We start from the raw sequence: 113,619 nt of genomic DNA, 5'->3' as shown, positions 1-113,619 counted from the left end.
GCGTGAGCAGGGCTGCGGCCGCGAGGGCTGCGCCGATGCCGGCGATGCAGACGGACCAGCCGAAGGCATCGAACAGACGTCCGAGCACGGCCGTGCCGACGAGCCCACCACAGAAATAGCAGGCGAGATAGATGCCGCTGGCCGTGCCGCGGTTTCCGGCGGAGGCCTGTCCGACGAAGCCTGTGGCCGCGGCTTGCGCGAAAAAGGTCCCGACGCCGACCAGGACCATGCCAATGAGTACCGCGCCGAGATGCGATGCCAGCAAGAGCGGCAGGCCCAGTCCGGCGACAGCGAGCGAGCCCCAGATCGTCGGCCGCGTTCCGAGGCGCGAGGCCACCTTGCCGGCCAGCAAGGTCGTGACCACCGACGGCAGGAAAACGAAATAGACGAGGCCGAGGTCCATCATGCCGAGCGACAGCGGCGGCCGGACCAGCACGAAATTGACGAATGTGAAGGTGCCGATGAAGGCGAACAGGATGCAGAAGCCGATGCCGAAGGCGGCGCAGAGCTGCGGATTGCGCCAGTGCGTGATCGTGTCGGTCAGCGGCGATTCCGCCGGCATCACCGTATGCATCGGCGGCACGCGCTTGACGGTGAAATAGACCAGTGCCGCGCCGGCCAGATTGAGGCCCGCAAAGACATGGAAATTCCAGGCGAGGCCAAGGCTGTCGGCGACCGCCGCCGAGACCAGCCGGCCAACGAGGTTGCTGGCGACGTTGCCGGTGATGTAGGCGGCAAACGCGCTGCCGGCGTCCATGGCGCTGCATTGCTCGCCGAGATAGGCGAGGGTAAGCGCGAAGGCGGACGCCATGCACAGGCCCTGCGCCACCCGCAAGGCGGTGAAGACCGCGAGGTCCGGCGCCGACGCCAGCAGGCTGGTGGGGATCGCCAGAAGCGTCAGGCTGAGCAGGATGCCGGTCCGCCGGTTGATGCGCGGGCTGAAGAAGCCGACGACAAGGCTGGCTGTCGCCATGCCGAAGGTGCTGGCGTTGACGGCAAAACCCATCGCGGCCGGCGTGACGCCATAGTGGCGCGTCAGCGAAGGCAGGATCGCCTGCGTCGCGAACAGGTCGACGATGGTCAGGAATGCGGTGAGGCCGATCACGAGCGAGCGCCGCGCGACGCCCGGGGAATGCCCGTCCATCGTCATCGCGCCCTGCCTGACGGTTGCGGAAAGATCGGTCATGACGTGCTTCTCCTGTGAGCGATGTGGCGCCCGGCATGCGGGCGGCATGGGGATCCCGGGCACCACATCCAGTCACGCGTGCACTGGGGCCACGTGCGCGCGTCACATGTGGTGGTCGTTGGGGTCCTTGCGGACGTCGCCGACATAGAGAATGACCGTCTCCTTGCCGAGATTCTTCCACCAGTGCGAAGTGCCGAACGTTTCGGGACGGAGGTCGCCGGCTTTGTGCACGATCGGGTCGACGCAGTTGGAGGCGTATTCGACGATCTCGCCCTGCTGCACGAAGATCAGCGCCGGGCGGTCGTCATGGCTGTGCCAGGGCACGATGCCGCCGGGCTCGATGGTCAGCTTGCGGAAGCGCAACTCGCGGCCTTCGATATGCGCCGGCTGCTTGCCGAGGTCGATCGCGCCGAGCGTGGTGTCGGTGACGCCGACCGGCTTGTAGTCCACCATCTGCCGCGCGTTCGGCTTGATCTTGTTGGCCGGGCAGTCGCCGGCGAGGACCGGCGTTGCAAACGCCAGCGCGCCGAGAACCGCAAGGCCCGTCCAAACCACGCGCGACAATATGTGGTGCCTAGACATGGAAGTCTCCTCTGTTGGCCGCAACCTCGCTGGTCGCCGGCTATGGCAGCAGCTTCGTCGAGAGCGCGTCTCACCTGAAATGCCGTTTCGCTTTCGGTGCGATAGCGCCATGCTATGGCGGCGCGATAGGCGGCGGCTATCGAACCGATTGGGGATCGGCATTTCCTCATCCGCAACTTTCGATGCTCGATGTCGGGGCGCGCCCGATTGCGGGCGTTCACGTCAATCCGGAGGAGCATCTCATGACGAAAGTGTCCAAGACCTTGCTTGCCACCGCCGCGTTCGCGGTCATCGCGACATCCGCTTTCTCGGAAGCGACCTGGGATTTCAAGGCCGGCATGGCCTATGTCTATGGCGGGCCCGGCAAGATGTCGGCGATGGCCATGGCCCCCGCCGAGAAGAACCACGAGGCCATGATGAAGAACGCGAAGAAGGTGCCTGACAACACCGTCTTCTTCATGGACAACGGATCGCTGTACTCCACCTCCGGGCGGCTCGATCCGACCGGCAATTTCTACGTGAACTGAGCACGTCCCGGCCTGGTGGCCGCCCCTTGCGGGCGGCCGAGCCGGGAAACTAGTATTCGTCGCAAGAATGCCGGAGCGGAAGATGACGTCACTCTCGCCAGCCGACGCCGAGCGGCTCAGGTCTGCCTTCCAGCGCTGCCGCGACATGGACGGCACGCTGAACGAACAGCTCCGTGCCTATGCCGACGCCAGCCGCGAGGTCTTCCCGGCCTATGGCGAGGCGGTCGATCGACTGGTGGCGCGATTGGGCGGGAACGGCGGTGGCGAGACCGCGCCGCGCCCGGGCGATGCGATGCCGCCCTTCATGCTGCCGGACGAAAGCGGCCGTCTCGTCGCGCTGACTGCGCTGCTCGAGAACGGTCCGGTCGCGGTGATGTTCTTCCGCGGTCATTGGTGCCCCTATTGCCGGCTCAATGTCCGTGCCGTGGTCCATGCGCTGGACCGCATCGAGGCGATGGGTGGGCGGGTCGTCGCGATCATGCCCGAGACGCAGGAATATACGAGGCAGATCAAGGCCGATTCCGGCGCGCCGTTTCCGATCCTGACCGACCTCGACAATGGCTATGCGCTGTCGCTCAATCTCGCAATCTGGCTGGGCACCGAAATCCAGAGCCTGTTGTCCTACCAGGACATGGCGAGATTCCACGGCAATGACGGCTGGATGCTGCCGATCCCGGCCGTGTTCGTGGTCGGCCGCGACGGCATCGTGAAAGCCCGCTTCGTCGATCCTGATTTCCGCAAGCGCATGGAGATCGACGACCTGCTTGCCGCGCTGGACAGCGCGGGCCGGGAGAACTAGCCGCGGTCTGTCGTAATATCACCCCGCGATCGGTCGCCAGTCCGCCCCGCGCAGCATCCGCATCACGGCATTGGCAACCGCCGTGCGTTGCCGGCCGGCCACGCCGTAGAGGCTGACAGTGCGGCGGGCGTCCAGCCCCGTGACGACGGCGCGTGTCAGCTTCTCCGGCACGGGTGACGTATGCGGCACCATGGCGACGCCGATGTCGGCTTCGACCAGCTCGATCAAATCGTGCTCGCAGGACACTTCATGGCCATGTTGGACGTCGATGCCGTGCTCACGCAGGCTCGCCGTGATACGTCCGGCGTGCTCGCAGAACGTCCGCCCCAGCAGTTGCTCCGCGCGCAGGTCGTCCAATTCGATCGAGCTGCGGCCGGCCAGCCGATGTCCGTTGCTGACGACGAGCTCGAAACCCTCGGTAAAGAGTGGCCAGACGTCGAGCCGGTCCCAGGCCTCGTCGATCTCGGCGGCGATGCCGAGTTCGGCTTCGCCCTTCTTCAGGAATTCCGCGACCTCGCGGCTGGAGCCGCGCAGGAAGCGGAGTTCGAGCCGGTTGAACTGCCGCCTGATCTCGTTGAGATGCGGAATGAGCAGCGCGAGGTCGATCGAATGCGTCAGCGCTATGCGCAGCGCACCGATCTCTCCGCTCTTGAACGAAGAAGCAAGCGAGCGCGCGCCGGCGGCGGCGTCGTAGCATTGCTTCAGCAGTGGATGCATGCGCTGGCCGAGTTCGGTCAGCTGCGCCGCCGGCCGTTCGCGGCGAAACAGGTCGCCGCCGAGCTCGGCTTCGAGCTGCTTGATCGCGCGTGTCAGCGAGGGCTGCGTCACGTTGCACTCTTCGGCCGCGCGCGTGAAATTGAGCAGCTGCGCGACCGCGAGGAAATAGCGAACCTGGTGCATTTCCATGGATCGGGCTCCCGGCAGGATCGGCAGGAAATCTAGCCGATCGGGTTTGGGAAGGATATCCTGGCTGCGATAGCGGCTGCGTATGGTTTCGGAAGCCAGCCGGCATTTGCAAAAGGCCTGACAATCGCCGAGAACGCCAAGACGTAACAATAGCCGTACGCCTGACGAATGATAACCGTAGGCTCGACAGGAGCGAGACATGAACGGCATGCAGCACAATGGGCAACGAAAGAGCAAGGACTTGCCGGGTCAGGTCGTGCTCGTGCTTCAGGGCGGCGGCGCGCTCGGCTCGTACCAGGCCGGCGTTTACCAGGCACTGCACGAGGCCGGCATCGAGCCGGACTGGATCATCGGCACCTCGATCGGCGCGATCAATGCCAGCCTGATCGCGGGTAACACCCCGGAGCACCGCCTCGCGCGCTTGAAGGAGTTTTGGAAGCGGATGGAGCAGAAGCCGGCCTGGGACTGGCGTGCCGCGTTTTCCGGCTTCAACGAGAAGCTTGCGTATTGGTCGGCCGTGACCCACGGCATTCCCGGTTTCTTCCGCCCCAATCCGCTGGCCCATGCCGGGGATTCCTACCCACTGGGCGCCGATCATGCCGGCTATTATTCGACCGCGCCGCTCGAGAAGACGCTGAGCGAGCTGGTCGATTTCGACCTGGCCAATCGCTGCGCGCCGCGCCTGACGGTCGGTGCGGCTCATGTCGGCACCAGCGAAATGCGCTATTTCGACAGCCGCGACGGCGAACTCACGGTGAAGCACGTGATGGCCTCAGGCGCATTGCCGCCGGCCTTTGCGGCGGTGCGCATCGACGGCGAACTCTATTGGGACGGAGGCATCCTCTCGAACACGCCGACGGAAGCGGTGTTCGACGACAATCCCCGCAGGGATTCGCTGATCTTCTCCGTGCATTTGTGGAATCCCGTCGGCGCCGAGCCGACCACGATGGCGGAGGTGCTGAACCGGCACAAGGACGTGATGTACTCCAGCCGGATCGCGAGCCAGATCACGCGCCAGCAGCAAGCCCATCGCCTGCGCCATGTCATCAACCAGCTCGCGGCGCGGCTGCCCGAGAGCGAGCGCAGCGATGCCGCGGTGAGGGAGCTGATCAGCTACGGCTGTCCGACCCGCATGCACGTCGTGCGGCTGTTGGCGCCGCAGCTCGACCGCGAGACCCATACCAAGGATATCGACTTCAGTCCGTCGGGGATCACGCGGCGCTGGCATGCTGGCTTTGCTCACACGAAGTCGGTGCTCGCGCGCAAGCCGTGGATCGGCGAATTCGATCCGCTCGCCGGCGTGGTGCTGCACGAGCATATGGACGAGATGCCGATGGCCGCGGAATAGCGCCGCGTCTGCTTCATCGAATTGCCACAGGCCTTGCGGATCTTGAGTGGTCTGCAGTCGAAAGGCGTTGCAAGTGGTGTCCGCGAGCGATCTGGAATCTGCCCTCGATCGGGTCCGCGCTGAGGCGGCCGGACCTGATGCTGGCGTGTTCGGCCCTGACACGGTGACCTGGCAACTCGACCGTGAGGCCGTGATCTTTCTCGGCGCCGGCCGTGCGCTGCTGCTGCAACTGGCGCATCCCTGGGTCGCGGCCGCCATCGCAGAGCACTCGAAAACCCTTACCGATCCGATCGGCCGCTTCCATCGCACCTTCGACATCATCTTTGCCATGGTGTTCGGCTCGCTCGACCGGGCGCTGTTGTCGTCAAGGCGGCTGCACCGGCGCCACAGCATGATCGTCGGAGCGATGCCGGAGACGGTCGGTCCGTTCGCGGCGGGCTCGCGCTACTGCGCCAACGACATCCCGTCGCTGCGCTGGGTCCACGCGACGCTGGTCGAGACCGCGCTGATGGCGCACGATCTGGTCCTGCCGCCGCTCCCGGCCGAGGCACGCGAACGCTACTGGATCGAGAGCCGGACGTTCGGCGCCTTGTTCGGATTGACTGCGGATGATTTGCCGGCGGACTGGACCGGCTTCGCTGACTACACGGCCGCGATGGTGCAATCAGAGACGTTGACCGTCAGCCCGGCGGCGCGCGAGATCGCCACGCAGATCTTTGCCGGCGCACGTCCGTGGCTGCGGCCACCGCGTTGGTATCGCGCGCTCACGGCGAGGATGTTGCCCGAGCAACTGCGCGTCGGTTTTGGATTTGAGCTCGACGAGCGCGACAAGAGGGCGGCCGACAATGCGCTGAGATGGATCAGGCGCGTCTATCCGAAATTGCCGGACCGGCTGCGCTATGTCGGTCCCTACCAGGAAGCGCAGGCGCGGCTGCGGGGTGAGCCGCGGCCGGATTGGATGACGCGGTGCCTCAACAGGGCCTGGATCGGACGGCCGCGGATGGATGTAGGCGGGAAGGGGTGAAGCGTTCGATGGTTGCCACATACACCGGCATTGCGAGGAGCCCTTGCGACGAAGCAATCCAGAATCCCTCCGCGGAAAGACTCTGGATTGCTTCGCTGCGCTCGCAATGACGGAGTGTGAGGAAACGCCTCGGCTCACACCGATGCCAGCTTCCGGTACAGTGCGTTGTAGCTGCCGGCGGAGATGCTCCAGGAGAACGAGCGTCCCATCGCGCTGCGGCGCATGGTGTCGAGCTGGTCATGCGCCATGAAGGCCTCGAAGGCGCGGCGGACGCCGCCGAGGAAGGAATCGCGCGAGGGCTTCGAGAAGAGGAAGCCGGTCTCGCCGTCGGTGATGGTCTCGGCGAGGCCGCCGGTCTGGTGGCCGATCGGCAGCGAGCCGAACCGCTGGGCGTACATCTGGCTGAGCCCGCAGGGCTCGAAGCGCGACGGCATCAATGTGAAATCGCTGCCGGCAAAGATGCGCCGCGCCTGGGCGTCGTTGAAGCCGATCGTGACCCCGATCGCATCAGGACGGCGGCGATGCGCATCGACCAGCGCCTGTTCGAGCGCGGGTTCGCCGGAGCCGGTGACCACGATCTGCCCGCCGGCATCGACGATCTCGTCGGCCGCCGCCAGCACGAGGTCGATGCCCTTCTGATGCACGAGGCGCGCGACGATGCCGAACATCGGGCCCCGCGACACCGCCAGCCCGAATTGCTTGCGCACGTAATCCGCATTGGCCTTCTTGCCGACCCAGTCGCCGGCGCCGAACTGCTGGGCGAGCTGGGCGCAGGAGCGCGGGTCCCAGCTCTCGTCGATGCCGTTCAGGATGCCGGTCAGCTCGGCCGCGTCGGAGCGCAGCTGCAACAGGCCCTCGAGGCCGCAGCCGAACTCGGTGGTGGTGATTTCCCGCGCGTAGGTGCCGCTGACGGTGGTGAGATGCGAGGCGTAGACCAGCCCGGCCTTGAGGAACGACATCTGGTCGTAGAATTCGACGCCGTCGATGTGGAAGGAGCTCTCGGGTACGCCAATTCGCCGCAGCGAGTCCCTCGGGAAGAGGCCCTGATAGGCGAGGTTATGGATGGTCAGGATCGACGGGACCTGGGCGCCGCGCCAAGCAAGGTAGGCCGGCACCAGCGAAGCCTGCCAGTCGTTGGCATGGACGAGGTCCGCTGCCCAATTCTTGTCCAGCTTGCCCATGGCAAGCTCAGCGGCTGCCGAGGCGAAGCGCGCGAAGCGGATGTCGTTGTCCGGCCAGTCGCGCCCGGACTCATCGCCATAGGGATTGCCGGGCCGGTCGTAGAGTTGTGAGCACAACAGCACATAGACCGGCAGGCCGTCCTTGGTCGCGGCCCGGCCGAGTGAGCAGGCTGGCATCTCTGCAAACGCAGGGCAGCGGCCAACGATCTGTATGTGCGTGAGTTGTTCGATGATGTCGCGATAGCCGGGGAGCATGATCCGGATATCAGCGAAAGGGCGAAGGGCTCTGGGAAGGGCGGCGGAAACGGCGCCGAGTCCGCCAACGCGGACGAAGTCGTCCATCTCGGTTGTAACGAACAAGACCCTCAAGAACTGCTGCCCTCTTCCGATCCCGCTTGCTGCTATGCAAGAACGGGTCCAGTTGCCCCTGGAATTCCTAGGTCACCCGCAAGACGCGTCCGTTCGGTAAAGACTTTCCTACTCAGCCGCCGCCCTCTAGGCTCGCCGCACCAACGAAAGATAATATCGATTGTTCCTAAGGGGCCGCCGGGGATGCAGCTACCAGATAAGCACGAAGAGACGACGACAAAGGCTTTCGCCGGTCTCAGGGTGCTGGATTTTTCGACCACCATCGCCGGTCCCCACTGCGCGCGGATGCTGGCGGACATGGGCGCCGAGGTCATCAAGATCGAGACCGACGGCGGCGAGACGATGCGGACCCGGCCGCCGCTGCGCAACGGCTGCAGCACCGTGTTCGGCCAGCTCAATGTCGGCAAGAAGAGCGTGGTGCTCGACCTCAAGTCCGAAGACGGCAGGGAGGCGGTGCGGCGGCTGGTCGCGACATCAGATATCCTGGTCGAGAACTTTCGCCCGGGCGTGATGCACCGGCTGCGGCTCGACTATGACAGCCTCCGCCCGCTCAACCCGAAGCTGATCTACTGCTCGATCTCCGGCTATGGCCAGAGCGGTCCCTCGGCAGAGCTGCCGGCCTACGCGCCGGTGATCCATGCGGCCTCCGGCTATGACATGGCGCATCTCGCCTACCAGCCCGGTCGTATCAGGCCGGACTATTGCGGCATCTACCATGCCGACGTCGTCACCGGCACTTACGGCTTCGGCGCGATCGCGTCTGCGCTCTATCAGCGCACCTTGACCGGGCAGGGCCAGCACATCGACGTCTCCATGCTGGAGACGATGCTGACCTTGACGGTGCTTGAGGTGCAGAACTCGCAATTCGCGGTGAAGCCGCGCCCGATGTTCGGCCCGACCGAGACCGCGAGCGGCTATGTCATGATCACGGTCGCCAGCGAAAAGACGTTTCAGGGTTTGATGGGGGTGATCGGCCGCCCCGAATGGATCTCCGATGCGCGCTTCTCCACCTATGCCGCACGCCGCGACAACTGGGCCGAGTTGATGGACGGCGTCGAAGCCTGGTCGAGGCAGCACCCGACGGACGCATGTCTGGTCGCATTGGGCGCGGCCGGCGTGCCGGCTTCGGCCTATCGCACCGTGTCCGAGGCGCTGGCCGATCCGCAGCTCGCGCACCGGCAGGCGCTCTCGTCGGTGGAGGACGGCGGCGGCTCATTCCAGGTGCTCAATCTGCCGTTCCGGATGTCGGGCGCCGACACGGCGCCTGCCGCGACGATGGCCGTGCTCGGCGAGCACACGGACGAATTGCGCGAGGAGATCGGATTCGCGGACGCTACGCGAATTCCGTCAGGCAAAACGGCTGCGACAAACTGAGCGCATTGCAGCACCACTACAACGTTTGATCTTGCGCTCGTTCCTCTTGCCGTGGCGGTCTTTTGTCGCCAATCTCGCTTCCGAGTCATTCAACGATCCGAAACATCGGACGAGGGATCCCGGGAGGAACCATGACGAACATTGCTGCCGCGGCATGCAGGCGCGCGCCGATTTTCCTCGTTGCGGCATTTGCTCTCCTCCCGCTGGCCGAGCCGGCACAGGCGCAGAAGCCGGGCGGCAGCATCACCGTCGGCCAGGAGCTGGACATTACGGGCTTCGATCCGCTCAAGGTCGGTGTCTACGATACCTCGACCTTCACCGCGGCGGCTGCGATCTTCGACACGCTCACCACGCTCAATGACAAGGGTGAGGCCGCGCCAAAGCTCGCGGAGTCCTGGACCCATTCCGACGATTACAAGAGCTGGACCTTCAAGCTCCGCCAGGGCGTGAAATTCCACGACGGCACGCCGTTCAACGCGCAGGCCTTCAAGGAGAATTTCGACCGGCAGAAGGACCCCGCCAACAAGTGCCGCTGCGCCTTCTACATCACCAACGTCAAGGAAGTGCTGGCGCCCGACGAATATACGGTCGTCTACAATCTCACCGATCCCTCCGTGAACCTGCCGGCGACGATCACCATCCAGAGCCAGAACAACGTCGTGCATTCGCCGACGGCCTGGAAGACCAAGGGCGACGACTACAATCGCAATCCCGTCGGCACCGGCCCCTACATCCTGAAATCCTGGACCGCCGGCGACCGCATGGTCCTGGAGAAGAACCCGAATTACTGGGACAAGGGCCGTCCCTATCTCGACCGCATCGTGCTGAAGCCGCTGCCCGACGCGCAGTCGCGCTTTGCTTCGCTGCAGTCGGGCGAGGCCGACATCATCTGGGACGACGAGAACGACGCCGACAATATCATGAAGGCGCAGAAAGACTCCAAGCTGACCGTGCACACCTACAAGGGCTCGGGCGCGCAGGTCTATGCCTTCAACACCAAGCAGGCGCCGTTCGACGACGTCCGTGTCCGTCAGGCGCTGGTGATGTCGATCGACCGCCCCAAAATGTCGCAAGCGATCAGCAACGGCCTGAGCCGGCCCGCGTCCAATCCGTACGGCGATGGCTCCTGGGTCAAATGCAAGGACGACGGCGCGCTGCCGTTCGACCTCGAGAAGGCCAAGGGGCTGATCAAGGATTACGGCAAGCCGGTCGAGTTCAAGATGCTGGTGACCGCGACCCCGCGCGGCCGCATGATCGGCCAGGTGCTGCAGCAATTCTGGAAGCGCGCTGGCGCCAGCATGGAGATCGAGCAGGTCGATCAGGCCACGATTCCGCCGCGCGCCTTCACGCGTCAGTTCCAGCTCGTGCCGTGGCGCATCGTCGATCTCGCCGATCCCGATCCGCAGATGTATGCGAACTTCCGCAGCGGTAGCCCGCTGGCGCTCGCCAATTTCGTCGATCCGGAGCTCGATCGTCTGCTCGACCATTCCCGCGTCACCGCCGATAGCGCAGCGCGTATCGAGGATTATTGCGCGATCAGCCGGCTGATCAACAAGGAGGCGATCTGGTTCTGGACCTTCCAGAACACCTATTATGCGCTGTCGAGCGCCAGGCTGAAGGGCTTCCCGAAGATCTACAACGGCGTGATCGACGTCTCGACCACCTGGCTGGAATGAACGCGCGATGCTGAACTTCATCGTGCGGCGGCTGTTGGCCATCCTGCCGGTTCTGCTCGCCGTTTCGCTGCTCACCTTCCTGATCGCCTCGCTGCTCCCTGGCGATCTTGCCTATGTCATTCTCGGCGATCAGGCGACGCCGGAAAATGTCGCCGCGCTGCGCCGTGACATGGGGCTCGACCAGCCGCTGTGGTGGCGTTACCTGAGCTGGCTCGGCCATGTGCTGCAGGGCGATCTCGGTCGCTCCTTCCGCACCGGGCAGACCGTGTTGCAGGCGGTTGCCGAGCGTATTCCGGTCTCGCTCCAGCTGATGCTGATGGCGGAGTTCATCGGGCTTCTGATCGGCGTTCCCGTCGCGATCGCCTGCGCCGCGCGCGCCGGCGGCGCCTTCGACCGCTTCATGACCGGCAGCGCCTTCGCCATGCTGTCGATGCCGTCCTTCCTGATGGCGATCCTGCTGATCTATCTGTTCGCGGTCGAGCTGCGCTGGCTGCCGGCGACCGGTTATGTGCCGTTCACGGAGGAGCCGCTCAATAATCTGCGCTTCTTCGTGCTGCCGGCGCTGACGCTGGCACTGGCCGAATGGCCTGGAATCATGCGGGTGCTGCGCTCCGACATGATCGCGACCCTGCAGGAAGACTATATCGCGCTGGCGAAAGCAAAAGGCCTCAAGCCATCGCGCATCCTGTTCGTGCATGCGCTGAAACCCTCGTCGCTGACGCTGGTGACGGTCACGGGCATCAATATCGGTCGCCTGCTCGGCGGCACGCTGATCGTGGAAACGATCTTCGCGCTCCCCGGCATCGGCCGGCTGCTGGTCGGCGCGATCTACACCCGCGACCTCGTCATCCTCCAGGGCGTGGTGCTGCTGGTGGCCTGCGGCTTCGTCATCGTGAATTTCATCGTCGACATGCTCTACGCCGTGCTCGATCCGAGGATTCGCCATGGCCACGCTTGAGCTCTCGATGCAGGACGAGGCCGTGTCCGCGCCGATCCGCCGCCGGCGCAAGCTCGGCCTGCTGTTCTGGCTCGCGAGCATCTGGCTCATTGTGATCCTGACACTCGCGATCCTGGCGCCGGTGCTGCCGCTGCAGAACCCCGTCGACATGGACATGCTGGAGCGCCGCGCCGCGTTCTCTGGGGAGCACTGGCTCGGCACCGACAGCCTCGGCCGCGACGAGCTTGCCCGCCTGATCTTTGGTGCGCGGGTGTCGCTGACGGTGGGGTTGATCGCGCCGATGATCGGTCTGGCGCTCGGCGGTGCGCTGGGGTTGCTTGCCGGCTATTTCCGTGGCCGGTTCGAGACGCTGGTGGTCGGCAGCATGGACGTGCTGCTCGCCTTTCCGCCGCTGATCTTCGCGCTCGCCGTCACCGCCTATCTCGGCCAGTCCATCCCCAATCTCACAATGATCCTCGGCGTGCTCGGCATTCCCGCCTTCATGCGCGTGGCGCGGGCGGCGACGCTGACCCTTGCGCGCCGTGAATTCGTGATCGCGGCCGAAGCGCTCGGTGCCAGCCATGCGCGCATCCTGCTGCGCGAGCTGCTGCCGAACGTGATCCTGCCGCTGCTGGCGTTCTTCCTGCTCGGCGTCGCCGTCACCATCGTGGTCGAGGGCGCGCTGTCCTTCCTCGGTCTCGGCGTGCCCCCGCCGATGGCGAGCTGGGGCAGCATGATCGGCGAGGGCCGCGACAGCCTCGACGTCGCGCCGCGGCTGGCCTTCCTGCCGGCGGTGGGGCTGTTCCTGACCGTGCTGGCGTTCAACCTGGTCGGCGACACCATGCGGGCGCTGACCGACCCGCGTCAGGGGGCGCTGTGAGCGCGCCGCTGCTGACCATCGAGAATGTCGCGGTCGAACTGCCGACGCCGCGCGGCAATTTGCGCGCCGTGGATCATGTCGATCTGTCGCTGGAGGCCGGCCGCACGCTCGGCATCGTCGGGGAGTCCGGCTGCGGCAAGACCATGCTGTCGCGCGCGGTGCTGCAACTGCTGCCGAGGAAGGCGAAGCTCACCGGACGCGTGATGTTCGACGGCCAGGATCTGGTGCGGCTCGATGCGGAGCGGTTGCGCCGCCTGCGCGGACGCGACCTTGCGATCGTGTTCCAGGACCCCATGACCTCGCTCAATCCGGTGCTCACCATCGGCACCCAGTTGATGGAGACGATCCAGGAGCACCTCGAGCTCGATGCGCCTGCGGCGCGCAAGCGCAGCATCGAGCTGCTCGCCGCCGTCGGCATCCCGGCACCGGAGCAGCGGCTGGCGCAATATCCGCATCAATGTTCCGGCGGCATGCGCCAGCGCATCGCGATCGCGATCGCGCTGTCCTGCGAACCGAAGCTGCTGATCGCGGACGAGCCGACCACGGCGCTCGACGTGACGATCCAGGCGCAGATCCTCGATTTGCTCGCGCGCGAGCAGCGCCGCCGCCACATGGCCATGATCATCATCACCCACGATCTCGGCGTGGTCGCCGGCCGTGCCGACGAGGTCGCGGTGATGTATGCGGGCAGGGTGGTGGAGCGCGCGCCGACGCGGGCGTTGTTCAAGCGGATGCGCATGCCCTACACGGAAGCGCTGCTGGCGGCGATCCCGAAGCTGGACACCGCGCCGCATACGCCATTGCCCGCCATCTCCGGCCGTCCGCCCGATCCGACGCGGCCGCTTCGTGGCTGCTCCTTCGCGCCGCGCTGCCGCTATGCCGTCGAGCGTTGCCGCGAGGCGAAGCCGGAGTTGAAGAGCGCCGAGATGCCGGGGCATCTCTATGCCTGCTTCCATCCGATCCAGATGGTGGAGGAGATCGGCGCATGATGCAGCTGGCCGTGAGCGATGAGCCGCTTCTGAAGGTCGACAATCTCGTCGTCGAATACGGTCTCGGCAACAAGACGGTGCATGCGGTTTCCGGTGTCAGCCTCCAGGTCGCGCGCGGCGAGACGCTGGGGCTGGTCGGCGAATCCGGCTGCGGCAAGTCGACCCTCGGACGCGCGGTGCTACAACTGCGCCGTGCCAAATCGGGGCGGGTGCAGTTCGACGGCGAGGATCTCACCGCGATGGAAGGCGAGGCGCTGCGCAGGATGCGCCGCCGCGTGCAGCTGATCTTTCAGGACCCGATCGCCTCGCTCAATCCGCGCCGGCGCATTGGCGACATCGTCGCCGAGCCGCTGATCATCGCCGGCATCAAGAACGCCGCCGAGCGCAAGCGGCGCGTTCACGAGGTGCTCGGCGCGGTAGGGCTCGACCCCGATCTCGTGGCGGGCCGCCTGCCGCACGAATTCTCCGGCGGCCAGTGCCAGCGCATCTGCATCGCGCGGTCGCTGGTGCTCAACCCCGAGTTCATCGTCTGCGACGAGCCGGTCTCGGCGCTTGACGTCTCCATCCGCGCACAGATCCTCAACCTGCTGGAGGAGATGAAGGCGCGTTTTGGTCTGACGCTGCTGTTCATTGCGCATGACCTTGCGGTGGTCAAAGCGGTCAGCGACCGCGTCGCGGTGATGTATCTCGGCCGGCTCTGCGAGGTCGGCCCGTCGGAGCAATTGTTCGCGAGGCCTGCGCATCCCTATACGGATCTGCTGTTGCAGGCGATCCCGGTGCCCGATCCGGAAGTCCGTCCCGTCGAGAGTGCGGCGATTGGCGAGCCGCCATCGCCGATTGCGCCGCCGTCCGGCTGCCGCTTCCGCACCCGCTGTCCACGGGCGGATCAGCGATGCAGCGCGGAGATACCGGAGTTGCGCGAGGTCGCGCCCGGCCAGTTCGCCGCTTGCCACCATCCGCTGGCCTGAACTAAGACGGCCGCCGGGTTTGTCTCGCCCCGCCGGTCATGGCATGGTGGCGGCGAGAACGACACATATGCCGGGAGGACGCCGATGAAGAGTTTCAAGGTCGCCGATTTCAAGGCGCCGCTGCAGGAGTTTGACGAGGCGACGCCGCAGCCGTCGGGCACGCAGGTGCTGATCAAGGTCAAGGCCGCTGGCGTCTGCCATAGCGACCTTCACATCTGGGAAGGCGGCTATGATCTCGGCCATGGCCGCAAGCCGTTGTCGTTGAAGGATCGCGGCATCAACCTGCCGCTGACGATGGGCCATGAGACCGTGGGCGAAGTCCTGGCCTTCGGCCCCGACGTGAAGCCGGCTGACCAGGGCGATCTGAAGCTTGGCGACATCGGCCTCGTCTATCCCTGGATCGGCTGCGGCAAGTGCGCCGTTTGCCTGGCCGGTGACGAGAACATGTGCGCGACGCCGCGCTCGCTCGGCGTCTATTGCGACGGCGGCTATTCCGACCACATGCTGGTGCCGCATCCCCGCTATCTGCTCAACCTCAAAGGCCTCGATCCTGCCACGACCGCGCCCTACGCCTGCTCGGGCGTCACCACTTACAGCGCGCTGAAGAAGGTCGAGCAGCATTTCGACACGCCGATCGTGATGTTCGGCGCCGGCGGCCTCGGCCTGATGGCGCTGTCGCTGCTGAAAGCCATGGGCGGCAAGGGTGCGATCATGCTCGATATCGACGCCAGAAAGCGCGAAGCGGCGGAGAAGGCCGGCGCGCTCGCCACCGTCGATCCCAAGGCGCCGGATGCGCTGAAACAGCTCGCCAAAAAGGCGGGCGAGCCGATCCGGGCCGTGATCGACCTGGTCGGCAACGCCGCCACGACGCAGCTCGGCTTCGACTGTCTCGCCAAGGGCGGCAAGCTCGTCATCGTCGGCCTGTTCGGTGGCGGCGCGACCTGGGCGCTGCCGCTGATTCCGATCAAGGCGGTGACGATCCAGGGCAGCTATGTCGGCAATCTGCGCGAGACGCAGGAGCTGCTCGATCTCGTCCGCACCAAGAAGGTGCCGCCGATCCCGGTGACGACGGTACCGCTCGCCAAGGCCAACGACGCGCTGGTGCAGTTGCAGCAGGGCGCGGTGGTAGGGCGCACGGTGCTGACGCCGTAGTTACTCTCTCTCCTCCGTCATTGCGAGCGAAGCGAAGCAATCCAGAAGTCCCTTGCGGAAACAGTCTGGATTGCTTCGTCGCTTCGGTCCTCGCAATGAGGAGCCTCTTCTTCCTACGCGCAGGAAACCTCAATGTCCGCAAACAATGCCTTCCACATTGCCGTGCTCGGTGGCGACGGCATCGGCCCCGAGGTCATGGCGCCCGCGATCGAAGTGCTGCGCAAGATCGAGGCGAAGTCGGACTTGCGCTTCCGCTTCACCGAGGCGCCGGCCGGCGCCAACAATTACCTCGCGACCGGCAAGTCGATGCCTGACAGCACCATCAAGCTGTGCGAGGAGGCGGATGCGATCCTGCTCGGGGCCTGCGGCCTGCCGTCGGTGCGCTACCCCGACAACACCGAGATCGCGCCGCAGATCGAACTGCGCTTCATCTTCGATCTCTATGCCGGCGTGCGGCCGGCGCGGCTGATTCCAGGCGTGCCGAGCCCGATCGTCGGCGCCGACCGGCGCGGCATCGATCTCGTCGTGATCCGCGAATCCACCGAAGGCCTGTTTGCCTCAATGGGCAAGGGTGTCGTCACCCACGAGGACGCGCGCGAGACACTGGTGATCACGCGCAAGACCTCCGAGCGCCTGTTCGAGTTCTCGTTTCGCCTCGCCGAGCGCCGCAAGGCGCGCGGCAAGCCGGGGATGCTGACCTGCGTCGACAAGGCGAACGTGTTCAAGGCCTTTGCGTTCTTCCGTGGCATCTTCGACGAGATCGAGAAGAAGCACCCCAACGTGAAGACCGACCGGCTCTATGTCGATGCCTGCTCGGCGATGCTGGTCAAGCGTCCCTGGGATTTCGACGTGATGGTGATGGAGAACATGTTCGGGGACATCGTCTCCGACATCACCGCGAGCCTGATCGGCGGTCTCGGCATGGCGCCGTCGGCCGACATCGGCGACAAATACGCCGTGTTCCAGCCCTGCCACGGCACCGCCCCCGATATCATGGGCCAAGGCAAGGCCAATCCCACCGGCATGATCCTGTCGGCCGCGATGATGCTGGACTGGCTCGCCGACAAGCACGGCGTCGAGAGTGCGGCCGAGGCCGGCGAGCAAATCGAGCGCGCGGTGGATCAGATCTACGCGGGCGGCATCAAGCCGATGGAGTTTGGTGGCAGCAGCGGCACGGCTGATATCACGAAGGCAGTACTGGGGGCGCTCTGAGAGCAATCGCACGGCAGCGGTTGCTTCACCTCGCCCCGTCAGAACGGGGCGAAGGAACGCCGATCCAGACGGAGCTTGGGCGTCCGCCATGCGCGCTTATCAGCATCAGAGAGCTGCGCGACACAGATATTTAAGTTCCGAACGCTACATGGTCGAGGCAGCCGGCAGAGGCTGTTTCTATTTGTGTAGATTGTTTCTGGGAGAAACAAATGTCGGTCTCTGGAGCGAGTTCTTCGACCACAGCGAGCGCGCTGCTCTCGCTGCTCAAAACGAACGCGACGGCAAGCGGCACATCGGCCACGCAAAGCGCAAGCGATGCATCCTCGGGAACGGGAGCCAGTGCGAAACCGGAAGCCAGCGCAAGCTCATCTGGCGCCAATTCGTCCGTGCAGGTCAGCAGCGATGTGTTGAGTGTGTTGATCGACGCGCAGGCGTCCAGCACGGGAGGCGGCGCATCCTCGGATAGCTCGACTGCATCAGCTACCGGCAGCGGTGCAGCATCCAGCGGGTCTTCGTCGTCTAGCAGCGGCAGCTCGGGGGCGAGCAGCGGCTCCAACAGCGGCAGTAAGACCTATGACAGCGCCGATACCAACGAGGACGGCAAGGTTTCAGCGGCTGAACAAGATGCCTATGACGCCAAAACCAAGGTTCACGTCGACAAGACGTCCGCTGGTGGGGTTGCTTCCTAGGCGCAGCCTGGAAGCTACTTCCCCGAAAACTGCGGCTTGCGCTTCTCCATGAAGGCCTGCCGGCCCTCGCGGAAATCCGCGCTGTCCATGCAGGCATTGCCGATCGCCTTGATCGCCTCCATGTCGCGCCCGCTTTCGTCCTTCAGCACCTGCGCGATCGTGATCTTGGCGGCCTTGATCGCGAGCGGGGCGTTTTGCGAGATGGTCTCGGCCATCGCCATGGTCTCGCCCCAGAGCAGATCGTCCGGGATCAGGCGCTCGACCAGGCCGATGCGCAGCGCTTCCGTCGCATCGATGCGCATGCCGGTGTACATCAGAAGCCGGGCCCAGGACGGGCCGACCAGCGACACCAAATGCTTCAAGCCGTCATAGCCATAGGCGATGCCGAGCCTGGCCGCGGGAATGCCGAACTGGCTGTCGTGTGAAGCGATGCGGATGTCGGTGAGCATCGCGACCTGCATGCCGCCGCCGAGACAGAAGCCCTGGATGCAGGCAATCGTCGGCTTGGGATAGTCGGCGAGCAGCGCGCGCTGGGCGGCGCTGCGCTTGGCATATTCTTCGGAGGCCGCCGCGTTGTGGCGGGTCTTCTCGAACTGGCTGATGTCGGCGCCCGAGACGAACGCCTTGCCGCCGGCGCCGCGCAGGATCACGACGCGCACTGAATCGTCATCGCGTAAGGCCGTCAGCGCCTCGCCAAATCCCTCCCACATTTCCAGCGACATCGCATTGCGCTTGTCGGGATTGTTGAAGGTGATCACACCGACGCCGCTGGCCGTATGCTTGAGGATCTTGTCGTCGGCGTAAGACGTATCATTGGAGAGGTCAGGCATCACGCGCTCGTTTGTCATTGGCGAGGCGCAATGTGCGGCCGGGGCGAGGGCGGGGTCAACCGCGTCGAGGCGAGGGGCTTGGCATCCGCCTGTGCCGCGATTGCATGGCGCGGTTACCTCACCATGTGCGCGGTCAGCGGATGGCTGCCGGCATTGCTGAAGAACGCCGCCTCTTCGGCGGTCGCCTCCAGCAATTGCTCGTCCTGGTTATAGACGTCGTTGCGGAACTGGACGGTCTGGTCCTTGGTCATCCAGGCCGTGAGGTAGATCCAGGCCACCGGCACCTTCCTGGCCATGGCGACCTCCAGGTGCCGCCCGCTCGCGATCTCCGCGTCGATCGCGGTGCGGCTCCATTTCGGCTGGTCCTTGAGCAGCCAGGCGGCGAGATCACGCACATTATCGACGCGCGAGCAGCCGTGGGAATCGAAGCGGTAATCGTCGCTGAACAGATTGCGCTGGTTGGTGTCGTGCATGTACACCGAATAGGCGTTCGGCATGTCGATCTTCACCGCGCCGAGCGCGTTGAAGGTGCCGTTTTGCTGGCGCACCGTGAAGTTCGGCGTGCGCGTGCCGGACCAGTCGACCGAACGCGGATCGATTGGATTGTCGTGGGCGTCGAGCACTTCCATGTGCATGCGCGACAAATAGGTCGGATCCTTGCGCATGTGCGCGGAGATTTCCGTCCTGGCGATGGAGGACGGCACCGTCCAGGTCGGATTGAGCACCACGCTGGTGATCTGGGCGGTTAGGGTCGGCGAGGGCTTTTCAGTCTTGCCCACGATCACGCGATAGCGCCGCACCACCACATCGTTCTCGACCGCCTCGGCAAACGCGGCGGGGATGTTGACCACGACATAGCGCTGGCCGAAATTGAAATTCATGTTCTCGAGCCGCTGCAGCGAAGCCTCCAGCTGCCGGATGCGCTTCTGCACCGAGACGTTCATTGCCGCGATCGTGCGCGGCGTCATGGTGCCGGTCGCCGCCAGTCCATGACGGGCCTGGAAGCGCTTCACCGCGTCCGCGAGATCCTGGTCGAAGGCGCCGCTGGTCTTGTCGGCGGAAAGATCGCCGGACATGATCAGCCGCTTGCGCAGTAGCTCGTCGGTGGCGCCCTGAATCCCGGGCGCGAATTTGGCGTCCGCGGGAATGGTCGGCCAGCCGCCGCGCACCGCAAGATCGGAATAGCTGAGTGCCGCGTCCTTGATTCTTCGCGCGCTGCCTTCGTCGTAGGTCGGCTCGTGCGTCAGCTCGAGCGCCGCGGCCGAGCGGCTCTCCGGCGTCGGGGCGGATGTCGTGGCAGTTTTCGGCGCAGCCGCGTGAGCCGGGTTCGCCGCCGCCGGCACAGTGCCGGCTGCCGCCGGCTTGGGACCGGCCTGCCCGATGGTCTCGGTCTGCGCGAACGCGGAGGCGCTGGCGAGCACGCCGACGGCAATGATGATCGCATGGCGTTTCGACATGTGTCTCAATCTTCCTCATGAAAACGAGGCGCTGACGGGCGCTCGCACTGGCAATTCCGGTCGCCGCGCGGCGTGCGCCGATTCGCAAATTCGGCGGGAATTTAGGGCACCAGTGTTGAGGTCCCATTAAGCACGGCGGTCGAAAGTCCCGCAGGTTGGTGCGCGACTCTCGATTGGGTCGCGGCTGGGGCGGGATTGGTTCGTGAAATCCGCGACGAATGGCCGGCAGGCGGCCAAGAAAAAGGGCGGCCAAGCCGCCCTGAAAAGCCGATGCCGCGCGCCGATGGCGCGCAGGCTCAAATCTGATCCGGCAGGCCTCGTTCAATCCGGCCGCGCCCCCGTGACGCGGTGGATTGAACATCGGCCTTTGACGTCAGCCTTCAACATAGGTCTTGGAGGCCAGGTCGCCGATCGATCAGGCTTCGTTCGCCGCGATCGATTCCATCAGCGAGACGAGCTGACGCTGCACCGTCTGATCCTTGATCTTGCTGTAGGCACGCAGCAGGCGGAGGCTGAACGCAGAGTCGAGGAACAGCAGGCTCTCGACTTCGCGCGCCTTGTTGTCGCCGTCATAGAAGAAGGTCACGGGCACATCGAGGGCGGTGGCGATCTGCTGAAGCCGAGCCGCGCCGACGCGATTGACGCCCTTCTCGTATTTCTGGACCTGCTGGAAGCTGACGCCGAGCTTTTCGCCGAGCTCAGCCTGCGAGATCTTCATCTCGACGCGCCGCAGACGGATCCGCTTGCCAAGCTCAATGTCCGGTTTGCCGGCACTGCGCTGCTTCATTCTTTTCGCCGCTGTCTTCATACTTTTTCTCATCGTTCTTCGGTTGAAAACCCCCCGAAGAGCTGGGTCAGGGGTTCGCCCATATACGAGTCCTTGAATTCGTGCGGATGCACGAATTCTTCCTTAAACCACGGGAAGCGCGCCGGATTGAAAGCATCGATCAGCCAGTCAATCATGTGCCGCACGCGCGGAATCCGGCCGCTACCAGGATGGTAGGACAACCAGATATCCAGCGGTCGGTTCAGCTCGACCTCCAGTGGAATCAACTTCCCGCCAAGCGCAATGGCATAGCTCGGGAATACGCCGATGCCGGCTCCATTCGCGACAGCCCAGTAGTTGGCGCTCGAGACGTTGGTCTTCATGACCAGAAGGTCACGTTCCGGTACGCCCGGGAAGAAGCTCTCGAAGGTTTCCTTGGCGGCGATCTGGTCGGCGAATTGCAGCACCAGGCGGTGCTTGATCAACTCCGCCGCGGAGCGCGGCGCGCCATATTTCTCAACGTAACTCCTGGAGGCCCAGAACATCAGATGCATGCGGCCGAGCCGCACCAGCTTGACGTCGAGCGCCGAAGGCCGCGACAGGTGGATGGCGACGTCGGCCTCGTGGCGCGAGACGTCGGCCGAGCGCATCGCGCAATGCAGGTCGACCAGGATTTTCGGATAGGCCTGCTGGAATTCGACCAGCCGCGGGGCGAGCCAGAACGTACCCAGTCCCTCGGTCACGGCGACGCGGACCTCGCCGGACAGGGCATTGGCCGTCGAATCGCTGGCGCGCAGGACGTCGAAGGCCGCGGCCTCCATGCGTTCCACGGCTGACACCACCAGCGCGCCCTCATCGGTCAGATGGGTGCCATGGACGTCGCGGGTGAACAGGGTGGTCCCGGTCTGGCGCTCGAAATCGTCGATCCGGCGGCGGACGGCGTTGATCGATAGAGACAGGCGCTCGGCCGCCGAGCGGAAACTGCCGCATCGAACGACTTCCAAGAAGATGCGAGCCGCATCCCAATCAGAGAGGCCGCTGATATTTATCTTTGGGCGTTCCTCCAGTGGAACGCCCCTTTCCGCCAAGGAGTGCATACAAGTCCCTTCGGGTCGCTAAACTGGCAGAATCTGGGGCAAACCACAACCACGACGGGTTGGGGATCGGCGAGTTTTGAACGCCATCCTTACTATCTCGTTGGCGGTATCTGGGTGGTACCAACGGATGGGAATCGGGCAAGCTATCGTCCGGGTGAGGGGTGTCGCGTGAGTTCCGTTGCGAGCCTTGAAATGGCTACGGCATTGTCGGCGTCGTCTATGACGGGCGTCCTCGCCCGAGTGCTTCGGATTTGCGCGATGGATCAATCGCATATCTCCAAGCGTTCTTTCCCTGACACTCATGATGATGGCCAACCGCGCTGCGGGGCAATGTCAGCTGGAAGTGCGCAGAAGCGCTTCGAAATCATGTTCGGAGGCGCAGACGCCTCATGCTACCCTTACTGCTCCATGGGGGCCGAGGGGATCGCCACGACTATATCTCGCAGGCCGAACTAACGGAAAGAACGCCGGTGTCGCATTCAGACGAACAGTTGCAGTCGGTGCTGGAAACGCTCGAGGAGTGCCGCAAGGTCCTCAACGAGATCAACAGCCGTGAGTCGGCCGAATTGCTGTCCGTCGTCATTCTCGACGTGCGGATGAAACTCAAGGGAATTGACGGTGCCGATCTCAAGGCACTGTGCGACGAAATGCTGCGGAGCGCTGTCAGCGGACCGCAGTCCCCTTCCAAGCAGACGCAGGACCAGCCCCGGCGTCCGCTGCTCCGCGTGGTGAAGTAGCCACGCCGCCAAATCTCGCTTTTTGGCGAGATTTGTGCGCGTCCCGATGCCGCATCTGTGATCGCAGGCGGCATCGGGAGGAGCCCTGGTTTTGTGCGCCTCTGTTGCGCATTTTCCGGCATCGGCTACACCAGTGCCGGTTCGGCTCCGGTGTGCGCACACTCCCCGTGCGCGGCCGAAGAGCCTGAGATGGCTCCGACTTCATCATGCAAAATGTTTCGATCCCGGCGGCGCTGATTGCCGGCCTCGTCAGCTTCCTCTCCCCCTGCGTCCTGCCTCTCGTTCCGCCCTATCTGATCTATCTGACGGGCGCGACGATCGAGCATGTCGAGAGCGACGAGCCGGCCTCGGCCTCCAAGCGCGCCATCATGATGTCGGCGCTCTTGTTCGTGCTCGGCTTTTCAACGGTGTTCGTGGCGCTCGGCGCCAGCGCTTCGTTGGTCGGCGGACTGATCCGCGCCTGGTCGGCCGAGCTGTCGATCATTGCCGGCATCGTCATCATGGTCATGGGCCTGCATTTCCTCGGACTGACGCGTATCGGCCTGCTGATGCGCGAGGGGCGGCTGCCGATCCCCAAACCCGTCGGCCTCTGGGGCGCCTATCTCATGGGGCTCGCCTTCGCCTTCGGCTGGACGCCGTGCATTGGCCCGATCCTCGCCGCGATCCTTTCGATCGCCGCGGCCGAAGCGACAGTGACCAAGGGCGCAGGGTTGCTCGCGGTCTATTCGGCCGGCCTCGGCATTCCCTTCCTGATCGCAGCGCTGATGATCGAGCAATTCTCGACCCTGTTCGCGCGCATGAAGGGCCATCTCGTCAATGTCGAGCGCGCCATGGGCGTGTTGATGCTGATCACCGGCATCGGCTTCCTCACCGGCGCAGTCTCGAATGTGAGCATCTGGCTGCTGGAGACGTTCCCGGCACTGCAGACGATCGGCTGAAGCAAGATCCGGAAAAGTGCACGGCGGCTTTCCAAAGGATCATGCTCGAACAACAAGCTGAAGCGCGACGACGATTCATCCCGATCTTCCCGATCTGGACCAGCATCGCCGTGCGCGTGTCGTACCAGGCTCGCGAATAGGCGAAAGGCCGCGAGAGCTTTGCGTCGAGGATGTGGGTACGAAGCCTGGTGATCTTCCTCGCCGATGTCCCCCCGTTCACCGCGCCTCTTCCAGCGCGCAGATGACCGTGCAGACCACGCCGCGCGGCAGAAAATCCACCGTCGCTTCGCCGCCGAGCTGGTCGCGCGCGCTGCGCTCGATCAGGCGCGAACCGAAGCCGCGTTGTACCGGAGCCGTCACTGGCGGGCCGCCGGTCTCGGTCCAGATCAGCCGCAGCCGCGGTTTTGGCGTGTCCGCGATGACCTCCCATTCCAGCGTGACCCGGCCGGTCTCGTTGGAGAGCGCGCCATATTTCGCGGCGTTGGTGGCGATCTCGTGCACGATCATCGACAGCACGACAGCGAGCCTCGGTGACAGCGGCACCGTGGGGCCGGTCATGCGGATACGTTCGGGGCCGGAGAGCAGGAACGGCTGGAGCACCCGCGCGATCACGTCCTTCAGCTCGGAGCCTTGCCATTTCTCCTGGCTGAGGAGATTGTGCGCCTCGGCGAGTGCGCCGAGGCGGCCCTCGAACTTGATCCGCTCGTCCCGGCTGGCGCTGCGGAAAGTCTGCACCGCGATCGCCTGCATCAGCGCCAGGGTGTTTTTGACGCGATGGTTGAGCTCCTCGATCAGCAGATTGTGCAGCATGTCGCCGCGCGCGATCGTGGTCGCCATCCTGACCGCGAAGGTGAGGCCGATCAGCAGCAGCACGCCGCCGATCAGGCTGGTGATCGCGATGTTGCGCCAGAGCGGCGCGATCAACGAGCTCTCGGCAATACCGGCCGCGACGGTCCAGCCGGTCAGTCGCGAGCGCGTGTAGGCCGAGGCCAGCGCAACGCCTTCGAGCGAGACGGTCGACAATGCGGCCTCGGGCGCGCGAAACATCGCGTTGTACAGCGAGGGAGACGCCTGCTTGCCGAACGTCTCGCTCGGATTGGGCGCGCGTGCGAACACGAAGCCCTTGCTGTCCAGCAGCGACATGGTCCACTGCCCGTCGGGACGCTGCCGGTCGACCAGTTGCTGGAAGATGTCGAGCGGCGGGCTGAACGAGAGCGTGTAGGCGACCTCGCCGTCGCGCAGCACCGGAACTTCGACCGTCACGATCGGACGCTTCTTGGTCGAGCCTATGAACAGATCGGAATATTGCGGCGTGTTGCTTGCAAAAACCCGCTCGACGATCTCGCGATTATTGCGTGGCGGCAGGCTCGCCGTGTCGGGCGTCACGGTCGAGAAGAGCTGATGCCCGGACCGGTCGGCCAGAAGAAGAATGCTGTCTTCGCCATATTGGTTGATGAAACCCGCGGCGAGGTGCCGGAAGCCGTCGAAGTCACCGCTACGCAAGGAATCGCTGAGCGCTAGCACCTGCAAGCCGCCTGTCATTCGCTGCACCTCGGCGTCGAGCACGAGGCGCATGCTGCGGACAGTCTCCAGCACCCGGCGCGTCGCGTCGGCCCGATCCTGGCGGTAGTTGGCGTGGGCGAGGCCGACCGCGAACACGATCAGCGGCAGCGTCGTTCCCGCGACCAGCAGAGCGAGTCGGACCGGCAGGGTGAATTTCGGCAAACGTGAACGTCCCGGTTCCAGCGCATCCGCGCCGGATTATGATTTTGCCAGACCATACGGGCATGACTTGCGCGGCGCTATAATTTTCGCATTTTGGAGAGCAGTTCAGAAAAGGAATTTTGCAGCGCGGTCGCCGGCGTCCGTGCTTCAGCTCATGCCGATCGCGGTCAGCAACAGGCACACGGCGTAAACGGCCGCCAGGCTGAGACCGGCGATCCGGGCCTCTCGATGCGATGTCATGGTCGCCTCCGGGAGGCGGCCGCCTTAAGGCAACCGCCATCCATCACATCTTGATCAATCGATTTCCTGAACGACCGTCCGCGTGGCGGGATCCACCAGCATCACGCGCTCGCCGGCGTAGACGTAGCGATATTTCGTCAGGGACGGACCCCAGTCCGACGGAACGGCTTCGAGCTCGACGTCGCCTGGAACCGTCGCGCCGACGATGATCTTCTCGTTCTTCACGATGGGACGCACGCGGTGCTCGGTGACGTAGGATTTGATCCGGGTCCGGTATTCCGGCTCGATCTGAACGACGGCCGCGTGACCGGTTCCGGTGGTGGTCACCACGGTGGACTGCGCGACCGCGCCGGTCGAGATCATCACCGCCGCGGCGGAAAGCAGAAATAGCTTGTTCACCTTGTTCTCCTCACAGGAATAAGTGCGGCGTCAACCGCCCACTGCAGACGGCGTTCCCTCGCTCAGGAACAAATTGCCGCTTTTTCCCGTTTACGAATTGACCAGGCAGCAACGCCTGGCAATGGAGGAGAACCAAATGAAGCTAACGATGGCGACTGCCGCGCTGATGATTGCTGCGTTTTCCCTGCCCGCGTTCGCGGCCGACGAGTTCTACGTCGTCCAGGACGTCAAGACGAAGAAGTGCACAATCGTCGACAAGAAGCCGACGGAGACGACCATGACCGTCGTGAGCCCGTCGGGCACGGTCTACAAGTCGCGTACCGAGGCCGAAAGCGGCATGAAGACCGTCAAGGTCTGCACGTCAAACTGAGGAGGATGACAAATGCCAATTCTGATTTTGTGGGCGGTACCAGCCGTGCTCGTGATCGGCGGTGGCGTCTATCTGATCGGCCATCTTCACTGAGCAGAAGACAACGGGGCCCCGCGATCCTTCGCGGGGCCCCGTGACACGAGCGTTTCCTACAGATTGCTCTCGGTGATGGCGGCGTAGACCATGCTGCGCAACTCGCGCCGGATCGGATAGGCGTTCGACGGCAGCACCTGCGTCATGAAGACGGTGACGAGTTCCTCGGCCGGATCGATCCAGAACGAGGTCGTGGCCGCGCCGCCCCAATTGTATTCGCCGGGGCTGCCGGCGACCAGCGTCTCCGCCGGGCGCATGGTCACGGCGAAGCCGAGACCGAAGCCGATGCCGTTATAGGCGGCCTCCGCGAACATCGAGCGCGACACTTCGGGGAGCGCCCGTCCGCCGGGAATGTGGTTGCTGGTCATCAGCGCCAGCGTCTTCGGGCCGATCAGCCTGACGCCGCCGAGCTCGCCGCCATTGAGCAGCGCACGGCAGAAGGTGAGATAGTCGGCCATCGTCGAGCACAGCCCGCCGCCGCCGGAGATGAGCGAGGGCGGGATGAGGAACGAGCTCTTGGTCGGGTCGTCCTGCAGCGTCAGGCCCTCGCGGCGCTGGCCGGCGTGGAAGGTCAATCCGCCGCCGGGGTCCGCGGAATAGCAGGCCGCGAAACGATGCGCCTTGGAAGCCGGCACGTGGAAATCGGTGTCGGTCATGCCGAGCGGATCGAGGATCCGTGCTTTGAGAAACTGTTCGAACGGCATGCCCGAAATCTTGCCGACGAGATAGCCGAGCACGTCAGTCGAGACCGAATAGTTCCAGGCCTCGCCCGGCGAGAACTCCAGAGGGATTTTCGCGAGGCTCTCGATCATGGTCTGGAGCGTGCCGGACTTCTCGACCTCGCCGATCTTCTCGGCGCGATAGGCCGCATCGACGTTGGAGCGCTGCTGGAAGCCGTAAGTCAGCCCGGAGGTGTGGCGGAGCAGATCGACGATCAGCATCGGCCGGGTCGGCGGCCGGGTCAGGAAGGCCGGCGCGGTGCCGGCGACGAACACGCCGAGATCCTTCCATTCCGGAATGTATTTGGCGACGGGCTCGTCGATCGCGACGAGGCCTTGCTCGACCAGCATCATGAAGGCAACGCTGGTGAGTGGCTTGGTCATGGAATAGATGCGGTAGATGGTGTCGTCCTTGACCGGCGCCTTGCGTTCGATGTCCGCAAAGCCCTGCACCGAGCTGTGGGCGATCTTGCCGCGACGGTAGACCAGCAGATGCGTGCCCGGAAAACGGCCGGCATCGATGTACCGGCTCTTCAGATGCGCATCGACGCGATCGAGCGCGGCCTTGGACATGCCCACGGATTCGGGCGAAGCGGGGGTAGGGGCGAGCATCAATTTCCTCCGGGGCGTTTTGCCGGAAAATTGATACCGAAATGGCGGCCGCATTCCAAGCCGGTTGCGCTTAACGCGGCCCCGCCGACTGGTGTAGGCTCCAGCCTGGAACGCCTCCAGGGAGCCCATCCGGGCCAACGAGAAAAACGCGAGGGCAAACGCATATGACCCAGTTCAACGAGACTGAACTCACCGAGGCCGTCGTCCGGAGCTTCGACAACACTCCGGACCCGCGGGCCAAATTCCTGCTCCAGGAATTGGTGAAGTCGCTGCACGATTACGTGAGCAAGACCGGTCTCACCTTCGAGGAATGGGAATACGCCATCGATTTCCTGACTCGCACCGGCCACAAATGCACCGATACCCGCCAGGAATTCATCCTGCTGTCGGACGTGCTCGGTGTCTCCATGCTGGTCGACGCAGTCAACCACCGCGACCGCGAGGGCGCCACGCAGACCACGGTGCTCGGCCCGTTCTATGTCGGCGAGCACAAGGTCACGGCTCACGGCACTGATATCTCGCCGAACAACCAGACCGGCGATCGGATGTTCGTGCAGAGCCGCGTCATCGACCTCAAGGGCAAGCCGCTCGCGGGTGTCCCCGTCGACGTCTGGCATGCCGATGATGACGGCTTCTACGATTCCCAGAAACCGAACTACGACGAAGTCGGCGCCTCGGCGCGGGCGCGTTTCATCACGGACAGCGACGGCCGCTTCTTCTTCCGCACCATTCTGCCGTGCAGCTATCCGATCCCGACCGATGGCCCGGTCGGCGAGATGATCGTGCAAACCAGGCGGCATCCGATGCGCCCCGCGCATGTGCACTTCCTGGTCAATGCCAGGGGATACGAGCCGCTGATCACCCATGTCTTCATGGACGGCGACAAATATCTCGATTCCGACGTCGTGTTCGGCGTCAAGGACGACCTCATCGCCAAGGTCGAGCCGCGCAACGACCCGGCGATGCCCGATGGCACCAAGGCGAACGGTCCGTGGCACCTGATGACCTACGAATTCCACCTCAAGCCAGGCGGCGGCATGGCGCCGAAACCGCTGGGGACGAAGGCGGCGGAGCCGGCGTGAGGGTCCTCCGTCTCCGAGCGTACGTTCATCCTCCGATGTAGGCTGCCAGCTCGTCAGGCGTGCCCTTGGGAAAGGCTTCCTTCAGATAATCGAGGAAGGCGGACACGCGCGCGCTCAGCAATCGCCGCGATGGATAGAGCGTCCACAGGGCGATGTCGGGCCCATCGACATCGCCCCAACGCACCAGGGTGCCGGCGGCCAGATCGTGACTGACGAGCGACACGGGAAGACGTGCGGCGCCGACGCCTGCTCGGGCTGCGTCGCGAACCATCACCAGCGATGACAGACGAAGCACGGGATCGACGGCGATACGCAATGTGCCGCTTGGTCGCCTGACGTCCCACGCCGCAGCCTCGTCGGCCGTTCCGCGCACGACAGCCGGAACGGTGAGTTGGCCTTTCGGTCGTTTCAGCTCAGGGCTGGCCACGACCACCATTCGGTCGCGTAGAAAGACGCGTCCGACGAGGCTTTCATCCGGATCCGGATTGACCCGGATCACGAGGTCAAATCCTTCCTCGATCATGTCGACGGCCCGATCTTCCGTCGTGACCTCGAGCCGGACTTGCGGATGTCTGAGCGCGAAGCCGGCTGCGAGCCTGCCCAACGCCGTTTGCGAAAACAGCAGAGGCGCGCTGATCCGCAACCTGCCTCGCGGCTTGTCGCCGCCCGAGGCAATCGCCGCGGCTGTTTCGTCGAGCTCGGTGAGCAGCGCCCCTGTCCGCTCGTAGAGCGCCCGCCCTTCCTGGGTGAGTTTGAGAGCGCGCCCGCCGCGCTCGAAGAGGCGCAGGTTGAGCCCGCTCTCCAATTCGGCAACCCGCCGGGACAAGGTCGCTTTGGGGCGTCCCGCGGCGCGCGCGGCCTTTCCGAACCCTCCGTGGCGGGCGACCAGATTGAAGTCGGCGAGGGCAAGCAAATCCATCTGTTCCACCAGTGAGACGCTATGTCCAAATATAGCGTCTATCGGCTCGCATGTGGATCACTAATTTCCGGGGTGTCTTTTGACCCAACCCGGAGTGATCCCCATGACCATCTTCGTTACTGGCGCAACCGGCACAGTCGGCCGCCCCGTCGTCGAACAGCTCGTCAAGCGCGGCGCCGACGTGCGCGCGCTCGTCCGCGATCCCGCAATGGCCAACTTTCCTGCAGGTGTTGCCGTCGTCCAGGGCGACCTGCTCGATGTCGACTCGTTGCGCAACGCGCTTTCCGGCGTTTCAACGCTGTTCCTGCTCAATGCCGTGGTGCCGGACGAATTCACCCAGGCGCTGACGGCGCTTAACCTTGCCCGCGAGGCCGGCATCGAGCGGTTCGTCTATCTGTCGGTGATCCACAGCGACCTCTACGTGAATGTGCCGCACTTCGCGGGCAAGTACGGCGTCGAACGCATGATCGAGCAGATGGGCTTCAAGGCCACCATCCTGCGCCCGGCATACTTCATGAACAACGAGCTCACTATCAGGGACGTGGTGACCGGATACGGCGTCTATCCCATGCCGATCGGCAGCAAGGGGCTGGCGATGATCGATGCACGTGACATCGGCGAGATCGCGGCCATCGAACTGATCCGCCGCGAGACGTCCGCCACGCCGCTTCCGCTCGACGGGATCAACCTCGTCGGTCCCGATACGCTGACCGGCGCAAAGGCCGCCGCGATCTGGTCGGAGGTACTCGGGCGTACGATTGCTTATGGCGGTGACGACACCGCAGGCTTCGAGAAAAACCTCAGGCAGTTCATGCCCGGCTGGATGGCCTTCGACATGCGCGTGATGAGCGAGCGCTTTCTCACCGAGGGCATGATTCCGGAGGCAGGCGACGTCAAACGTCTGACCGGTCTCCTCGGCCGTCCCCTGCGCTCCTATCGCGACTTCGTCGCCGAGATCACGGCCGCAGCCTGACGGCAGCGGCCATGCTCAACGCAACTCCGTCAACCCACGTCAATCACGGGACGGCCTCTTGCGAGGCGTCCCGCTTTCCCGGGGGCTTCCATGCAGAATTCTGAAGGCCACGATTTCCAGGCCGCCCAACCGAAAATACTGGTCCTTGGCGCGACCGGCGCCACCGGTCGCCTCATCGTCAGCCAGGCCTTGGCGCGCGGCTACGACGTTACAGCGCTGGTTCGTTCCGCTGAAAAGGCGCGTGATCTCGAAGGAGCGAAGCTCATCATCGGAGATGCACGCGAAGCGACCGCGCTGCGCGAGGCGCTCAGGGGCCGGGATGCCGTCGCCAGTGCGCTCGGCACAGCGGCGAGCCCGTTTCGCGAGGTGACGCTGCTGTCGACCGCCACACGCGCGCTCGTGAGCGCGATGAAGGCCGAGCAGGTCTCTCGCCTGGTCTGCATCACAGGAATTGGCGCCGGTGACAGCGCCGGGCACGGCGGCTTCCTGTTCGACAAGCTGATCTTCCTGCTTCTGCTGCGCAAGGTGTACGCCGACAAGGACCGGCAGGAGACGATCATCAGGAACAGCGGGCTCGACTGGGTTCTGGTCCGCCCCTCCGTCCTGAGCAACAAGCCGGGCCGCGGCACGATCCGGACACTAACGGATCTCTCCGGCTTTCATGGCGGCAGCATCTCGCGCGACGACGTGGCGCGGTTCGTTCTGGATCAAGTGCGTGACAATGCCTGGCTGCATCGGTCTCCATTGATCACGTGGTGACGCCTGCACCACATGATCTCACGTCCTACCGCGCGTGCAGCAGCGCCAGCAGCACGACGACCGCGCCGGCGAGCGCCGCCGAGGTCAGCTTCCAGAACATCAGCGGGCTGCGCTCCAGCAGCGGCGTGATCCGCGTGTCGAGATAGGCCGGATTGGGCAAGCGAAGCTCGAAGACGAATTCGGAGAGATCCTCGTGCCGCTTGTAGGGATCTGGATGCAGCGCGCGCCGGAGCGCGCCATCGACCCAGGCGGGCACGTTGCGGTCGTCGTCGGCCGGGCGGTACTGCAGCCTCCGCACATCCGCCTTGCGCCGGATCTTCGCGATCTGGGCGCCATAGGGAAGCTTGCCCGTGAGCATCTGGTAGCAGATCACGGCCAGCGAAAACATGTCGGAGCGCGGCGAGCCGCCTTGCCCAAGAAAATACTCCGGCGCCGTGTATTGGACAGTTCCCAGGATGTCGCCCGTCTCGTCCTGCGGCGCCGCCTCGGTGACGCCGGCGACCCGGACCGACCCGAAGTCGATGATCTTCGCGGTGCCGGTCTTGTCGATCATGATGTTGTCGGGCCTGAGATCCTGATGCAGCATCTCCATGCGGTGGAAGGCGCGCAGGCCCGCGGCGATCTGCTCGATCAGTCCACGGACGGTTTCGAGGTCGGGCCGCGGATTGTCCGTCATCCACTGCCGCAGCGTCTGTCCTTCGATGAATTCGGTCGCGACGTAGAGGTAGCCGCGCCGCCGCGACTGTGACAGCGGTTTGAGCACGTGCGGGCTGTCGATCCGGCGCGCAATCCATTCCTCCATCAGGAACCGCTTGAGATAGGCGGCGTTGTCGCGCAGATCGATCGACGGCAGCTTGAGCGCGACCGGCGCGTCGGTCTCCGTATCGACGGCGAGATAGATGTGGCTGCGGCTGCTGGCGTGGATCTCCCTGATGATCCTGTAGCCGTCGAAGATCGCGCGCGGCTCCGGCAAAGGAGGCAGCGGCAGTTCGGCGGTCTGATTGAAGATACCTGCCGGCTCGCGCTGCGGCACCGCATCGATGCGGAGGATCTGCACCGTGATGTTGTCGTCGCTGCCGCGCCGGTAGGCCTCTTCGACGATCGCCTTGGCCGCGCCGTCGAGCTCGGCTGCATGTTCGTTGATGGCGCTGATGATGAAGCGATGGTCGACGAATTCGTAGGCGCCGTCGGTGGCGAGCAGGAAGGTGTCGCCGGCCTCGATCTCGACCGTCTGGTAGTCGATCTCGAGCTGCGGATTGATGCCGAGCGCGCGGCCGAGATAGGTCTGCTCCGACGACACGATGATGCGGTGATCCTCGGTCAGCTGCTCCAGCGCCTTGCCGGCGACGCGGTAGATGCGGCAGTCTCCGACATGGAAGATGTGCGCGGTGGTCGCCTTGATGACCATGGCGCTGAGCGTGCAGACATAGCCCTTGTCGCGGTCATAGGCATATTGGCTCTTGCGCGTCTGCGCATGGAGCCAGGAATTGGTCGCGTCCAGCACGCGGCGGGCGGAGGTTTTCACCGTCCAGGATTCCGACGTGCAGTAATAGTCCATCAGGAAGCTCTTGACCGCGGACTCGCTGGCGATCTGGCTCACCGTGCTGCTGGAGATGCCGTCGGCCAGAACGGCCGCGATGCCCTTCAGGCTGAGCTGCGGCTCCTCCGGAATCAGCACGCCGTGAAAATCCTGGTTGACCGGCTTGCGGCCCTTGTCGGAGTGCTGGCCGACCGAGATCTGGAGTCCGCGAGTCATGGTCATCACCAGGCGAGGGAAGCCTCACCCTGGGCGGGCGAGGCTCCCCTGTCGAGACGTATTCGATCAGGCCGCGACGCGGGGCGGCGTGGTCTTGCCGGCCTGGCGCTTCGGCTGGGTCATGACGTGCGTGGCATAGAGGGTCAATCCGGTGAAGGCGAGGCCGCCCACGAGGTTGCCGAGCACGGTCGGGATCTCGTTCCAGATCAGGTAATCCATGATCGAGAATTTCGCGTGCAGCATCAGGCCCGACGGGAACAGGAACATGTTCACGACGGAATGCTCGAACACCATGTAGAAGAACACCAGGATCGGCATCCACATCGCGATGACCTTGCCGGGGACCGAGGTCGAGATCATGGCGCCGACGACGCCGGTCGAGACCATCCAGTTGCAGAGCATGCCGCGCATGAACAGAGTCGCCATGCCGGCGGCACCATGCGCGGCATAGCCGAGCGTTCGGCCTTCGCCGATATTGCCGATGGCCGCCCCGACCTTGTCGGGATCCTGCGTGAAGCCGAACGTCGTGACGAAGGCCATCATGAAGGCGACGGTGAAGGCGCCGGCGAAATTGCCGACGAAGACGAGGCCCCAGTTGCGCAGCACGCCGCCGAACGTGACGCCGGGGCGCTTGTCGATCAGGGCGAGCGGCGACAGCACGAACACGCCCGTCAGGAGGTCGAAGCCCAGCAGATAGAGCATGACGAACCCGACCGGAAACAGCAGCGCTCCAACCAGCGGCTGGCCGGTGTTCACATTGATGGTGACGGCGAACCAGGCGGCGAGGGCGAGGATGGCGCCAGCCATATAGGCCCGGATGATGGTATCCCGGGTGGACATGAAGATCTTGGACTCGCCTGCATCCACCATCTTGGTGACGAATTCCGAAGGCGCGAGATACGACATCAATGGTTCCTTTTGCTTCGTAAGTGAGACCGACACGCGCCTCGAGAGAGCGCGGCTGAACGTGATGGCCGTGCGGGCTGATTGCCGCGCACGAGGGCTATGGGAGGTCTGGAAGCCTTGGGAATCGCGTCACGACGACCGAGCCGGGAGGGGCCGCGAAGCAGTTGAGCTTCCGGGCTGCAGCCGCCAGAGGCTGCAACATTGCGGCAAGCCGCAGTCTTCGTTGACGCCATAAGGAAATGCAAGTCGCGTGCCGATGCGGCGCGATTGAAAATGTGAGCAATTTCAATTGGATGGTGCCGGCCAGCATCTCACTTTGGCGGGCTCCACGGCCTCTTGCTTGGGCGGCTGCATAAGATTTGTGCGTCGCACAAGAAGTGAGCAATCCGCAAATTTCGCGTGCGGAAAAGGCCTGCGGCAGTCTAGCGTGGTGCAGGTAACGCATTGAATATTTGGCGTTTTCCGATGCGCCGAGCTTGGCACGAAGCTTGAATGGTTCTAGGCCGACGCCATTGAAGCCGTCCCGCGAGACTTCTCATCCGAATTTGCTGACGCCACCAGACGGGGGTTCCCCCGTCGCGCGTTCGCATGCGCCTTTTTCGGGCGCCACGGACGGACGGGCTGCTCGTGCGAACTGACGCAATCATCGCAACGACGCAAAGGACGACACCGCCTATGACCAAGCGCATTCGCCGGCCTTCGGATACTGGCCTGAGCCGCCGTCAATTGTTGAAAGCCGCCGGCGGCACCGCGGCTCTTCTCGCTGCCGCCAAGCTGAATTTCCCAGCCGGCGCGTTCGCGCAGGATTCAGGCCCTGAGGTCAAGGGTGCCAAGCTCGGCTTCATCGCGCTCAGCGATGCCGGTCCGTTGTTCGTCGCCAAGGACAAGGGCCTGTTCGCCAAATACGGCATGCCCGACGTCGACGTGCAGAAGCAGGCCTCCTGGGGCACCACGCGCGACAACCTCGTGCTCGGCTCCGAAGGCAACGGCATCGACGGCGCGCACATCCTCACCCCGATGCCGTATCTGATCTCGGCCGGCAAGGTGACGCAGAACAACCAGCCGACGCCGATGTACATCCTGGCGCGGCTCAATCTCGATGCGCAGTGCATCTCCGTCGCCAAGGAATATGCCGACCTCAAGATCGGCGCCGATTCGTCGCCGCTCAAGGCGGTGTTCGAGAAGAAGAAGGCCGAGGGCAAGTCGGCCAAGGTCGCGATGACCTTCCCGGGCGGCACGCACGATCTCTGGGTCCGCTATTGGCTCGCCGCCGGCGGCATCGATCCCGACAAGGATGTCGAGACCATCACCGTGCCGCCGCCGCAGATGGTGGCCAACATGAAGGTCGGCACCATGGACGCCTTCTGTGTCGGCGAGCCCTGGCCCGGGCAGCTGGTGCACCAGGGCATCGGCTACACCGCCGTCAACACCGGCGAGATCTGGAGCAAGCATCCGGAAAAATCGCTCGGCATGCGCGCGGCCTGGGTCGACAAGAACCCGAAGGCCGCCAAGGCGATCCTGATGGCCGTGATGGAGGCCCAGCAATGGGCCGACAAGATGGAGAACAAGGACGAGCTCGCGACCATCATGGGCAAGCGCCAGTGGATCAACTGCCCGGTCGAGGACATCGCCGACCGCGCCAAGGGCAAGTTCGACTACGGCAATGCCGGTAAGGTGATCGAGAACTCGCCGCACATCATGAAGTACTGGCGCGACCAGGCCTCCTATCCGTTCCAGAGCCACGATCTCTGGTTCATGACCGAGGACATCCGCTGGGGCAAATATGAAGCCGGCTTCGACAGCAAGGCGCTGATCGGCAAGGTCAACCGCGAGGACATGTGGCGCGATGCGGCCAAGACGCTCGGCGTCGCGGCTGCCGACATTCCGGCCTCCACCTCGCGCGGCAAGGAGACCTTCTTCGACGGCAAGGTGTTCGATCCCGAAAATCCGGCGGCCTATCTGAAGTCGCTCGCGATCAAGCGCGTCGAAGTCTGATGTCGCCAGCGGCCGCCGCGAGGCGGCCGCATCGTCTTTTGAAGCCGGAGAGAGATTGCGATGAACATGCCTGCCACGAAGTTGGATGTTGAGACCGCGAAGCCCGTTGGCGCGGGCGCACCGGTCGTTGCGATGACGCCCAAGCGTGCCCCGCGCAGCGAGGCCTATGCGCGGATGGCGCGGGAGACCGCGGTGCGCGTGATCCCGCCGCTCGTGGTGATCGCGCTCCTGATGCTGGTGTGGGAGCTGGTCTGCCGCCGCGCCGGCTCGGCGCTGCCGCCGCCGTCAAAAGTGTTCAAGGACACCAAGGAGCTGATCGTCGATCCGTTCTTCGACCATGGCGGCATCGACAAGGGCCTGTTCTGGCACCTCTCCGCCAGCCTCCAGCGCGTCGCCTTCGGCTATTCGCTGTCCGCCATCGTCGGCATCGCGCTCGGCGTGCTGGTCGGGCAATCGGTCTGGGCGATGCGCGGGCTCGATCCGCTGTTCCAGGTCCTGCGCACCATTCCGCCGCTCGCCTGGCTGCCGCTCTCGCTCGCCGCCTTCCGCGACGGCCAGCCGTCGGCGATCTTCGTCATCTTCATCACTTCGGTCTGGCCGATCATCATCAACACCGCGGTCGGCATCCGCAACATTCCGCAGGACTATCGCAACGTCGCCGCGGTGGTGCAGCTCAACCCGCTCGAGTTCTTCTCCAAGATCATGATTCCGGCGGCGGCGCCTTACATCTTCACGGGCCTGCGCATCGGCATCGGCCTGTCCTGGCTCGCGATCGTGGCCGCGGAAATGCTGATCGGCGGCGTCGGCATCGGCTTCTTCATCTGGGACGCCTGGAATTCCTCGCATATCAGCGAAATCATCCTGGCGCTGTTCTATGTCGGCATCATCGGGTTCGTGCTCGATCGCCTGATCGCGGGCCTTGGCAGGATCGTCACCCGCGGCACGGCGCAGGGCTGAGGAGAAAACACATGACCGCCTATCTGAAGCTCGACCACATCGACAAGATCTTCACCCGTGGCGCCGCTAGCACGGAGGTGCTGAAGGACATCAACCTGACGATCGAGAAGGGCGAATACGTCTCGATCATCGGCCATTCCGGCTGCGGCAAGTCGACCCTGCTCAACATCATCGCCGGGCTCACCACCGCCACCACCGGCGGCGTGCTGCTGGAGAATCGCGAGGTCAACTCGCCGGGCCCCGATCGCGCCGTGGTGTTCCAGAACCACAGCCTGCTGCCGTGGCTCACCGTGTTCGAGAACGTCAAGCTCGGCGTCGACAAGGTCTTTGCCAGGACCAAGACCAAGGCCGAGCGCGAGGCCTGGGTGATGCACAATCTCAACCTCGTCCAGATGGCCCATGCCAGGGACAAGCGCCCCTCGGAAATCTCCGGCGGCATGAAGCAGCGCGTCGGCATCGCGCGGGCACTGGCGATGGAGCCGAAAGTGCTGCTGCTGGACGAGCCCTTCGGCGCGCTCGACGCCCTGACCCGCGCGCATCTGCAGGACTCGGTGATGGCGCTGCATCAGAAGCTCGGCAACACCATTCTGATGATCACCCACGACGTCGACGAGGCCGTGCTGCTGTCCGACCGCATCGTGATGATGACGAACGGGCCGTCCGCCCGCATCGGCGAGGTGCTGGAGGTGCCGCTGGTGCGGCCGCGCAAGCGGCTCGAGCTCGCGACCAGCGCGACGTATTTGAAGTGCCGCCAGCGCGTGCTCGAATTCCTCTATGAGCGTCACCGCTTCGTCGAGGCCGCGTAACTCGCGAGCGGTCGCCCTTGGGCCTGACGCGTCGCAGCCCGCAGGGTGAGGGCGCGCCAAGCCTCGCTGATGCCAGGGTGTGACACTTGGTATGAAACTCGCTTCTCCCCGTATGCGGGGAGAAGTCACGCTGATGACGTTTGACCCATGAACCTTGTTCGCAACGGCGCGCACCAAGGCAAACCGAAACAGACAGGATTACATCATGACGCCCGAACAGATCACCCTCGTCCAGCAGAGCTTTTCCAAGGTCGCGCCGATTTCCGAAGCGGCTTCCGTGCTGTTCTACGACCGCCTGTTCGAGGTGGCGCCGTCGGTGCGCGCGATGTTCCCCGAGGACATGACCGAGCAGCGCAAGAAGCTGATGGGCATGCTCGCCGCCGTGGTCGGCGGCCTGTCGAACCTCGAGACGATTCTTCCGGCGGCCTCCGCGCTCGCCAAGCGTCATGTCGCCTACGGCGCCAAGGCCGAGCACTATCCCGTGGTCGGCGCGACCCTGCTGTGGACCCTGGAGAAGGGCCTCGGCGAAGCCTGGACGCCTGAGCTCGCCGCGGCCTGGACCGACGCCTACGGCGTGCTGTCCGGCTTCATGATTTCCGAGGCCTACGGCGCGCAGTCGCAGGCCGCTGAATAGGAGATGCCTTGTGAGTGAACCGCTCGTCATCGTCGGTAATGGTATGGCGGCCGCGCGTCTGGTCGACGAGCTCGCCAAGACCGCGCTCGGCCGCTACGCGGTCGCGGTGATCGGCGAGGAACCGCGGCTCGCTTATAATCGCGTGCTGCTCTCCTCCGTGCTGGCTGGCGAGACCGGCTCGCACGAGATCGAGCTTCGGCCGGCGGACTGGTGGCGCCATCGCGGCGTCACCGTCCGCTACGGCTACCGCGTCACCGAGATCGACATCGGCCGCCGCGAGCTCAAGGTCGAGGGCGAAGAGAGCATGGAATATTCCAAGCTCGTGCTCGCCACCGGCTCGACGCCGTTGCGGCTCAACGTACCCGGCGCCGATCTCGCCGGCGTCCACACTTTCCGCGACACCCGCGACGTCGATTTGCTGCTGGCGCTCGCCGCCGGCAAGAAGCGCGTCGTGGTGGTCGGCGGCGGCCTGCTCGGGCTCGAAGCGGCCTACGGCCTCGCCAAGGCCGGCGCGCCCGTCACGCTGCTGCACCTGGTGGACCGGCTGATGGAGCGCCAGCTCGATCTGCCGGCAGCCGACCTGCTCAAGACGCTGGTCGAGCGCAAGGGCATCCGCATCCTGCTCAATGCCAGCACGAAGTGCATTTATGGCGACGGTCACGTCGAAGCAGTCGAGCTCGCCGACGGCAGCCGCATCGAGGCCGATGCGGTGATCTTCGCGGCCGGCATCAGGCCCAATGTCGCGCTGGCCAGGGACGCCGGCATCGCGGTCAATCGTGGCATCGTCGTCAACGACGAGATGCAGACGGCTTCACCCGACATCTACGCGCTCGGCGAATGCGCCGAGCATCGTGGCACCTGCTATGGCCTGGTCGAGCCGGCCTATGAGCAGGCGCGCGTGCTGGCGCGGCATCTCGCCGGCCGTCCCGCCGCCTATCAGGGCAGCGTGGTCTCGACCAATCTGAAAGTGTCCGGCGTCAGCGTGTTCTCCGCCGGCGACTTCATGGGCGGGGAGGGCAGCGAGAGCCTCGTGCTGTCAGATCGCCGGCGCGGCACCTACAAGAAGCTCGTCATCGGCGACGGCCGGCTCACCGGCGCGGTGCTGATCGGCGATACCGCCGACGCGCTCTGGTATCTCGAGCTGATCCGCAATCGCGACAAGGTCACCGCGATCCGTACCGACATGATGTTCGGTCGCGCGCTTGCGCTTCCGCCAAAGGCCGCTTGATATGACGGTGATCGATCCCTCGTTCCGCGCCACCAGGACGACCTGCCCCTATTGCGGCGTCGGCTGCGGCGTGCTCGCAACACCTGACGGCAAAGGCGGCGCCGCGATCGCGGGCGACCCCGATCATCCCGCCAATTTCGGCCGGCTGTGCTCGAAGGGCTCCGCGCTCGGCGAGACGGTCGGGCTGGAAGGCCGGCTGCTCTATCCGATGATCCGCTGCAAGGGCGTGCTGGAGCGCGTGGCCTGGAGCGATGCGCTCGACCACGTCGCCCATCGCATGCAACACATCATCGCGCGCGACGGCGCCGATGCCGTTGCGTTCTATCTCTCGGGCCAGCTTCTGACCGAGGATTACTACGTCGCCAACAAGCTGATGAAAGGCTTCGTCGGCACGGCCAATGTCGACACCAATTCGCGGCTCTGCATGTCGTCCTCGGTCGCCGGCCATCGCCGTGCCTTCGGCGCCGATACCGTGCCGGGCTGCTACGAGGATCTCGATCAGGCCGATCTGCTCGTCTTCGTCGGCTCGAACGCCGCCTGGTGCCACCCCGTGCTGTTCCAGCGGATGGTGAAGAACCGGCAGGAGCGCGGCGCGCGCATGATCGTGATCGATCCGCGCCGCACCGACACCGCCAGCGATGTCGATCTGTTCCTCGGCCTCAAGCCCGGCACCGACACCGCGCTGTTCTCCGGCCTGTTGGTTCACCTCGCCGACAACGGCGCGCACGATCAGGACTACATCGCGCAAAACACGTCGGGCTTCGACGACGCGCTGGCACGGGCGCGGAACATCGCCGGCAGCGTTACCGCGACCGCGCTCGCGACGGGTCTCTCCGAACAGGACGTCGCGGCCTTCTTCAAGATGTTCCGTGACACGGAGCGTGTCGTCACGCTCTATTCGCAGGGCGTCAATCAGTCGGCGCAAGGCACCGACAAAGTCAACGCGATCCTGAACTGCCATCTCGCCACCGGGCGCATCGGCAAGCCGGGCGCCTCGCCGTTCTCGCTCACCGGTCAGCCCAACGCGATGGGCGGCCGCGAGGTCGGCGGCCTCGCCAACCAGCTCGCCGCGCACATGAACTTCACGCCGCCGGACATCGATCGTGTGCGACGGTTCTGGAAGGCGCCGCGCATCGCCACCCATGAGGGGCTGAAGGCGGTGCAGTTGTTCGATGCCATCAACCGCGGCGAGGTCAAGGCGCTGTGGGTGATGGGCACCAACCCCGCGGTGTCGCTGCCCGATGCCGACGTCGTGCGCGAGGCGCTGAAGAAGCTCGAGCTGTTCGTGGTCTCCGAGAACGTGCTCTCCAACGACACCGTCGAGGCCGGCCCGCACGTGCTCTTGCCCGCGCTCGCCTGGGGCGAGAAGTCGGGCACCGTCACCAATTCCGAACGCCGGATCTCGCGCCAGCGCTCGTTCCTGCCGGCGCCGGGCGAGGCACGGCCGGATTGGTGGATCCTGAGCGAGGCCGCAAAGCGTCTCGGCTTCGGCGATAGCTTCAATTACAAATCCGCCGCCGACATCTTCCGCGAGCACGCCGCGCTCTCGGCGTTCGAGAACAATGGCAGCCGCGATTTCGACATCGGTTCGCTGACCTCGCTGTCTGACGACGCCTTCGATGCCTTGAAGCCGGTGCAATGGCCGGCGCGCGAAGGCGAAGTGCCCGGCGAGCGCTTTTTCGCAGCCGGCGGCTTCTTCACCAATGACGGCAAGGGCCGCTTCGTTGCGCCGGAGGTGCCGTCGCTGCGCGGCGAGACCGGGCCGTCGCGGCCCCTGCGGCTCAACACCGGGCGCATCCGCGACCAGTGGCACACCATGACGCGCACCGGCCTCAGCCAGCGGCTGGGCGCGCATCTGCCCGAGCCGTTCGTCGAGATCCACCCTGATGATGCCAACAAGTACAACATCGCCCATGATGGCTATGCCCGCATCACCACCGATTACGGCCAATGCATCCTGAAGGTCGTCGTCAGCGACCGGCAGCAGCGCGGCATGCTGTTTGCCCCGATCCACTGGAGTGCGATGAACGCCTCGCATGGCCGCGTCGGCGCGCTCGCGGCATCGTTCACCGATCCGTTCTCCGGGCAGCCGGAGTCGAAGGCCACGCCGGCGGCGATTGCACCCTATGAATACGTCTTCCGCGGCTTTGCGCTGTCGCGAAAACAACTCGACCTGCCGCCTAACCTGCTGTGGACCCGCGTCACGGTTGCCGGCGGCTTCGGTTATCTCTTCGCCGACAATGCCGATCTGTCGCGCTGGCCGGCCTGGCTCGAGAGCGTTGCCGGCGAAGACGTTGCCGACTATCGCGACTTTGGCGGCGGGGTTTATCGCGCAGCCTCGTTCGCGGGCGACCGCATCGAGACCTGTCTGTTCGTCGGCCCCGCCCATGATGCCGGTGATTGGGAGGTGGTGAAGAGCCTGTTCGTGGCCGATCACGTCACCGACGACCAGCGCCGCATGCTGCTGTCGGGCAAGTCCAGCGAAGGCGTAGCCTCGACCGGCCCCGTCGTCTGCGCCTGCTTCGGCGTCGGCCGCGGCACCATCTGCGACACCATCGCCGCCGGCGCACGCACGGCCGTCGAGATCGGCGCAAAGCTCAAGGCGGGGACCAATTGCGGCTCCTGCATCCCCGAGCTGAAGCGGCTCATCGCCACGACGGACGTGGCGCCGGCGAAGCAGGCGAAGGTCGCGGGGGCTGCGGGGTAGGGCGACTTTCTCGGTCGTCGCCTCATACTCCGCCGTCATCGCCCGGCCTTGATCGGGCGATCCATCACGCCGAGACACCTGTGATCAAGCGGTGAGGCCACGGCGTAATGGATTCCCCGCTTTCGCGGGCAATGACAGCGAGGGCGGGGCGCCATGCCTCAGCCCCAATCGACGCGCCCTTCATTGTGCCCTATGGTGCCGCGCTCTCTCTCCATCAACAACCACAAAAACAAAAATGATGTACCTGGAAACGCCGCCGCGCCTGATCGAAACAAAAATCTTCTCCGCTATGCCCGACAAGTTCCGCCGCAAAAGCGTGCGGACTGATTGGGCCGATGCCAACCGGCCGGGTGTGCCGACCGATAGCTTCATTGAGGGGCCGTCCTTCGACAAGGACGGCCGTCTCTACATCGTCGACATTCCGTTCGGCCGCATCTTCCGCATCGCGCCGGATGGCGCATGGTCGCTCATCATCGAATACGAGGGATGGCCGAACGGGCTGAAGATCGCGGCCGACGGCCGCATCCTGGTTGCCGACTACATGCACGGCATCATGGAGCTCGACGCCAAAGCCGGCCGCATCAAGCCGATCCTGACCGCGCGCAATTCGGAATCGTTCCGCGGCTGCAACGACCTGCATCTCGCCTCCAACGGCGACATCTTTTTCACCGATCAGGGCCAGACCGGCCTGCATGATCCCAGCGGGCGGGTTTATCGGCTGACGCCTGGTGGCCGGCTCGATTGCCTGATCGATACCGGCATCAGCCCGAATGGCCTTGTGCTCGACCCCAGCGAAACCGTGTTGTTCGTCGCCATGACGCGCGACAATTCGGTATGGCGGCTGCCGTTCATGCAGGATGGCAGCGTGTCGAAGGTCGGCCGCTTCTGCTCGCTGTTCGGCACCAGTGGCCCCGACGGCATGACGATGGATTCGGCCGGCCGCCTGTTCGTCGGCCACGCCTCGCTCGGCCATGTCTTCGTGTTCGCGCCGAACGGCGAACTGATCGCGCGCATCAAGTCGTGCGCAGGGCCGAGCTGCACCAATGTCGCGATCGGCGGCGCGAAGAAGGACCGGCTCTATATCACGGAGTCCGCGACTGGCAGCGTGCTGGTCGCGGATATCAGCGGCTTGTGAGTTTTGACATGAAATCAAACCCTTTCGGCAAGACCGGCGCCAACGTCTCCGTGATCGGGCAGGGCACCTGGTATCTCGACCACGGCGATCGCAACCGCGCGGTCGCGGCGCTTCAGCGCGGGCTCGATCTCGGCATGACGCACATCGACACCGCCGAGATGTATGGCGATGCCGAGCTCGTCATCGCGGATGCGATTGCGGGACGTCGCGATGAAGTGTTTCTCGTCTCGAAGGTGCTGCCGAGCAATGCGTCGCGTCGCGGCACCATCACGGCCTGCGAACGCTCGCTGAGGCGGCTAAAGACCGATCGCCTCGATTGCTATCTGCTGCACTGGCGCGGTTCCTATCCGCTGGAAGACACCGTCGCTGCATTCGAGGAGTTGGTGAAGGCGGGCAAGATCAAATCCTGGGGCGTTTCAAATTTCGATGCTGACGATCTCGACGAAGTTCTCGATGCCGCGGGCGAGGGCCGCATCGCCTGCAATCAGGTGCTCTATCATCTGAGGGAGCGCGCGGTCGAGCATGCGGTGATCCCGTGGTGCGAGGCGCATGGTGTCGCCGTCGTCGCCTATTCGCCGTTCGGTCACGACGATTTTCCAGCAAGCAACAGCAAGGGCGGGGCGGTGCTTGCGCGCATTGCGGAGGCACGTCGTGCGACGCCGCGTCAGGTCGCGCTGAGCTTCCTCACCCGGGCGACTACGGTGTTTGCGATCCCGAAGGCGTCGTCGGCGGAACATGCCGGCGAGAATGCCGCGGCCGGCGATCTCGCGCTGACGAAGGATGAGATTTCGGCGCTCGATGCGGCGTTTCCGCGCGGTTCGAGGCCGCGCGGCCTGCCCATGCTGTAGTGCAGCAAAGCGCGTGTTGCTCGCATTCTTAATGAAGCATTGACGCGCGCGGACCTGAGCGCATATCGGCATCCTGTTTTCGGAAGTTGTGAAAGCGGCGCTTTTGTCGTTTTTTACAGCCGTTCCCGAATCGTATTTTCCCAGGTTCCAGCCGTGACACCGCCGCCCGCTGCAGCCGCAAGGCTCGACAGTATTCCCATGCCCATGCCGGAGAAGAAGCAGAAGGTTCGCCGCGCGCCTGCGCGCGTCGATCATCCCTTCAAGGGCATCGCGCTGGTGCTGCTGTCGACAGTGTTTCTCGGCTGCTCCGACGTCACGGCGAAATATCTGTCGACGAGCCTGCCTTCGATCGAGATCACCTGGATCCGCTTCGTGACGTTCGCGCTGATGTTCGTGCCGGTGATGCTGCCGGGCTCGCCGCTCCATGCGATGCGCACCGAGCGTCTCGGCCTACAGCTGATGCGCGGTGCCGCGCTGCTCGGCTCCTCGCTGTTCTTCATCACCGGCCTGCGCTATCTGCCGATTGCGGAAGCCTCCGCAACCGGCTTCGTCTCGCCGTTGTTCGTCACCGCCCTTTCGATCATCTTCCTGAGCGAGAAGGTTGGCATGCGCCGCTGGATCGCGACCGCGATCGGCTTGATGGGCGTGTTGATCATCCTGCGGCCGGGCTCGAACGCGTTCCACGTCGCCGCGTTCTTCCCGATCATCTCGGCGTTCTGCTGGGCCGCCGCGCTGATTCTGACGCGCATGATGAGCGGACGTGAAGCCGTCCTCACCACCATGGCCTATTCGGCGCTCACGGGCGTTGCAATTCTCAGCCTGATGGTGCCGTTCGTCTGGGTTACGCCGAGCTGGACCGCGATCGGGCTCGGCATCGTGATCGGCATCGCCTCCACCGTCGGCCAGTGGATCGTCGTGCTGGCCTACCGCTACGGCGATGCCTCGGTGCTGGCACCGTTCTCCTACACGCAGCTGCTGTGGGTCAGCATTCTCGGCTTCTTCCTGTTCGGCGAGCTGCCCGACGTCTGGACCGTCACGGGTGCGGCCTTCATCGTCGCCAGCGGTCTCTACATCGCCCATCGCGAGCGCATCCGCCGCGCCCAGCTCCTGGTGCTGGAAGAGCGTTCCCCGAACCCCTGACGCAAGTTCGCGGCTTCCACTCCGTGCTATCAACGGCTCCAACAACAAGGGGAGGAGCCGCATGCGCGCTGCGATTTTCAGGAACGGTGAGATTGTTGTCGACGGGCTCGCCGAGCCGAAGCCGGGGTCCGGTCAGGTGCTGGTCAGGACGCTCGCCTGCGGCATCTGCGGCTCCGACCTGCATGCGCGCCAGCACGCCCACCGCATGGTGGAGATGTCGAAGAAGGTCGGGCGCAAGCCGATGGACCTCACACGCGATGTCGTGTTCGGCCACGAGTTCTGCTGCGAGATCGTCGACTACGGCCTGGGCACGGTGCGCAAGCTCAAGCCCGGCACCCGCGTCTGCTCGCTGCCGGCGCTGCTGACGCCGCAGGGCATCGAGGGCATCGGCTATTCCAACGAGAATGTCGGCGGCTACGCCGAAGCGATGCTGCTCAGCGAAGCACTGCTGCTCGAAGTGCCCAATGGTCTTGCGCCCGAACATGCCGCGCTGACCGAACCGCTCGCGGTCGGTGTCCACGCCGTCGCCAAAGCCAATATCCGCGGCGGCGAGGTGCCGCTCGTGATCGGTTGCGGGCCGGTCGGGCTCGCGGTGATCGCCGCGCTCAAGATCAAGGGCCTGCATCCGATCGTCGCCGCCGACTATTCGCCGGCGCGGCGCGCGCTCGCGGCAAAGCTCGGTGCCGATATCGTGGTCGATCCCAGGGTGTCGCAGCCCTATGCGACCTGGGCCGAGCACGCGCAGATGTCGGAGGCGGAGAAGGCGGCACGGCCGCCGCTGCAGGCGATGCTGCCGGCGCTGAAGCCTGCGATCATCTTCGAATGCGTCGGCGTGCCCGGCCTGTTGCAGCAGGTGTTCGAGGGCGCGCCGCGCGATGCCAGGATCGTCGTGGTCGGCGTCTGCATGGAGACCGACAGAAGCGAGCCCATGCTCGGCATCATGAAGGAGCTCAACGTCCAGTACGTGCTTGGCTACACGCCGGACGAGTTCGCGGCGTCGCTGCGCCTGATCGCGGAAGGGCAGGTGGATGCGGCCGCGATGGTCACCGCCGAGGTCGGTCTCGACGGCGTCGCAAAAGCCTTTGCCGACCTCGCCAATCCCGAGGCGCACACCAAGATCATCGTGCAGCCGTGGCGATGACGGTCTCGTAAGGTGGGCAAAGGTGCGCAGCGCCGTGCCCACCATCCAACGCAGCGCTTGTGATGGTGGGCACGCTATGCTTTGCCCACCCTACGAGACGTTTCAGTACTTCGACGGCACGTACATCTCCGGCGGGATCGGGCCGCGGTGATAGTCGGGATTGCGGACGCGCGGCGGCAGCACCACCGGCACGCGGGCGACCTCCTGGTACGGCATCTGGGTCAAGAGATGCGCGATGCAGTTGAGCCGCGCGCGCTTCTTGTCCACGGCGTCGACGATCCACCACGGCGAGTCCGGCAGGTGGGTGTGCTCCAGCATCGTCTCCTTGGCCTTGGTGTACGCCTCCCAGCGACTGCGCGACTCGACGTCCATCGGGCTCAGCTTCCATTGTTTGAGCGGGTCCCTGATGCGCATGCTGAAGCGGAGCTGCTGCTCGTCGTCGGTGATCGAGAACCAGTATTTGACCAGGATGATGCCGGAGCGGATCAGCATCCGCTCGAACTCCGGCACCGTCTTGAAGAATTCCTGATACTCGTCCTCCGAGCAGAAGCCCATCACGCGCTCGACGCCGGCGCGGTTGTACCAGCTGCGGTCGAACAGCACGATCTCGCCGCCGGCCGGCAGGTGCGAGACGTAGCGCTGGAAATACCATTGCGTGCGCTCGCGCTCGCTCGGCGCCGGAAGTGCGGCGACGCGGCAGATGCGGGGATTGAGCCGCTGGGTGATGCGCTTGATGACGCCGCCCTTGCCGGCGGAGTCGCGCCCCTCGAACAGCACGACGACCTTCTTCTTCTCGCTCTGCACCCAGTCCTGGAGTTTCACCAATTCGCCCTGGAGCCGGAGCAGTTCCCGGAAATAGAGTTTTCGGTCGACCGTGGGGCCCAGCGTGCCGCTTTCGTCCAGCAGCTCGTCGAGACGGGCATCATCCAGCTCCATCTCCAGCTCCTCGTCGAGATCGTCGGCCATCTCGCGGATGATGCGCTCGCGGTTGGCGGCTTCAGAGGTACGGTCGGATGCGGTCATGGGTCCTTCTCGCGGGCTTGGATGCCTGTCGCCCACGACCATCGGCGGGGTTTATTGCGTCCATGTGACACCGGCCGTCCGGCAGGAAGGGCCATCACACCGGCAGCGCGATCGAGTATTTGACCTGGCTGAGCGCAAAGCTCGACTCGATCGAGGCGATGCCGTCGAGCCGGGTCAGCTTGGTCTTCAGGAAGGTCTCGTAGGAGGCGAGGTCGGCCGCGACGACGCGCAACAGATAATCGCGGTTGCCGGTCATCAGATAGCATTCCAGCACCTCGTCCCATTTCGAGATCGCGCGTGCGAAGCGGTTGAGATCCTCCTCCTTCTGCCGCGCCAGCTTGATCGAAATGAAGACACTGACATGCAGCCCCAGCGCCTTCTGGTCGACGGTCGCGATGTAGCGCGAGATGACGCCGCGCTGTTCCAGCAGCTTGACCCGGCGGTGGCAGGGCGAGACCGAAAGCCCGACCTTGTCGGCGAGCTCCTGCATGGTCAGTCGGCTGTCGTTCTGGAGCAAAGCAAGAATCTTGCGGTCGATGGCGTCGAGTTCGGGCATTGGGATAGAACCTGTAATTCATGGGCGTTCCTTGGAATGGTATCCCAATATCCGAGGGTATGACGCGAAAAATTGAGAAATCTGGCGCAGCCCGCAGGGGTATGATCGGCCTTATTTTTCCGGAGCATCGCCATGCCCGTTGAGTCCGCCCGCCTCGAAACGCTGACCGCGCTGGCGCGCAAGGCGCTGTGGCTGTCGTCATGGACCATCCACCACGCCAACCATATCCGCCCGAACACGGACGGCCTGAAGGTCGGCGGCCACCAGGCCTCATCGGCCTCGCTGGCCACCATCATGTCGGCGCTGTATTTCCACGTGCTGAAGCCCGAGGATCGCGTCGCGGTGAAGCCGCATGCGAGCCCGGTGTTCCACGCCATCCAGTATCTGTTCGGTCGGCAGAGCCGCGAGAAGCTGGAGAATTTTCGCGGCTTCAAGGGCGCGCAGTCCTATCCCTCGCGCACCAAGGACGTCGACGACGTCGACTTCTCGACCGGCTCGGTCGGCCTCGGCGTCGCGCAGACGCTGTTCGCCTCGCTGGTGCAGGATTACGTCAAGGCGCATGGCTGGATGAAGGGCCGCCGCGAGGGGCGGATGGTCGCGCTGGTCGGCGACGCCGAGATGGACGAGGGTAACATCTTCGAAGCGCTCGCGGAGGGCTGGAAGCACGGCCTGCGCAACACCTGGTGGGTGGTGGACTACAACCGCCAGTCGCTCGATGCCGTCGTGCGCGAAGGTCTCTGGGAGAAGTTCGAGACCATGTTCCGCAATTTCGGCTGGGACGTCGTCATCGTGAAGTACGGCCGCCTGATGCGCGAAGCGTTTGCGGAAGCGGGCGGCGAGGCGCTGAAGCGCTGGATCGACAATTGCCCGAACGCGCTCTATGCGGCGCTGTGCTTTCAAGGCGGTGCCGCCTTCCGCAAGCATTTGCACGACGAGATCGGCGATCAGGGGCCAATTACAAAACTGATCGACGAGCGCAGCGACGAGGAGTTGCTGGCGCTGATGTCGAACTTAGGCGGCCACGACATGGCGAGCATGCTGGACGCCTTCGAGTCCATCGATCACGATCGCCCGGTCTGCTTCATCGCCTACACCATCAAGGGCGTCGGCCTGCCGTTCCAGGGCCACAAGGACAACCATGCCGGCCTGATGACGGTCGCGCAGATGGAAAAATATCGCGAGAGTCAGGGCATCCGTCCCGGCCACGAATGGGACAGATACGAAGGCCTCGCGCAGGACGCCGCAGAACTCGACGCCTTCCTCGCGCGCGTGCCTTTCAATCAGGATGGCCGCCGGCTCACTGCACCGGTGGTCGAGGTGCCCTCGCAGCTCGCCTTCAAGCCGTCGCCGCAGATGTCGACCCAGCAGGGCTTTGGTCTCGTGCTGAACGAGATCGCCCGCGGCGACAGCGAGCTTGCGCAGCGCATCGTCACGACCTCGCCCGACGTCACCGTCTCGACCAATCTCGGTCCGTGGGTGAACCGGCGCGGCCTGTTTGCCCGCGGCGAGAAGGCGGATTTATTCCGCAGCGAGAAAATTCCGTCCACGTTCAACTGGGACTTCTCGCCCAAGGGCCAGCATCTCGAGCTCGGCATTGCCGAGATGAACCTGTTCATCATGCTCTCGGCGCTCGGCCTGTCGCACCAGATCAACGGTGAGCGGCTGCTGCCGGTCGGCACGCTCTATGATCCCTTCATCGAGCGCGGGCTCGATGCGCTGAACTATGCCTGTTACCAGGACGCCCGGTTCATGGTGGCGGCGACGCCATCCGGTATCACGCTCGCGCCCGAGGGCGGCGCGCATCAGTCGATCGCGACGCCGCTGATCGGCATGGCGCAGGACGGGCTCGCCTCGTTCGAGCCGGCCTTCGTCGACGAACTCGCCGTGATCATGGGCTGGGGCTTTGAGCACATGCAGCGAGATCCGGGCGAGGGCGGTTCCGTGTACCTGCGCCTGTCGACGCGCAGCATCGAGCAGGCGCAGCGCATCATGACGCCGGAACTGGTGCAGGGCATCACCGACGGCGCCTATTGGCTGCGCAAGCCGGGCCCGAATGCCGAACTCGTGATCGCCTATACCGGCGCGGTCGCGCCCGAAGCGATCGAGGCGACCGGCTTCATCGGCGAGAGCCGCCGCGACATCGGCCTGCTCGCGATCACCTCGGCCGACCGCTTGCATGCGGGCTGGACCGCCGCGCGAAAATTGCGTCGCGATCGTCGCGGCGTGCAGCATCTCAGCCATATCGAAAAACTGCTGGCGCCGCTGCCGCGTGACTGCGGCATCGTGACCGTGATCGACGGCCATCCGGCCACGCTCGGCTGGCTCGGCAGCGTCCGCGGCCATCGCGTCGAGGCGCTTGGCGTCGAGCAGTTCGGCCAGACCGGCACCATCGCCGACCTCTATCGCCACTACGGCATCGACGCCAACGCGATCATCGATGCGGCGGAAAGCCTCACCGCCGGCGCGCCTATCGTGCATCGCAAGATGGCGGTCTAGTTGAGGTAACTACCCTGTCATTCCGGGGCGACGCGTAGCGTCGAACCCGGAATCCATTGGGTCTCCGCAGAGGTGATAAATGGATTCCGGGCTCGCGACTTTGTCGCGCCCCGGAATGACGGCTGGGGAGCCTTGCCTCGCTCCCGCCATCGGCTCATATAGGCCCCGTCCGCCGCAACGCTGGCCCCGCATATGGCGGGTTCAATTGCCGGCGCTTTCGTGCAAGGATGCCTGCCGAAACGCCCCCACCATGCCCCCAAGAAGAGGTTAACGATGGTCAATCGCATGCAATTCTACATCGACGGCGCCTGGGTCGATCCCGCCGTCAAGAAGTCCACCGCCGTGGTGAACCCCGCGACGGAAGAGGCGATGTACGAGGTTGCGCTGGGCTCCAAGGCTGACGTGGACAAGGCCGTCGCCGCCGCCAAGCGCGCCTTTGCAACGTTCTCCCAGACCAGCCGTGAAGAGCGCGTCGCGCTGCTCACCAAGGTCATCGAGATCTACAAGGGCCGTCTCAAGGAAATCGGTGCCGCCGTCTCCGACGAGATGGGCGCCCCGCTGCCGATGGCCGAAAAGCTCCAGGCCGGCGCCGGCCTCGGCCATCTCATGACCACGCTCGACGTGCTCAAGAACTATCATTTCGAGGAGCCCGTCGGCACCGCCATGGTGCTGCGCGAGCCGATCGGTGTGGTCGGCATGATCACGCCCTGGAACTGGCCGCTGAACCAGATCGCCTGCAAGGTCGCGCCCGCGCTCGCCGCCGGCTGCACCATGATCCTGAAGCCCAGCGAGTTTACCCCGACCTCGGCGTTGATCTTCGCGGAAATCCTCCATGAAGCCGGCGTGCCGAAGGGCGTGTTCAACCTCGTCAACGGCCTCGGCCCCGAGGTCGGTGCTGCCATGAGCGAGCACCCCGACATCGACATGATCTCGTTCACCGGCTCGACCCGCGCCGGCATCGACGTTGCCAAGCGCGCGGCGCCGACCGTCAAGCGCGTCAGCCAGGAGCTGGGCGGCAAGTCGCCGAACGTCATCCTCGAAGGCGCCGACCTCACGAAGGCGGTGACCGGCGGCGTGATGCACATGTTCAACAACTCCGGCCAGTCCTGCAACGCGCCCTCGCGCATGATCGTGCCGCTGTCCAAGATGAAGGAAGTCGCCGCGATCGCGAAGGCCGTCGCCGACAAGACCAAGGCGGGCGATCCCCGCGCCGAAGGCACCACCATCGGCCCGGTCGTCAACCGCGGTCAGTGGGACAAGATCCAGGGCCTCATCAAGAAGGGCATCGACGAGGGCGCAACGCTCGTTGCCGGCGGCCCGGGTCTGCCCGAGGGCGTCAACAAGGGCTTCTACGTCCGTCCGACCATCTTCGCCGACGTCACCCCCGATATGACGATCGCCCGTGAGGAAATCTTCGGACCGGTGCTGACCATCATCGGCGCCAAGGACGAAGCGGAGGCCGTGCACATCGCCAACGACACGCCGTATGGTCTCGCCGGCTATGTCACGGGCGCTTCGGTCGAGGACGCCAAGCGCGTCGGTCGGCAGATCCGCGCGGGCAACGTCAACCTCCAGGGCGTTCCCAACGATCGCACCGCGCCGTTCGGCGGCTACAAGCAGTCCGGCAACGGCCGCGAGTGGGGCAAGTACGGCCTCGAGGACTTCCTCGAAGTGAAGGCCGTCGCGGGCTTCAACGCCGCGTAAGCTTTAGCGATTGAGTGACCATGACGCCGGAGCGGGAAGCCGCTCCGGCGTTTGTCGTTCCGTCTCTCTCGTCATTCCGGGGCATCGCGAAGCGACGAGCCCGGAATCCATTCCTCAGCAGGCTCTGCCGCACGATGGATTCTCAGATGCGCAATTGCGCATCCTAGCTCGCGCCGAAGACGGCGCGCCCCGGAATGACGGCAGAGAGCGCAGCGTTAGCCCCCCACCGCGCCCTGCGTGTTCACATACAGCGCGTAGATCGACTGGCTCGCCGCCATGAACAGGCGGTTGCGCTTGACGCCGCCGAAGCAGAGATTGGCGCAGCGTTCGGGTAGCGCAATGCGGCCGATCATGACGCCGTCGGGCGCGAATACAACGACGCCGTCGAGCTCGGGATCGCCCATGCCCCAGCCGCACCAGAGATTGCCGTCGATGTCGCAGCGCATGCCGTCCGGCGTGCCGGGGCCTGCATCTATGAAGACGCGCTTGTTGGAGATGGTGGTGCCGTCCGCCGAGACGTCATAGGCGAGAATCTTGCGGTTTGGCACGCCGCGGGATTCCACGACGTACAAGATCTTCTCGTCGGGCGAGAAGCACAGCCCGTTCGGTCCGAGCACGCCCTCGGCGACGATGCTCGCCTTGCCGGTCGCGGGATCGAGCCGGTAGACGTTCGGGTCGATCTCGGGCTCGGCCTTGTAGCCCTCGTAATTGCCGAGCAGGCCGAAGGTCGGATCGGTGAACCAGATCGCGCCGTCGGATTTCACCACGACGTCGTTCGGCGAGTTGAGCTTCTTGCCATTGAACGAGTCCATCAGCACGGTGATGCTGCCGTCATATTCGGTGCGGGTCACGCGGCGGCCGCCGTGCTCGCAGGTGACGAGCCGGCCCTGGCGATCGCGCGTGTTGCCATTGGCGAAATTGGAGGGCTTGCGAAACACCGAGACCGCGCCGGTCTCCTCCTCCCATTTGATGATGCGCTGGTTCGGGATGTCGCTGCACAAGAGATAGCGCCCGTCGCCGAACCAGACCGGGCCCTCGGCCCAGCGCAGCCCGGTGGTCAGCCGCTCCACCGCCGACAGTTTCAGCCAGTATTTTTCGAAACGGGGATCGAGCGCATGAATGGCTGGATCGGGATAGTAGCTCGCCGGCCGCCAGCCTGACCGCTCCTGGGTGTGGGACGATGCCTCATTCATGTCGGTTCTCTCGTTTCGTTCCCTCTGGACAATGCTGCTATCATTAGAGACACGTGACGGCAAATCGGTCACCAACGACGAGGGAAGACATGCCGCGCATCTTGATGACGGGAGCTTCGGGCGGAATCGGAACGCGCTTGCGCAAATTGCTGCCGCCGATCTATCCCGACCTGCTCCTCTCCGACATCCGCGAGCCCAAGGACCTCGGCCCCAAAGAGCAGTTCAAGGCGGCGGACCTGTCCGATCTCGCGCAGGTCGAGGCCCTCTGCGAGGGCGTCGACGGCATCATCCATTTCGGCGGCTATTCGGTCGAAGGCCCGTGGGACGACATCCTCCAGGCCAACATCATCGGCGGCTACAATCTGTTCGAGGCCGCCCACCGCAAGGGCGTCAAGCGCGTGGTGTTCGCCTCGTCCAATCACGTGGTCGGCTTCTATCCGCGCCACCACAAGATCGGCACCGACGTCACCGTGCGCCCCGACGGGCGCTACGGCGTCAGCAAGGTGTTCGGCGAGGCCGTCGGCTCGCTCTATGCCGACAAGCACGGGCTGAAGGTCACCTGCATCCGCATCGGCAATTGCGACGAGCGTCCGCTTGATCATCGCCGTATCGCGATGTGGCTGAAGCCGGAGGACCTGGTCCAGCTCTGCCAGATCGGGCTCGAGCATCCCGACATTCATTTCGAGGTGTTCTACGGCGTGTCCCTGAACGAGCGCGCCTGGTGGGACAACCACCGCGCCTACGCGTTCGGCTACCGCCCTACCGGCCGCTCCGAGGATCACGTGGCGCACGCGATGGCCGAGCAGGCCAAGCTGAAGCCCGATCCGATCGGCGATCACTACCAGGGCGGCTCGTTCGCGAGCCTCGAGTTCGATGGTGATGCGAGCCGGATTATCGACTGGACCAAGCGCTAGGTCGCTAGGTCTTGGCAAACGAAAGGGCCGCCTCGAACGACGGCCCTTGTTTGTTATTCGACGATCTCAACGATCCGGTGGGTTCGCGGTTCGACGAGCACGGTGCGCCCGTTGACCACCGTATAACGATACTCACGGGCGCCGTACTCCGGCGGCACCTCGTAATAGGTCACGCCTTCCTCTGGAAGAACGGCTCCAACTCTCACATCCTCGCGATACTGATATGAGGGGCGTCGTTGTTCGACGACGTAGGAGTGAAAGCGAGGACGCTGATCGACACCAAGGACTCCGGCCACGCCGCCAACAACGCCGCCGACGACGCCACCCACGACTGCTCCAACCGGGCCTGCCGCTCGCTCACCATCCCGCGCACCGCGCTCGACGCCCCCGGGGACGCCCTGGGCCTGGGTCGTTACGGGAAGCAGGACGGCGACGGCAACAGCGGCGGCTCCGATAAAACGGCAAATCATGGCAGCTCCTATGGTGGGGGATTGGTGCCAGACCAAGTACCAGGCCGACCATTGGTTCCAAGAAATTACTCAGATCTATGAGTGCGCGCCCTGGCGTTCAGGTTCCTCCTCCACCAATCCGCGCCAGATAATCCGACTTGCTGAACTGCATGTGGTCGACGCAGAGCTGGGCCAGCGCCCAGCTGTCGCGTCCTTTCAAGAGTCCAATCATCAGCTCGTGCTGGCGGCGCGACTGCGCGAGCCCGTCGCGGTCGGCGAGGTTCTTGGCGCGCATCGGCAGTGTCAGGTTCATGTAGTCCTGCAGCGAGCGCACCAGATAGGGATTGCCGCAGGCGGCGAACAGCGCGACGTGGAAGGCGTCGTTGGTCTCGTGAATGCCGCGCAGGTCTCGCACATCCGCCCTCGCGCAATACTGCGATTGCAGGGCGGTCAGCTCGTCGATCAGGGCCTGCGGCGCGGGCAGGGGGATCATCAGCGCAGCCTGCCGGGTCAACATCTCGCGGACCTCGTAGATCTGCCGGACCTCATCGGCCGAGTAGAACCGCACCGTGGCGCCGACGTTCTTCTCGCGGCGGACGATGCCGCGGCGCTCGGCGTCCACCAGCGCCTGCCGCACGAAATGGCGCGAGGTGCCGTAAGCCGACATCAGCGCGTCCTCGGTCAGGCGCGCGCCCGGCGCGAGGCGGCCGAAGATGATGTCTTCTTCCAGCCGCGCGACGACGTCGTCCGGATCGTCGCGCCGGACCGGCATTGCCTCAGCGGTGCGAATGTCGGACATGCCCTCGGCCTCCGGCTTCGGCCGGTCCGCCCTGTGGAGCAGGGAAGGGACGGATTGTCAATAATTCATGGCACAAGCACAGCTGTGAGGCCCCAGACCGCGCCAATATGGGCCTATCTTATTGACAATCGAGGGGCAGGCTGTACCACAATGGCAAGGCAAGGAGTGGCATTATGACGAGTGGTTTGCGCAAGGGTCTGACGAGCTATGGCGATGCCGGCTTCTCGCTATTCCTGCGCAAGGCGTTCATCAAGGCCATGGGCTATTCCGACGACGCGCTGGAGCGCCCGATCGTCGGCATCACCAACACCTATAGCGACTACAATCCCTGTCACGGCAACGTCCCGCAGATCATCGAAGCCGCCAAGCGCGGCGTGATGCTGTCGGGCGCGATGCCGTTCGTGTTCCCGACCATCTCGATCGCCGAGAGCTTTGCGCATCCGACCTCGATGTATCTGCGCAATCTCATGGCGATGGACACCGAGGAGATGATCCGGGCGCAGCCGATGGATTCGGTGATCGTGATCGGCGGCTGCGACAAGACTCTTCCCGCGCAAGTCATGGCCGCGATCAGCGCCGATTTGCCGACCGTGGTCATCCCCGTGGGGCCCATGGTGGTCGGCCATCACAAGGGCGAGGTGCTGGGCGCCTGCACCGATTGCCGCCGTCTCTGGGGCAAGTATCGCGCCGGTGAGATGGACGATGTCGAGATCGAAGCGGTGAACGGCCGTCTTGCGCCGTCGGTCGGCACCTGCATGGTGATGGGCACGGCCTCGACCATGGCCTGCATGATCGAAGCCATGGGCCTGTCGCTACCGATGAGTGCGACGATCCCGGCGCCGCATGCCGAGCGTTTCCGTCTGGCGGAAGCCAGCGGCCGGGTTGCCGCCGAGATGGCAAAGACCAAGGGCCCGAAGCCGAGCGAAGTGTTGACGCCGGCCTCCTTCAAGAACGCGCAGGTCGTGCTGCAGGCGATCGGCGGCTCGACCAACGGCCTGATCCATCTGACGGCGATGGCGCATCGCTCGCCGCACCGGCTCGATCTCGAAGTGTTCGACCAGATCGGCCGCGAGGTGCCGGTGCTGATCGATCTCAAGCCGTCCGGCGAACACTATATGGAGCACTTCCACCACGCCGGCGGCGTGCCGAAATTGCTGGCGCAGCTCGGCGATCTCGTCGATCTCGATGCCAAAACCATCACCGGCCAGACGCTGCGCGATATCGCGGCGAATGCGGAAGACGTGCCCGGCCAGGACGCGATCCGTCCGCGCGACAATCCGATCAAGAAGGAAGGCGGCCTTGCCGTCCTGCACGGCAATCTCGCGCCGCGCGGCGCGGTGATCAAGCAATCCGCCGCGAGCCCGAAGCTGCTGAAGCATACCGGGCGGGCCGTGGTGTTCGAATCCGTCGAAGACATGACCTTGCGGGTCGACGATCCCGATCTCGACGTCACCGCCGACGACGTGCTGGTGCTGCGCAATGCCGGCCCCAAGGGCGCGCCGGGCATGCCGGAGGCGGGCTATCTGCCGATCCCGAAGAAGCTCGCGCGCGGCGGCACCAAGGACATGGTGCGCATTTCCGATGCGCGCATGAGCGGCACCGCGTTCGGCACCATCGTTTTGCACATCACCCCGGAATCCGCCGTCGGCGGGCCGCTGGCGCTGGTGAAGAACGGCGACATGATCCAGCTCGACGTTGCCAGGCGCAGTATCGAGCTGCTGGTCGATGCCGCCGAGCTCGAACGGCGTCGTGCCGCCTTGAAGCCGGCCGCCGCGCCCGACGAGGCGCGGCGCGGCTACGCCTGGCTGTTCAACGAGACCATCATGCAGGCCGACGAGGGCTGCGATTTCGATTTCATGCAGAGGACTGGGAAGAAGACCGAGACAGGCTGACAAACAACGAGCGCCCAGACCGCACAAGCGGCGGGCGATAAAACAGGGGGAAACGATGATTGCGCGATCCATGCCAAGATTCTTGCATGGCTTGGCGGCTGCGGCCGTCATGCTTTTCGTCACGGGAGCCGGGGCGCAGGAGGTGAAGCATTATCGCTTCGCCTACGACCAGCCGCGCAACACCGGCTATTCCATCGCGGGCGACCTCTTTGCCGACAAGCTCAAGGAATTGAGCAAAGGCACCATGATCATCGACCAGTATCCCGGCGCGCAGCTCGGCCAGGAGCCGCAACTGCTGCAGCTGGTGAAGGCCGGCGACATCGAATTCGCGATCATCTCCTCGGCCAACACCGCGACCATCTCGCCGCAGGCCGGCGTGATGTCGCTGCACTTCCTGTTCCGTGACGAGAACCACGTCATCAAGGGGCTGGCCGATCCGAAAGTGTTCGAAGCGCTCAAGACCATGATCGACGAGACCACGCAGGGCCTGCACGTGATCGCGACAGGCTCGCAGGGCGTGCGCCACATGTACTCCAAGCGCGAGATCCACAATGTCGGCGACATCAAGGGCCTGAAGATCCGCGTGCAGGCCACCGCGACCGAGGACACCATGTTCCCGGCCTATGGCGCCCAGACCGTGCACATGCCGTTCGGCAGCGTCTACACCAGCCTGCAGACCGGCGTCGTCGACGTCGCCGAGAACAGCATCAACGTCTACCTCGTCAACAAGCACTACGAGGTCGCCCCGGTCCTCAACATCACCGAGCACGAGGCCAACAACGCGCTGGTGTTCATCTCCGACAAGCTCTGGCAGAGCCTGTCGGCGGAGCAGAAGGGGTGGGTGCAGGCAGCGGCCCACGAGATCAGCGCGAAGGAGCCGGCAAAGGCGTTCGAGCTCGAGCGTAGCGCGGCCGAGAAGCTGAAGAAGATGGGCGTCAAGGTCGTCACGGACGTCGACAAGAAGAGTTTTACGGGGATTGCCGACCCCTATCTCGACAAGCTCGCCAAGGAGCTCGGCCCGCACGCCGAGAAGGTCAAGAACCTGATCCGGTCGATCAACTAGCCCCAATCGAAGCCGTCATGCCCGGGCAGAAGCGCGAAGCGCGTCTTCGCGCTAGATGTCCCGGGCATCCACGTTCTTCCTTCCGGAGTATCCAACCGTGGATGGCCGGGACAAGCCCGGCCATGACGACGGCGGGGGCGGAATCGCGGAGCAAAGGCAAATGCCCATCGCCGACAAATTGCTCGTTCAGCGCCAGCGGCACCTGAAATGGCGCTGGCTCGACTGGCTCGAGCTTGCGCTGATGATCCTGTGCGGCCTGCTCTGCTTCGGCTTCTCGCTGTCGGTGACAGCGGACATCGTCACCCGCACCATCGGTCATCCCTGGCTGTGGTTGCAGGAGGTCACCTCGACACTGTTCATCTATGCGATCTTCGTCGGGACGGCGGCCGCAACCCGGCGCAACGACCATCTCTACCTCACCGCGATCTCCGAGGCGATGCATGGCACGCCGCGGCTGATCGTCGAAGTGATCATCCGCCTCGTCGTGCTCGGCGTCGCGTTCTGCCTGATCTGGTATGGCTACCAGAACTATCTCCGCGGCTTCGGCAGCTTTCGCTTGCCGTCGGGCACGCCGATCGCCTCGCTCTATGCGATCATCCCGTTGTCAGGCGTGCTGATCGGCCTGTTCACGATCGAGCAGCTGATCAACGGCCTGCGCAACGGTTTTGACCATCCTGAACCTCCCGAGGAGGATGGAGCGCCAGGCGTCACCGATGCACAGAAGAGGGCACAGCCGTGAGCGCACCCGTCGTTCTGACATTGATGACGATCTGCTTCCTGTCGTTCGGCTATCTCGGGGTGCCCGTGCCGTTCTCGCTGATGGCCGGTGTCTTCGTCGGCGCGATCCTCTCGGACGTCTCGCTCGCCGCGATCATCCAGAAGATTTTTGACGGCGTGGATTCGGAGGCGCTGCTGGCGATCCCGTTCTTCCTGCTGGTCGGCGAGCTGATGAGCTCGGCCAATGTGGTGGTCCGAATAGCCAATTTGTCGGTGTCGCTGGTCGGACACATCAGGGGCGGGCTGTCGCAGGTCGTGGTCGTCTTCAGCATGTTCTTCTCGGAGATGTCCGGCTCGACCACGGCCGATGTGGCCGTGATGAGCCGCGCGCTCGGCGGCCCGATGAAGCGGGAGGGCTATGAGCCCGCCTTCATCGCCGCCATCATCGCGTCCGCCTCGACCATCGCAGCGCTGGTTCCGCCGAGCATCACCGCGGTGGTCTATGGCGCGGTCGGCAACGTCTCGATTGCCGGCCTGTTCATGGCGGGCGTGGTGCCGGGCCTGATGATCGGCTTCGGGCTGATGTTCTACTGCTACTTCTTCGGCCCCTCCGGCCTGCGCAAGCCGCGCGCGCCGCTGCGGCAGGTGGCGTTCGCCGCGGGCGATGCGGCTTTGCCTCTGATGATCCCGGTGATCCTGCTGGGCGGCATTCTCACCGGCTGGTTCACGCCGACGGAGGCCGGCGTCGTCGCCGTGGTCTGGATCATCCTGGTGGTGATCCCCGCGCTCAACCGCGGGCATATCAGGAAGATTCCTTACGATTTCTGCCTCGCCGGGCTCATCTTCTCGCTGCCGCTGATCACGATCGGCGCCGCCAACGCCTTCGGCTGGATGCTCGCCTATTTGCGCGGCGCCAGTTACATCGCCGATGTGATCACTTCGATGGCCGGCAACGATCCGCATCTGATCATGCTGTTGATGGTGCTGCTGTTCACCGTGGTTGGCGACTTCATCGAGCCGGTGCCGACCATCATCATCTTCATGCCGCTGGTCAATACGCTGACCGAGGCCGGCGACATCAACGCCGTTCACATGGGCGTCGTGCTGATCGCGACGCTCGCCTTCGGCCTGATCACGCCGCCTTACGGCCTAGTGCTGCTGATGGCCTCGAAATTCGTCGGCGTCAGTTTTGCCAAGGCGCTACGCGCGGCGTTGCCGATCTATCTCGTGTTCCTGGGGACGATCGCGTTTGCAATCTATTTCCCCAGCGTGGTGCTGTGGTTGCCGCAGAAAGTGCTGCCGGAATCGGTCGGCTGCTTCAAGTCGCCGGCGGGGACGGGCTACATCTGTCCCAAGTGATCTTGATCGAGCGATCGTCTCAAATGACGAGCTGCTCGACGCTCCATTGCGCATCTTCGCGGGTGTAGCGAAACGGGGTGCCGTGGCTGTTCTTGAAATAGCTGCCGCACAGCGCGTTCGCCATCCCCTGCATCACGGCGTCGTGGCAGACGAACAGGAAGTCGTCGTCAGGATGACGGTCGAGCCAGTTGGAGACGCAAGCCAGCGACCGCTCGGTCATGGCGTCCCAGTTCTCGCCATCGGCGGGCAGGATCGAGACGAGGCCCGTCGCCGATTTGACGCCGTGCTGGACCATGAGGTCGCGGACGGGAAGGCCCTCGAAGCTGCCGAAATCGAACTCGATGATGCCATCGTCGATCGTGAGCGGCACCGCGATCGCGTCCGCGATGATCTCGGCCGTTCGCGCCGCGCGCACCAGCGGGCTTGCGACGATTCGGCTGATGCCGATATCGCGCAGCATGCTGGCTGCTTCGTGCGCCTGCCGCAGGCCGTCCGCGTTCAGCGGGTTGTCGGTCCGGCCCTGGAAGCGCCCCTCGCGATTCCAGTCGGTGGCTCCGTGGCGCAGGCCGCAGAACGAGCGCGAGGGCGTCATCGCGTTCACTTGCCCTTGCTCGTGAACTTCTTCACGGCGGTGCGAAACTCTTCCGTGTTCATGGCCATGATGATCTTGTGTTCTTCCGCGTCGAGCTGCTGCTTCACCGGCGTGGTCGCGGCGGCGTAGACCAGCGACTTGGTGCCGGCGATGGCGGCCGGCGGGTTTTGCGCCAGGCGCTCGGCCAGCTGCCGTGTCGCGGCCTTCAGCTCGGTCGCCGGGACGATCTTGGCGACGAGGCCCCATTGATGGGCCTGCTGCGCGGTGAAATTGTCCTCGGCCAGGAAGATCTGCAGCGCGCGGCGGGAGCCGACCGTGCCGACGATGCCGACCGTGGAGCCACCATCCGGCGACACGCCGATCTTGGCATAGGCGGGCGTGAATTTGGCATCCTCCGCGGCGATGCAGAGATCGGTGACGAAGGCGAGGCCCATGCCGGCGCCGGCGGCCGAGCCGTGCACGCTGGAGAGCGACAGCTTCGGCATCCGCCGGATGATCTCGATGAAGGCGTGATAGTGCTTCAAGAGCTCTCCGACGACGGGCGTCACCGTATTGGCTTCGGCGGCAGCGCCGATCGTCTGCAGATCGCCGCCGGCCGAGAAGGCGCGGCCCTCGCCCTCGATCACCACGACCTTGATGGCGTCGTCGCCTTCGATCCAGGCCGCAAGCTGCTCGAGCTTTTGCGCAATGGCCAGGTTGACCGAGTTGAACGCAGCGGGGCGGTTGAGGGTGATGGTCGCGATCGTGCCGTCGATCCGCAGCAGGGCGGGATCATCGGGTTGGGAAACGGGAGCAGGCATTCTGGAATCCCCGGCATGAGGTCGTTGCTGCAACTAAATCGCAGATAGCGAAGGGTGACAATCCCCGGCCCCCAGTGCCCCGGCCGCCAGTGCCCTGCGCACCACTCTTGCGCAGGGCGGGACGATGGGCTCAAATAGGGCGCCTTCGCCAAGGGACGGACACGAGCGCCGGCTCCTCCTGAGCAAGCAAGCCGAAATCGGTACGAGAGGAGACGACATGGGTTACGCTCGTGTCTTGCGGAAATGGGCTGTCCGATGACGGACGGTCCGGTGATCATTGTCGGTGCCGGCCATGGTGGCTACCAGGTCGCCGCATCGCTGCGCCAGGCGGGTTTTTCGGAGCGCATCTGCCTGATCAACGACGAGGCGCATCTGCCCTATCAGCGGCCGCCGCTGTCCAAGGCCTTCATCAAGGGTTCGGCCGGGCCTGAGAGCCTGATGTTCCGGCCGGAGAAATTCTACCACGACCAGGCCATCGAGCTGATCGCGGGCCACGCCGTGTCGATCGACCGTGCGGCGCGCAAGGTGCTGCTCGCCTCGGGCGAGGGGCTGCCCTACGGCCACCTGATCCTGGCGACGGGCGCGCGCAACCGGCTGCTGGACCTGCCCAACGCCAACCTGCCCGACGTGAAATATCTCCGCATCCTCGACGAGAGCGAGGCGCTGCGCCAGATCATGCCGTCGAAGACACGGGTGGTGGTGATCGGCGCCGGTTTCATCGGCCTCGAATTCGCGGCCACCGCGCGCATCAAGGGGCTCGAGGTCGACGTGCTCGAGCTCGCCCCGCGCGTGATGGCGCGCGCGGTGACCGCAGAGGTCTCGGAATATTTCCAGCAACGGCATCGGGAGGCCGGCATCCGCATCCACCTCGGCGTGCAGGCAACGTCCATCGAGGCTGCGGACGGCAAGGTGACCGGTGTCTCCCTGAGCGACGGCCGGCATCTGCCCGCCGACCTCGTCGTGGTCGGCGTCGGCGTGCTGCCGAATATCGAGCTTGCGGCCGAGGCGGGGCTTGCCGTTGCGGCCGGAATCATCGTCGACGAATATCTTGCGACGGCTGATCCCAACATTTCCGCGATCGGCGATTGCGCGCTGTTCGCCAGCCCGCGCTTCGGCGGATCGCTGCGGCTGGAATCGGTGCAGAACGCGACCGACCACGCCCGCTGCGTGGCAGCGCGGCTGACCGGCGACAAGAAGCCCTATGACGGCCATCCCTGGTTCTGGAGCGATCAGGGCGATGACAAGCTCCAGATGGCGGGCCTCACCACCGGCTACGACCGCGTCGTGCTGCGCGGCGATCCGGTCAAAAAGGCGTTCTCGGCGTTCTGCTACAAGGGCGACAAGTTGCTCGGCATCGAGTCCGTCAACCGCGCCGGCGATCACATGTTCGGCCGCCGGTTGCAGGCCATGGACCGCTCGATCACGCCGGAGCAGGCCGCGGACGAAAGCTTCGACCTGAAGAGCGCGCTGGCGTGATCAGCCTGCGTTGAGAACCGCCGCCACTTCCGCCGCCGTCGGCATCGACGGCCCGGCGCCCATGCGCTGCACCGAGATCGAGGCGGCGGCATTGGCGAAGGTGAGCGCGGTGCGCAAAGCAACTCCGTCTGCCAGCTGCGCAGCGAGCGCGCCGACAAAACAATCGCCGGCGCCGGTGGTATCAACCGCCTTCACCGTACGGCCGGGCACGGCAAATTCCTCGCTGCCAGCCAGCGCCAGCACCCCGCGCTTGCCGAGCGTGACGCAAATGGTCTGGTCCGAGCGCGCCTGAAGCTGTCGCGCCACCTCGATGATACGCGCAGCGCTATCGTCCTCCGAAAGCTCCACACCGGCGAGGAAGCCAAGTTCGGTCTCGTTCAGCACGAGGACGTCGACGAGCGCGAGCAGCTCGCGCGACATTGTCTGCGCCGGCGCCGGGTTGAGCACCGTCGTGGCGCCGGCCTCGCGCGCGCGCTGGAAGAACGCGGCAATCGTCGGCAGCGGAATTTCGAACTGGCTGACCGCGACGTCGCCCTTCAGAAGCGGAACGACACGGACGTCGTCGGCGGCGACCAGCGCATTGCTGCCGGGAATGACGACGATGGTGTTGTCGGAGGCGGCCACCGTGATGATGGCGGTCCCGGTATGCGCCTCGGCCGTCTCCTGGAGATAGCCGAGATCGATGCCCTGATCGGCGAGGAAGGCTTTCAGTTCAGCGCCGAAGGAATCCTTGCCCAGCCGGCCGATCAGCGTGGTCTGCGCGCCGAGCCGCGACGCCGCCACGGCCTGGTTGGCACCCTTGCCGCCCGGAAAATACAGCACCTGCTTGCCGGCGACGGTCTCGCCGACTTTCGGGTGGCGATCGGCGGTCGCCACCACATCCATGTTGATGCTGCCGGCGACGAAGACGCGCCCCATGACCCACCCTTGCGAAGCTTAGACCCTGACTTCGAACTCGTGCCTGACTTTGGCGATGTCCACAAGGGTCGGCAGGCCGGCTTCGTTGCCGAGGCGCTGAATCTTGAAGGTCGAGGCCGCGCGGGCAAAATCGAAGTGCTCGCGCCAGCTTTTGCCGGGATGGGCGAGGTAGGAATAGACATAGGCGCCGTGGAAGACGTCGCCGGCGCCGTTGGTGTCGATCACGCGCTCGCGCGGGATCGGCATCGCCGGCATGGTCTCGACCGCGCCGGTTTCGTTGTACCAGAGCAGGCCCTTCTCACCCATGGTGACGCCGCCGATCTTGCAGCCGCGTCCCTTGAGGTAATCCAGCATCTTGTCCGGCGTCAGGTCCATCTGCTCGCACAGGCGCTCGGCAACGATGGCGACGTCGATATATTCAAGCAGCTCATGCGTGTTGGTGCGCAGGCCGCCGCCGTCGAGCGAGGTCAAAATGCCGGCCTCGCGGCAGACTTTTGCGTAGTGGAGCGCGGCATCCGGCTGATGGCCGTCGACATGCAGCACGCGGCAGCCGCCGAGATTGAGCATCGGGAAGGGGTGGATGTGATCGTCGTCGCGGCAGCGGACGATGGCCCGCTTGCCGTCCTTGGGCATGATGAAGGACAGCGACGACTGATTCACCTTCCGCCCATGCAGCGAGATTCCGTACTTCGCGCACATGTCCATGAACATGCGGCCGAGCCAGTCATTGGCCGCGGTGGCGATGAGATCGGGCACGATGCCGAGCTTGGCGCAGCAGAACGCCGCCGTAACCGCATTGCCCCCGAAAGAGACCGCGTAGTCGGTCGCCACGTGCTTCTCGTCGCCGGTCGGCATGTGGTCGGTGATGAAGACGACGTCGATATAGGTCTGTCCGATAAAGAGAGCCTGCATTGGTTGTCCGTGATGCGCTGGGTGGTCCCGGCCGGCTGTTTACCTTAGCACCGCTTCGGCAGGAGGAACGCCAAAAATATTCGCGATCCCACGACGATAGGCGCTTGAGGTCGATCAGGGGCCGGAATACGACCGTGGCTGGGCCAGCGTTGCTCCGGGGCGGAGCCAGCGACCCCAAGAGTTTTTCAAGGGCGTTTCGGTTCCGGCCCTTTGGAAGGAGGGGAACATGATCACCGGCCTCGATCACGTCGTCGCTCTGGTCAGGGATATCGGTGCAGCCAAGGCGGCCTATCAGACGCTGCTTGGGCGTGCGCCCGCATGGCAGAATTCCGGCGAGGGCGCCGACCGCGTGCTGTTCACCCTGGATAACATGACGATCGAGCTGATGGCGCCGAGCGGCTTCAGCGTGGTCGCCGACCGCATGCGCGCGCTGCTCGACGACCAGGAGGGCGTGCTGGCGAGCCTGTGCTTTCGCGTCGCAGACATGGGCAAGATGCACCGGCGGCTGGACCGGGTGGCCTTGAAGCCGGATCCGGTCACCGAGGTCGAAAGCAGCGATGCCGAATCCGGCGCGGTGCTTCACTGGAAGCGCACGCGTGCTGCCACCGAGCTGACGCGGGGCGTGCGCATGTTCTTCCTCGAACTTGCCGACGAGCGCCCCAAGTCGGCCGTGACCGACATCGCGCCGATCGACGCGCTCGATCACGTCGTGATCACCACCGAGGATTCCGATCGCGCCGCCGCGCTCTATGGCGCGCGGCTCGGGCTCGATCTCGCGCTTGACCGCTCCCACCATGACTGGGGCCAGCTGATGTTCTTCCGCTGCGGCGACCTCATCGTCGAGGTGGTGCGCCGTCCCGTGGCGGGCGGCGATTCCGCGCATGACCGCTTCTGGGGCCTGAGCTGGCGCGTCGCGGACATCGACGCCACCCGTGCCCGCCTGATCGCCGCCGGCCTCGACGTCACCGAGGTGCGCAACGGCCGCAAGCCGGGCACGCGGATCATGACGGTGCGGAGCGGCACCTGCGGCATCCAGACCGTGCTGCTGGAGCGCTCGCCGAAGCCGGTGGAGTGATCACCGTCATTCCGGGGCGTCGCGAAGCGACGAGCCCGGAATCCATTTGTCCTCGTGTCCTGCTGCCCGATGGATTCTCAGATGCGCAATTGCGCATCCTGGCTCGCGCCCAAGCGGGCGCGCCCCGGAATGACGAAACATTCTCAAACGTCCGCCCGCGTGATACACGCGTGTTACCAGCACCCAGCGAGCACCCGATTGGCGAAGGCAACGGCAAAGCGAACTCTGAAATGGCAGCGTGACCCCGAGGGGATGCGGCTGCGGATTCTCGAAGCCGCCAAGCAGGAGTTTTCGACCCACGGGCTCGCCGGTGCGCGGGTCGATCGCATCGCCGCCAAGGCCGGCGCCAACAAGCGCATGCTGTATTATCACGTCGGCAACAAGGACGAGCTCTATCTGGCGGTGCTTGAAGGCGCCTACGACAAGATCCGGAGCGAGGAGCGGGGGCTCGATCTCGAGCATCTCGATCCGCCCAAGGCGATCCGGCGGCTGATCGAGTTCACCTGGAATTACTTTCTCCGCAACCCGGAATTCCTGTCGCTGCTCCAGACCGAGAACCTCGCGCGCGCAAAGCATTTGAAGCGCTCGGCCAAGGTCAAGTCGATGCACTCGCCCTTCGTCGAGATGATCCGCACGGTGGTGCGGCGCGGCGTCGAGAGCGGCGACTTTCAGGTCGCGGTCGATCCGGTCCAGCTCTACATCTCGATCGCTGCGCTCAGCTTCTTCTACCTGTCCAACTCGGCCACGCTCAGCGTGATCTTCGGCCGCGACCTCCTGGACAAGAAAGCCAAGGACGAGCGTCTGGCGCACATGGCCGGCCTGGTGCTGGCCGCGCTCACGGGGCGGTCGTCGGAGCTGCTGGAGATCGCGAAGGCGCCGAAGTCGCGCAGCGTGGTGGCGCAGACGGTGTAGCTCCACATGGGTCGCTGGTAGACCGCTGTTTCCAAACTCTCCGCCTTCGCGGGGAATCACACCGAGGGTGTAGTTGGGCTCGTACCCCAGGCGCAGCGCAGCAGCGTAAGCGTGCTGCAGCGCGTCCGGAACACGAGAGGAAGCGAGGAACCGGCGCAAAACGTCACAGGGAAAGCTCTGGACAGTATTTATCCAACAGGTTAATTTCTCTTCCGAAGAACAAGAATGCCGGGAGTGAGACGTGGCTGAAGTGAAGCCGCAAGGTGCGGTGTCCAAGATGCTGAATGCGGCCTGGATCCGGCCGTTTTTGTTTCTGGTCTTCATCGTCGTGGCCTGGGATCTCGCGATCCGCGTGTTCAGGATTCCCGCCTATCAGATCCCGGCGCCGGCCGACGTCGTTGCCGTGCTCCGCACCGAATGGCCGGAACTGCTGCGCCAGTCCTGGCCGACTACCTATGCGACCGTCTGCGGCTTCCTGCTGTCGGCCCTGTTCGGCATTCCCGTCGCGATGCTGATTGCGGGCTCCAGGACAGTGGAGAGTTACGTCTATCCGCTGCTGGTATTCTCGCAGTCCGTGCCGAAGATCGCGATCGCGCCGCTGTTCGTGGTCTGGTTCGGCTTCGGCATCATTCCCAAAGTGATCTCGGCGTTCCTGCTCGGCTTCTTCCCGGTGGTGGTCTCGGCCGTGCAGGGCTTCAAATCGGTCGATCCTGATATGGTCGATCTTGCCCGTGCCATGCAGGGCAGCCGCTTCCAGGTGTTTTGTGCGGTGAACCTGCCGCATGCGCTGCCGGCGATCTTCTCCGGCCTCAAGGTGTCGGTGACGCTCGCCGTGGTCGGCGCCGTCGTCGGCGAGTTCGTCGGCTCCAATTCCGGCATCGGCTACGTCATGCAGCGCTCGATCGGCACGTTCGACCTGCCGACGATGTTCGCGGCGCTCGTGATCCTGGCGCTGCTCGGTGTGATTCTTTTCTGGATCGTGGACCGGATCGAGAAGCTGGTCATTCCCTGGCACGTCAGCCAGCGCGAAGACGTGATCTTCGCATCTTAATTTAGGCAACGGCCACCAACGGCCGAAACATAACGACAAAGGGAGAGTGACGATGAAGCGGTGGATTGGAGCTGTCTCGACGGCGCTGATGGTGTTTGCGGCCATGCCGGCGCAGGCAGCCGACAAGGTCGTGCTGATGCTGAACTGGTATGTCTATGGCGAGCACGCGCCGTTCTATTACGGCAAGGCCAAGGGCATTTATGCTGCCGAGGGCATCGACCTCGAGATCCAGGAAGGCCGCGGCTCGGCTGCGACCACGCAGGCCGTCGCCGCCAAGACCGCCGATTTCGGCTATGTCGACGTTCCCACCATGATGCGCGCCGCGATCAAGGGGGCGCCGGTGATCGCGACCGGCGTGCTGCTCCAGACCAGTCCGATGTCCGCCATGGGCTTTGCCGACAAGAACATCAGGAAGCCCGAGGACATCAAGGGCAAGACGGTGGCGATCACGCCGGCCGACTCCATGACCCAGATCTGGCCGCTGTTCCTGAAGAAGACCGGCCTGAAGGAAAGCGATTTCCAGACGGTCGCCGGTGACGGCCAGACCAAGCTCAACGCGGTCATCAACGGCCAGGCCGATCTCCTGCTCGGCTACGTCATGGACCAGTCGATGAAGATCAAGGACGCGACCGGCAAGGACGTGTTCCCGATCAAGTTCGCCGACTACGGCATCAACATGGTTTCCTCCGGCATCATCGCCAATGCCGACTACGTGAAGGCCAATGCCGACCTCGTCCGTCGCTTCATGTCGGCGACGACCAAGTCGGTTGAGGCCGCCGAGAAGGAGCCGAAGGCCGCGGCGCAGTCGATCCTCGATGCCAACCCCAAGGGCGGCAAGATCGACACGCTGACGCAGGGCTTTGAGCTAACCATTCCGCTCTACCGGACGCCCGAGACCAAGAGCAAGCGCCCGTTCCAGGTCACCGACCAGAACATGACCGACAGCGTCAACCTGATGGTCGAATATGGCGGGCTGGACGCCAAGGCCAAGGACAACCCGAAGGCGTTCTACACCAACGACTATCTGCCGAAGAGTGGCTCGTGAAACCTGCGACAATCGTGAGCGAAACCGTGCAGCCGGCCGCGCATCTGAGACTGGTGAGCGACCGGGCTGCCGGCGATGCGTCGGGCATCAAGCTGTCAGGCGTTTCCAAGACATACCGGACCCGCGATGGCGACGTGCCGTCGCTGCGTCCGCTCGACTTCCACATCAACGACGGCGAGTTCTTCGTCGTGGTCGGACCAAGCGGCTGCGGCAAGTCCACGCTGCTCAAGCTGATCTCGGGACTGCTGCCGCCGACATCCGGCGAGATCATGGTCGAGGGCGAGAAGGTGACGACGCCGCACGGCAATGTCGGAATCGTGTTCCAGAATGCATTGCTGCTGCCGTGGCGCAACATCCTGTCCAATGTGATGCTGCCGATCGACATGAAGCGGCTGCCGCGGCAAGAATATCTCGATCGCGCAAAGGCGCTCTTGAAGATGGTCGGGCTCGAAGGTTTCGAGAAGAAGCTGCCCTGGCAGCTTTCCGGCGGCATGCAGCAGCGCGCTTCGATCTGCCGTGCGCTGGTGCACGATCCCAGGATCATGCTGATGGACGAGCCGTTCGGCGCGCTCGATGCGCTGACGCGCGAACGCATGAATGTCGAGCTGATGCGGATTCAGCGCGAGACGCAGAAGACGGTGCTCCTGATCACGCATTCGATCCCCGAGGCCGTGTTCCTCGCCGACCGCGTGCTGGTCATGACCGAGCGCCCTGGCGCGATCGCCGCGATCTACGACGTGCCGCTGCCGCGTCCGCGCTCGCTCGACGTCATGGCCGATCCCATCTTCACCGAGCTCGTGCAACGCATCCGCAAGCATTTCTTTTCGCAAGGGGCGTTGGATTAAAATCATGGCGCCGCGCCTGAAGCTGCGAGATATCGCCTTCTTCGAACGGCCCGTGCAGTTCGCGCGGCCGTTCCGCTTTGGCGCGATCACCATCAACGCGACGCCGCAGCTGTTCGTGCGGGTCGAGATCGAGGTCGAGGGCAGGAGCACCGCGGTCGGCGCCAGCGCCGAGCTGCTGGTGCCAAAATGGTTCGATAAGCGGCCGGAGCTGTCGCCGGCGCAGACGGTCGACGGGTTGCGGCGGTCGCTCGAGATCGCACGCGGACTCTATTTGGCCCGGACCGGGTTCCTGACGGCGTTCGATTTGCATGCGTCGTGTAACGGCGCTCAGGTCGCGACCTGCGCGAAGAAGAATATTCCGGCGCTTGCCGCGGCTTACGGTCCGGCCGAGATCGACAAGGCGATCCTGGACGCGTTGCTGCGAGCTACTGAGACCAGCTTCTTCGACGGCATGGCCGGGAATGTCGCCGGCATCGATGCGCGGCTCTCGCCCGATCTGAAGGACGCGGACGTCGTTCAGTTCCTCTCGGGACGAAAGCCGCTGTCGCGCGTTGCGATCCGGCATACGGTCGGCCTCGACGATGCCGTTGAAGGCGAGGGCGGCGTTGCAGATGCGCGTGAGAACGCCGGTGCGAATTATTTCAAGCTGAAGCTGGCGGGCGATCCCGCTGCCGATGCGGCGCGGCTGGCGCGCATCGGCAAGGAGCTCGATACGCTCGGACGCGACACCAAGATGACGCTCGATGCGAACGAGCAGTACGCCGATCTCGCCGCCCTGCAAGCGCTGATGGATCGGCTCGACCGTGATTCCGCGCTGCGACCGATCTCATCACGTCTGCTTTATGTCGAGCAGCCGATGCCGCGCGACATCACCCGGCAGTCCCCGCTCGGTTCGCTGGCCGCGCGCGGCTTCATCATCGACGAGGCAGATGATTCCTACGATGCGTTCCCGTCGGCGCGGGCGCTCGGCTATCGCGGCATCTCGTCGAAATCCTGCAAGGGGCTCTACAAGTCCATCATCAACGCGACGCGCGCGGCCAAATGGAGTGCGGGCGGCGGGCGGTTCTTCGTGACCGGCGAGGACCTGACCTGCCAGGCCGGCCTTGCCGTACAGCAGGATCTCGCGCTTGGCGCCTTCATCGGCATCACGCACGCCGAACGGAACGGCCATCACTATGTCGACGGCTTCGGCGAGACGCCGGCCGCCGAAGCGCAGGCCTTCGCGGCCGCGCATCCCGATCTCTATGCCGATGCCGGGCAGGGCGTCCGGCTCTCCATTCACAACGGCGATCTCCTGACGGGATCGCTTCATGCTGCGGGCTTTGCGACGTCGGTCCATCCGGACTGGTCGGCATTGCGCCCGCTCGAACAGCCAAGATCAATTCAGGAGCAATTGGCATGACAACGCAACGCCTCGGCCTCATCATGAACGGCGTCACCGGCCGCATGGGGCTCAACCAGCATCTGATCCGTTCGATCGTCGCGATCCGCGAGCAGGGCGGCGTCCGCTTGAAGAACGGCGACCGTGTGATGCCAGATCCGATCCTGGTCGGCCGCAGCGCCGAGAAGGTCGAGGCGCTCGCCAAGCGCTACAACATCACGCGCTGGACCACCGATCTCGACGCCGCGCTCGCCGACAAGAACGACACCATGTTCTTCGACGCTGCGACCACGCAGGCCCGCCCTGGTCTGCTGACCCAGGCCATCAATGCCGGCAAGCACGTCTATTGCGAGAAGCCGATCGCGACGAACTTCGAAGAAGCGCTCGAAGTCGTCAAGCTTGCGAATGCCAAGGGCGTCAAGCACGGCACGGTGCAGGACAAGCTGTTTCTGCCCGGCCTGAAGAAGATCGCCTTCCTGCGCGATTCAGGCTTCTTCGGCCGCATCCTCTCGGTGCGCGGCGAGTTCGGCTATTGGGTTTTCGAAGGCGGATGGCAGGAGGCGCAGCGGCCGTCCTGGAATTACCGCGACGAGGACGGCGGCGGCATCATCCTCGACATGGTCTGCCACTGGCGCTACGTGCTCGACAACCTGTTCGGCAACGTCCAGAGCGTGGTTTGCATCGGCAATACCGACATTCCCGAGCGTTTCGACGAGCAGGGCAAGAAGTACAAGGCGACCGCGGATGATTCCGCCTACGCGACGTTCCAGCTCGAGGGCGGCGTCATCGCGCACATCAACATGTCCTGGGTCACCCGCGTCTATCGCGACGATCTCGTCACCTTCCAGGTTGACGGCACCCATGGCTCCGCCGTTGCGGGCCTATCGGACTGCATGATCCAGGCGCGGCAGGCGACCCCCCGCCCGGTGTGGAATCCCGACGAGAAGCGGCTGCATGACTTTTACGGCGACTGGCAGAAGCTGCCTGACAACGTCACCTACGACAACGGCTTCAAGGAGCAGTGGGAGATGTTCATCCGCCACGTCTACGAGGATGCGCCCTACAAGTTCACGCTGCTCGAAGGCGTCAAAGGCGTGCAGCTCGCCGAATGCGCGCTGAAGAGCTGGAAGGAGCGGCGCTGGATCGACGTCGCCCCGATCAAGGTCTGAGGAGGGAGACATGAACAAGCCCGTCCTGCCGATGTCGTCCCTGTCGCTGAAGCTGCCGAAGGCCGATCGCTCGATCGAGACCTACCGGCTCGCGGCCTCGCGAACCTTGCCGGCCAAGCTCGAAGGCTCGCTGAACCGCATCGCGTTCTCGGCAGTGCACATGGTCGCTGATCCCCTCGCGGACACCGACCCCTGGCTCTCTGCCGCGATCGACTGGGACAAGACCATCGCCTTCCGTGAGCACGTCTGGGATCTCGGGCTCGGCGTTGCCGAAGCCATGGACACCGCGCAGCGCGGCATGGGGCTGGACTGGCCGACCTCGCTGGAGCTGATCACGCGCTCGGTCGGCGCCGCCAAGCGGCGCAACGCGCTGGTGTTCTCCGGCGCGGGCACGGACCATCTCGCGGTCGAGGATGCCAAGAGCCTCGACGACGTGATCCGCGCCTATGAGGAGCAGGTTTCTGCGGTCGAGAAGGTCGGTGGCCGCATCATCCTGATGGCATCGCGCGCTCTCGCAAAACTGGGCCGCAATGCCGATGATTACGCCAAGGTCTACGATCGCGTGCTCTCGCAGGTCCGCGAGCCCGTGATCATCCACTGGCTTGGCGACATGTTCGATCCGGCGCTGACGGGATATTGGGGCACCAAGGATCTCGACAAGGCGATGGACATTGCTGTCGCCATCATCAACGGCAACGCCGCCAAGGTCGACGGCGTAAAAGTCTCGCTGCTCGACAAGCAGCGCGAGATCGACATGCGCCGTCGCCTCGACAAGCGCATCAAGATGTATACCGGCGACGATTTCAACTATGCGGAGCTGATCGCCGGCGACGAGCAGGGTTTTTCGCATGCGCTGCTCGGCATTTTCGATGCGATCGCGCCGGCGGCGTCCTATGCGCTGTCGCGGTTGGCTGCCGGTGATGAGGCCGGCTTCCACGATGTGCTGGGACCGACGGTGCCGCTGTCGCGCCACATCTTCAAGGCGCCGACGCGCTTCTACAAGACCGGCGTCGTGTTCATGGCATACCTCAACGGCCACCAGGATCATTTCACCATGGTCGGCGGCCAGGAGAGCACGCGCTCGATGCTGCATCTGGCCGAGCTGTTCCGCCTGGCCGATCAGGCCGGGTTGCTCGCCAATCCGGAGCTGGCGACGCGACGGATGAAGATCGTGCTGGCCTCGCACGGGATCGATTCCTGATGCGCGATTTCTCGTCCGACCACCGCTGGCTGTCGCTGAACACGGCGACGGTCCGCAAGCAGGGTGACCTCGTTCAGATCATCGACGCCTGTGCGCGGCACGGCATCCGCGCCGTCGATCCCTGGCGTGACCAGGTTGCTGCCGTCGGTCTCGATCGTGCCGCGCGCGCCGTGCGCGATGCCGGCCTCGATCTCTCAGGCTATTGCCGTGGCGGCATGTTCACCTCGGATGCATCGCGCCGGGGCGAAGTGCTCGACGACAACCGGCGCTGCGTCGATGAGGCCAAAGCGCTGGGCGCACCCTGCATCGTGCTCGTCGTCGGCGGCCTGCCGCAATATTCGCGCCCCGGCAGCGAGGCGTCGAAGGACATCGCCGCCGCGCGAACGCAAGTCGAGGAAGCACTGGCCGAGATGCTCGATTACGCCAAGCAGGCAAACCTGCCGCTGGCGATCGAGCCGCTGCATCCCGCCTATGCCGCCGACCGCGCCTGCGTGAACACCACAAAGCAGGCGCTCGACATCTGCGACCGGCTCGATCCAGATCGTACCGGCATGCTTGGCGTCGCGCTCGACGTCTATCACATCTGGTGGGACCCGGAGTTGATGGGCCAGATCGCGCGGGCCGGCAAGGATCGCCTGCTCGCCTTCCATGTCTGCGACTGGCTGGTCCCGACCAAGGACATCCTCAACGATCGCGGCATGATGGGCGACGGCGTCATCGACATCAAATCGGCACGCAAAGCGGTCGAGGCGCAGGGCTACGCCGGCTATTCGGAGATCGAAATCTTCTCCAACGACTGGTGGGGCAAGCCGATGGACGAGGTGCTGCGCACCTGCATCGAGCGGCATAGGACGGTGGTTTAGGCCTCACGGTGTCCGTTGCGCGTAGCGCCGCCGATTGCCTGCTTTGTCAAAGGCTTGCACGGCGCCACACCGGCAGGCTGCGCGAGGCACCTTCTACTGTGCATGGGGTTGTTTTCGACATTTTTTGTTTGGACGATCAGCCGATCGCACAGGGCACGCTCAAGAACCCACGGAAGCGCACCCGTCCGCCCCGCACCGGCTGGCCGCTCACGGCATAGTTCGGGAAGCACGCCAGGAAGCGCGAGATCGCGATCGCGCCTTCCAGCCGCGCCAGCGCCATGCCGGCGCATTGATGCGCGCCGGTGGCGAAGGCGAGGTGCCGGTTCGGCGTGCGCGCGATGTCGAAGCGTTCGGGGTCCGTAAACTGCGCGGGGTCGCGGTTGGCAGCGCCGATGCACAGTGTCACCGACGTGCCGGCGTCGAGCATCACGCCGCCTAGCTCGACGGCTTCGGTGGTCATGCGGTTGCCGAGCTGGTTCGAGCTCTCGTAGCGCAGTATCTCCTCGACGGCGGTCTTGATCATGTCGGGATTGTCGATCAGCCGCTGCTTCTGGTCCGGGTTTCGGTCGAGCGCGACGAGGCCATTACCGATCAGGTTGGTGGTGGTTTCGTGGCCGGCATTGAGCAGGAAGATGCAGTTGTGCAGCAGCTCCTTCTCGGTCAGCCGTTCGCCATTTTCCTCGCCCTGGATCAGGCGCGTGAGCACGTCGCGCTCGGGATTGCCCGGCCTCTCACGCCGGCGCGCCACCAGCGTCTGGAGGTAGGCGAGGAAGTCCGTCACCGCCTTGTTGCCGCGCGCCGCGACATCAGGCGATACCACAGGCTCGAGCGCGCCGAGGATCGCCAGCGACCAGTCGCGCAGCGGCCCGCGCTCGTCGTGGGGAACATCGAGCAGATTGCCGATCACCTCGATGGGGATGGAAGCCGCAAAATCCTCGATCAGCTCGCAAGCGCCCTTGGCGGCGATGGCGTCGAGCAGGCCGTCGACCAGCCTGACGATATCAGGCTCCATCCCCGCGATCGCGCGCGGCGACAGCGCGCCCATGATCAGGCGGCGCACGCGGGTGTGCGCGGGCGGATCGTTGAAGACGAGGCTGGTGGTGTGATGCTCAAAGAGCGGCGTGTCGCCGTATTTCGGCGCGAACTCGCGCTTCTTGTCCGAGCTGAAGGACTTCGTGTTCTTGTAGGTGGTGACGAGGTCGTCATAGCGGGTCAGGAACACGGTGCCGTTCGGCAGGCGCTTGACGGGCTCGTTCTCCCGCAGTGCACGATAGGTCGGGTAGGGGTCGTCGTAGAATTCGGGTGTCAGCTTCTCCAGATCGAACCTGGCCGCCAGTTCTTTCGCACTTGCGTTCATCCGCCATACTCGCCGGTTGAGACCGATATGCCGTTTTCGCTCTATCGAGCGATGCGGATCACCGTCTACAGTCGTGCCGTGATTTGCAAGCCGACCGGACGGGAAAATGCACGCTCGCACTGACGCAGCCGACACGGCCCTCAATTGGCCCGACGATATTTTCGCGACCTTGCAACGCTTCGACGTCCGGCAGGTGCCTTACGTGCCTGACGCCGGCCATTCGAAGCTGATCCAGCGCGTGCTCGGCTCGTCCACCATGCGTGGCATTCCGCTGACGACGGAGGAGGAGGGCGTGGCTTTGCTCGCCGGCGCCTGGACCGGCGGACAGCGCGGCGTGCTGCTGATGCAGTCGAGCGGCGTCGGCAATTGCATCAACATGCTGTCGCTGATCCCGATCCTGCGCTTTCCGTTCCTCACGCTGGTGACGATGCGCGGCGAATGGGGCGAGTTCAATCCGTGGCAGGTGCCGATGGGATCGACCACCCAGGGCGTGTTCGAACTCTCCGGCGTCAAGGTGCTGCGCGCGTCCACAGCGGCCGAGGTGCCGGCCGTGCTGGAGGCGGCCGCCGCCCAGGCCTACAACGCGCTCACGCCCACCGCCGTCCTTCTGTCGCAGCGCCTGATCGGCGCCAAGGTTTTCACCAAATGAGCAAGGCCAATCTCCTCGACCGCCGTCAGGTGGTCTCCACGCTGCTTGCGGATCGCAGGGACGTCGTCGCGATCGGCGGCCTCGGGGCCTCCACCAACGACATCACCGCCGCCGGCGACCATGCTCGCAACTTCTATCTCTGGGGTGGCATGGGCGGCGCCGCGATGATCGGGCTGGGCTTGGCGCTGGCGCAGCCGAAGCTGCCGGTGCTGGTCATCACCGGCGACGGGGAGATGCTGATGGGCATGGGCAGTCTTGCCACCATCGCCCTGCAGAAACCGTCCAACCTCTCGATCGCGGTGCTCGACAACGAGGCCTATGGCGAGACCGGCGGCCAGACCAGTCACACCTCGGCCGCTGCCGACCTCGTCGGCATCGCCAAAGCCTGCGGCATCGCGGACGCCCGCGCGATTTCGACCATGGCCGAGGTCGAGGCCTTCGCCAAAGCCGTCCATGACGTTTCGGCAGGGCCGCGCTTTGCCAATGTGAAGATCGACAGCGCCAGCGTCGAGCGGATACTGCCCACCCGGGACGGGACCTACATCGTCAACCGGATCCGCGGCGATCTCGGCTTCCAGCCGATCTAGTTTTACGGGCGACTTTGGGGCGCGCCTTGCAGGTTGCATTGCACCATCTGGCTTGACTTTTGCGTGGGTGAGTGCTTACTCACTAACATGAGCTCATTGCGAATGACGAGCGACCTGAGGCGTCAATTGATCCTCGGCGCCGCAAAACGCTGCTTTGCCCGACACGGCTATACCGGTACCACGACCAAGAGCGTGGCGGCCGCCGCTGCTATTTCCGAAGCGCTGCTGTTCAAGCATTTCCCGTCCAAGGCGGCGCTCTATGCCGAAATCCTCAGTGACGAATGCGAGGCAGACCCGGCATTGATGGACCTGCTGGAGCGGAAGCCGTCGACGGCCACCCTGGTCGAAGTCATCCGGGGCATGGTCGGGCATTTCCTCCACATCGCCGACGGTCCCGATCAGGAAGAGGCCCAGCGCCTGCGACTGATGGCCACCAGCCATTTGGATGACGGCGAGTTCGCCCGTTTGCTATATGCCAAGGTCGAGAAGCTGATCGGGGCGGCCTTCCTCGCCTCGCTCGAGCGGGCCGTTGCGGCCGGGGACGCGCGGCCGTTCAGCGGCGATCCGCTCAACCTGTTCTGGTTTGCGCATCACACGGTGATGACCGCTGCGCTGACCAGGCTGCCGGCCACGCCCTGCCTCGCTTACGGCAAGGCTGACGATCTCGAGCGGCAGCTGTGTGAGTTTCTTCTGAGGGGTATCGGACTTAACGACGCCGCAATTGCTTCGCATTTGGGCCACGATCAGGCCGCAGGTGCGGACAAGACGGCGATTGCAGAAAGCGCATGACAATGAACATCGTAACCGAACACAAGATTTCGGGCGAACCGATCGACGCCAAGGCTCCCAAGCGTCCGGTTCGGCCGGTGCTGTGGTTCATCATCGTCGGCGCGCTGCTTGCAGCGCTCGTTGGCGGCCTCGTCTGGTTCAATTATTTTCGCGGCCAGATGATCAAGCAGTTCTTCGCCAACAACAAGCCGCCGCCGACCGCGGTCACTGCGGCCGAGGCGAAGTCCGAGGTGGTGCCGAACCTGCTGACCGCGGTCGGCGGACTTGCCGCCGTGCATCAGGTCGACGTCAGCGCCGACGTCAACGGCCGTGTCACCGAGATCAAGTTCGAGCCGGGCAAACATGTCGAGGCCGGCACGCCGCTGGTTCAGCTGTTCGACATGCCAGACCAGGGCGACCTTGCCAATTACAAGGCGCAGGCCACCGTCGCGCAGCTTTCGCTCGACCGCGCCAAGCAACTGGCGTCGCGCCAGTTCGGCCCGCAGGCGACGGTTGATTCCGCGCAGGCGGCCTACGACCAGGCGCAGGCGGGCATCGCCAAGACCGAAGCGTTGATCTCGCAGAAGCTGGTGCGTGCACCGTTCTCCGGCGATCTCGGCGTCCGCAAGGTCGAGGTCGGCCAGTATCTGACCGCCGGCACGGCGATCGTCTCGCTGACCGATCTGTCGCAGCTGTGGGCCAACTTCACCGTGACGGAAAAGGACTCGGGCAACCTCAAGGTCGGCCAGACAGTCCGGCTCAAGGTCGACGCCTATCCGGGCCGCACCTTCGAGGGCAAGATCACCACGATCGAGCCGCAGATCGCGACCGACACCCGCAACATCCGCGTGCAGGCAACGATCGCCAATCCGGAGAAGATCCTGAAGCCCGGCATGTTCGTGACCACCACGGTGGTGCTGCCGGACAAGCCGGCCGTCATCACCGTGCCTGAGACGGCGGTCGACTACACGCTGTACGGCGATTCCGTGTTCGTGATCACCGAGAAGAAGGAAGAGGACGGCAAGACCAGCCTCTCCGCGGTGCGCACCTTCGTGCAGACCGGCAGCCGGGTCGATGGCCGTGTCGAAATCGTCAAGGGCGTGAAGGCCGGCGACAAGGTCGTCGCGGTCGGTCAGCTCAAGCTACAATCGGGCGCCGCAGTTGCGATTTCGGCCGACCCGGGCCCGCAGATCCCGGCGCAGCCGCCGCGCTACTGACACTACACGCGCGTGATTCGGCTCGGCCGGATCACGTCTGTCGAGACATAGAATCGAGATCGCCGCGATGCGCTTTACCGACATTTTCATCAAACGACCGGTCCTGTCGGTCGTCGTCAGCCTGTTGATCCTGCTGATCGGCCTGCGCGCGGCGATGGTGCTGCCGATCCGGCAATATCCGAAGCTTTCGAACACGGTCATCAACATCACGACCGTCTATCCCGGCGCGTCCGCGGACCTGATCCAGGGCTTCATCACGACGCCGATCGAGCAGGCGGTCGCCTCGGCCGAAGGCGTCGACTACATGACCTCGTCCTCGGTGCTCGGCACCTCGACGATCCAGGTCTACATCAAGCTGAACTTCGATCCGAACCAGGCGCTCACCGAAGTGCTGGCCAAGACGAACTCGGTCAAATACCTGATCCCGAAGGAATCCAACGACCCGATCGTCACCAAGACGACGGGCCAGACCACGGCCGTGATGTATCTCGGCTTCTCCTCGGAGGAGCTGTCGGGCTCGGCGATCTCCGACTATCTGACGCGCGTGGTGCAGCCGGTGCTGTCGACCGTCGACGGCGTCGCCTCGGCCGACATTCTGGGCGGCCAGACCTTTGCGATGCGGCTGTGGCTCGATCCCATGAAGATGGCCGGCCGCAACGTCTCGTCGGCAGACGTCGCCGCGGCGATCCAAGCCAACAACTTCCAGTCGGCGGCGGGTCAGACCAAGGGCTATCTGATCGTTTCGAACATCTCGACGAACACCAGCCTGACCGACGTCAACCAGTTCAGGAAGATGATCGTCAAGGCCAAGGACGGCGGCTTCGTGCGGATGGAGGACATCGCCACCGTCGAGCTTGCCGCGCAGAGCACGGATGCCAGCGTCGCCTTCAACGGCGAGCATGCGATCTTCATCGGCGTGAACGCGACGCCGCAAGGCAACCCGCTGACGCTGGTCAAGGGCGTGCGCGCGCTGTTCCCGGAGCTCGAGCGTAACCTGCCGCCGTCGATGAAGATGAAGGTCGCCTACGACTCAACCAAGTTCATCCAATCCTCGATCGACGAGGTGGAGAAGACGCTGGGCGAAGCCGTGATCATCGTGATCGTGGTGATCTTCCTGTTCCTGGCCTCGCTCCGCTCGGTCATCATTCCGGTCGTCACGATTCCGCTGTCGATGATCGGCGTCTGCACGTTGATGCTGGCGCTGGGCTTCAGCTTCAACCTGCTGACGCTGCTGGCGATGGTGCTCGCGATCGGCCTTGTGGTCGACGACGCCATTGTCGTGGTGGAGAACATCCATCGACATCTGGAGGAGGGGAAAACGCCCGTCCAGGCGGCGGTGGAGGGCGCGCGCGAAATCGTCGGTCCCGTAATCTCCATGACCATCACGCTCGCCGCGGTGTATGCGCCGATCGGCTTCCTTGGCGGTCTCACCGGCTCGCTGTTCCGCGAATTCGCCTTTACGCTTGCGGGCTCGGTGATCGTGTCAGGCGTGATCGCGCTGACGCTGTCACCGATGATGTGCTCGGTGCTGCTCAAGAACACCGAAGAGGGCCGCTTCGCCAAGCTCGTGAACCGCGTGTTCGGCGCGCTGACGCGGTGGTATGGCCGCAGGCTCGACCGTTCGCTGGATTACAAGGCGATTACCGGCCTGTTCGCGATCACGATTCTCGGGCTCGTCGGCTTCCTCTACATGCACACCTCGAAAGAGCTGGCGCCTGAGGAAGACCAGGGCATCGTGTTCGCGGTGACCAAGGCGCCGAAATACGCCAACATCGACTATGTCGATTTTTACGGCGAGAAGCTCGACAAGGAATTCCAGAAATTCCCCGAGACCGATCTGCGCTTCGTGCTGAACGGCATCAACGGTCCGCAGGGCGGCATCGCCGGCATGTTGCTCAAGCCCTGGGATGAACGCAAACGTTCGGCGATCCAGTTGAAGCCGCTGGTGCAGGCCGAGCTCTCCAAGATCGAAGGCGTGCAGGCCTTCGCGTTCAACCTGCCGCCGCTGCCGGGCGGGCCGGGCGGGCTGCCCGTGCAGATGGTGATCAATTCCACCGCCGGATTCCAGGCGGTCTTTGAGCAGATGGAGAAACTGAAGGACGCTGCGCGCAAGAGCGGCATGTTCATCGTTTCCGACAGCGACCTCGCCTACAACCAGCCCAACGTGGAGGTCACGATCGACCGCACCAAGGCGCAGGATCTCGGCGTCAACATGCAGAACCTCGGCAGCACGCTCGCGGTTCTGCTCGGCGGCAACTATATCAACCGCTTCAATCTCGAGGGCCGTTCCTACCAGGTGATCCCGCAGGTGCCGCGCAGCAACCGGCTGTCGCCGGAATCGCTCGGTGGCTATTACGTGACGACCAACGCCGGGCAGCAGCTTCCGCTGTCGACCGTGGTCTCGGTCAAGACCAAGACCGCCCCGAATTCGCTCACTCACTACAATCAGCTCAATTCGGCGACGTTCTCGGCCGTGCCGATGCCCGGCGTGACCGTCGGTGCGGCGGTGGACTTCCTTGAGGGCGAGGCCAAGAAGCTGCCGGCCGGCTTCAGCCACGACTATCTCGCGGATAGCAGGCAATACGTGCAGGAAGGCAACCAGCTCGCGATTACCTTCGGTTTCGCGCTGATCATCATCTTCCTGGTGTTGGCGGCGCAGTTCGAGAGCTTGCGTGATCCGTTCGTGATCATGATCTCGGTCCCGATGGCGATCGTCGGCGCGATGATCCCGCTGTTCTTCGGGATGGCGACGATGAACATCTATACTCAGGTGGGCTTGCTCACCCTGGTCGGCCTGATCACCAAGCACGGCATCCTGATGGTGGAGTTCGCCAACGAGCTCCAGGTCAAAGAGCGACTCGACCGCCGTTCGGCGATCGAGATGTCGGCCCGCATCCGCCTCCGGCCGATCCTGATGACCACGGCTGCGATGGTGACCGGCCTGATCCCGTTGCTGACGGCAACCGGCGCCGGCGCGGCCAGCCGCTTCTCGATCGGCCTGGTCGTCGTGGCCGGCATGTCGATCGGCACGCTGTTCACGCTGTTCGTGCTGCCTGCCGTCTACGTGGTTCTGGCGACCGACCATCGTGCGGCAGCGGATTCCGATCGGAACAAGCAGGTCAGCGAGTTCGACCTCGGCGCCAAGGCGCTGCGGCCGACCTGAGGACGTAGTCATCGAAACCGGAAAGCGGCAACAGCTTTAGCTGTTGCCGCTTTTTTGTTGTCCCGTGCTAGTCTTGCCCAAGCGCCAAAGGGGCGCCGACCTGCATTGGAATGAAGGGGCTGGACATGACGCGCGAATTTTCGGCCGGCAATTATCGCTTTATCCCGGCCGTGTTCCAGTATTCGTCGGGTGCGGCCGCCGACGACGGCTACGAGATCGAGCGGGTCAGGTTCGATCGGCTGGTGCCGCTCGCCGAGGGCTTTGCGCTGGCGGCGAAGTTCATCCAGGAGGCGGGGCGTCCGCTGACCGCGTTCTGTGCCTGCGAATTGCGGTCGCCGGCGGCCTTCAGCGAGGAGGGATTTCGCGCCTTCAACCTGCACTACGTCAAGACGCTGTCCGAATGGGGTATCTTCGACGGCACCACCAATCCGGTGGCGCGCAGCAATGTCTGTCCCGAGATCGATCCGCCGTCCGAGCCGTCCTTCTACGCGTTCTCCTTCACGCGCCCCACGCGCGCGAAGACGCCGACCTTCGTGATCGCGGGCGGCGCGGAAGCGCGGGAGGGCGGTGGCACCTATCCCGAGCGCATCGTGCGCTATCGCGAGCTCGGCCCTGACGCGTTGCAGGAGAAGGTGCGCATGACGACGTCGCACATGGAGAAGCGCATGGCGGAGTTCGGTTTCGGCTGGAAGGACACGACCGGTGTGCAGGCCTATTCGATCCGCGACTTCCATCCCGTTCTCGCCGACGAGCTGGTCCGCCGCGGTGCACTGCGCTCCGGCCTGACTTGGCATTTTGCCAGGCCTCCGGTGGTCGATCTCGAATACGAGATGGATTGCCGCCGCGTGATCCGTGAGGCCGTGATCTAGCGCTGCCTTGGGTCGAGCGCGTCGCGCAGGCCGTCGCCGAGCAGGTTCAGCGACAGCACCACGAGGAAGATCGCAAGCCCCGGCCAGATCGCCATCCACGGCGCCTGGGTGAGGAAGCGCTGGGCCGAATTGAGCATGCTGCCCCAGGACGGCGCGGGCGGCTGCTGGCCGAGCCCGAGGAACGACAGCGCTGCCTCGGCGATGATGGCGGCGGCGATCGACAGCGTCGCCTGCACCAGCAGCGACGGCAGGATGTTCGGCAGGATGTGCGAGAACGCGATCCGCCATGGTGGATTGCCGAGCGCGCGGGCGGCCTCGACATAGTCTTCCGCCTTGACGACCAGCACCTGGCCGCGCGTCAGGCGGATGAAGATCGGGGTGGCGGAGATGCCGATCGCGATCATGGCGTTGCCGAGGCTCGGGCCGAGGAATGCGGCCAGCGCGATCGCCAGGATCAGGAACGGGCAGGCCAGCATCGCATCCGTGATCCGGCTGATCAGCGCATCGATGAACCCGCCGCGATAGCCGGCGAGCAGTCCAAGCGGCACGCCGATGCCGAGCGCGATGGCGACCGAGATCAGGCCGGCGAGCAGCGAGGCGCGCGCGCCATAGACGACACGGCTGAGGATGTCGCGGCCGAGATCGTCGGTCCCGAACCAGTGCGCCACGGTCGGCGGCTTGCGTACCAGGCTCCAGCTCGTCGCGATGGGATCGTAGGGCACGACGAGCGGCGCAAGCGCCGCAAAGAGGATGAAGGCCGTGATCACGACGAGCCCGAACACGGCCGCCTTGCGCTTGAACAGCCGCCGCCGGGCGCGACGCGCCGGGCTGTCGAGCTCGTAGGCCTCTGTGGCGGGGCTGGCTGGCAGTGCGGCGTCGGTCATCGCCTAACCTCGCAGCCGCGGATTGACGAGGACATAGGCGACATCGGCAATCAGGTTGAGGGTGATGTAGACCGTGGCTGTTACCAACACCACGCCCTGCACCACGGCGTAGTCACGGTTGAACACGGCATCCACGATCAGCTTGCCGAAGCCGGGAATGGAGAAGATCTGCTCGGTCAGCACCGCGCCCGACAGCAGCGTGCCGAGCTCGAGAGCGCCGAGCGTGATGATCGGCGTCAGCGCGTTGCGCATGGCGTGCTTGAGGATCACGGAGCGCTCCGACAATCCCTTCGCGCGCGCGGTGCGGACATAGTCGCTCTCCAGCACCTGAAGCATGGCGCTGCGGGTGTGCCGCATCAGGATCGCGGAAATCGCGTTGCCGAGCACGAAGGCGGGCATGATGGTCGCAGCCAGGCTCGCGCGCCAGTTCTCGGTGAGCGGCACGTAGCCCGAGGCCGGCAGCCATCCGAGCTTGATCGAGAACAGGAAGATGAGGAGAATTCCGAGCCAGAAATTCGGCGTCGAGATACCCCACAGCGCGAACAGATTGGCGCCATAGTCCCAGGCCGTGCCCTTCTTCACCGCGGAGATGATGCCGGCTGGAATGCCGATGCAAAACGCGATCACGATTGCCATCGAGCCGAGCTGGAGCGTCACCGGCAGCTTCTGCGCGATCAACTCCCGCACCGGCATCTTGTTGCGCAGCGACTCGCCGAAGTCTCCGGTCAGGACGCCCTTGAGCCAGTAGACGTACTGCACGGGGATCGGCTGATCCAGCTTGTACTGCTGGCGGATCTGCTCGATCACGGCGGGATCGCGCTCCTCGCCGGCCATCACCAGCGCGGGATCACCCGGCAGCAATTGCTGGAGCGAGAAGATCAGCACCGACACGAAGAACAGTGTCGGCACGATCTGCGCAATCCGGCGGGCGAGGAAGTTCAGCATTTTGCTACGCCCGTCCCGGGCGTTGACGCGATCACTTGAACTTCAGCCCGACCACGCGCACGAGCCCGTCGGGCATCTGCTTGTAGCCCTGCAGCTTGGTGGTGTGCGCGATCAGGAGCGTGCGGTGGTAGATGTAGATGATCGGCAGATCGTCGAGCAGGATCTTGGTCAGCTTTTCGTAGATCGCCTTGCGCTCGGCGACGTTGGACGTCTTGCGTCCGTCTTCCATCAGCTTGTCCGCATCCGGATTCGAATAGCCGCCGTCGTTCTGTGGCGCCTTGCTGCGCATGAAGATGTAGGAATTGCCGTCGGGATCGATGCGGCCGCTCCAGTTGATCTGGAAGATCTGGAATTCGCCGGCCTGGGCCTGCTTGAAGGTCGTCGCGAATTCGACCGCGCGGATCTTGATATCGAAGCCCGCTTCGGCGGCCATCGACTGGATGACCTGGGCCACGGCCTCGTTCTCCGCCCCCTTGGGGATCATGTAGTCGACGGTCACAGGCGTGGTGACGCCGGCCTCCTTCAACAGCGCCTTCGCCTTGGCGACGTCGCGGCCGCGGACCGGGAAGGCCTTCTGATAATAGGGATGCGTCGGGCTCACCCATTGATTGCCAGGCGTGAATTCGCCGTTGAAGACGACCTGGTTGAGGGCTTCACGATCGATCGAGAGGTCGAGCGCCTGGCGCACCTTTGCCGACTGGCTCAACGGGCCCTTGCTCTTGTCGTTGCCGACGTTGACGGTCAGGCCGAGATAGCCAAGCTCCGGCGCGGTCGACAGCACGAGGCGGGAATCGGCGCGGACGTCCTTGATGTCGGTGGCGAGCACGCGCTCGATCAGATCGAGGCCGCCGGACTTCAAATTGGCAAGGCGCACCGTCGCATCGACGATCGGCAGGAACACCACGCGGTCGATATGGATGTTGTCCTTGTTCCAGTAATCGGCGAATTTCTCGAACACCATGCGGTCCTGCTGGACGCGCTCGACGAACTTGTAGGGGCCTGCGCAGACCGGATGCAGGCCGAACTTGTCGCCGGCCTCCTTCGCCGCCTTGGGCGAGACCATCATGCCGGAGCGATCGGTGAGCTGGGCGATCAGCGGCGAGTAGGGGGTCTTCAGCACCAGCTTGATGGTCAGGGGATCGACAACCTCGACATGATCGACGCTGGCAAGCTCGGACTTGCGGAACGAGGTCGGCAGCGTCATGTGACGCTCGATCGAGAACTTTGCGGCTTCCGCGTCCAGCGGTTCGCCGTCGTGGAATTTGACGCCCGGCCGGAGCTTGATCGTCATCTCCTTGCCGTCAGCCGAGGTCTCGTGGGACAGCGCGAGCTGCGGCACGATGTTGAGCTTCTCGTCGATGTCGAACAGCTTGTCGCAGAAGGCGGAGAACACGATGCGGCCCACATAAGTGCGGCCGATGCTGGGATCGAGGATGTCCGGGTCCTCGGCGATGCCGATGCGAAGGGTGGTCTGGGCCTGGGCGCCGCCCACGAGCGACGTCAGCACGGCCGACGCCAGGATTGCCAAACGCATGAAACTCATCGCTCTCAACCTCTGTTTTGCGGTCAGGCCGGGTTCGTTCCCAATGAACTAACCCCGCCGCCGCGGACTGCTTCCGGGCCGCTGCTGAAGGCAGCGACCAATTTTTCAAGAACCGGCGAAAAGCCGCCGTCGGACGGGACGATCGCCGCGGAGGACGGCAGTTCCGACGTTCTGTGGCAGGCCGTTGCATGTCCGATGCCATCCGCGACGAGCTGAGGCATTTCGCTGCGGCAGCGCTCGACCACGTAGGGGCAGCGGGTGTGGAAGCGGCATCCGGAGGGCGGGTTCAGCGCGCTGGGGATCTCTCCCTGCAGCACAATCCGGCTGCGCTTTGCCCGCGGTTTAGGCACGGGGATCGCAGACAAGAGCGCCCGGCTATAGGGATGGCTTGGTGCTGCGAACAGTGCGTCCGCCTCGGCCGTCTCGACGATCTGGCCGAGATTCATCACCGCCACGTGGTCGGCGATGTGCTTGACCACGGCCAGATCGTGCGAGACGAAAATGTAGGCGAGGCCGAGCCGGGCCTGAAGCTCGCGCAGCAGGTTGAGGATCTGCGAGCGGATCGAGACGTCCAGGGCCGAGACCGGCTCGTCGCAGATGATCAGCTTCGGTTCGACCGCGAGCGCGCGGGCGATGGCGATGCGCTGGCGCTGGCCGCCCGAGAACTCGTGCGGATAGCGCCGTGCCAGCCGCGGTTCCAGGCCGACCAGCCGCAAGATCTCCTCGACACGTTCGCGCCGCTGCGCCGGCGGCACGAGATCGTGCAAGGCCAACGGCTCGGTCAGGATCTGGCCGACGGTCATGCGCGGATTGAGCGAGGCGTAGGGGTCCTGGAAGATGATTTGCGCCTGGCGGCGGAACGCGCGCAGCGCATTGGCATCGAGCGAGAGCAGATCGCGCCCGTCGAAGCGAACGGAGCCCGCGTCCGGCTCGATCAGTCGTAGCACCAGGCGGCTGACGGTGGATTTGCCGCAACCGGATTCGCCGACGAGGGCGAGCGTCTTGCCGGCTTCCAGCGAGAACGACACGCCATCGACCGCTTTGACATGCGCCAATGGACGGCCGAACAGTGAGCGCTCTGCGACGAAATGCTTGACCAGGCCTTCCACCTTGAGGAGTGCCATCACGACACCAGCAGTTCGAGTGGCGCGCGGATGCAGCGCGAGAGGTGGCCGGGGCTGAGCTCGACCAGTGGCGGCGGCGCCCTGATGCAGGCGTCCAGCACGAACGGGCAGCGCGCGGCGAAGCGGCAGCCGGCGGGCGGCTGCGCCATGTTCGGGACCATTCCTTCGATCGTCGCCAGCTGCTCGGCGCGATGGTCGAGCCGTGGGATCGAGCCGAGCAGGCCGACGGTGTAGGGATGCTGGGGCGCGGCGAACAATTCGTCCACCGGCGCGCGCTCGACGATCTCGCCGGCATACATCACCGCGACCTCGTCGCAGACTTCCGCGACCACGCCGAGATCGTGGGTGATCAGGATGATCGCGGCGCCGCTTGCGGCTTTCAGCTCGCGCATCAGCTCCAGGATCTGGGCCTGCAAGGTGACGTCGAGCGCAGTGGTCGGCTCGTCCGCGATCAGCAGGCGCGGGTCGCAGGCCAGCGCCATCGCGATCATGACACGCTGGCGCATGCCGCCGGACAGCTTGTGCGGATATTCGTCGATCCGCCGCTCGGCCGAGGGGATGTGGACGCGGCGCAGCAGCTCGATGGCCCGCTCACGTGCGCTCCGGCGCGAGCCGCCGCGATGACGCAGGATGGTCTCGGTGATCTGGTCGCCGATGGTGAGGCTCGGATTGAGCGAGGTCATCGGCTCCTGGAAGATCATCGCGAGCCGGTTGCCGCGCAGATCACGCAAAGTCTGGTCCGAGGTCTTCAGCAGGTCGAAACCGTCGAAACGGATCGCGCCTGTTATCTCCGTGCTTTGTTTCGGCAGTAATCCCATGATCGCCAGCGACGTCACGCTCTTGCCGCAGCCGGATTCGCCGACGAGGCCGAGCGTGGCGCCATTGGCGACGCTGAGGTCGACGCTGTCGACCGCGTGGGTGACGCGGCCGTCGTCGCCGTGAAAGCGGATGCGCAGGTCCTTGATTTCGATGAGAGGAGTCGCACTCATGTGCTGCCTTCAGCGTCCCGCCGCGTAGCCCTGCATGCCGCGCGGATTGGCGGCGGCGCGGCGGCGGACACCGACGCGTGATGCCGCGGTGAGGCGGCCTTCGGACCAGTCGGGACCGACCTCCACGATATGTCCGCGTTCCCTGAGGTTCTCGATCGTTGCCTTGGGCACACGGTTCTCGACCACGAGCACGCCGGGGCGCGCGGTGCGCGGCCAGAACGAGATCGGGAAATGCTCGGAATGCCAGGCCGGTGCGTCGATCGATTCCTGGAGATTGAGATTGCAATGGACATGGCGCAGGAAGAACTGCGTGATCCACTGGTCCTGCTGGTCGCCGCCGGGCGAACCCCAGGCGAGATACGGCTCGCCGTCGCGCAGTGCCATGGTCGGCGATAGCGTGGTGCGCGGCCGCTTGCCGGGCGCCAGCGAGCTCGGTTGGTTCTCCTCCAGATCGAACATCTGCGCGCGGCTGCCGAGGCAGAAGCCGAGTTCGGGGATGACAGGCGAGGATTGCAACCAGCCGCCGGACGGTGTCGACGAGATCATGTTGCCGGCCTTGTCGATGATGTCGAAATGCACGGTGTCGCCGCGCACTTCGCCGAAGCGGCCCACCGTCGGTTCGCCGGCACCGAGCGAGCCGACGGCCTCGCGTTGGCCTTCGGCGCGGCGCAGCTTGACCACGCCGCCCAAGCCCTCGACCGCGCCGGGCCGGAGATCGAGCGAGGCCTTGTCGGTGACGAGCTTGCGGCGCTCGTCGTTGTAGGCATCCGACAGCAGCGTTCCGATCGGAATCTCGCTGAACTTGGGATCGCCGTAGAATTTCTCGCGATCGGCGAAGGCGAGCTTGGCGCATTCGATCTGGAGATGGATGAACTCCGGCCCGGTCGGGTCGAGCCCGTCGAGCGCAAAACCCTTCAGCAAAGCGAGCTGTTGCAGCGTCACCGGACCCTGGCTCCAGACGCCGGCCTTGCAGACGGTGTAGCGGCCATAATCGTAGGTGAGCGGTGCCTCGATGGTCGGCTGCCAGCGCGCCATGTCGTCGGCGGTGAGCACGCCGCGATGCGGCGAGCCGCTGACGTCCATCACCTCCTGCGTCCGACAGAACTTGTCGATCGCTTCGGCGACGAAGCCCTGCGACCAGGCCTTGCGTGCGCGCTCGATCTCGGCGTCGCGGCCTCCACCACCGCTCTCGGCTTCGCTGAGAATGCGGGCGTAGGTCGCGGCCAGCGTTGTGTTGGTGAAGAGCGTGCCGGGCTTCGGCACTTCGCCATTCGGCAGATAGACGGCGGCAGAGGTCGGCCAGTGCTTGCGGAACAATTGCTCGACGGTCTGGATGGTGGCGCAGGCGCGCCCGACCAGCGGATAGCCGGAGCTGGCGTAGGCGATCGCGGGCCCCAGCACGTCGCGCACGCGCATCGTGCCGTAGTCGCGCAGCAGCATCATCCAGGATTCGAAGGTGCCGGGAACGCAGGCCGCGAGCAGGCCGGTGCCGGGCACCATGTCGAGGCCTTCGCTCTTGTAATGCGCGATGGTGGCGCGCGCCGGCGCCGGGCCCTGGCCGCAGATCACTTCGGTGCGGCCGCGCTTGACGTCGTGGACGATGACGGGCACGTCGCCGCCGGGGCCGTTCAAATGCGGCTCGACGACCTGCAGCGTGAAGGCGGTGGCGACGCCGGCATCGAAGGCATTGCCGCCCTTTTCCAACATGGCCATGCCGACGGCGGTCGCGATCCAGTGCGTGGTGGCGACGACCCCGAATGTGCCCTCGATCTCGGGGCGCGTCGTAAAGGGATCGGGATTGATGTTGGACATGGGACTTCGTTACCTTATGTGTCGCGCGCGCAATTGATCACAGGCGATGCCGCCTCGCCAATGCGCAGGCCGCATGGCACGCGCGCGTCACGCCGGGACCGGCGCGGCGTTTACCGCGTGGCAGGCGACGCCGTCGATCAGGTCAGGTGCTTGCTTGCGGCAGAGATCGAGCGCCAGCGGGCAGCGCGGATTGAAGGCGCAGCCGGGGGGCGGATCGATCGGGTTGGGGATCTCGCCTTTCACCGGAATGCGCTGGCGGCCGCTCATGGCGAGATCAGGCACGGCGCCCAATAACATCTTGGTGTAGGGCATGCGCGGACGGGAGAACAGCTCCCGTCCCTCCGCGATCTCGACGATGCGGCCGAGATACATCACGCCGACACGGCTCGCCATGTGACGGACCACGGCGAGGTTGTGGCTGATGAACATGTAGGTCAGGCCGAACTTGTCCTGGAGGTCGCGCATCAAATTGAGGATCTGCGCCTGCACGGAGACGTCGAGCGCAGAGGTCGGCTCGTCGCAGACGATGAACTCGGCGTCGGAGGCGAGCGCCCGCGCGATCGCGATGCGCTGGCGCTGGCCGCCGGAGAATTCGTGCGGAAATTTCAGCCGGTCGTCGGGATGCAGGCCGACAAGGCTGAGCAGCTCGCCGACGCGCGCCTGGATATCGCGCTCGCCCTGGATCAGGTCGAAGGCGCGGATCGGCTCGGCGATGATGGCATCGACGCGGAAGCGCGGGTTCAGGCTCGCATAGGGATCCTGGAAGATCATCTGGATGCGGCGGCGCAGTTTGCGCCGCGCCTGGGCCTGCCGCGGATCGGTCATCGAGACGCCGTCGATCAGCACGTTGCCGGAGCTCGGCGGCAGCAGGCCGACCACCATCCGCGCCACCGTGGTCTTGCCGGAGCCGGACTCACCGACCAGCGCAAAGGTCTCGCCCTTCCTGATGTCGAAGCTGACGCCGTCGACGGCTTTCAGGTATTCGAGCTGGCCGCCTTCGAGCACGCGGTTGAGCCACGGCTTGGAGACGTCGAACACGCGGCGCAGATTTGTCGCCTGGACGAAGGGGGCGCTCATGCCGCGCTCTCCGCCGGCGCGCTGTCATAGAGATGGCAGGCGACCGATTGCGTGCCGCGCGGCAGTGGCTCGGGCCGGTCGACCCGGCAGCGATCGAACGCGGCCCCGCAGCGCGGATTGAACGAGCAGCCGCGCGGGATCGCCGACAGCCGCGGCATCGAGCCTGGGATCTGCACCAGGCGCTTGTCCTCGCCGGCAAGCGTCGGGATCGCGCCCATCAGGCCCTTGGCATAGGGGTGCAGCGGATTCCTGACGACGTCCTGCACCGGCCCGATCTCGGCGACGCGGCCGGCATACATCACCGCGACCCGGTCGGAGGTCTCGGCGATCACGCCCATGTCGTGCGTCACCAGCATCACGGCGGTGCCGTGGTCGCGGCCGAGCCGCTTGATGAGCGAGATGATCTGCGCCTGCACGGAGACGTCGAGCGCGGTGGTCGGCTCGTCCGCGATGATCAGCTCGGGCTCGGCGCAGATCGCGAGCGCAATGACGACGCGCTGGCGCATGCCGCCGGAGAATTCGTGCGGATAGCCGTCGATGCGCTTGTCCGGCGCGGGAATGCCGACTTCGGCCAGCAGGTCGATGGCGCGGCGGCGGGCGGCGGTTTCGGAGAGATTGAGATGGGTCCGGATCGTCTCCACGATCTGGTCGCCGACCCGGTACAACGGATTGAGCGAGGTGAGCGGATCCTGGAAGATCATGCCGATGCGCTTGCCGCGGACGCGGCGCAGATCCTCCGGCGGCAGATTGTCGATCCGCAGTCCCGACAGGCGAATCTCGCCGCCGGAGATGCGGCCGGGCGGATCGATCAGGCCGATCACCGCAAGCCCGGTGACGGATTTGCCGGCGCCGGATTCGCCGACCACGCCCAGCACCTCGCCCTTGGCGATGTCGAAGGAGACGCCGTCGATGGCGCGCAGCGTGCCGCGGCGGGCGGCGAACTCGACCTGGAGATTGCGTACGGAGAGGACGGGTTCGGTCATCGGAGCTTCGGATTGAGCGCGTCGCGCAGCCAGTCGCCGAGCAGGTTGATGGACAGGATCAGGCCGGCCAGCGCGATGCCGGGGAAGGCGACGATCCACCATTCGCCGGCGAACAGATAGTTGTTGCCGATGCGGATCAGCGTGCCGAGCGAGGGCATGGTCTCGGGCATGCCCGAGCCGAGGAAGGACAGTGTCGCCTCGGTGATGATGGCGAGCGCGAGGTTGATGGTGGCGATCACGAGGATCGGCCCCATCGTGTTCGGCAGCACGTGGCGGAGCATGATCACGGGGGCGGGCAGGCCGATCAGCTGCGCGGCGGCGACATAGTCCTTGTTCTTCTCGACCATCACCGAGCCGCGCACCGTGCGGGCGTATTGCACCCAGAAGCTCAGGCCGATCGCGAACACCAGCACGCCCAGCATGCTCATCTCGTCCAGCTTGTTGCCGAACACCGATTTGGCGATGCCATTGATCAGAAGCGCGATCAGGATCGCCGGGAAGGAGAGCTGCACGTCGGCGATGCGCATGATCAGGCCGTCGACGGCGCCGCCGAAATAACCGGCCGTCAGCCCGAGCAGGATGCCGAGCGCGCCGGAGAAAACCACGCCGAGCGCGCCGACCAGGAGCGAGATGCGCATGCCGTAGAGAATCGCGGACAGCACGTCGCGGCCCTGTTCGTCGGTGCCGAGCAGGAACGGGCTCTGGCCGTCGGCAGTCCATAGCGGCGAGATGCGCGAATTCATCAGTTGAAGCTGCGCCGGGTCGAACGGATTCTGCACTGACAACACCGAAGCGAAGATCGCGAGCAGGAAGAACAGCAGCGTCACCGTTGCCGCGATCATGGTGATCCTGGAGCGGCGGAACGAAAAGAACACGTCGCTGTCGAGCGCGCGCTTGAACCAGCCCGGCGCGGCGTGCGCGTCGCGCCCTTCGACCTTGTGTGGAACGACGGCGTCGCTCATCTCTAATGCGCCCGGCTGACCGTCGAGCGCAGCCGCGGATCGACGATGGTGTAGAGGATATCAACCACGAGATTGATGGTGACGAAGATCAGCGACACCATCATCAGATAGGCCGCCATGATCGGGATATCGACGTTCTGAACGGCCTGCACGAACAGGAGGCCCATGCCCGGCCACTGGAATACGGTCTCGGTAATGATCGCAAATGCAATTACCGAGCCAAATTGCAGGCCGGCAACGGTGATCACGGGAACCAGCGTGTTGCGCAACGCGTGCCCGAAATGGATGGCGCGGGTGGTCAGGCCACGGGCCCTCGCAAAGCGGATGTAGTCGGTCCGCATCACTTCCAGCATCTCGGCGCGGACGAGGCGCATGATCAGCGTCATCTGAAACAGGCCGAGCGTGATCGAGGGCATGATCAGGGCCTTCAATCCCGACAACGTCAAAAGGCCCGTCGTCCACCAGCCGATCCGCACGACATCGCCGCGACCGAACGAAGGCAGCCAGCCGAGCGTCACCGAGAACAGGTAGATCAGGAGAATGCCGATCAGGAAAGTCGGCAGCGAGATGCCGATCAGCGAGACGGCCTGGAACACATGCGTGAGCCAGCTGTCACGACGCAGCGCGGAATAGACCCCCATCAGGATGCCGCTGACCATGGCGAAGATGGTTGCGACGATGGCCAGCTCCAGCGTGGCCGGCATCCGCTCCATCAGCAGGCTAGAGACGGGAAGGCGGAACTGGTAGGACACGCCGAACTTGAACTGCGCGGCGTTGCCGACATAGCGGCCGAACTGCACGATCACGGGATCGTCGAGACCGAGTGACTTGCGGATCGCCGCGCGTTCGGCGCCCGACGTATCCATGCCGACCATCTGGTTCACGGGGTCGCCGGCGAAGCGGAACATCGAGAACGAGATGATTCCGACGGCAATCATGACGCCGACGGCCTGAATCGCCCGGCGCAGTGTGAAAGCGAGCATCTGTTCCTTTTACATCTCTTCAGTGGCACGCGTCATCGCGTTGGCCCGAAACGGCAAGTCCCGGAAGCCAAATCCCATAAGTCATGGCTTCCGGGACTTCACAACTTGTCGACACCTACTCGCCCTGTTTGGTTGCCCAATAGAGCAGGACCTGGTTGTCCGCGCGCTGAGTCAGCTTCACCTTCTTCGACACGCCCCAGGCGAGCGCCTGCTGATGCAGCGGAACGTAGGCGTAGTCCTTGATCGCGAGCTCGTAGGCCTGCTTGATCAGGAGATCGCGCTTGGCCGTGTCGGGTTCCAGGAGAACCTTGTCCGCGAGCTCGTCGAACTGCTTGTTGCAATAGCCGGCGAGATTGGCTTCGCCGCGATTGGGATCCTTGGGATCTTCGCGGCAGCCCATGATGTCGTGCATCACGTTATGGGAGTCCAGCGTATCCGGGGTCCAGCCCAGCATGAAGAACGAGGTCTTGTAGCCGCCGGGCTTCAGCACCTTGGCGAAGTATTGCGCCTTGGGCTGCGCCAGCAGGTTCACCTTGATGCCAATGCGGGCGAGCATGCCGACGACGGCCTGGCAGATCGCGGCGTCATTGACGTAGCGGTCGTTCGGGCAGTCCATCGTCACTTCGAAACCGTCGACATAGCCGGCTTCCGCCAGCAGCTTCTTGGCGGCGTCGGGATCGGGCTTCGGCCGGGTGAAGTCCTTCGACAGCGGATAGAGCTCCGGTGCGATCATCAGCGCGGAGGGCGTGGAGAGGCCGCGCATGACGCGGTTCTTGATCAGGTCGACGTCGATCGTCTTGTAGACGGCTTCGCGGACGCGGATGTCCTTGAAAGGGTTCTTGCCCTTGATGTTCGAGTACAGCAGCTCGTCGCGCGATTGGTCCATGCCGACGAAGATGGTGCGGAGTTCAGGCCCAGTCAGCACGGTGGCGTTGGGGCTCGAATTGACGCGCTGGATGTCCTGGACAGGAACCGGCTCGATCACGTCGACCTCGCCGGACAGCAGTGCCGCGACACGCGTGGCCTCGGATGCGATCGGCGTGAAGATGATCTCCTTCAGATTATGCTCCGGCTTGCGCCACCAGTTCGGATTGGCTTTGAAGACGGTCTTCACGCCCGGCTGATGGCTCTCGATCATGAAGGGCCCGGTGCCGTTCTCATGGAGAGAAGCGTAGCTCGGGGTCGTGGCGGCTGCCGGCGTCGGTGCCACCGCATCGTTCGCCTCTGCCCATTTCTTGTCCATGATGTACCAGGTCGCCCACAGCGCCGTCAGGATGGGATTGGGCGCGGTGAGGACGAAATCGACCGTGTAATCGTCGATCTTGACGACCTTGGCGTCTGCCGGAATCCGGCTCAGCAGGTTCGAACCTTTGGCCCGCACGCGGTCAGCTGAGAACACGACGTCATCCGCGGTGAAGGGGTCGCCATTGTGGAATTTCACGCCCTTGCGCAGATGAAAGCGCCAGCGCGTCGGCTCCGGCGTCTCCCAGCTTTCGGCAAGCGCCGGGATGATCTTCAGGTCCTTGTCGCGCGTGACGAGGCCTTCATAGACATGGCCGAGATGCGCATGGGTCGTCGACTCGTTCAGCGTATAGGGGTCGAGCGACTTGAGCTCACCCTGGTTGGCATAGCGCAGCGTCTGGCTCGACGCCGGCGAGACCGCCAACGCAAGCATACCGGCGAGCGTCGCCGCAAACAGAGTTCGACCGACTGACATTCTTCACCCTCTCCACTCTGCCGCGCCTTGATTTTTGATTGTTCGGCGGGCATCCCAATCCATGTTGCCCAGAGTTATCGACCCGTGCAAGCGCCATTCCAGCAAGGAACGCGCCAAGTTGCGCCGCTGTGCAGCAATGCTGACCGACAATCTGGGGGCGAGGGGGCGGATTTAATTGACCATACCCGCCGATCGCAGAAGCCGGGGCCCGGTCATCCGCCTCAGGTCGCTTGCGTTGCACACCGCGTCGCGGCGATACTGCAGGACGCCGCTCGAATCTCTTCCGGAGGGGACATGAAAGTTAACATCGAAATCGACTGCACCCCCCTTGAAGCCCGCCAGTTCTTCGGACTACCCGACGTGATGCCGATGCAGACCGCCGTGATGGACAAGTTGCAACAGCAGATGATGTCCAACATCGACAAGGTCTCGCCCGAATCCCTGATGCAGAGCTGGTTCACCTTCGATCCCAAGATCGCAGAGCGTTTTCAGGACATGTTCGTCACCATGGCCGGCCTCGGCGGCACGCGCACCGGCGACAAGAAAAAATAATGGCGCGCGGGCCGGACGGGCCGCGGGCGACGGGTCGGCTTCGTCCGCCGGGCCTCGGCCTGCTGCTTGCCGAAGCCCGCGGACTGTTCGAGTTCAACGCCAGCCTGCTGCTGTCACCGGTCCTGATGCGCGCACCCAGGGGCGACGGCCATCCGGTTCTGGCGTTGCCGGGCTTTCTCGCCAGCGACCTCTCGATGGCACCGATGCGGCGCTATCTCAGCGAACTCGGCTATGAGGCGCATGCCTGGCGGATGGGCCGCAATCTGGGTGGGTTGGGGCGGATGCGCGAGGCCTTGCACGCCCGTCTCGCCGAGATCCATGCCGCGGGCGGACGCAAGGTCAGCCTGGTCGGCTGGAGCCTCGGCGGCGTCTATGCCCGCGATCTCGCGCTTCAGGCGCCCGAGATGGTCCGCAGCGTCGTCACGCTCGGCAGCCCGTTTGCCAGCGATGTCCGAGCGACCAATGCGACGCGGCTTTACGAGATGATGTCCGGCGAGCGTGTCGAGGATTTTGCGGAGCTGCGCGAGGCGATCGCCGGCGATCTTCCGGTGCCGGCGACGTCGATCTATTCGCGTACCGACGGTGTCGTGAACTGGCGCACCTGTATGTTGCGGCCCTCGGACCGCGCCGAGAACATCGAGGTGCGCCTGGCGAGCCATATCGGGCTCGGCGTGAACCCCGCCGCGCTGTGGGCCGTGGCGGACCGCCTGGCGCAACCGGAGGGAGAGTTCTCCCCATTTGACCGGGCCGGGCCGTTTGCCATTGCATATGGCCCGCCGGAACAGGCAATATCGGCCTGACGAGAAGCGCCGGCCAAGGCGCCCGTCGGTATGCGTGGGAGGGAATCATGGCTGACGGTAAGAAGCTGTCATCGCTGGACGCATCGTTTCTCTATCTGGAAACGCCGGAAATGCCGATGCACGTCGGCAGCATGGCGATCTTTCGCCTACCTGACGACTACAAGGGCGACTTCTTCGAAGACTTCAAGGCGATGATCGTCTCGCGCCTGCACGTCGCGCCGATCCTGAAAGCGCGACTGGAGAAGGCGCCGCTCGACATCGACCATCCCTCCTGGGTCGAGGACGATCAATTCGACATCGACCGTCACATCTTCCGCGCCAGCCTGCCGGCGCCGCGCGATCGCGCCACGCTCGAGCGTATCGTCGGCTGGATGCATGCCAAGCTCCTGAACCGCGCCCGCCCGCTGTGGGAGTTCTACGTCTTCGAGGGCATGAAGGACAACGAGGTCGGGCTCTATTCCAAGATGCACCACGCCGCGATCGACGGTGGCGCCGGTGCGGCGCTGACCAACATGATCTACGACGTCTCGCCGATCCCGCGGCAGGTCGATCCGCCGGCGGCGGGAGCCAAGCCCGGACAGGAGCCGCGCGACATCGCGGCGAACCTGCTTGATTCCTACCAGCAACTCTTCACCCAGCCGCTCGACGCTTCGGCGGCCGCGAAGAACCTGCAACTGCCGCGTACCGGCAAGAGCGACATCGGCTCGATCCTGTTCGACAATGCGATGTACCAGATCGAGAGCGCGGTGCGCTTCGCCGGCAACATCCCGACCATGGTCAAGAGCGTCTCCGACGTGCTCGGCAAGATCTCCGATCCCGGGTCGCGCGAGAGCCTCGCCAGCATGGTGTCGCCGCCGACCATGCTCAACAAGACGATCTCGTCGGAGCGGAGTTTTGCCGGCGTGTCGATCTCGTTGTCGCGGGCGAAGGCGTTGGCCAAGCAGGCCGGTGGCAAGCTCAACGACGTCGTGCTCGCGCTCGCCGCCGGCGTGGTCCGGCGCTACCTCCAGCAATACGCCACGCTGCCGGCGAAATCCCTGACCGCCGCCGTGCCTATCTCGCTCCGCGAGGAGGGCAACACCGAGGCCAACAACCAGGTGTTCGGCATGATCTGTTCGATCGCGACCAATATCGAGGATCCCAAGGTACGGCTGGAAGCCATCATCGCGCAGTCAACCAAGTCCAAGGAGATGTCTCACCCGCTGCGTGCGCTGATGCCGCAGGTCTCCAACATCTCGATGCTCGGCGCGCCGATGATGGTGCAGATACTGGCTTTGCTCTACAGCCGCTCCAATCTGTCCGACGTGCTGCCGCCGGCCGCCAATATCACGGTGTCCAACGTGCCGGGGCCTCGGCAGACGCTCTATGCCGCGGGCGCCGAGCTGCTGCACATCTTCCCGGTGTCGATCTCGACGCACGGGCAGGCGCTCAACATCACCGTGCAGAGCTATCGCGACCAGCTCGATTTTGGCTTCATTGTCGGCGCCAACATCATTCCGCATGTGCAAGTGATGTGCGACATGCTGCCGGCGGAGTTTGCCGCGCTCGAGGCGGCCTATGCGCCGCCAGCGGCGGACATCAAGGGCGCCGCGGAATAGGACCTCTGCCAGGAATCTCATGATGATTGAAATGCCGCCGCTCAAATTCGCGCAGACGAACGGAATCCGCATGGGCTATTACGAGGCGGGTCCGGTCACGGACACCCCGCCGGTCGTGCTGTGTCACGGCTGGCCGGAGCTCGCCTTCTCCTGGCGCCATCAGATCAAGGCGCTGAGCGAGGCCGGCATAAGGGTGATCGCGCCCGACCAGCGCGGTTATGGCGCAACCGACCGGCCGGAACCGGTCGAAGCCTACGACATGGAGCACCTGACCGGCGATCTCGTCGGGCTGCTGGATCATCTCGGGATCGACAAGGCGATCTTCGTCGGACACGACTGGGGCGGCTTCGTCGTCTGGCAGATGCCGCTGCGCCATCCCGCGCGCGTCGCCGGCGTCGTCGGCGTCAACACCCCGCATTGGGACCGGGCGCCGATCGATCCGATCGCGCTGTTCCGCCAGCGCTTCGGCGACCAGATGTACATCGTCCAGTTCCAGGATCCCGCGCGCGAGCCCGACAGGATTTTTGGCAGCCGGGTCGAACAGACGTTCGATGCCTTCATGCGCAAGCCGCTGCCGCGGCCGGCGGCAAAGCCTGATGAGCCGCCGATCGCGGGCGTCGGCGCCTCGTCGACGACGAACCTGGCGTTTCCGCAGATGATTGCGGCTTATGACGCCCGGCACGATCCGCGTACGCCGATCCTGTCGGCCGACGAGAAGAAGGTGTTCGTCGACACCTTCACGAAAACCGGCTTCACCGGCGGCATCAACTGGTATCGCAATTTTACGCGCAATTGGGAGAGGTCGAAAGGATTGGATCATCACATCGAGGTGCCGTCGCTGATGATCATGGCCGAGAACGACGCCGTGCTACCGCCCTCGGCGGCCGACGGCATGGAGAAGCTCGTACCCGATCTGGAGAAGTATCTGGTCAAAGACAGCGGCCATTGGACGCAACAGGAGAAGCCTGAAGAGGTCAGCACCAAGCTGATCGAATGGCGTAGAAGGCGGTTTGGGTAGCTCGTCATTACGAGGCAGGGGGAAGCGCATTTAATGTCGTCCAAGAACCGACTGGACCCGATCCCGCAGCCGCCGACAAAGCCGGTGGTCGGCAACATGCTGTCGTTGGACTCGGCCGCTCCGGTGCAGCACCTGACGCGGCTTGCCAAGGAGCTGGGCCCGATCTTCTGGCTCGACATGATGGGCTCGCCGATCGTCGTCGTCTCCGGCCACGATCTCGTCGACGAGCTGTCCGACGAGAAACGTTTTGACAAGACGGTGCGCGGCGCGCTGCGGCGCGTGCGCGCGGTCGGCGGCGACGGCCTGTTCACGGCTGACACCAGGGAGCCGAACTGGAGCAAGGCGCACAACATCCTGCTTCAGCCCTTCGGCAACCGCGCCATGCAGTCCTATCACCCGAGCATGGTCGATATCGCCGAGCAACTCGTCAACAAATGGGAGCGGCTCAACGCCGATGACGAGATTGACGTCGTCCACGATATGACCGCGCTGACGCTGGACACGATCGGCCTGTGCGGGTTCGATTACCGTTTCAATTCGTTCTACCGGCGCGACTATCATCCTTTCGTCGAGTCGCTGGTGCGCTCGCTCGAAACCATCATGATGACGCGCGGGCTGCCGTTCGAGCAGCTCTGGATGCAGAAGCGGCGCAAGACCTTGGGCGAAGATGTCGCCTTCATGAACAAGATGGTCGACGAGATCATCGCCGAGCGCCGCAAGAGCGCGGAAGCAATCGACGACAAGAAGGACATGCTCGCCGCGATGATGACCGGTGTCGATCGTTCGACCGGCGAGCAGCTCGACGACGTCAACATCCGCTACCAGATCAACACGTTCCTGATCGCGGGCCACGAGACCACGAGCGGCCTGCTATCCTGCACGATCTATGCGCTGCTCAAGCATCCCGACATTCTCAAGAAAGCCTATGACGAGGTCGACCGCGTCTTCGGCCCGGACGTCAATGCGAAGCCGACCTATCAACAGGTGACGCAGCTCACCTACATCACGCAGATCCTGAAGGAGGCCCTGCGGCTGTGGCCGCCTGCGCCGGCCTATGGCATCTCCCCGCTGAAGGATGAGGCCATCGGCGGCGGCAAGTACAGGCTCAGGAAGGGCACCTTCACCACCATCCTGGTGACGGCATTGCATCGCGATCCTTCTGTCTGGGGACCCAACCCCGACGCCTTCGACCCCGAGAATTTCAGCCGCGAGGCCGAGGCAAAACGGCCGATCAATGCCTGGAAGCCGTTCGGCAACGGCCAGCGCGCCTGTATCGGCCGCGGTTTTGCCATGCACGAGGCCGCGCTTGCGCTGGGCATGATCCTGCAGCGCTTCAAGCTGATCGACCACCAGCGCTACCAGATGCACCTGAAGGAAACCCTGACGATGAAGCCCGAGGGCTTCAAGATCAAGGTGCGCCCGCGCGCCGATCGCGAGCGAGGCGCCTACGGTGGACCGGTGGCGGCGTCCGCCGCGCCGAAGGCGCCGCGTCAGCCGACCGCGCGGCCCGGCCACAATACGCCGATGCTGGTGCTCTACGGCTCCAATCTCGGCACGGCCGAGGAGTTGGCGACGAGGATGGCCGACCTTGCCGAGATCAACGGCTTTGCCGTGCATCTCGGGCCGCTCGACGATTGCGTCGGCAAGTTGCCGCAGGAAGGCGGCGTGCTGATCATCTGCGCCTCCTACAATGGCGCGCCGCCGGATAACGCGACGCAATTCGTCAAGTGGCTCGGCGACGATCTGCCGAAGGATGCCTTTGCCAATGTGCGCTACGCAGTATTCGGCTGCGGCAACAGTGACTGGGCGGCGACGTATCAATCGGTGCCGCGCTTCATCGACCAGCAATTGTCGAAGCATGGTGGGCGGCCGGTCTATCCGCGCGGCGAGGGCGATGCGCGCAGCGATCTCGACGGCCAGTTCCAGAAATGGTTCCCGGCGGCTGCCCAGGTCGCGACCAAGGAGTTCGGCATCGACTGGAATTTCACCCGCACCGCGGAGGACGATCCGCTCTACGCGATCGAGCCGGTGGCGGTAACGGCCGTCAACACCATCGTGGCACAGGGCGGCGCGGTGGCGATGAAGGTGCTGGTCAATGACGAGCTCCAGAACAAGACCGGGTCCAATCCGTCGGAGCGTTCGACGCGCCATATCGAGGTGCAGCTGCCGACCAACATTAGCTATCGCGTCGGCGATCACTTGAGCGTCGTCCCGCGTAACGATCCGACACTGGTGGATTCGGTTGCCCGTCGCTTCGGCTTCCTGCCGGCGGACCAGATCCGGCTTCAGGTCGCCGAGGGCCGCCGCGCGCAATTGCCGGTCGGCGACGCCGTGTCGGTCGGCCGCCTGCTGAGCGAGTTCGTCGAGTTGCAGCAGGTGGCGACACGCAAGCAGATCCAGATCATGGCGGAGCATACCCGCTGCCCGGTCACCAAGCCGAAGCTGCTGGCCTTCGTCGGCGAGGAGCCCGAGCCGCTCGAGCGTTACCGCACCGAGATCCTGGCCAGGCGCAAATCGGTGTTCGACCTGCTGCTTGAATATCCGGCCTGCGAGCTGCCGTTCCACGTTTACCTGGAAATGCTTTCGCTGCTGGCGCCGCGCTATTACTCGATCTCGTTATCGCCCTTGGTCGACCCGGCACGTTGCAGCATCACGGTCGGCGTGGTCGAAGGGCCGGCCGCCTCCGGGCGCGGCATCTACAAGGGTATCTGCTCGAACTATCTCGCCAATCGGCGCGCGGGCGATGCGATCTACGCCACGGTGCGCGAGACCAAGGCCGGCTTCCGGCTGCCCGACGACCCGTCCGTGCCGGTCATCATGATCGGCCCGGGCACGGGACTTGCGCCATTCCGCGGCTTCCTCCAGGAGCGCGCCGCGCGCAAGGCGAAGGGCGCCGCCCTCGGCCCGGCCATGCTGTTCTTCGGCTGCCGCCATCCGGATCAGGATTTTCTCTACAAGGATGAGCTGACCGCGCTGGCGGCAAGCGGCATCACCGAGCTGTTCACGGCGTTCTCGCGCGCGGATGGTCCCAAGACTTATGTCCAGCACGTACTCGCCGCGCAGAAGGACAAGGTCTGGCCGCTGATCGAGCAGGGTGCGATCATCTATGTCTGCGGCGACGGTGGCAAGATGGAGCCCGACGTGAAGGCGGCCCTCGTCGCGATCCATCGCGAGAAGAGCGGCAGCGATGCGGTGGCAAGCGCGCGCTGGATCGAGGAGATGGGCGCGAAGAACCGGTATGTGCTGGACGTCTGGGCTGGCGGGTGACTGCCGGCCCAATCGTGCTACAGCTCTGCCATGATTCCCTGGGAAAAAATCGACACCGCCAAGATCCCTGGCTCCGACGAGGAGCTTCGTCTGATGCGGCGCGGCAAGGAGTTTTCCATCAAGCTCGGCACCAACGAGCTGATGAACAACCGCCTGTCGGGATCGGAAGCGGCGCTTGCGACGCTCGCGGCCAAGCAGATCGAGAAGGTCGCAAAGCCCGTCGTCCTCATCGGTGGCCTCGGCATGGGCTTTACGCTGCGTGCGGCGCTGACCGTGCTCGGAAGCAAGGCGAAGATCGTGGTGTCCGAACTGGTGCCGGCGGTAGTCGCCTGGGCGCAAGGTCCGATGGCCGAGGTGTTCGGCGACAGTCTTGACGATCCGCGAGTGAGCATCCGGGAAATCGACGTCGGCGAAGTCATTCGGGCAAAGAGCTCAGCCTTCGACGCCATCCTCCTTGACGTTGACAATGGCCCGGAAGGGTTGACCCGAAAGGGCAATGACGCGCTCTACAGCGCGACCGGGCTGAAGGCGGCGAAGGTCGCACTGCGGCCGGGTGGAGTGCTTGCGGTCTGGTCGTCGGGACCCAACCCCGCCTTCACCAAGCGCCTTGGCAGCGCCGGCTTCGACGTCAACGAAGTGAACATTCGCGCCACCGGAAGGGGCGGCGGCGCGCGTCACGTGATCTGGATCGCGCGGAAGGCTTAAGCCGTCTTTCTAGGCCGCGTCGGCCACCGCGCCGTGCGCATGCTTGTCGATGGCGCCGATGATCTCAGGCCAGAAGCGCATCGACAGGGCGTGACCCATGCCCTCGATCATTAGCAGCTTTGCGCCGGGAATTGACTCCGCGGTGTCCTTGCCGCCTTCGGGCCGCACCAGCGGATCGACGGTGCCGTGGATGACCAGCGTCGGTGTCTTCACGCTGTGCAGTCGCTCCTTGCGGCTGCCGGACGCGAGCACGGCGCGCAGCTGCCGGCCGACGCCGGCCGGATTGAGCCCGCGCGCGAACACGCGTTCGGCACGATCGAGATCGAGCGCTTCCTCTTCCGGAAAGGAGCCGGCCCGCAGCACCTTCCAGGTCTGGCCGAAGCGGACGATGAACTCCTCCTTGCTGCGGGGCGGTGGCGCCATCAGCATGGTTGCAGCCTCGCGTGTCGGCGGCGGGACGCGTGGATTGCCTGTCGTCGACATGATCGAGGTCAGCGAGCGCACGCGCTGCGGAAACGACAGCGCCAGCTCCTGCGCGATCATGCCGCCCATGGAGGCGCCGACCAGATGCGCCGACTTGATGCCGAGCGCATCCATCAGTCCGACCGTGTCTCTTGCCATGTCTATCAGCTTGTAGGTTGCCGCGACGGGAATCCTGAGGAAGCGCAGCTTCAGCAGCTCGAGCGGCGTCAGGCGCTTGCCGCCGGTGAGATGGCTCGACTTGCCGATGTCGCGGTTGTCGAAGCGGATCACCCGAAAGCCGCGCACGGCGAGCTGCTCGCAGAACGCATCGTCCCAATGGATCATCTGCGCGCCGAGCCCCATGATCAGCAGCAGCGGTTCGGCATTGTCGTCGCCGAAGATCTCGTGGCAGATGTCGATGCCATTGGCGCGGACGGTCTGGGGCGGCTGATGGGCGGTCACGGCTGCGTTTCCTCTGCTTTGACCCACGCTGTATCGCACGGTTTGCCGTCGCAATGAAGCCGCGCGCGCCCGGGCGTTGCCGGTTGACCGGCACCTCGCAACGGTGTGGTATGGCGAAAAAAGAAGGGCATCGCAGCTCTCGATCACAGGAGGACGCCGATGACCGACAAGACCCATGACCCGGTCGCCATGTGGCAGAAGATGGTTGGCGACATGGAAAAGGGGTTCAACTCCTTTTCCAATCAGGCCATGGCCTCGCCCGAGTTTTCGCAAGTGGTGAACCGGGCCGGCGGCGTTGCTGCAGGTGCACAGAAGCAGCTCGGCGAGCTCATGGAGAAATATCTGGTCACGATGAACCTGCCGAGTCGCGAGCAGGTCACCGGCCTTGCCGAACGGCTGCAGGCGATCGAAGGCCAGATCGGCGAGATCAAGTCGATGCTGAGCCAGATGGCGGCGAGTTCCGGCTTACCTCAAGGCTCCGATACCGCATCGCGGCCGCCGCGCACGAAGCGCCCGCCATCCGAAGGCGGAGAGCAGGCATGAATGCTCCCGCCGGGCTCGATCTCGCGGGGATCCCGGAGCGCATCCAGTCCGAGGTGCAGCGCGCCATCCAGCGCAGCATCAAGGGCGTTGAATATTTCTCGACCTCGGGCCCGACCCTCGGCGCGACTCCGAAGGACGTGCTGCATTCGCGCGGCACGATGAGCCTGTATCACTACCGGCCGATGTCCGACGAGATCTACCGGGTGCCGGTGCTGATCGTGATGGCGACCACCAACCGCGGCTACATTCTTGACCTCGTGCCCGGACAGAGCTTCATCGAGTTTCTGCTGAAGCGCGGATACGACGTCTACATGCTCGACTGGAGCGCGCCGCGGCCGGAGGAGAAGAGTCTGCGGATGGAGGACTATGTCCTCGACTTCATCCCGGACTGTGTCCGCCGCGTGCAAGCCGATTCCGGCGAGCAGGACGTTTCCGTGATCGGCTATTGCTTCGGCGGCGTGCTGTCGCTGCTTTACGGCGCGATCCACAAGGACGGGCCAATGAAGAACTTGATCTGCTTCACCACGCCGATCGATTTCCGTGAGATGAAGCTGTTCTCGAACTTCTCCGACCGCCGCTATTTCGACGTCGACCGCCTCGTCGACAGCGTCGGCAACGTGCCGCCGGAGATGATCCTGTCGTCGTTCGAGATGCTGCGCCCGGCTTCGCGCGCGGCGAGCCAGATCCAGCTCTGGGAGAACATCTGGAACGACGAGTTCGTGAAGTCGTACCGGATGTTCGACCGCTGGGCGACCGACACGCTGCCGCTGGCGGGGGAATATTTCCGCACCATCACCAAGGATCTGATGTGGGACAACAAGCTGTTCAACGACACCATGTCGGTCGGCGGCCGCGCGGCGAAGTTGGAAGAGATCAAGGTGCCGTTCCTGCACGCGGTCGCCGAGCACGATCACATCGTGCCGTATGATGCCGCCAAGCACCTGATCGCCAAGATCGGGTCCGAGGACAAGGAAGAGGTGATGCTGAAGGGCGGTCACGTCTCCCTCGTCGCCGGCGCCAACGCGGTGAAGCGGCTGTGGCCGAAACTGGATGCCTGGCTGGGGAAGAGATCGACATGAGCGAGCAGCGTTCCTATCCGCGCCACGTCAGGACCGACGCCGGCGATATCGAGATTCGCCTGATGTCGCCCGCGGACGAGGCCGCGGTGCTTGCCTTCGGCAAGGGTCTGCCGACCCACGACCTCCTGTTCCTGCCGCGCAACATCAGCGAGCCGAAGGTGCTGTCGGCCTGGGTCAAGGAGATCGAGCGTGGCGCGATCACCAGCCTGCTCGCGGTGAAAGACGGCAAGGTCGTCGGCTGCGGCACCCTGGTGCGCGATCCGCATTCCTGGTCGCCCCATGTCGGCGAGATCCGCATGGTGGTGTCGCTCGACATGCGCGGGAAGGGCGTGGGACGGGCGCTGTCGCAGGAGACCTTTGCGCTCGCGCTCGGTGCCGGCCTCGAAAAGCTCTCTGTGCAGATGACGGTCGACCAGCAGGCGGCGATCGCGCTGTTCGAGAGCCTCGGCTTCAAGGCCGAGGCACTGCTGCGAGACCATGTCCGGGACGTCGACGGCAAGACCCATGACATCGTCGTGCTCGGCCACAACGTCGCGCAGGTCCAGGCCCAGATGGAGGCTTATGGCCTGCCAGGCGCCGTCCAGCACTAGGCTTCGAAGGATCGGGCTGGTCACAGAGGCACCAGAATGCCTTTCGCTAAGGCTATTCACGAATTCGTGATATCGCAGTGCAATACGAATATTGCAGTGCACCATTAACTATGCCATATAAGGAGTGCCCCGGGCCAACAAGGACGGGGTGAGCCCATAGCTCAGCCCAATGAGGATGGAGAGAACCCCATGACCACCGAAACCAACACCGCTTTCGAAGGCTTCAAGGACGCTTTCAAGAACATCCAGAACCTGGAAGTTCCCGAGGCTGCCCGCGAGTTCGTCAAGAAGACCGCCAGCACCGCCAAGGATCGCGCGGCCGAGGCTTTCGCCGGCTCCGAGCGGGTGACCGCCGCGGTCGAGAACGCGGTGACCGAATCCGTCACTGAAGCCGGCAAGATCAGCCGCAACATCCAGCAGGCGATCTACGAGGACGCCGAGGCGTTCTTCTCGGGCATCGACAAGCTCGCGTCCGCCAAGTCGTTCAGCGAAGCCGTCGAGATCCAGTCGAGCCTGCTCCGCGCCCGCGGCGAAGCGTTCGTCTCGCGCGCCAAGGCGACCACCGACTATCTCGGCAAGCTCGCCGCCAACGGTGCGAAGTCCGCTCAGGACAATTTTGCCAAGGTCTACAACAAGACCGCCTGATCCGGCGCTTGAGTCATAACTGAAATTTGAGGCCCGCTTCGGCGGGCCTTTTGTTTTTTGCGCCGCCGCAGCCGCCATTGCGAGGAGCCCTTGCAACGAAGCAATCCAGAGTCTCTCCGTGGAAAGACTCTGGATTGCTTCGCTTCGCTCGCAATGACGGAGTACTGTGATGCAGTCATGAATTCATCTGCCACCTTCTCCTTCGACACCCCCGGCGATGCCGAGCGCGCGGCCGAGCTGCGGCGCGTGAAAGCGTTGGCGACGCTGGTGCTGGCCGTTACCCTAGCGCTGTTCGTCGTTGCGAAATGGCTGCTACCCGTGCATCCCGTGTTCGGCTTCATCGCGGCTTTCGCGGAAGCCGCGACCATCGGCGGGCTCGCCGACTGGTATGCGGTGGTCGCGCTGTTCAAGCGGCCCCTCGGCCTGCCGATCCCTCACACCGCGATCATCCAGAGCAACCAGGCCCGTATCGCCGACAAGCTCGGTGAGTTCATCCAGGTGCATTTCCTCTCGGCAGGTCCCGTCGAGGCCAAGCTGAACGAGATTGATTTTGGCTCGTTCGTTGCCGACTGGCTGCGCGACCGCAAACGCAGCGACGACCTGGCGCGCTTTGCGCTGCGCCTGTTGCCGGAGGCCTTCGCTGCGACCGAGAGCTCGGGCCTGATGACCTTCATCATTCGCCGTATGTCCTCGCAGCTTCAGGCGATCAACCTTGCGCCGCTTGCTGCCGGCACGCTGCGCGGCTTCGTGGCGGAGGGGCGGCACCAGATCCTGTTCGACGATCTCCTGCGCGTGATGCACGAGACGCTCAATCAGAAGGACACGATGGCGATGATCCGCGAGAAGGTGCGCGCGGAGTTGCCGACCCTGCTGCGGCTCTACCGCGCCGACAAATTTCTGGTGAATAAGATCGTGGCGTCCGCCACCGCCTTCTTCGATGAAGTGCGCGCGGATCCCAGGCATCCGTTCCGCGGCGAGTTCGACCGCATGGTGCTGGGATTCGTCGACCGGCTCGGCACTGACCAGGCCTATGTCGATCGCATCAACGGCCTCAAACGCGACCTGCTGGCACGGCCCGAGCTGGCCGATCTCGCCCGCACCGTCTGGGCGAATACGCGCTCCTTCATCGAGCGTAGCGCGAGTGGTGAGACGCAGGTGCTGCAGCATCATCTCGCCGGCATGTTCGTCGCGGCCGGCGAAGCGCTCGCGGGCGATGCCGAGCTGCGCCGCGAGATCAACAAGGGGCTGGTGGCGGTGCTGCGCAGCTTCGTCGCGGACCAGAAGAGCGGCGTCTCGACCTTCATCTCCGACCAGGTCAAATCGTGGGACATGGCGCAGCTGATTTCGCTGATCGAGATCAACATCGGGCGCGACCTGCAGTACATCCGCTTCAACGGCTCGCTGATCGGCGGCCTCGCCGGACTCGCGCTCTACTCCGTAGAATCCCTGCTCCGATTGTTGTGACTTTTGCGTCACGGACGTTAGCATAGCGCGCGGGCCTATTGTCGCCCCGCGTTCCACCGGCTTGAATGCTTGGAACCGGCCGCCTAGCATGATTCATGCTGCGCTGCGGAACGTTCGAGAAGCCGGCGTATTGGAATTCATACCGATTTGCCGGCATCGCGGCCGGCCTCTTTCCAGGGGATTCATTGATGACCGCTACCGCCCAGACGCTCCGCCCGCCGTCACGTACTCTGATGTTTCTGGAAGGGCGCGCGATCCACGAGTTCGGCGCATTCCTCGGTGCGCTGCCGCTGCTGAGCCTCGCGCCACGCGGAGACGGGCATCCGGTGCTGGTGCTGCCCGGCCTCGTGGCCTCGGATGAATCCACACGCGCGCTGCGCACCTTTTTGTCGGGCAAGGGCTACGCGGTGAGCGGCTGGCGCCAGGGCCGCAATTATGGCCTGCGCGAGGGCGTGCAGCATGCGATGGTGGATCTGGTGCAGGAACTGAGCGACACGCATGGCCGCAAGATCAGCCTGGTGGGCTGGAGCCTCGGCGGCCTCTATGCGCGCCAACTCGCCAAGATGATGCCCGAGCGCGTGCGCCAGGTGATCACGCTCGGCAGTCCCTTTGCCGGCGATCCCAAATCGACCAATGCCTGGCGCGTCTACGAATGGGCAAGTGGACAACGCGCCGATCAGGTCGATCCGCATTTCGGCGGCGAGCTGGCCGTCCCGCCGCCGGTACCGACCACCGCCATCTTCAGCCGCACCGACGGCGTCTGCGCCTGGCAGGGCTGCATGGAGAAGACGGGAGCCGAGACCGAGAGCATCGAGGTCGACAGCAGCCATTGCGGCATGGGCCACCATCCCGCCGTCGTCTATGCGGTGGCCGATCGGCTCGCGCAGAAGGAAGGCCAGTGGCGCCCGTTCGACCGCAGCGGCTTGCGCAGCCTGGCTTATCCAGATCCGCACAGGTAGCGCCTTTCTTCACCTCGCCCCGCTTGCGGGGAGAGGTCGGATTGCATCGGAGATGCAATCCGGGTGAGGGGGGCTCTCCGCGAGTCCAACTATTACTTGGTTTGTGGAAGCAGCCCCTCACCCCAACCCCCTCCCCGTAAGAACGGGGAGAGGGAGCAGCAAGAGCGTCGTTCCCGTCCATTGTCGCGCCCGCACCAAACGCGCTATGCCTCGGCCATGGCGCATCCGCTCTCTCGCATCGTCGACCAGCTCAAGCGCGAACCGTCGCGCACCGGCTCCATCGTCATCACCGTGTTCGGCGATGCCATCGTGCCGCGTGGCGGTGTGGTGTGGCTCGGTACGCTGCTGGAATTCTTCGAAAGCCTTGATATCGACAGCGGCGTGGTGCGTACCGCGATGTCGCGCCTCGCCGCCGATGGCTGGCTGACGCGTGAAAAGGTCGGCCGCAACAGCTTTTATCGGCTGGCCGACAAAGGCCGCCAGACCTTTGAAGCAGCGACACGCCACATCTATGATCCGCCGCCGTCGGATTGGACCGGCCGTTTCGAACTCCTGCTGATCGGCAACGGCGAGGATCGCGACGCCTCGCGTGAGGCGCTGCGCAACGCCGGTTTCGGCAGTCCGCTGCCGGGCGTGTGGGTCGCGCCGTCAGGCGTGCCGGTGCCCGACGAAGCCGCGGCAGCGATCCGCCTCGAAGTCTCGGCCGAGGATGACAGTGGCCGCCGTCTTCTCAGTGCGAGCTGGCCGCTGAAGCGTACCGCGGATGCCTATCTGAAATTCATGAAGACGTTCGAGCCGCTGCGCGCCGCACTCGCGCGCGGTAAGGATCTGTCCGAGGCCGACGCCTTCACCGCACGCATCCTGCTGATCCACCATTACCGCCGCGTTGTGCTGCGCGATCCGCTGCTGCCGGGCAGCCTGCTGCCGGCAGACTGGCCGGGCAGGGCTGCCCGCGAACTCTGCGGCGAGATCTACCGCGCATTGCTCGCGCCGTCGGAACAATGGCTTGATGGGCACGGAACGAACGAAAAAGGCCCGCTGCCGCCGGCCCGAAAACTGCTGGAAAGACGGTTCGAGGCCTGACCATCATGTTACAGAAATATCTTGCATGACATGATTCTTGTTATATATTGCCTCCCAATAAAACGGGAGGATGCGCATGTACACCCAGGCGCTGAATATGGCCGAGACCGACGATCGCGGTCTTGAGGACGCGGGCAAGGCTGCGCAGTTCCAGGCGCGCATCGATGCGGAGGAACGTATCGAGCCGAACGACTGGATGCCGTCGGCCTATCGCAAGACGCTCACCCGCCAGATCTCCCAGCATGCCCATTCCGAAATTGTCGGCATGCTTCCCGAAGGCAACTGGATCACGCGTGCGCCGTCCCTGCGCCGCAAGGCGGCGCTGCTCGCCAAGGTGCAGGACGAGTGCGGCCACGGGCTCTATCTCTACGCCGCCGCCGAGACTCTCGGTAGCTCACGCGAAGAGCTGGTTGACGCCATGCTCGCGGGCAAGGCCAAATATTCCTCGATCTTCAATTATCCGACGCTGACCTGGGCCGATATCGGCACCATCGGCTGGCTGGTCGACGGAGCCGCGATCATGAACCAGATTCCGCTGTGCCGGTGCTCCTACGGTCCCTATGCGCGCGCGATGATCCGCGTCTGCAAGGAAGAGTCGTTTCACCAGCGCCAGGGCTACGAGATCATGGTGACGCTGTGCCGCGGCTCGGATGAGCAGAAAGCGATGGCGCAGGATGCGCTGAACCGCTGGTGGTGGCCGGTGCTGATGATGTTCGGCCCGCCCGATGCCACCAGTCAGCACAGCGACACCTCGACGAAGTGGAAGATCAAGCGCTTCTCCAACGACGAGCTGCGCCAGAAATTCGTCGATGCCACCGTGCCGCAAGCGCTATATCTCGGTCTCACCATTCCCGATCCCGGCATGGTTCAAGATGCCGACGGACACTGGCGCTACAGCGAGATCGACTGGACCGAATTCAAGCAGGTGCTCGCCGGCAACGGCCCCTGCAACCGCGACCGTATGGCCGCGCGCCGCAAGGCGCATGACGAGGGCGCCTGGGTGCGCGAGGCGGCAGCCGCCTATGCCGCAAAGCGCGCGCAACGTCCGACCGCACAAGCTGCCGAATAGGAGAAGCACGATGGCCACGCCGAACACGCCTCTGTGGGAAGTCTTCATTCGCAGCCGCAACGGGCTTGCGCACAAGCACGTCGGCTCGCTGCATGCCAGCGACGCCACCATGGCCCTGCAGGCCGCCCGCGACATCTACACACGGCGCGGTGAGGGCCTGTCGATCTGGGTCGTGCCGTCCAGCGCGATCACCGCGAGCGATCCCGCCGAGAAGGGCATGATGTTCGAGCCGGCGGAATCGAAGATCTACCGGCACCCGACCTTCTATGAGGTGCCGGAAGAAGTGGGGCACATGTGATGCCGGTCGCCAACACGGAAGTCTCCGAAACGCCACTGGTACTCTACGCGCTGCGCCGCGCCGACGATGCGCTGGTCCTCGGCCACAGGCTGTCGGAATGGTGCGGGCATGCGCCGATGCTGGAAGAGGACATGGCGCTCTCCAACATCGCGCTCGATCTCATCGGCCAGGCGCGAGAGCTCTACACTTATGCGGCCAAGGCCGAAGGCAAGGGCAACGACGA

The 113,619-nt window shown here is 64.6% G+C and carries 104 protein-coding genes (2 of these 104 running past the window's edge); 67 read left to right on the top strand and 37 right to left on the bottom strand.

Annotated elements, in window-relative coordinates:
* Together WHZ77_RS24480 and WHZ77_RS24475 are read right to left on the bottom strand one after the other, a co-directional pair.
* Positions 1-1,186 carry the 5' portion of an MFS transporter gene (locus WHZ77_RS24480; protein WP_375310298.1) on the bottom strand. 17 nt of this gene lie to the left of the window's left edge, so 1,186 of the gene's 1,203 nt are visible here — the first part of the coding sequence; it begins with the start codon at positions 1,184-1,186; its stop codon lies off the left edge, out of view.
* A 102-nt stretch (positions 1,187-1,288) separates the two neighbouring features.
* A complete protein-coding gene (locus WHZ77_RS24475; protein ID WP_375310297.1) occupies positions 1,289-1,768 on the bottom strand; it encodes a cupin domain-containing protein in 480 nt (159 codons plus the stop codon).
* A gap of 14 nt (positions 1,769-1,782) precedes the next feature.
* Here WHZ77_RS24475 and WHZ77_RS24470 point away from each other — a divergent pair, with 14 nt between their 5' ends.
* Positions 1,783-2,295 (top strand): hypothetical protein, encoded by a 513-nt coding sequence (locus WHZ77_RS24470; RefSeq protein WP_375310296.1) that lies wholly within the window; start codon positions 1,783-1,785, stop codon positions 2,293-2,295.
* 82 nt (positions 2,296-2,377) lie between these two features.
* Positions 2,378-3,094, top strand: coding sequence for a peroxiredoxin-like family protein (locus WHZ77_RS24465; protein WP_375310295.1), 717 nt, complete (start codon positions 2,378-2,380; stop codon positions 3,092-3,094).
* Between the two features lie 18 nt (positions 3,095-3,112).
* On the opposite strand, the gene WHZ77_RS24460 is transcribed toward WHZ77_RS24465, so the two are convergent.
* On the bottom strand, positions 3,113-4,000 hold the full coding sequence (locus WHZ77_RS24460; RefSeq protein WP_375310294.1) for a LysR family transcriptional regulator: 888 nt from the start codon (positions 3,998-4,000) through the stop codon (positions 3,113-3,115).
* 199 nt (positions 4,001-4,199) lie between these two features.
* Here WHZ77_RS24460 and WHZ77_RS24455 point away from each other — a divergent pair, with 199 nt between their 5' ends.
* Both WHZ77_RS24455 and WHZ77_RS24450 read left to right on the top strand, forming a co-directional pair.
* Entirely contained in the window at positions 4,200-5,348 is a 1,149-nt protein-coding gene (locus WHZ77_RS24455; RefSeq protein WP_375310293.1) for a patatin-like phospholipase family protein, read from the top strand.
* Between the two features lie 73 nt (positions 5,349-5,421).
* Positions 5,422-6,372, top strand: coding sequence for an oxygenase MpaB family protein (locus WHZ77_RS24450; RefSeq protein WP_375310292.1), 951 nt, complete (start codon positions 5,422-5,424; stop codon positions 6,370-6,372).
* 134 nt (positions 6,373-6,506) lie between these two features.
* Here WHZ77_RS24450 and glgA read toward each other — a convergent pair whose 3' ends face one another.
* Complete coding sequence (glgA, locus tag WHZ77_RS24445; RefSeq protein ID WP_375314806.1) at positions 6,507-7,895, bottom strand: glycogen synthase GlgA; 1,389 nt, start codon at positions 7,893-7,895, stop codon at positions 6,507-6,509.
* A 210-nt stretch (positions 7,896-8,105) separates the two neighbouring features.
* On the opposite strand from glgA, the gene WHZ77_RS24440 reads away from it, so the two are divergent.
* The 8 genes from WHZ77_RS24440 (at position 8,106) to WHZ77_RS24405 (ending at position 17,110) form a co-directional block, all read left to right on the top strand.
* On the top strand, positions 8,106-9,296 hold the full coding sequence (locus tag WHZ77_RS24440) for a CaiB/BaiF CoA transferase family protein (protein ID WP_375310291.1): 1,191 nt from the start codon (positions 8,106-8,108) through the stop codon (positions 9,294-9,296).
* Positions 9,297-9,427: 131 nt separating this feature from the next.
* Positions 9,428-10,972: an ABC transporter substrate-binding protein gene (locus WHZ77_RS24435; RefSeq protein ID WP_375310290.1), complete on the top strand. Its 1,545-nt coding sequence runs from the start codon at positions 9,428-9,430 to the stop codon at positions 10,970-10,972.
* Between the two features lie 7 nt (positions 10,973-10,979).
* The gene (locus WHZ77_RS24430) at positions 10,980-11,930 is read left to right on the top strand and encodes an ABC transporter permease (RefSeq protein WP_375310289.1); all 951 of its coding nucleotides are present in this window, start codon (positions 10,980-10,982) and stop codon (positions 11,928-11,930) included.
* On the top strand, positions 11,917-12,789 hold the full coding sequence (locus WHZ77_RS24425) for an ABC transporter permease (RefSeq protein ID WP_015687686.1): 873 nt from the start codon (positions 11,917-11,919) through the stop codon (positions 12,787-12,789). The genes WHZ77_RS24430 and WHZ77_RS24425 overlap by 14 nt, the downstream gene beginning before the upstream one ends.
* Positions 12,786-13,778 carry an ABC transporter ATP-binding protein gene (locus WHZ77_RS24420; protein WP_375310288.1) on the top strand — a complete coding sequence of 331 codons (993 nt, stop codon included), beginning with the start codon at positions 12,786-12,788 and terminating at the stop codon, positions 13,776-13,778. Before WHZ77_RS24425 ends, WHZ77_RS24420 begins: the two co-directional genes overlap by 4 nt.
* Positions 13,775-14,746 (top strand): ABC transporter ATP-binding protein, encoded by a 972-nt coding sequence (locus WHZ77_RS24415; RefSeq protein WP_375310287.1) that lies wholly within the window; start codon positions 13,775-13,777, stop codon positions 14,744-14,746. The genes WHZ77_RS24420 and WHZ77_RS24415 overlap by 4 nt, the downstream gene beginning before the upstream one ends.
* An 84-nt stretch (positions 14,747-14,830) precedes the next feature.
* On the top strand, positions 14,831-15,898 hold the full coding sequence (locus WHZ77_RS24410) for an alcohol dehydrogenase (RefSeq protein WP_375310286.1): 1,068 nt from the start codon (positions 14,831-14,833) through the stop codon (positions 15,896-15,898).
* A gap of 132 nt (positions 15,899-16,030) precedes the next feature.
* Positions 16,031-17,110, top strand: a complete 1,080-nt coding sequence (locus WHZ77_RS24405; RefSeq protein WP_375310285.1) for an isocitrate/isopropylmalate dehydrogenase family protein — start codon at positions 16,031-16,033, stop codon at positions 17,108-17,110.
* 130 nt (positions 17,111-17,240) lie between these two features.
* Here the strand turns inward: WHZ77_RS24405 and WHZ77_RS24400 are convergent, their stop codons facing one another.
* The 5 genes from WHZ77_RS24400 to WHZ77_RS24380 all read right to left on the bottom strand — a co-directional run bounded on the left by WHZ77_RS24400 (position 17,241) and on the right by WHZ77_RS24380 (position 21,949).
* Positions 17,241-17,666, bottom strand: a complete 426-nt coding sequence (locus WHZ77_RS24400) for a hypothetical protein (RefSeq protein WP_375310284.1) — start codon at positions 17,664-17,666, stop codon at positions 17,241-17,243.
* 147 nt (positions 17,667-17,813) lie between these two features.
* Positions 17,814-18,629, bottom strand: coding sequence for an enoyl-CoA hydratase (locus tag WHZ77_RS24395; RefSeq protein ID WP_375310283.1), 816 nt, complete (start codon positions 18,627-18,629; stop codon positions 17,814-17,816).
* Positions 18,630-18,742: 113 nt separating this feature from the next.
* Positions 18,743-20,086, bottom strand: coding sequence for a murein L,D-transpeptidase (locus tag WHZ77_RS24390; protein WP_375310282.1), 1,344 nt, complete (start codon positions 20,084-20,086; stop codon positions 18,743-18,745).
* Positions 20,087-20,501: 415 nt separating this feature from the next.
* A complete protein-coding gene (locus WHZ77_RS24385) occupies positions 20,502-20,873 on the bottom strand; it encodes a helix-turn-helix domain-containing protein (RefSeq protein WP_014497036.1) in 372 nt (123 codons plus the stop codon).
* Positions 20,874-20,902: 29 nt separating this feature from the next.
* Positions 20,903-21,949 carry a LysR family transcriptional regulator gene (locus WHZ77_RS24380; RefSeq protein WP_015687678.1) on the bottom strand — a complete coding sequence of 349 codons (1,047 nt, stop codon included), beginning with the start codon at positions 21,947-21,949 and terminating at the stop codon, positions 20,903-20,905.
* Positions 21,950-22,419: 470 nt separating this feature from the next.
* Between WHZ77_RS24380 and WHZ77_RS24375 the strand changes: the two genes are divergently transcribed.
* Both WHZ77_RS24375 and WHZ77_RS24370 read left to right on the top strand, forming a co-directional pair.
* On the top strand, positions 22,420-22,686 hold the full coding sequence (locus WHZ77_RS24375; protein ID WP_375310281.1) for a hypothetical protein: 267 nt from the start codon (positions 22,420-22,422) through the stop codon (positions 22,684-22,686).
* A 206-nt stretch (positions 22,687-22,892) separates the two neighbouring features.
* Positions 22,893-23,624, top strand: a complete 732-nt coding sequence (locus WHZ77_RS24370; protein WP_375310280.1) for a cytochrome c biogenesis CcdA family protein — start codon at positions 22,893-22,895, stop codon at positions 23,622-23,624.
* Positions 23,625-23,840: 216 nt separating this feature from the next.
* On the opposite strand, the gene WHZ77_RS24365 is transcribed toward WHZ77_RS24370, so the two are convergent.
* Both WHZ77_RS24365 and WHZ77_RS24360 read right to left on the bottom strand, forming a co-directional pair.
* Complete coding sequence (locus WHZ77_RS24365; protein WP_375310279.1) at positions 23,841-25,349, bottom strand: sensor histidine kinase; 1,509 nt, start codon at positions 25,347-25,349, stop codon at positions 23,841-23,843.
* Between the two features lie 294 nt (positions 25,350-25,643).
* Complete coding sequence (locus WHZ77_RS24360) at positions 25,644-25,988, bottom strand: DUF1236 domain-containing protein (protein ID WP_375310278.1); 345 nt, start codon at positions 25,986-25,988, stop codon at positions 25,644-25,646.
* 136 nt (positions 25,989-26,124) lie between these two features.
* Here WHZ77_RS24360 and WHZ77_RS24355 point away from each other — a divergent pair, with 136 nt between their 5' ends.
* Entirely contained in the window at positions 26,125-26,358 is a 234-nt protein-coding gene (locus tag WHZ77_RS24355) for a hypothetical protein (RefSeq protein ID WP_375310277.1), read from the top strand.
* A gap of 149 nt (positions 26,359-26,507) precedes the next feature.
* Here the strand turns inward: WHZ77_RS24355 and WHZ77_RS24350 are convergent, their stop codons facing one another.
* A complete protein-coding gene (locus WHZ77_RS24350) occupies positions 26,508-27,782 on the bottom strand; it encodes a serine hydrolase domain-containing protein (RefSeq protein WP_375310276.1) in 1,275 nt (424 codons plus the stop codon).
* A 164-nt stretch (positions 27,783-27,946) separates the two neighbouring features.
* Between WHZ77_RS24350 and WHZ77_RS24345 the strand changes: the two genes are divergently transcribed.
* Positions 27,947-28,864 carry an intradiol ring-cleavage dioxygenase gene (locus WHZ77_RS24345; RefSeq protein ID WP_375310275.1) on the top strand — a complete coding sequence of 306 codons (918 nt, stop codon included), beginning with the start codon at positions 27,947-27,949 and terminating at the stop codon, positions 28,862-28,864.
* Positions 28,865-28,889: 25 nt separating this feature from the next.
* Here the strand turns inward: WHZ77_RS24345 and WHZ77_RS24340 are convergent, their stop codons facing one another.
* Positions 28,890-29,783, bottom strand: coding sequence for a LysR family transcriptional regulator (locus WHZ77_RS24340; RefSeq protein WP_375310274.1), 894 nt, complete (start codon positions 29,781-29,783; stop codon positions 28,890-28,892).
* Positions 29,784-29,886: 103 nt separating this feature from the next.
* On the opposite strand from WHZ77_RS24340, the gene WHZ77_RS24335 reads away from it, so the two are divergent.
* The gene (locus WHZ77_RS24335; RefSeq protein WP_375310273.1) at positions 29,887-30,756 is read left to right on the top strand and encodes an SDR family oxidoreductase; all 870 of its coding nucleotides are present in this window, start codon (positions 29,887-29,889) and stop codon (positions 30,754-30,756) included.
* Between the two features lie 90 nt (positions 30,757-30,846).
* Entirely contained in the window at positions 30,847-31,515 is a 669-nt protein-coding gene (locus tag WHZ77_RS24330) for an NAD(P)-dependent oxidoreductase (protein ID WP_375310272.1), read from the top strand.
* A gap of 25 nt (positions 31,516-31,540) precedes the next feature.
* On the opposite strand, the gene WHZ77_RS24325 is transcribed toward WHZ77_RS24330, so the two are convergent.
* Together WHZ77_RS24325 and WHZ77_RS24320 are read right to left on the bottom strand one after the other, a co-directional pair.
* Positions 31,541-33,277, bottom strand: a complete 1,737-nt coding sequence (locus WHZ77_RS24325) for a protein kinase (protein WP_375310271.1) — start codon at positions 33,275-33,277, stop codon at positions 31,541-31,543.
* 60 nt (positions 33,278-33,337) lie between these two features.
* Positions 33,338-34,177, bottom strand: coding sequence for a formate/nitrite transporter family protein (locus tag WHZ77_RS24320; protein ID WP_015687665.1), 840 nt, complete (start codon positions 34,175-34,177; stop codon positions 33,338-33,340).
* A gap of 675 nt (positions 34,178-34,852) precedes the next feature.
* Here WHZ77_RS24320 and WHZ77_RS24315 point away from each other — a divergent pair.
* The 10 genes from WHZ77_RS24315 to WHZ77_RS24270 all read left to right on the top strand — a co-directional run bounded on the left by WHZ77_RS24315 (position 34,853) and on the right by WHZ77_RS24270 (position 46,768).
* A complete protein-coding gene (locus tag WHZ77_RS24315; protein WP_375310270.1) occupies positions 34,853-36,172 on the top strand; it encodes a CmpA/NrtA family ABC transporter substrate-binding protein in 1,320 nt (439 codons plus the stop codon).
* A 60-nt stretch (positions 36,173-36,232) separates the two neighbouring features.
* A complete protein-coding gene (gene ntrB, locus WHZ77_RS24310) occupies positions 36,233-37,129 on the top strand; it encodes a nitrate ABC transporter permease (protein WP_375310269.1) in 897 nt (298 codons plus the stop codon).
* A gap of 11 nt (positions 37,130-37,140) precedes the next feature.
* Positions 37,141-37,935, top strand: coding sequence for an ABC transporter ATP-binding protein (locus WHZ77_RS24305; RefSeq protein WP_015687662.1), 795 nt, complete (start codon positions 37,141-37,143; stop codon positions 37,933-37,935).
* Between the two features lie 205 nt (positions 37,936-38,140).
* Entirely contained in the window at positions 38,141-38,569 is a 429-nt protein-coding gene (locus WHZ77_RS24300) for a globin family protein (protein ID WP_015687661.1), read from the top strand.
* Positions 38,570-38,579: 10 nt separating this feature from the next.
* Entirely contained in the window at positions 38,580-39,797 is a 1,218-nt protein-coding gene (locus tag WHZ77_RS24295) for an NAD(P)/FAD-dependent oxidoreductase (protein ID WP_375310268.1), read from the top strand.
* 1 nt (position 39,798) lies between these two features.
* Positions 39,799-42,504, top strand: a complete 2,706-nt coding sequence (locus WHZ77_RS24290) for a molybdopterin-dependent oxidoreductase (RefSeq protein WP_375310267.1) — start codon at positions 39,799-39,801, stop codon at positions 42,502-42,504.
* Between the two features lie 238 nt (positions 42,505-42,742).
* Positions 42,743-43,639 (top strand): SMP-30/gluconolactonase/LRE family protein, encoded by an 897-nt coding sequence (locus tag WHZ77_RS24285; protein ID WP_375314805.1) that lies wholly within the window; start codon positions 42,743-42,745, stop codon positions 43,637-43,639.
* Between the two features lie 8 nt (positions 43,640-43,647).
* On the top strand, positions 43,648-44,487 hold the full coding sequence (locus WHZ77_RS24280) for an aldo/keto reductase (RefSeq protein WP_375310266.1): 840 nt from the start codon (positions 43,648-43,650) through the stop codon (positions 44,485-44,487).
* A 198-nt stretch (positions 44,488-44,685) separates the two neighbouring features.
* Positions 44,686-45,627 carry a DMT family transporter gene (locus WHZ77_RS24275; protein ID WP_375314804.1) on the top strand — a complete coding sequence of 314 codons (942 nt, stop codon included), beginning with the start codon at positions 44,686-44,688 and terminating at the stop codon, positions 45,625-45,627.
* A 61-nt stretch (positions 45,628-45,688) separates the two neighbouring features.
* A complete protein-coding gene (locus WHZ77_RS24270) occupies positions 45,689-46,768 on the top strand; it encodes a zinc-binding dehydrogenase (protein WP_375310265.1) in 1,080 nt (359 codons plus the stop codon).
* A 102-nt stretch (positions 46,769-46,870) separates the two neighbouring features.
* Here the strand turns inward: WHZ77_RS24270 and ppk2 are convergent, their stop codons facing one another.
* Together ppk2 and WHZ77_RS24260 are read right to left on the bottom strand one after the other, a co-directional pair.
* Positions 46,871-47,791: a polyphosphate kinase 2 gene (ppk2, locus tag WHZ77_RS24265; RefSeq protein WP_375310264.1), complete on the bottom strand. Its 921-nt coding sequence runs from the start codon at positions 47,789-47,791 to the stop codon at positions 46,871-46,873.
* A gap of 94 nt (positions 47,792-47,885) precedes the next feature.
* A complete protein-coding gene (locus WHZ77_RS24260; protein ID WP_375310263.1) occupies positions 47,886-48,347 on the bottom strand; it encodes an Lrp/AsnC family transcriptional regulator in 462 nt (153 codons plus the stop codon).
* 132 nt (positions 48,348-48,479) lie between these two features.
* Here WHZ77_RS24260 and WHZ77_RS24255 point away from each other — a divergent pair, with 132 nt between their 5' ends.
* Both WHZ77_RS24255 and WHZ77_RS24250 read left to right on the top strand, forming a co-directional pair.
* Entirely contained in the window at positions 48,480-50,843 is a 2,364-nt protein-coding gene (locus WHZ77_RS24255; RefSeq protein WP_375310262.1) for a transketolase, read from the top strand.
* 273 nt (positions 50,844-51,116) lie between these two features.
* Positions 51,117-52,547, top strand: a complete 1,431-nt coding sequence (locus tag WHZ77_RS24250; protein WP_375310261.1) for an aldehyde dehydrogenase family protein — start codon at positions 51,117-51,119, stop codon at positions 52,545-52,547.
* A gap of 215 nt (positions 52,548-52,762) precedes the next feature.
* On the opposite strand, the gene WHZ77_RS24245 is transcribed toward WHZ77_RS24250, so the two are convergent.
* Complete coding sequence (locus WHZ77_RS24245) at positions 52,763-53,740, bottom strand: SMP-30/gluconolactonase/LRE family protein (protein ID WP_375310260.1); 978 nt, start codon at positions 53,738-53,740, stop codon at positions 52,763-52,765.
* Positions 53,741-53,829: 89 nt separating this feature from the next.
* On the opposite strand from WHZ77_RS24245, the gene WHZ77_RS24240 reads away from it, so the two are divergent.
* Positions 53,830-54,654, top strand: a complete 825-nt coding sequence (locus tag WHZ77_RS24240) for an NAD-dependent epimerase/dehydratase family protein (RefSeq protein WP_375310259.1) — start codon at positions 53,830-53,832, stop codon at positions 54,652-54,654.
* Between the two features lie 53 nt (positions 54,655-54,707).
* Here WHZ77_RS24240 and WHZ77_RS24235 read toward each other — a convergent pair whose 3' ends face one another.
* Together WHZ77_RS24235 and WHZ77_RS24230 are read right to left on the bottom strand one after the other, a co-directional pair.
* Complete coding sequence (locus WHZ77_RS24235; RefSeq protein WP_375310258.1) at positions 54,708-55,124, bottom strand: DUF1236 domain-containing protein; 417 nt, start codon at positions 55,122-55,124, stop codon at positions 54,708-54,710.
* A 97-nt stretch (positions 55,125-55,221) separates the two neighbouring features.
* Positions 55,222-55,902 (bottom strand): GntR family transcriptional regulator, encoded by a 681-nt coding sequence (locus WHZ77_RS24230; protein ID WP_375310257.1) that lies wholly within the window; start codon positions 55,900-55,902, stop codon positions 55,222-55,224.
* 173 nt (positions 55,903-56,075) lie between these two features.
* On the opposite strand from WHZ77_RS24230, the gene WHZ77_RS24225 reads away from it, so the two are divergent.
* From WHZ77_RS24225 to WHZ77_RS24210, 4 genes are all read left to right on the top strand, one after another.
* The gene (locus WHZ77_RS24225; protein ID WP_375310256.1) at positions 56,076-57,794 is read left to right on the top strand and encodes an IlvD/Edd family dehydratase; all 1,719 of its coding nucleotides are present in this window, start codon (positions 56,076-56,078) and stop codon (positions 57,792-57,794) included.
* Between the two features lie 55 nt (positions 57,795-57,849).
* On the top strand, positions 57,850-58,857 hold the full coding sequence (locus WHZ77_RS24220; protein WP_375310255.1) for a TRAP transporter substrate-binding protein: 1,008 nt from the start codon (positions 57,850-57,852) through the stop codon (positions 58,855-58,857).
* 160 nt (positions 58,858-59,017) lie between these two features.
* On the top strand, positions 59,018-59,596 hold the full coding sequence (locus WHZ77_RS24215) for a TRAP transporter small permease (protein WP_375310254.1): 579 nt from the start codon (positions 59,018-59,020) through the stop codon (positions 59,594-59,596).
* Entirely contained in the window at positions 59,593-60,933 is a 1,341-nt protein-coding gene (locus WHZ77_RS24210; RefSeq protein WP_375310253.1) for a TRAP transporter large permease, read from the top strand. Before WHZ77_RS24215 ends, WHZ77_RS24210 begins: the two co-directional genes overlap by 4 nt.
* A 19-nt stretch (positions 60,934-60,952) precedes the next feature.
* Here the strand turns inward: WHZ77_RS24210 and WHZ77_RS24205 are convergent, their stop codons facing one another.
* Both WHZ77_RS24205 and WHZ77_RS24200 read right to left on the bottom strand, forming a co-directional pair.
* Entirely contained in the window at positions 60,953-61,525 is a 573-nt protein-coding gene (locus WHZ77_RS24205) for a histidine phosphatase family protein (protein ID WP_375314803.1), read from the bottom strand.
* Positions 61,526-61,530: 5 nt separating this feature from the next.
* Positions 61,531-62,325 (bottom strand): enoyl-CoA hydratase/isomerase family protein, encoded by a 795-nt coding sequence (locus WHZ77_RS24200; RefSeq protein ID WP_375310252.1) that lies wholly within the window; start codon positions 62,323-62,325, stop codon positions 61,531-61,533.
* A 255-nt stretch (positions 62,326-62,580) separates the two neighbouring features.
* Between WHZ77_RS24200 and WHZ77_RS24195 the strand changes: the two genes are divergently transcribed.
* Positions 62,581-63,801, top strand: a complete 1,221-nt coding sequence (locus WHZ77_RS24195) for an NAD(P)/FAD-dependent oxidoreductase (RefSeq protein ID WP_375310251.1) — start codon at positions 62,581-62,583, stop codon at positions 63,799-63,801.
* Here WHZ77_RS24195 and rbsK read toward each other — a convergent pair whose 3' ends face one another.
* Positions 63,802-64,719, bottom strand: coding sequence for a ribokinase (rbsK, locus tag WHZ77_RS24190; protein ID WP_375310250.1), 918 nt, complete (start codon positions 64,717-64,719; stop codon positions 63,802-63,804). It abuts the gene before it with no gap.
* 18 nt (positions 64,720-64,737) lie between these two features.
* A complete protein-coding gene (locus tag WHZ77_RS24185) occupies positions 64,738-65,631 on the bottom strand; it encodes a sugar kinase (RefSeq protein WP_375310249.1) in 894 nt (297 codons plus the stop codon).
* 226 nt (positions 65,632-65,857) lie between these two features.
* Between WHZ77_RS24185 and WHZ77_RS24180 the strand changes: the two genes are divergently transcribed.
* The 9 genes from WHZ77_RS24180 (at position 65,858) to WHZ77_RS24140 (ending at position 75,173) form a co-directional block, all read left to right on the top strand.
* Positions 65,858-66,706 carry a VOC family protein gene (locus WHZ77_RS24180; protein WP_375310248.1) on the top strand — a complete coding sequence of 283 codons (849 nt, stop codon included), beginning with the start codon at positions 65,858-65,860 and terminating at the stop codon, positions 66,704-66,706.
* A gap of 252 nt (positions 66,707-66,958) precedes the next feature.
* Positions 66,959-67,618 (top strand): TetR/AcrR family transcriptional regulator, encoded by a 660-nt coding sequence (locus WHZ77_RS24175; protein ID WP_375314802.1) that lies wholly within the window; start codon positions 66,959-66,961, stop codon positions 67,616-67,618.
* Between the two features lie 241 nt (positions 67,619-67,859).
* Positions 67,860-68,669, top strand: coding sequence for an ABC transporter permease (locus tag WHZ77_RS24170; protein ID WP_375310247.1), 810 nt, complete (start codon positions 67,860-67,862; stop codon positions 68,667-68,669).
* Between the two features lie 52 nt (positions 68,670-68,721).
* Positions 68,722-69,714, top strand: coding sequence for an ABC transporter substrate-binding protein (locus tag WHZ77_RS24165; RefSeq protein ID WP_375310246.1), 993 nt, complete (start codon positions 68,722-68,724; stop codon positions 69,712-69,714).
* The gene (locus tag WHZ77_RS24160) at positions 69,711-70,559 is read left to right on the top strand and encodes an ABC transporter ATP-binding protein (protein WP_375310245.1); all 849 of its coding nucleotides are present in this window, start codon (positions 69,711-69,713) and stop codon (positions 70,557-70,559) included. The genes WHZ77_RS24165 and WHZ77_RS24160 overlap by 4 nt, the downstream gene beginning before the upstream one ends.
* 4 nt (positions 70,560-70,563) lie before the next feature.
* Positions 70,564-71,961: a hypothetical protein gene (locus tag WHZ77_RS24155; RefSeq protein ID WP_375310244.1), complete on the top strand. Its 1,398-nt coding sequence runs from the start codon at positions 70,564-70,566 to the stop codon at positions 71,959-71,961.
* Positions 71,958-73,109 carry a Gfo/Idh/MocA family protein gene (locus WHZ77_RS24150; protein WP_375310243.1) on the top strand — a complete coding sequence of 384 codons (1,152 nt, stop codon included), beginning with the start codon at positions 71,958-71,960 and terminating at the stop codon, positions 73,107-73,109. Before WHZ77_RS24155 ends, WHZ77_RS24150 begins: the two co-directional genes overlap by 4 nt.
* A 10-nt stretch (positions 73,110-73,119) precedes the next feature.
* Positions 73,120-74,310 (top strand): dihydrodipicolinate synthase family protein, encoded by a 1,191-nt coding sequence (locus tag WHZ77_RS24145; RefSeq protein WP_375310242.1) that lies wholly within the window; start codon positions 73,120-73,122, stop codon positions 74,308-74,310.
* Positions 74,310-75,173, top strand: a complete 864-nt coding sequence (locus WHZ77_RS24140) for a sugar phosphate isomerase/epimerase family protein (RefSeq protein WP_375310241.1) — start codon at positions 74,310-74,312, stop codon at positions 75,171-75,173. Before WHZ77_RS24145 ends, WHZ77_RS24140 begins: the two co-directional genes overlap by 1 nt.
* Before the next feature lie 136 nt (positions 75,174-75,309).
* Here WHZ77_RS24140 and WHZ77_RS24135 read toward each other — a convergent pair whose 3' ends face one another.
* On the bottom strand, positions 75,310-76,530 hold the full coding sequence (locus tag WHZ77_RS24135) for a cytochrome P450 (RefSeq protein WP_375310240.1): 1,221 nt from the start codon (positions 76,528-76,530) through the stop codon (positions 75,310-75,312).
* Positions 76,531-76,636: 106 nt separating this feature from the next.
* On the opposite strand from WHZ77_RS24135, the gene WHZ77_RS24130 reads away from it, so the two are divergent.
* The 6 genes from WHZ77_RS24130 to WHZ77_RS24105 all read left to right on the top strand — a co-directional run bounded on the left by WHZ77_RS24130 (position 76,637) and on the right by WHZ77_RS24105 (position 83,783).
* Positions 76,637-77,179: a phosphonopyruvate decarboxylase gene (locus WHZ77_RS24130; protein WP_375310239.1), complete on the top strand. Its 543-nt coding sequence runs from the start codon at positions 76,637-76,639 to the stop codon at positions 77,177-77,179.
* On the top strand, positions 77,176-77,766 hold the full coding sequence (locus WHZ77_RS24125) for a thiamine pyrophosphate-dependent enzyme (protein ID WP_375310238.1): 591 nt from the start codon (positions 77,176-77,178) through the stop codon (positions 77,764-77,766). Before WHZ77_RS24130 ends, WHZ77_RS24125 begins: the two co-directional genes overlap by 4 nt.
* A gap of 87 nt (positions 77,767-77,853) precedes the next feature.
* The gene (locus WHZ77_RS24120; RefSeq protein ID WP_375310237.1) at positions 77,854-78,555 is read left to right on the top strand and encodes a TetR/AcrR family transcriptional regulator; all 702 of its coding nucleotides are present in this window, start codon (positions 77,854-77,856) and stop codon (positions 78,553-78,555) included.
* 2 nt (positions 78,556-78,557) lie between these two features.
* Positions 78,558-79,751, top strand: a complete 1,194-nt coding sequence (locus tag WHZ77_RS24115; protein ID WP_375310236.1) for an efflux RND transporter periplasmic adaptor subunit — start codon at positions 78,558-78,560, stop codon at positions 79,749-79,751.
* Between the two features lie 67 nt (positions 79,752-79,818).
* Complete coding sequence (locus WHZ77_RS24110; protein WP_375310235.1) at positions 79,819-82,914, top strand: MexW/MexI family multidrug efflux RND transporter permease subunit; 3,096 nt, start codon at positions 79,819-79,821, stop codon at positions 82,912-82,914.
* A 125-nt stretch (positions 82,915-83,039) separates the two neighbouring features.
* Entirely contained in the window at positions 83,040-83,783 is a 744-nt protein-coding gene (locus WHZ77_RS24105) for a hypothetical protein (RefSeq protein ID WP_375310234.1), read from the top strand.
* On the opposite strand, the gene WHZ77_RS24100 is transcribed toward WHZ77_RS24105, so the two are convergent.
* The 11 genes from WHZ77_RS24100 to WHZ77_RS24050 form a co-directional block, all read right to left on the bottom strand.
* Entirely contained in the window at positions 83,780-84,667 is an 888-nt protein-coding gene (locus WHZ77_RS24100; RefSeq protein ID WP_375310233.1) for an ABC transporter permease, read from the bottom strand. The two genes, WHZ77_RS24105 and WHZ77_RS24100, sit on opposite strands and share 4 nt — an antisense overlap.
* A gap of 3 nt (positions 84,668-84,670) precedes the next feature.
* Entirely contained in the window at positions 84,671-85,612 is a 942-nt protein-coding gene (locus WHZ77_RS24095; protein ID WP_375310232.1) for an ABC transporter permease, read from the bottom strand.
* 31 nt (positions 85,613-85,643) lie between these two features.
* Positions 85,644-87,155 (bottom strand): ABC transporter substrate-binding protein, encoded by a 1,512-nt coding sequence (locus WHZ77_RS24090; RefSeq protein WP_375310231.1) that lies wholly within the window; start codon positions 87,153-87,155, stop codon positions 85,644-85,646.
* A gap of 23 nt (positions 87,156-87,178) precedes the next feature.
* Positions 87,179-88,279 carry an ABC transporter ATP-binding protein gene (locus WHZ77_RS24085; RefSeq protein WP_375310230.1) on the bottom strand — a complete coding sequence of 367 codons (1,101 nt, stop codon included), beginning with the start codon at positions 88,277-88,279 and terminating at the stop codon, positions 87,179-87,181.
* Positions 88,279-89,268 (bottom strand): ABC transporter ATP-binding protein, encoded by a 990-nt coding sequence (locus tag WHZ77_RS24080; RefSeq protein WP_375310229.1) that lies wholly within the window; start codon positions 89,266-89,268, stop codon positions 88,279-88,281. The genes WHZ77_RS24085 and WHZ77_RS24080 overlap by 1 nt, the downstream gene beginning before the upstream one ends.
* 9 nt (positions 89,269-89,277) lie before the next feature.
* Positions 89,278-91,080, bottom strand: coding sequence for a gamma-glutamyltransferase family protein (locus tag WHZ77_RS24075; RefSeq protein WP_375310228.1), 1,803 nt, complete (start codon positions 91,078-91,080; stop codon positions 89,278-89,280).
* Positions 91,081-91,167: 87 nt separating this feature from the next.
* Complete coding sequence (locus WHZ77_RS24070) at positions 91,168-92,157, bottom strand: ABC transporter ATP-binding protein (RefSeq protein WP_375310227.1); 990 nt, start codon at positions 92,155-92,157, stop codon at positions 91,168-91,170.
* Positions 92,154-93,140: an ABC transporter ATP-binding protein gene (locus tag WHZ77_RS24065; RefSeq protein ID WP_375310226.1), complete on the bottom strand. Its 987-nt coding sequence runs from the start codon at positions 93,138-93,140 to the stop codon at positions 92,154-92,156. Before WHZ77_RS24065 ends, WHZ77_RS24070 begins: the two co-directional genes overlap by 4 nt.
* Positions 93,137-94,102 (bottom strand): ABC transporter permease, encoded by a 966-nt coding sequence (locus WHZ77_RS24060; RefSeq protein WP_375310225.1) that lies wholly within the window; start codon positions 94,100-94,102, stop codon positions 93,137-93,139. Before WHZ77_RS24060 ends, WHZ77_RS24065 begins: the two co-directional genes overlap by 4 nt.
* A gap of 2 nt (positions 94,103-94,104) precedes the next feature.
* Positions 94,105-95,085, bottom strand: a complete 981-nt coding sequence (locus tag WHZ77_RS24055) for an ABC transporter permease (RefSeq protein ID WP_375310224.1) — start codon at positions 95,083-95,085, stop codon at positions 94,105-94,107.
* Between the two features lie 115 nt (positions 95,086-95,200).
* Positions 95,201-96,802, bottom strand: coding sequence for an ABC transporter substrate-binding protein (locus WHZ77_RS24050; protein WP_375310223.1), 1,602 nt, complete (start codon positions 96,800-96,802; stop codon positions 95,201-95,203).
* 294 nt (positions 96,803-97,096) lie between these two features.
* On the opposite strand from WHZ77_RS24050, the gene WHZ77_RS24045 reads away from it, so the two are divergent.
* From WHZ77_RS24045 to WHZ77_RS24020, 6 genes are read left to right on the top strand one after another with little or no spacing between them, the layout of a single operon-like run.
* On the top strand, positions 97,097-97,354 hold the full coding sequence (locus WHZ77_RS24045) for a DUF6489 family protein (protein ID WP_375310222.1): 258 nt from the start codon (positions 97,097-97,099) through the stop codon (positions 97,352-97,354).
* A complete protein-coding gene (locus WHZ77_RS24040) occupies positions 97,354-98,154 on the top strand; it encodes an esterase/lipase family protein (protein WP_375310221.1) in 801 nt (266 codons plus the stop codon). The genes WHZ77_RS24045 and WHZ77_RS24040 overlap by 1 nt, the downstream gene beginning before the upstream one ends.
* A gap of 47 nt (positions 98,155-98,201) precedes the next feature.
* A complete protein-coding gene (locus WHZ77_RS24035; protein ID WP_375310220.1) occupies positions 98,202-99,752 on the top strand; it encodes a wax ester/triacylglycerol synthase family O-acyltransferase in 1,551 nt (516 codons plus the stop codon).
* Between the two features lie 22 nt (positions 99,753-99,774).
* Positions 99,775-100,770, top strand: a complete 996-nt coding sequence (locus tag WHZ77_RS24030; RefSeq protein WP_375314801.1) for an alpha/beta fold hydrolase — start codon at positions 99,775-99,777, stop codon at positions 100,768-100,770.
* 33 nt (positions 100,771-100,803) lie between these two features.
* Positions 100,804-104,037 carry a bifunctional cytochrome P450/NADPH--P450 reductase gene (locus WHZ77_RS24025; protein WP_375310219.1) on the top strand — a complete coding sequence of 1,078 codons (3,234 nt, stop codon included), beginning with the start codon at positions 100,804-100,806 and terminating at the stop codon, positions 104,035-104,037.
* A gap of 30 nt (positions 104,038-104,067) precedes the next feature.
* The gene (locus WHZ77_RS24020; protein ID WP_375310218.1) at positions 104,068-104,742 is read left to right on the top strand and encodes a spermidine synthase; all 675 of its coding nucleotides are present in this window, start codon (positions 104,068-104,070) and stop codon (positions 104,740-104,742) included.
* Positions 104,743-104,751: 9 nt separating this feature from the next.
* Here WHZ77_RS24020 and WHZ77_RS24015 read toward each other — a convergent pair whose 3' ends face one another.
* A complete protein-coding gene (locus WHZ77_RS24015) occupies positions 104,752-105,666 on the bottom strand; it encodes an alpha/beta fold hydrolase (protein ID WP_375310217.1) in 915 nt (304 codons plus the stop codon).
* 159 nt (positions 105,667-105,825) lie between these two features.
* Between WHZ77_RS24015 and WHZ77_RS24010 the strand changes: the two genes are divergently transcribed.
* The 10 genes from WHZ77_RS24010 to paaC form a co-directional block, all read left to right on the top strand.
* Complete coding sequence (locus WHZ77_RS24010; RefSeq protein WP_375310216.1) at positions 105,826-106,209, top strand: hypothetical protein; 384 nt, start codon at positions 105,826-105,828, stop codon at positions 106,207-106,209.
* Positions 106,206-107,288: a PHA/PHB synthase family protein gene (locus tag WHZ77_RS24005; RefSeq protein WP_375310215.1), complete on the top strand. Its 1,083-nt coding sequence runs from the start codon at positions 106,206-106,208 to the stop codon at positions 107,286-107,288. The genes WHZ77_RS24010 and WHZ77_RS24005 overlap by 4 nt, the downstream gene beginning before the upstream one ends.
* Positions 107,285-107,878, top strand: a complete 594-nt coding sequence (locus WHZ77_RS24000) for a GNAT family N-acetyltransferase (RefSeq protein WP_375310214.1) — start codon at positions 107,285-107,287, stop codon at positions 107,876-107,878. The genes WHZ77_RS24005 and WHZ77_RS24000 overlap by 4 nt, the downstream gene beginning before the upstream one ends.
* A gap of 189 nt (positions 107,879-108,067) precedes the next feature.
* On the top strand, positions 108,068-108,523 hold the full coding sequence (locus tag WHZ77_RS23995; protein WP_375310213.1) for a phasin: 456 nt from the start codon (positions 108,068-108,070) through the stop codon (positions 108,521-108,523).
* A 177-nt stretch (positions 108,524-108,700) separates the two neighbouring features.
* The gene (locus WHZ77_RS23990) at positions 108,701-109,987 is read left to right on the top strand and encodes a DUF445 domain-containing protein (RefSeq protein ID WP_375310212.1); all 1,287 of its coding nucleotides are present in this window, start codon (positions 108,701-108,703) and stop codon (positions 109,985-109,987) included.
* Positions 109,988-110,175: 188 nt separating this feature from the next.
* Positions 110,176-110,946, top strand: a complete 771-nt coding sequence (locus WHZ77_RS23985) for a lipase family alpha/beta hydrolase (protein WP_375310211.1) — start codon at positions 110,176-110,178, stop codon at positions 110,944-110,946.
* A 216-nt stretch (positions 110,947-111,162) separates the two neighbouring features.
* A complete protein-coding gene (gene paaX / locus WHZ77_RS23980; protein WP_375310210.1) occupies positions 111,163-112,029 on the top strand; it encodes a phenylacetic acid degradation operon negative regulatory protein PaaX in 867 nt (288 codons plus the stop codon).
* A 76-nt stretch (positions 112,030-112,105) separates the two neighbouring features.
* Entirely contained in the window at positions 112,106-113,098 is a 993-nt protein-coding gene (gene paaA, locus WHZ77_RS23975; protein ID WP_375310209.1) for a 1,2-phenylacetyl-CoA epoxidase subunit PaaA, read from the top strand.
* Between the two features lie 10 nt (positions 113,099-113,108).
* Complete coding sequence (gene paaB / locus WHZ77_RS23970) at positions 113,109-113,396, top strand: 1,2-phenylacetyl-CoA epoxidase subunit PaaB (RefSeq protein WP_015687593.1); 288 nt, start codon at positions 113,109-113,111, stop codon at positions 113,394-113,396.
* Positions 113,396-113,619 carry the 5' end (the start) of a 1,2-phenylacetyl-CoA epoxidase subunit PaaC gene (paaC, locus tag WHZ77_RS23965; RefSeq protein WP_375310208.1) on the top strand. The gene runs 553 nt beyond the window's last position, so 224 of the gene's 777 nt are visible here — the first part of the coding sequence; the start codon lies at positions 113,396-113,398; its stop codon lies off the right edge, out of view. The genes paaB and paaC overlap by 1 nt, the downstream gene beginning before the upstream one ends.

It is taken from the genome of Bradyrhizobium sp. A5 (assembly GCF_042076515.1).
Taxonomy (GTDB): Bacteria; Pseudomonadota; Alphaproteobacteria; order Rhizobiales; family Xanthobacteraceae; genus Bradyrhizobium; species Bradyrhizobium cosmicum.
Note: the sequence above shows the minus strand (reverse complement) of the source record. Positions and strands in the feature narration are given on the sequence as shown.

Excerpts from the sequence above, each read along its gene's own strand:
- WHZ77_RS24395 (WP_375310283.1), bottom strand. The coding sequence starts at position 18,629 with ATGCCTGACCTCTCCAATGATACGTCTTACGCCGACGACAAGATCCTC.
- WHZ77_RS24200 (WP_375310252.1), bottom strand. The coding sequence starts at position 62,325 with ATGCCTGCTCCCGTTTCCCAACCCGATGATCCCGCCCTGCTGCGGATC.
- WHZ77_RS24465 (WP_375310295.1), top strand. The coding sequence starts at position 2,378 with ATGACGTCACTCTCGCCAGCCGACGCCGAGCGGCTCAGGTCTGCCTTC.
- WHZ77_RS24090 (WP_375310231.1), bottom strand. The coding sequence starts at position 87,155 with ATGAGTTTCATGCGTTTGGCAATCCTGGCGTCGGCCGTGCTGACGTCG.
- WHZ77_RS24050 (WP_375310223.1), bottom strand. The coding sequence starts at position 96,802 with ATGTCAGTCGGTCGAACTCTGTTTGCGGCGACGCTCGCCGGTATGCTT.
- WHZ77_RS24240 (WP_375310259.1), top strand. The coding sequence starts at position 53,830 with ATGCCGCGCATCTTGATGACGGGAGCTTCGGGCGGAATCGGAACGCGC.
- WHZ77_RS24415 (WP_375310287.1), top strand. The coding sequence starts at position 13,775 with ATGATGCAGCTGGCCGTGAGCGATGAGCCGCTTCTGAAGGTCGACAAT.
- WHZ77_RS24035 (WP_375310220.1), top strand. The coding sequence starts at position 98,202 with ATGGCTGACGGTAAGAAGCTGTCATCGCTGGACGCATCGTTTCTCTAT.
- WHZ77_RS24290 (WP_375310267.1), top strand. The coding sequence starts at position 39,799 with ATGACGGTGATCGATCCCTCGTTCCGCGCCACCAGGACGACCTGCCCC.
- WHZ77_RS24355 (WP_375310277.1), top strand. The coding sequence starts at position 26,125 with ATGAAGCTAACGATGGCGACTGCCGCGCTGATGATTGCTGCGTTTTCC.
- WHZ77_RS24195 (WP_375310251.1), top strand. The coding sequence starts at position 62,581 with ATGACGGACGGTCCGGTGATCATTGTCGGTGCCGGCCATGGTGGCTAC.
- WHZ77_RS24325 (WP_375310271.1), bottom strand. The coding sequence starts at position 33,277 with ATGACCATGACTCGCGGACTCCAGATCTCGGTCGGCCAGCACTCCGAC.
- WHZ77_RS24275 (WP_375314804.1), top strand. The coding sequence starts at position 44,686 with ATGCCCATGCCGGAGAAGAAGCAGAAGGTTCGCCGCGCGCCTGCGCGC.
- WHZ77_RS24255 (WP_375310262.1), top strand. The coding sequence starts at position 48,480 with ATGCCCGTTGAGTCCGCCCGCCTCGAAACGCTGACCGCGCTGGCGCGC.
- WHZ77_RS24340 (WP_375310274.1), bottom strand. The coding sequence starts at position 29,783 with ATGGATTTGCTTGCCCTCGCCGACTTCAATCTGGTCGCCCGCCACGGA.
- WHZ77_RS24115 (WP_375310236.1), top strand. The coding sequence starts at position 78,558 with ATGAACATCGTAACCGAACACAAGATTTCGGGCGAACCGATCGACGCC.
- WHZ77_RS24100 (WP_375310233.1), bottom strand. The coding sequence starts at position 84,667 with ATGACCGACGCCGCACTGCCAGCCAGCCCCGCCACAGAGGCCTACGAG.
- rbsK (WP_375310250.1), bottom strand. The coding sequence starts at position 64,719 with ATGGGGCGCGTCTTCGTCGCCGGCAGCATCAACATGGATGTGGTGGCG.
- WHZ77_RS23990 (WP_375310212.1), top strand. The coding sequence starts at position 108,701 with ATGAATTCATCTGCCACCTTCTCCTTCGACACCCCCGGCGATGCCGAG.
- WHZ77_RS24080 (WP_375310229.1), bottom strand. The coding sequence starts at position 89,268 with ATGAGTGCGACTCCTCTCATCGAAATCAAGGACCTGCGCATCCGCTTT.
- WHZ77_RS24215 (WP_375310254.1), top strand. The coding sequence starts at position 59,018 with ATGCCCATCGCCGACAAATTGCTCGTTCAGCGCCAGCGGCACCTGAAA.
- WHZ77_RS24260 (WP_375310263.1), bottom strand. The coding sequence starts at position 48,347 with ATGCCCGAACTCGACGCCATCGACCGCAAGATTCTTGCTTTGCTCCAG.
- WHZ77_RS24300 (WP_015687661.1), top strand. The coding sequence starts at position 38,141 with ATGACGCCCGAACAGATCACCCTCGTCCAGCAGAGCTTTTCCAAGGTC.
- WHZ77_RS24230 (WP_375310257.1), bottom strand. The coding sequence starts at position 55,902 with ATGTCCGACATTCGCACCGCTGAGGCAATGCCGGTCCGGCGCGACGAT.
- WHZ77_RS24005 (WP_375310215.1), top strand. The coding sequence starts at position 106,206 with ATGAATGCTCCCGCCGGGCTCGATCTCGCGGGGATCCCGGAGCGCATC.
- WHZ77_RS24105 (WP_375310234.1), top strand. The coding sequence starts at position 83,040 with ATGACGCGCGAATTTTCGGCCGGCAATTATCGCTTTATCCCGGCCGTG.
- WHZ77_RS24130 (WP_375310239.1), top strand. The coding sequence starts at position 76,637 with ATGCACGCTCGCACTGACGCAGCCGACACGGCCCTCAATTGGCCCGAC.
- WHZ77_RS24120 (WP_375310237.1), top strand. The coding sequence starts at position 77,854 with ATGAGCTCATTGCGAATGACGAGCGACCTGAGGCGTCAATTGATCCTC.
- WHZ77_RS24155 (WP_375310244.1), top strand. The coding sequence starts at position 70,564 with ATGGCGCCGCGCCTGAAGCTGCGAGATATCGCCTTCTTCGAACGGCCC.
- WHZ77_RS24430 (WP_375310289.1), top strand. The coding sequence starts at position 10,980 with ATGCTGAACTTCATCGTGCGGCGGCTGTTGGCCATCCTGCCGGTTCTG.
- WHZ77_RS24095 (WP_375310232.1), bottom strand. The coding sequence starts at position 85,612 with ATGCTGAACTTCCTCGCCCGCCGGATTGCGCAGATCGTGCCGACACTG.
- ntrB (WP_375310269.1), top strand. The coding sequence starts at position 36,233 with ATGAACATGCCTGCCACGAAGTTGGATGTTGAGACCGCGAAGCCCGTT.
- WHZ77_RS24435 (WP_375310290.1), top strand. The coding sequence starts at position 9,428 with ATGACGAACATTGCTGCCGCGGCATGCAGGCGCGCGCCGATTTTCCTC.
- WHZ77_RS24385 (WP_014497036.1), bottom strand. The coding sequence starts at position 20,873 with ATGAAGCAGCGCAGTGCCGGCAAACCGGACATTGAGCTTGGCAAGCGG.
- WHZ77_RS24345 (WP_375310275.1), top strand. The coding sequence starts at position 27,947 with ATGACCCAGTTCAACGAGACTGAACTCACCGAGGCCGTCGTCCGGAGC.
- WHZ77_RS24280 (WP_375310266.1), top strand. The coding sequence starts at position 43,648 with ATGAAATCAAACCCTTTCGGCAAGACCGGCGCCAACGTCTCCGTGATC.
- WHZ77_RS24205 (WP_375314803.1), bottom strand. The coding sequence starts at position 61,525 with ATGACGCCCTCGCGCTCGTTCTGCGGCCTGCGCCACGGAGCCACCGAC.
- WHZ77_RS24060 (WP_375310225.1), bottom strand. The coding sequence starts at position 94,102 with ATGAGCGACGCCGTCGTTCCACACAAGGTCGAAGGGCGCGACGCGCAC.
- WHZ77_RS23995 (WP_375310213.1), top strand. The coding sequence starts at position 108,068 with ATGACCACCGAAACCAACACCGCTTTCGAAGGCTTCAAGGACGCTTTC.
- WHZ77_RS24175 (WP_375314802.1), top strand. The coding sequence starts at position 66,959 with ATGCGGCTGCGGATTCTCGAAGCCGCCAAGCAGGAGTTTTCGACCCAC.
- WHZ77_RS24070 (WP_375310227.1), bottom strand. The coding sequence starts at position 92,157 with ATGAGCGCCCCCTTCGTCCAGGCGACAAATCTGCGCCGCGTGTTCGAC.
- WHZ77_RS24380 (WP_015687678.1), bottom strand. The coding sequence starts at position 21,949 with ATGCACTCCTTGGCGGAAAGGGGCGTTCCACTGGAGGAACGCCCAAAG.
- WHZ77_RS24410 (WP_375310286.1), top strand. The coding sequence starts at position 14,831 with ATGAAGAGTTTCAAGGTCGCCGATTTCAAGGCGCCGCTGCAGGAGTTT.
- WHZ77_RS24055 (WP_375310224.1), bottom strand. The coding sequence starts at position 95,085 with ATGCTCGCTTTCACACTGCGCCGGGCGATTCAGGCCGTCGGCGTCATG.
- WHZ77_RS24285 (WP_375314805.1), top strand. The coding sequence starts at position 42,743 with ATGTACCTGGAAACGCCGCCGCGCCTGATCGAAACAAAAATCTTCTCC.
- WHZ77_RS24135 (WP_375310240.1), bottom strand. The coding sequence starts at position 76,530 with ATGAACGCAAGTGCGAAAGAACTGGCGGCCAGGTTCGATCTGGAGAAG.
- paaA (WP_375310209.1), top strand. The coding sequence starts at position 112,106 with ATGTACACCCAGGCGCTGAATATGGCCGAGACCGACGATCGCGGTCTT.
- WHZ77_RS24140 (WP_375310241.1), top strand. The coding sequence starts at position 74,310 with ATGCGCGATTTCTCGTCCGACCACCGCTGGCTGTCGCTGAACACGGCG.
- WHZ77_RS24460 (WP_375310294.1), bottom strand. The coding sequence starts at position 4,000 with ATGGAAATGCACCAGGTTCGCTATTTCCTCGCGGTCGCGCAGCTGCTC.
- WHZ77_RS24075 (WP_375310228.1), bottom strand. The coding sequence starts at position 91,080 with ATGTCCAACATCAATCCCGATCCCTTTACGACGCGCCCCGAGATCGAG.
- WHZ77_RS24020 (WP_375310218.1), top strand. The coding sequence starts at position 104,068 with ATGATTCCCTGGGAAAAAATCGACACCGCCAAGATCCCTGGCTCCGAC.
- WHZ77_RS24455 (WP_375310293.1), top strand. The coding sequence starts at position 4,200 with ATGAACGGCATGCAGCACAATGGGCAACGAAAGAGCAAGGACTTGCCG.
- WHZ77_RS23985 (WP_375310211.1), top strand. The coding sequence starts at position 110,176 with ATGACCGCTACCGCCCAGACGCTCCGCCCGCCGTCACGTACTCTGATG.
- WHZ77_RS24220 (WP_375310255.1), top strand. The coding sequence starts at position 57,850 with ATGATTGCGCGATCCATGCCAAGATTCTTGCATGGCTTGGCGGCTGCG.
- WHZ77_RS24145 (WP_375310242.1), top strand. The coding sequence starts at position 73,120 with ATGAACAAGCCCGTCCTGCCGATGTCGTCCCTGTCGCTGAAGCTGCCG.
- WHZ77_RS24030 (WP_375314801.1), top strand. The coding sequence starts at position 99,775 with ATGATTGAAATGCCGCCGCTCAAATTCGCGCAGACGAACGGAATCCGC.
- WHZ77_RS24000 (WP_375310214.1), top strand. The coding sequence starts at position 107,285 with ATGAGCGAGCAGCGTTCCTATCCGCGCCACGTCAGGACCGACGCCGGC.
- WHZ77_RS24045 (WP_375310222.1), top strand. The coding sequence starts at position 97,097 with ATGAAAGTTAACATCGAAATCGACTGCACCCCCCTTGAAGCCCGCCAG.
- WHZ77_RS24150 (WP_375310243.1), top strand. The coding sequence starts at position 71,958 with ATGACAACGCAACGCCTCGGCCTCATCATGAACGGCGTCACCGGCCGC.
- WHZ77_RS24405 (WP_375310285.1), top strand. The coding sequence starts at position 16,031 with ATGTCCGCAAACAATGCCTTCCACATTGCCGTGCTCGGTGGCGACGGC.
- WHZ77_RS24320 (WP_015687665.1), bottom strand. The coding sequence starts at position 34,177 with ATGTCGTATCTCGCGCCTTCGGAATTCGTCACCAAGATGGTGGATGCA.
- WHZ77_RS24185 (WP_375310249.1), bottom strand. The coding sequence starts at position 65,631 with ATGCAGGCTCTCTTTATCGGACAGACCTATATCGACGTCGTCTTCATC.
- WHZ77_RS24270 (WP_375310265.1), top strand. The coding sequence starts at position 45,689 with ATGCGCGCTGCGATTTTCAGGAACGGTGAGATTGTTGTCGACGGGCTC.
- WHZ77_RS24125 (WP_375310238.1), top strand. The coding sequence starts at position 77,176 with ATGAGCAAGGCCAATCTCCTCGACCGCCGTCAGGTGGTCTCCACGCTG.
- WHZ77_RS24370 (WP_375310280.1), top strand. The coding sequence starts at position 22,893 with ATGCAAAATGTTTCGATCCCGGCGGCGCTGATTGCCGGCCTCGTCAGC.
- WHZ77_RS24180 (WP_375310248.1), top strand. The coding sequence starts at position 65,858 with ATGATCACCGGCCTCGATCACGTCGTCGCTCTGGTCAGGGATATCGGT.
- WHZ77_RS24335 (WP_375310273.1), top strand. The coding sequence starts at position 29,887 with ATGACCATCTTCGTTACTGGCGCAACCGGCACAGTCGGCCGCCCCGTC.
- ppk2 (WP_375310264.1), bottom strand. The coding sequence starts at position 47,791 with ATGACCGCATCCGACCGTACCTCTGAAGCCGCCAACCGCGAGCGCATC.
- WHZ77_RS24235 (WP_375310258.1), bottom strand. The coding sequence starts at position 55,124 with ATGATTTGCCGTTTTATCGGAGCCGCCGCTGTTGCCGTCGCCGTCCTG.
- WHZ77_RS24475 (WP_375310297.1), bottom strand. The coding sequence starts at position 1,768 with ATGTCTAGGCACCACATATTGTCGCGCGTGGTTTGGACGGGCCTTGCG.
- WHZ77_RS24165 (WP_375310246.1), top strand. The coding sequence starts at position 68,722 with ATGAAGCGGTGGATTGGAGCTGTCTCGACGGCGCTGATGGTGTTTGCG.
- paaB (WP_015687593.1), top strand. The coding sequence starts at position 113,109 with ATGGCCACGCCGAACACGCCTCTGTGGGAAGTCTTCATTCGCAGCCGC.
- paaX (WP_375310210.1), top strand. The coding sequence starts at position 111,163 with ATGGCGCATCCGCTCTCTCGCATCGTCGACCAGCTCAAGCGCGAACCG.
- WHZ77_RS24350 (WP_375310276.1), bottom strand. The coding sequence starts at position 27,782 with ATGCTCGCCCCTACCCCCGCTTCGCCCGAATCCGTGGGCATGTCCAAG.
- glgA (WP_375314806.1), bottom strand. The coding sequence starts at position 7,895 with ATGGACGACTTCGTCCGCGTTGGCGGACTCGGCGCCGTTTCCGCCGCC.
- WHZ77_RS24390 (WP_375310282.1), bottom strand. The coding sequence starts at position 20,086 with ATGTCGAAACGCCATGCGATCATCATTGCCGTCGGCGTGCTCGCCAGC.
- WHZ77_RS24010 (WP_375310216.1), top strand. The coding sequence starts at position 105,826 with ATGACCGACAAGACCCATGACCCGGTCGCCATGTGGCAGAAGATGGTT.
- WHZ77_RS24085 (WP_375310230.1), bottom strand. The coding sequence starts at position 88,279 with ATGGCACTCCTCAAGGTGGAAGGCCTGGTCAAGCATTTCGTCGCAGAG.
- WHZ77_RS24040 (WP_375310221.1), top strand. The coding sequence starts at position 97,354 with ATGGCGCGCGGGCCGGACGGGCCGCGGGCGACGGGTCGGCTTCGTCCG.
- WHZ77_RS24250 (WP_375310261.1), top strand. The coding sequence starts at position 51,117 with ATGGTCAATCGCATGCAATTCTACATCGACGGCGCCTGGGTCGATCCC.
- WHZ77_RS24425 (WP_015687686.1), top strand. The coding sequence starts at position 11,917 with ATGGCCACGCTTGAGCTCTCGATGCAGGACGAGGCCGTGTCCGCGCCG.
- WHZ77_RS24330 (WP_375310272.1), top strand. The coding sequence starts at position 30,847 with ATGCAGAATTCTGAAGGCCACGATTTCCAGGCCGCCCAACCGAAAATA.
- WHZ77_RS24245 (WP_375310260.1), bottom strand. The coding sequence starts at position 53,740 with ATGAATGAGGCATCGTCCCACACCCAGGAGCGGTCAGGCTGGCGGCCG.
- WHZ77_RS24440 (WP_375310291.1), top strand. The coding sequence starts at position 8,106 with ATGCAGCTACCAGATAAGCACGAAGAGACGACGACAAAGGCTTTCGCC.
- WHZ77_RS24315 (WP_375310270.1), top strand. The coding sequence starts at position 34,853 with ATGACCAAGCGCATTCGCCGGCCTTCGGATACTGGCCTGAGCCGCCGT.
- WHZ77_RS24305 (WP_015687662.1), top strand. The coding sequence starts at position 37,141 with ATGACCGCCTATCTGAAGCTCGACCACATCGACAAGATCTTCACCCGT.
- WHZ77_RS24110 (WP_375310235.1), top strand. The coding sequence starts at position 79,819 with ATGCGCTTTACCGACATTTTCATCAAACGACCGGTCCTGTCGGTCGTC.
- WHZ77_RS24065 (WP_375310226.1), bottom strand. The coding sequence starts at position 93,140 with ATGACCGAACCCGTCCTCTCCGTACGCAATCTCCAGGTCGAGTTCGCC.
- WHZ77_RS24225 (WP_375310256.1), top strand. The coding sequence starts at position 56,076 with ATGACGAGTGGTTTGCGCAAGGGTCTGACGAGCTATGGCGATGCCGGC.
- WHZ77_RS24025 (WP_375310219.1), top strand. The coding sequence starts at position 100,804 with ATGTCGTCCAAGAACCGACTGGACCCGATCCCGCAGCCGCCGACAAAG.